Annotated in this window: 107 protein-coding genes, 7 tRNA genes and 1 other RNA gene (1 of these 115 only partly in view); 44 read left to right on the forward strand and 71 right to left on the reverse strand. The window is 65.9% G+C overall.

Annotated features, from left to right (window positions below; genetic code table 11):
• Positions 1-136 precede the first annotated feature (136 nt).
• Complete coding sequence (locus tag N2K98_RS10450) at positions 137-535, forward strand: hypothetical protein (protein ID WP_255865770.1); 399 nt, start codon at positions 137-139, stop codon at positions 533-535.
• Here N2K98_RS10450 and N2K98_RS10455 read toward each other — a convergent pair.
• Both N2K98_RS10455 and N2K98_RS10460 read right to left on the reverse strand, forming a co-directional pair.
• Positions 496-1,569: an App1 family protein gene (locus N2K98_RS10455; protein ID WP_255865771.1), complete on the reverse strand. Its 1,074-nt coding sequence runs from the start codon at positions 1,567-1,569 to the stop codon at positions 496-498. The two genes, N2K98_RS10450 and N2K98_RS10455, sit on opposite strands and share 40 nt — an antisense overlap.
• Positions 1,570-1,631: 62 nt before the next feature.
• Positions 1,632-2,729 carry a fatty acid desaturase family protein gene (locus tag N2K98_RS10460; protein WP_255797481.1) on the reverse strand — a complete coding sequence of 366 codons (1,098 nt, stop codon included), beginning with the start codon at positions 2,727-2,729 and terminating at the stop codon, positions 1,632-1,634.
• Positions 2,730-2,921: 192 nt separating this feature from the next.
• On the opposite strand from N2K98_RS10460, the gene N2K98_RS10465 reads away from it, so the two are divergent.
• From N2K98_RS10465 to N2K98_RS10475, 3 genes are read left to right on the forward strand one after another with little or no spacing between them, the layout of a single operon-like run.
• Positions 2,922-4,217, forward strand: coding sequence for an amino acid deaminase/aldolase (locus tag N2K98_RS10465; RefSeq protein ID WP_255865772.1), 1,296 nt, complete (start codon positions 2,922-2,924; stop codon positions 4,215-4,217).
• Entirely contained in the window at positions 4,214-5,521 is a 1,308-nt protein-coding gene (locus N2K98_RS10470; RefSeq protein ID WP_255865773.1) for a D-arabinono-1,4-lactone oxidase, read from the forward strand. Before N2K98_RS10465 ends, N2K98_RS10470 begins: the two co-directional genes overlap by 4 nt.
• A 56-nt stretch (positions 5,522-5,577) precedes the next feature.
• A complete protein-coding gene (locus tag N2K98_RS10475; RefSeq protein WP_255865774.1) occupies positions 5,578-6,282 on the forward strand; it encodes a lysoplasmalogenase in 705 nt (234 codons plus the stop codon).
• Between the two features lie 24 nt (positions 6,283-6,306).
• Here the strand turns inward: N2K98_RS10475 and N2K98_RS10480 are convergent, their stop codons facing one another.
• From N2K98_RS10480 to N2K98_RS10555, 16 genes are all read right to left on the reverse strand, one after another.
• Positions 6,307-7,041 carry an NUDIX hydrolase gene (locus N2K98_RS10480; RefSeq protein ID WP_255865775.1) on the reverse strand — a complete coding sequence of 245 codons (735 nt, stop codon included), beginning with the start codon at positions 7,039-7,041 and terminating at the stop codon, positions 6,307-6,309.
• Positions 7,041-8,147: an AAA family ATPase gene (locus tag N2K98_RS10485; RefSeq protein WP_255865776.1), complete on the reverse strand. Its 1,107-nt coding sequence runs from the start codon at positions 8,145-8,147 to the stop codon at positions 7,041-7,043. Before N2K98_RS10485 ends, N2K98_RS10480 begins: the two co-directional genes overlap by 1 nt.
• Positions 8,144-8,806, reverse strand: a complete 663-nt coding sequence (gene pnuC, locus N2K98_RS10490; RefSeq protein ID WP_255797475.1) for a nicotinamide riboside transporter PnuC — start codon at positions 8,804-8,806, stop codon at positions 8,144-8,146. Before pnuC ends, N2K98_RS10485 begins: the two co-directional genes overlap by 4 nt.
• Before the next feature lie 170 nt (positions 8,807-8,976).
• A tRNA-Ala gene (locus tag N2K98_RS10495) sits at positions 8,977-9,052 on the reverse strand.
• A gap of 49 nt (positions 9,053-9,101) precedes the next feature.
• Positions 9,102-9,177, reverse strand: a tRNA-Ala gene (locus tag N2K98_RS10500).
• Between the two features lie 126 nt (positions 9,178-9,303).
• Entirely contained in the window at positions 9,304-9,987 is a 684-nt protein-coding gene (locus tag N2K98_RS10505; RefSeq protein ID WP_255865777.1) for a histidine phosphatase family protein, read from the reverse strand.
• Between the two features lie 9 nt (positions 9,988-9,996).
• Positions 9,997-10,383: a ribosome silencing factor gene (rsfS, locus tag N2K98_RS10510; protein WP_255797472.1), complete on the reverse strand. Its 387-nt coding sequence runs from the start codon at positions 10,381-10,383 to the stop codon at positions 9,997-9,999.
• A gap of 24 nt (positions 10,384-10,407) precedes the next feature.
• Positions 10,408-11,700 (reverse strand): hypothetical protein, encoded by a 1,293-nt coding sequence (locus N2K98_RS10515; RefSeq protein WP_255865778.1) that lies wholly within the window; start codon positions 11,698-11,700, stop codon positions 10,408-10,410.
• Positions 11,701-11,724: 24 nt separating this feature from the next.
• Positions 11,725-12,390, reverse strand: a complete 666-nt coding sequence (gene nadD / locus N2K98_RS10520; protein ID WP_255797470.1) for a nicotinate-nucleotide adenylyltransferase — start codon at positions 12,388-12,390, stop codon at positions 11,725-11,727.
• Between the two features lie 35 nt (positions 12,391-12,425).
• Complete coding sequence (locus N2K98_RS10525; protein WP_255797469.1) at positions 12,426-12,659, reverse strand: hypothetical protein; 234 nt, start codon at positions 12,657-12,659, stop codon at positions 12,426-12,428.
• 119 nt (positions 12,660-12,778) lie between these two features.
• A complete protein-coding gene (locus N2K98_RS10530) occupies positions 12,779-14,092 on the reverse strand; it encodes a glutamate-5-semialdehyde dehydrogenase (RefSeq protein ID WP_255797468.1) in 1,314 nt (437 codons plus the stop codon).
• On the reverse strand, positions 14,089-15,303 hold the full coding sequence (gene proB, locus N2K98_RS10535; RefSeq protein WP_255797467.1) for a glutamate 5-kinase: 1,215 nt from the start codon (positions 15,301-15,303) through the stop codon (positions 14,089-14,091). The genes N2K98_RS10530 and proB overlap by 4 nt, the downstream gene beginning before the upstream one ends.
• Positions 15,304-15,355: 52 nt before the next feature.
• On the reverse strand, positions 15,356-16,939 hold the full coding sequence (obgE, locus tag N2K98_RS10540; protein WP_255797466.1) for a GTPase ObgE: 1,584 nt from the start codon (positions 16,937-16,939) through the stop codon (positions 15,356-15,358).
• 108 nt (positions 16,940-17,047) lie between these two features.
• Positions 17,048-17,311 carry a 50S ribosomal protein L27 gene (rpmA, locus tag N2K98_RS10545; RefSeq protein WP_104053918.1) on the reverse strand — a complete coding sequence of 88 codons (264 nt, stop codon included), beginning with the start codon at positions 17,309-17,311 and terminating at the stop codon, positions 17,048-17,050.
• Between the two features lie 84 nt (positions 17,312-17,395).
• Entirely contained in the window at positions 17,396-17,707 is a 312-nt protein-coding gene (gene rplU / locus N2K98_RS10550) for a 50S ribosomal protein L21 (RefSeq protein WP_146361875.1), read from the reverse strand.
• A gap of 349 nt (positions 17,708-18,056) precedes the next feature.
• Positions 18,057-21,371, reverse strand: a complete 3,315-nt coding sequence (locus tag N2K98_RS10555; protein WP_255865779.1) for an Rne/Rng family ribonuclease — start codon at positions 21,369-21,371, stop codon at positions 18,057-18,059.
• Between the two features lie 441 nt (positions 21,372-21,812).
• Here N2K98_RS10555 and N2K98_RS10560 point away from each other — a divergent pair, with 441 nt between their 5' ends.
• Positions 21,813-22,472: a vitamin K epoxide reductase family protein gene (locus tag N2K98_RS10560; protein WP_407079983.1), complete on the forward strand. Its 660-nt coding sequence runs from the start codon at positions 21,813-21,815 to the stop codon at positions 22,470-22,472.
• Positions 22,473-22,506: 34 nt separating this feature from the next.
• Here the strand turns inward: N2K98_RS10560 and N2K98_RS10565 are convergent, their stop codons facing one another.
• Positions 22,507-23,145 carry a CG0192-related protein gene (locus tag N2K98_RS10565; protein ID WP_255865780.1) on the reverse strand — a complete coding sequence of 213 codons (639 nt, stop codon included), beginning with the start codon at positions 23,143-23,145 and terminating at the stop codon, positions 22,507-22,509.
• 125 nt (positions 23,146-23,270) lie between these two features.
• Here N2K98_RS10565 and N2K98_RS10570 point away from each other — a divergent pair, with 125 nt between their 5' ends.
• Positions 23,271-24,371, forward strand: a complete 1,101-nt coding sequence (locus tag N2K98_RS10570; protein WP_255797463.1) for an SDR family oxidoreductase — start codon at positions 23,271-23,273, stop codon at positions 24,369-24,371.
• Between the two features lie 72 nt (positions 24,372-24,443).
• On the opposite strand, the gene ndk is transcribed toward N2K98_RS10570, so the two are convergent.
• The 6 genes from ndk to N2K98_RS10600 form a co-directional block, all read right to left on the reverse strand.
• On the reverse strand, positions 24,444-24,860 hold the full coding sequence (gene ndk / locus N2K98_RS10575; RefSeq protein ID WP_229951669.1) for a nucleoside-diphosphate kinase: 417 nt from the start codon (positions 24,858-24,860) through the stop codon (positions 24,444-24,446).
• Between the two features lie 39 nt (positions 24,861-24,899).
• Entirely contained in the window at positions 24,900-25,376 is a 477-nt protein-coding gene (locus N2K98_RS10580; RefSeq protein WP_229951668.1) for a DUF4233 domain-containing protein, read from the reverse strand.
• Between the two features lie 11 nt (positions 25,377-25,387).
• Positions 25,388-26,767 carry a bifunctional folylpolyglutamate synthase/dihydrofolate synthase gene (locus N2K98_RS10585; RefSeq protein WP_227921060.1) on the reverse strand — a complete coding sequence of 460 codons (1,380 nt, stop codon included), beginning with the start codon at positions 26,765-26,767 and terminating at the stop codon, positions 25,388-25,390.
• Positions 26,767-30,066, reverse strand: coding sequence for an isoleucine--tRNA ligase (gene ileS / locus N2K98_RS10590; protein ID WP_255865781.1), 3,300 nt, complete (start codon positions 30,064-30,066; stop codon positions 26,767-26,769). Before ileS ends, N2K98_RS10585 begins: the two co-directional genes overlap by 1 nt.
• Before the next feature lie 328 nt (positions 30,067-30,394).
• Positions 30,395-31,153: an SDR family oxidoreductase gene (locus N2K98_RS10595; protein ID WP_255865782.1), complete on the reverse strand. Its 759-nt coding sequence runs from the start codon at positions 31,151-31,153 to the stop codon at positions 30,395-30,397.
• Between the two features lie 252 nt (positions 31,154-31,405).
• Complete coding sequence (locus tag N2K98_RS10600) at positions 31,406-32,248, reverse strand: endonuclease domain-containing protein (RefSeq protein ID WP_255865783.1); 843 nt, start codon at positions 32,246-32,248, stop codon at positions 31,406-31,408.
• Positions 32,249-33,244: 996 nt separating this feature from the next.
• Here N2K98_RS10600 and N2K98_RS10605 point away from each other — a divergent pair.
• Both N2K98_RS10605 and valS read left to right on the forward strand, forming a co-directional pair.
• Positions 33,245-33,538, forward strand: a complete 294-nt coding sequence (locus tag N2K98_RS10605; protein ID WP_255865784.1) for a hypothetical protein — start codon at positions 33,245-33,247, stop codon at positions 33,536-33,538.
• Between the two features lie 130 nt (positions 33,539-33,668).
• Entirely contained in the window at positions 33,669-36,296 is a 2,628-nt protein-coding gene (gene valS / locus N2K98_RS10610) for a valine--tRNA ligase (protein ID WP_255865786.1), read from the forward strand.
• A gap of 71 nt (positions 36,297-36,367) precedes the next feature.
• Here the strand turns inward: valS and N2K98_RS10615 are convergent, their stop codons facing one another.
• From N2K98_RS10615 to N2K98_RS10640, 6 genes are all read right to left on the reverse strand, one after another.
• Entirely contained in the window at positions 36,368-37,006 is a 639-nt protein-coding gene (locus N2K98_RS10615; protein WP_255865787.1) for a mycothiol-dependent nitroreductase Rv2466c family protein, read from the reverse strand.
• 66 nt (positions 37,007-37,072) lie between these two features.
• Positions 37,073-38,365 carry an ATP-dependent Clp protease ATP-binding subunit ClpX gene (gene clpX / locus N2K98_RS10620; RefSeq protein ID WP_229951660.1) on the reverse strand — a complete coding sequence of 431 codons (1,293 nt, stop codon included), beginning with the start codon at positions 38,363-38,365 and terminating at the stop codon, positions 37,073-37,075.
• A gap of 168 nt (positions 38,366-38,533) precedes the next feature.
• Positions 38,534-39,208: an ATP-dependent Clp protease proteolytic subunit gene (locus N2K98_RS10625; protein ID WP_255797456.1), complete on the reverse strand. Its 675-nt coding sequence runs from the start codon at positions 39,206-39,208 to the stop codon at positions 38,534-38,536.
• Positions 39,209-39,255: 47 nt separating this feature from the next.
• A complete protein-coding gene (locus N2K98_RS10630; protein WP_227922731.1) occupies positions 39,256-39,876 on the reverse strand; it encodes an ATP-dependent Clp protease proteolytic subunit in 621 nt (206 codons plus the stop codon).
• Between the two features lie 279 nt (positions 39,877-40,155).
• Positions 40,156-41,505, reverse strand: coding sequence for a trigger factor (gene tig, locus N2K98_RS10635; RefSeq protein ID WP_308219827.1), 1,350 nt, complete (start codon positions 41,503-41,505; stop codon positions 40,156-40,158).
• Between the two features lie 54 nt (positions 41,506-41,559).
• Positions 41,560-41,633 (reverse strand) — tRNA-Pro (locus N2K98_RS10640).
• Positions 41,634-41,784: 151 nt separating this feature from the next.
• Here N2K98_RS10640 and N2K98_RS10645 point away from each other — a divergent pair.
• Positions 41,785-41,858: transfer RNA gene (locus N2K98_RS10645), tRNA-Gly, on the forward strand.
• Positions 41,859-41,945: 87 nt separating this feature from the next.
• On the opposite strand, the gene N2K98_RS10650 is transcribed toward N2K98_RS10645, so the two are convergent.
• Positions 41,946-42,845 carry an Fpg/Nei family DNA glycosylase gene (locus tag N2K98_RS10650; protein ID WP_255865790.1) on the reverse strand — a complete coding sequence of 300 codons (900 nt, stop codon included), beginning with the start codon at positions 42,843-42,845 and terminating at the stop codon, positions 41,946-41,948.
• Positions 42,845-43,315, reverse strand: coding sequence for a ribose-5-phosphate isomerase (locus N2K98_RS10655; RefSeq protein WP_255865791.1), 471 nt, complete (start codon positions 43,313-43,315; stop codon positions 42,845-42,847). The genes N2K98_RS10650 and N2K98_RS10655 overlap by 1 nt, the downstream gene beginning before the upstream one ends.
• Positions 43,316-43,561: 246 nt before the next feature.
• Here N2K98_RS10655 and N2K98_RS10660 point away from each other — a divergent pair, with 246 nt between their 5' ends.
• The 5 genes from N2K98_RS10660 (at position 43,562) to N2K98_RS10680 (ending at position 51,092) form a co-directional block, all read left to right on the forward strand.
• Positions 43,562-46,648 (forward strand): FG-GAP-like repeat-containing protein, encoded by a 3,087-nt coding sequence (locus tag N2K98_RS10660; protein WP_255797447.1) that lies wholly within the window; start codon positions 43,562-43,564, stop codon positions 46,646-46,648.
• A gap of 119 nt (positions 46,649-46,767) precedes the next feature.
• Positions 46,768-49,320: an aminopeptidase N gene (pepN, locus tag N2K98_RS10665; protein ID WP_255865792.1), complete on the forward strand. Its 2,553-nt coding sequence runs from the start codon at positions 46,768-46,770 to the stop codon at positions 49,318-49,320.
• Positions 49,321-49,377: 57 nt separating this feature from the next.
• Positions 49,378-49,896 (forward strand): OsmC family protein, encoded by a 519-nt coding sequence (locus tag N2K98_RS10670; protein WP_255865793.1) that lies wholly within the window; start codon positions 49,378-49,380, stop codon positions 49,894-49,896.
• 49 nt (positions 49,897-49,945) lie between these two features.
• Complete coding sequence (locus N2K98_RS10675; protein ID WP_255865794.1) at positions 49,946-50,614, forward strand: mechanosensitive ion channel family protein; 669 nt, start codon at positions 49,946-49,948, stop codon at positions 50,612-50,614.
• Entirely contained in the window at positions 50,607-51,092 is a 486-nt protein-coding gene (locus N2K98_RS10680) for a globin (RefSeq protein ID WP_255865795.1), read from the forward strand. Before N2K98_RS10675 ends, N2K98_RS10680 begins: the two co-directional genes overlap by 8 nt.
• Positions 51,093-51,111: 19 nt before the next feature.
• On the opposite strand, the gene N2K98_RS10685 is transcribed toward N2K98_RS10680, so the two are convergent.
• Positions 51,112-51,774 (reverse strand): hypothetical protein, encoded by a 663-nt coding sequence (locus N2K98_RS10685; protein ID WP_255865796.1) that lies wholly within the window; start codon positions 51,772-51,774, stop codon positions 51,112-51,114.
• Positions 51,775-52,254, reverse strand: a complete 480-nt coding sequence (locus N2K98_RS10690) for an acyl-CoA thioesterase (RefSeq protein ID WP_255797441.1) — start codon at positions 52,252-52,254, stop codon at positions 51,775-51,777.
• A 147-nt stretch (positions 52,255-52,401) separates the two neighbouring features.
• On the opposite strand from N2K98_RS10690, the gene N2K98_RS10695 reads away from it, so the two are divergent.
• Complete coding sequence (locus tag N2K98_RS10695) at positions 52,402-53,286, forward strand: acyl-CoA thioesterase (RefSeq protein WP_255865797.1); 885 nt, start codon at positions 52,402-52,404, stop codon at positions 53,284-53,286.
• 84 nt (positions 53,287-53,370) lie between these two features.
• Here the strand turns inward: N2K98_RS10695 and ettA are convergent, their stop codons facing one another.
• From ettA to N2K98_RS10720, 5 genes are all read right to left on the reverse strand, one after another.
• A complete protein-coding gene (gene ettA, locus N2K98_RS10700) occupies positions 53,371-55,053 on the reverse strand; it encodes an energy-dependent translational throttle protein EttA (RefSeq protein ID WP_227921013.1) in 1,683 nt (560 codons plus the stop codon).
• A gap of 526 nt (positions 55,054-55,579) precedes the next feature.
• Positions 55,580-56,053: a DUF6993 domain-containing protein gene (locus tag N2K98_RS10705; RefSeq protein WP_255865798.1), complete on the reverse strand. Its 474-nt coding sequence runs from the start codon at positions 56,051-56,053 to the stop codon at positions 55,580-55,582.
• Between the two features lie 66 nt (positions 56,054-56,119).
• On the reverse strand, positions 56,120-56,716 hold the full coding sequence (locus N2K98_RS10710; protein WP_255865799.1) for a single-stranded DNA-binding protein: 597 nt from the start codon (positions 56,714-56,716) through the stop codon (positions 56,120-56,122).
• Positions 56,717-56,910: 194 nt separating this feature from the next.
• On the reverse strand, positions 56,911-58,071 hold the full coding sequence (locus tag N2K98_RS10715) for an alpha/beta hydrolase (RefSeq protein ID WP_255865800.1): 1,161 nt from the start codon (positions 58,069-58,071) through the stop codon (positions 56,911-56,913).
• A 110-nt stretch (positions 58,072-58,181) separates the two neighbouring features.
• Positions 58,182-58,254 (reverse strand) — tRNA-Arg (locus N2K98_RS10720).
• A 341-nt stretch (positions 58,255-58,595) separates the two neighbouring features.
• Between N2K98_RS10720 and N2K98_RS10725 the strand changes: the two genes are divergently transcribed.
• From N2K98_RS10725 to N2K98_RS10745, 5 genes are all read left to right on the forward strand, one after another.
• On the forward strand, positions 58,596-59,423 hold the full coding sequence (locus N2K98_RS10725) for a DUF4397 domain-containing protein (protein ID WP_255865801.1): 828 nt from the start codon (positions 58,596-58,598) through the stop codon (positions 59,421-59,423).
• Between the two features lie 87 nt (positions 59,424-59,510).
• Positions 59,511-60,215, forward strand: a complete 705-nt coding sequence (locus tag N2K98_RS10730; protein WP_255865802.1) for a class F sortase — start codon at positions 59,511-59,513, stop codon at positions 60,213-60,215.
• Between the two features lie 60 nt (positions 60,216-60,275).
• Complete coding sequence (locus tag N2K98_RS10735; protein ID WP_255797434.1) at positions 60,276-60,848, forward strand: RNA polymerase sigma factor; 573 nt, start codon at positions 60,276-60,278, stop codon at positions 60,846-60,848.
• Positions 60,829-61,647, forward strand: a complete 819-nt coding sequence (locus N2K98_RS10740; protein ID WP_255865803.1) for an anti-sigma factor — start codon at positions 60,829-60,831, stop codon at positions 61,645-61,647. Before N2K98_RS10735 ends, N2K98_RS10740 begins: the two co-directional genes overlap by 20 nt.
• Before the next feature lie 26 nt (positions 61,648-61,673).
• The gene (locus N2K98_RS10745; protein WP_255865804.1) at positions 61,674-62,411 is read left to right on the forward strand and encodes a M50 family metallopeptidase; all 738 of its coding nucleotides are present in this window, start codon (positions 61,674-61,676) and stop codon (positions 62,409-62,411) included.
• A gap of 11 nt (positions 62,412-62,422) precedes the next feature.
• Here the strand turns inward: N2K98_RS10745 and N2K98_RS10750 are convergent, their stop codons facing one another.
• Positions 62,423-62,842 (reverse strand): DUF3224 domain-containing protein, encoded by a 420-nt coding sequence (locus N2K98_RS10750; RefSeq protein ID WP_229951641.1) that lies wholly within the window; start codon positions 62,840-62,842, stop codon positions 62,423-62,425.
• Positions 62,843-62,960: 118 nt separating this feature from the next.
• Between N2K98_RS10750 and N2K98_RS10755 the strand changes: the two genes are divergently transcribed.
• Complete coding sequence (locus N2K98_RS10755) at positions 62,961-64,226, forward strand: glycosyltransferase family 87 protein (protein WP_255865805.1); 1,266 nt, start codon at positions 62,961-62,963, stop codon at positions 64,224-64,226.
• Here N2K98_RS10755 and mptB read toward each other — a convergent pair.
• Positions 64,189-65,733, reverse strand: coding sequence for a polyprenol phosphomannose-dependent alpha 1,6 mannosyltransferase MptB (gene mptB / locus N2K98_RS10760; RefSeq protein ID WP_255865806.1), 1,545 nt, complete (start codon positions 65,731-65,733; stop codon positions 64,189-64,191). The two genes, N2K98_RS10755 and mptB, sit on opposite strands and share 38 nt — an antisense overlap.
• 241 nt (positions 65,734-65,974) lie before the next feature.
• Here mptB and N2K98_RS10765 point away from each other — a divergent pair, with 241 nt between their 5' ends.
• The 5 genes from N2K98_RS10765 to N2K98_RS10785 all read left to right on the forward strand — a co-directional run bounded on the left by N2K98_RS10765 (position 65,975) and on the right by N2K98_RS10785 (position 69,413).
• On the forward strand, positions 65,975-66,604 hold the full coding sequence (locus N2K98_RS10765) for a hypothetical protein (protein ID WP_255865807.1): 630 nt from the start codon (positions 65,975-65,977) through the stop codon (positions 66,602-66,604).
• 93 nt (positions 66,605-66,697) lie between these two features.
• Complete coding sequence (gene orn, locus N2K98_RS10770; RefSeq protein WP_255865871.1) at positions 66,698-67,258, forward strand: oligoribonuclease; 561 nt, start codon at positions 66,698-66,700, stop codon at positions 67,256-67,258.
• Positions 67,259-67,398: 140 nt separating this feature from the next.
• Positions 67,399-67,474, forward strand: a tRNA-His gene (locus N2K98_RS10775).
• 167 nt (positions 67,475-67,641) lie between these two features.
• Complete coding sequence (locus N2K98_RS10780; RefSeq protein ID WP_255865808.1) at positions 67,642-68,799, forward strand: acyl-CoA dehydrogenase family protein; 1,158 nt, start codon at positions 67,642-67,644, stop codon at positions 68,797-68,799.
• 41 nt (positions 68,800-68,840) lie between these two features.
• Positions 68,841-69,413 (forward strand): peptide deformylase, encoded by a 573-nt coding sequence (locus tag N2K98_RS10785; protein WP_255865809.1) that lies wholly within the window; start codon positions 68,841-68,843, stop codon positions 69,411-69,413.
• Between the two features lie 96 nt (positions 69,414-69,509).
• Here the strand turns inward: N2K98_RS10785 and N2K98_RS10790 are convergent, their stop codons facing one another.
• The 3 genes from N2K98_RS10790 to rnpB form a co-directional block, all read right to left on the reverse strand.
• Positions 69,510-70,973 carry a glyceraldehyde-3-phosphate dehydrogenase gene (locus N2K98_RS10790; RefSeq protein ID WP_255865810.1) on the reverse strand — a complete coding sequence of 488 codons (1,464 nt, stop codon included), beginning with the start codon at positions 70,971-70,973 and terminating at the stop codon, positions 69,510-69,512.
• A 117-nt stretch (positions 70,974-71,090) separates the two neighbouring features.
• The gene (locus tag N2K98_RS10795; RefSeq protein WP_255865811.1) at positions 71,091-72,398 is read right to left on the reverse strand and encodes an MFS transporter; all 1,308 of its coding nucleotides are present in this window, start codon (positions 72,396-72,398) and stop codon (positions 71,091-71,093) included.
• Positions 72,399-72,529: 131 nt separating this feature from the next.
• Positions 72,530-72,935: RNase P RNA component class A (gene rnpB / locus N2K98_RS10800), an RNA gene on the reverse strand.
• Between the two features lie 77 nt (positions 72,936-73,012).
• Here rnpB and N2K98_RS10805 point away from each other — a divergent pair.
• Positions 73,013-73,777 carry a YaaA family protein gene (locus N2K98_RS10805; RefSeq protein WP_255865812.1) on the forward strand — a complete coding sequence of 255 codons (765 nt, stop codon included), beginning with the start codon at positions 73,013-73,015 and terminating at the stop codon, positions 73,775-73,777.
• Between the two features lie 4 nt (positions 73,778-73,781).
• Here the strand turns inward: N2K98_RS10805 and N2K98_RS10810 are convergent, their stop codons facing one another.
• From N2K98_RS10810 to N2K98_RS10820, 3 genes are all read right to left on the reverse strand, one after another.
• Positions 73,782-74,765 carry a reverse transcriptase-like protein gene (locus N2K98_RS10810; protein WP_308219828.1) on the reverse strand — a complete coding sequence of 328 codons (984 nt, stop codon included), beginning with the start codon at positions 74,763-74,765 and terminating at the stop codon, positions 73,782-73,784.
• Positions 74,766-74,768: 3 nt separating this feature from the next.
• Positions 74,769-75,509, reverse strand: coding sequence for a zinc ribbon domain-containing protein (locus N2K98_RS10815; RefSeq protein ID WP_255865813.1), 741 nt, complete (start codon positions 75,507-75,509; stop codon positions 74,769-74,771).
• A 77-nt stretch (positions 75,510-75,586) separates the two neighbouring features.
• Positions 75,587-76,519 carry a Nif3-like dinuclear metal center hexameric protein gene (locus tag N2K98_RS10820; protein WP_255865814.1) on the reverse strand — a complete coding sequence of 311 codons (933 nt, stop codon included), beginning with the start codon at positions 76,517-76,519 and terminating at the stop codon, positions 75,587-75,589.
• A 129-nt stretch (positions 76,520-76,648) separates the two neighbouring features.
• Here N2K98_RS10820 and msrA point away from each other — a divergent pair, with 129 nt between their 5' ends.
• The 3 genes from msrA (at position 76,649) to epsC (ending at position 78,840) form a co-directional block, all read left to right on the forward strand.
• On the forward strand, positions 76,649-77,173 hold the full coding sequence (gene msrA, locus N2K98_RS10825; RefSeq protein ID WP_255797421.1) for a peptide-methionine (S)-S-oxide reductase MsrA: 525 nt from the start codon (positions 76,649-76,651) through the stop codon (positions 77,171-77,173).
• Positions 77,174-77,271: 98 nt separating this feature from the next.
• Positions 77,272-78,207 (forward strand): cysteine synthase A, encoded by a 936-nt coding sequence (gene cysK, locus N2K98_RS10830; protein ID WP_229951630.1) that lies wholly within the window; start codon positions 77,272-77,274, stop codon positions 78,205-78,207.
• A 48-nt stretch (positions 78,208-78,255) separates the two neighbouring features.
• A complete protein-coding gene (gene epsC / locus N2K98_RS10835) occupies positions 78,256-78,840 on the forward strand; it encodes a serine O-acetyltransferase EpsC (protein ID WP_255797420.1) in 585 nt (194 codons plus the stop codon).
• 66 nt (positions 78,841-78,906) lie between these two features.
• Here the strand turns inward: epsC and gndA are convergent, their stop codons facing one another.
• From gndA to N2K98_RS10865, 6 genes are all read right to left on the reverse strand, one after another.
• A complete protein-coding gene (gndA, locus tag N2K98_RS10840) occupies positions 78,907-80,343 on the reverse strand; it encodes an NADP-dependent phosphogluconate dehydrogenase (protein ID WP_255797419.1) in 1,437 nt (478 codons plus the stop codon).
• A 125-nt stretch (positions 80,344-80,468) separates the two neighbouring features.
• Complete coding sequence (locus tag N2K98_RS10845; RefSeq protein ID WP_255865815.1) at positions 80,469-81,326, reverse strand: class A beta-lactamase-related serine hydrolase; 858 nt, start codon at positions 81,324-81,326, stop codon at positions 80,469-80,471.
• A gap of 86 nt (positions 81,327-81,412) precedes the next feature.
• Positions 81,413-81,488 (reverse strand) — tRNA-Val (locus tag N2K98_RS10850).
• 84 nt (positions 81,489-81,572) lie between these two features.
• A complete protein-coding gene (locus tag N2K98_RS10855; protein WP_255865816.1) occupies positions 81,573-82,520 on the reverse strand; it encodes an NAD-dependent protein deacetylase in 948 nt (315 codons plus the stop codon).
• On the reverse strand, positions 82,517-82,981 hold the full coding sequence (locus N2K98_RS10860) for a peroxiredoxin (protein WP_255865817.1): 465 nt from the start codon (positions 82,979-82,981) through the stop codon (positions 82,517-82,519). The genes N2K98_RS10855 and N2K98_RS10860 overlap by 4 nt, the downstream gene beginning before the upstream one ends.
• On the reverse strand, positions 82,978-83,397 hold the full coding sequence (locus N2K98_RS10865) for a DUF3052 domain-containing protein (protein WP_227923726.1): 420 nt from the start codon (positions 83,395-83,397) through the stop codon (positions 82,978-82,980). Before N2K98_RS10865 ends, N2K98_RS10860 begins: the two co-directional genes overlap by 4 nt.
• A 301-nt stretch (positions 83,398-83,698) precedes the next feature.
• Here N2K98_RS10865 and aceE point away from each other — a divergent pair, with 301 nt between their 5' ends.
• The 12 genes from aceE to fabF all read left to right on the forward strand — a co-directional run bounded on the left by aceE (position 83,699) and on the right by fabF (position 99,347).
• Positions 83,699-86,443: a pyruvate dehydrogenase (acetyl-transferring), homodimeric type gene (gene aceE / locus N2K98_RS10870; RefSeq protein WP_257794549.1), complete on the forward strand. Its 2,745-nt coding sequence runs from the start codon at positions 83,699-83,701 to the stop codon at positions 86,441-86,443.
• Between the two features lie 227 nt (positions 86,444-86,670).
• Positions 86,671-88,032 (forward strand): SLC13 family permease, encoded by a 1,362-nt coding sequence (locus tag N2K98_RS10875; RefSeq protein ID WP_255865872.1) that lies wholly within the window; start codon positions 86,671-86,673, stop codon positions 88,030-88,032.
• Positions 88,033-88,097: 65 nt separating this feature from the next.
• Positions 88,098-89,321 carry a CaiB/BaiF CoA transferase family protein gene (locus tag N2K98_RS10880; RefSeq protein WP_255797413.1) on the forward strand — a complete coding sequence of 408 codons (1,224 nt, stop codon included), beginning with the start codon at positions 88,098-88,100 and terminating at the stop codon, positions 89,319-89,321.
• Positions 89,318-90,829 (forward strand): acetyl-CoA carboxylase carboxyltransferase subunit alpha/beta, encoded by a 1,512-nt coding sequence (locus N2K98_RS10885; RefSeq protein ID WP_255865818.1) that lies wholly within the window; start codon positions 89,318-89,320, stop codon positions 90,827-90,829. The genes N2K98_RS10880 and N2K98_RS10885 overlap by 4 nt, the downstream gene beginning before the upstream one ends.
• A gap of 174 nt (positions 90,830-91,003) precedes the next feature.
• Complete coding sequence (locus tag N2K98_RS10890) at positions 91,004-91,957, forward strand: carbohydrate ABC transporter permease (RefSeq protein ID WP_255865820.1); 954 nt, start codon at positions 91,004-91,006, stop codon at positions 91,955-91,957.
• On the forward strand, positions 91,954-92,874 hold the full coding sequence (locus N2K98_RS10895) for a carbohydrate ABC transporter permease (protein WP_255797410.1): 921 nt from the start codon (positions 91,954-91,956) through the stop codon (positions 92,872-92,874). Before N2K98_RS10890 ends, N2K98_RS10895 begins: the two co-directional genes overlap by 4 nt.
• Before the next feature lie 39 nt (positions 92,875-92,913).
• Entirely contained in the window at positions 92,914-94,269 is a 1,356-nt protein-coding gene (locus N2K98_RS10900; protein ID WP_255865821.1) for an ABC transporter substrate-binding protein, read from the forward strand.
• Between the two features lie 60 nt (positions 94,270-94,329).
• Positions 94,330-95,553 carry a PucR family transcriptional regulator gene (locus tag N2K98_RS10905; RefSeq protein ID WP_255865822.1) on the forward strand — a complete coding sequence of 408 codons (1,224 nt, stop codon included), beginning with the start codon at positions 94,330-94,332 and terminating at the stop codon, positions 95,551-95,553.
• A gap of 109 nt (positions 95,554-95,662) precedes the next feature.
• Complete coding sequence (locus N2K98_RS10910; protein ID WP_255865823.1) at positions 95,663-96,616, forward strand: ACP S-malonyltransferase; 954 nt, start codon at positions 95,663-95,665, stop codon at positions 96,614-96,616.
• Positions 96,613-97,674 carry a beta-ketoacyl-ACP synthase III gene (locus tag N2K98_RS10915; RefSeq protein ID WP_255797406.1) on the forward strand — a complete coding sequence of 354 codons (1,062 nt, stop codon included), beginning with the start codon at positions 96,613-96,615 and terminating at the stop codon, positions 97,672-97,674. The genes N2K98_RS10910 and N2K98_RS10915 overlap by 4 nt, the downstream gene beginning before the upstream one ends.
• A 111-nt stretch (positions 97,675-97,785) precedes the next feature.
• Positions 97,786-98,031 (forward strand): acyl carrier protein, encoded by a 246-nt coding sequence (locus N2K98_RS10920; protein ID WP_055240832.1) that lies wholly within the window; start codon positions 97,786-97,788, stop codon positions 98,029-98,031.
• An 80-nt stretch (positions 98,032-98,111) separates the two neighbouring features.
• Positions 98,112-99,347, forward strand: a complete 1,236-nt coding sequence (gene fabF / locus N2K98_RS10925) for a beta-ketoacyl-ACP synthase II (RefSeq protein WP_255797404.1) — start codon at positions 98,112-98,114, stop codon at positions 99,345-99,347.
• 80 nt (positions 99,348-99,427) lie between these two features.
• On the opposite strand, the gene N2K98_RS10930 is transcribed toward fabF, so the two are convergent.
• From N2K98_RS10930 to N2K98_RS10960, 7 genes are all read right to left on the reverse strand, one after another.
• Entirely contained in the window at positions 99,428-99,931 is a 504-nt protein-coding gene (locus N2K98_RS10930) for a DUF3145 domain-containing protein (protein ID WP_255865824.1), read from the reverse strand.
• Positions 99,932-100,142: 211 nt separating this feature from the next.
• Positions 100,143-101,087, reverse strand: a complete 945-nt coding sequence (locus tag N2K98_RS10935) for a tyrosine recombinase XerC (RefSeq protein WP_255865825.1) — start codon at positions 101,085-101,087, stop codon at positions 100,143-100,145.
• Between the two features lie 31 nt (positions 101,088-101,118).
• Positions 101,119-101,646 (reverse strand): methylated-DNA--[protein]-cysteine S-methyltransferase, encoded by a 528-nt coding sequence (locus N2K98_RS10940; protein ID WP_255797402.1) that lies wholly within the window; start codon positions 101,644-101,646, stop codon positions 101,119-101,121.
• 49 nt (positions 101,647-101,695) lie between these two features.
• Positions 101,696-102,919 carry a DNA-processing protein DprA gene (dprA, locus tag N2K98_RS10945; protein ID WP_255865826.1) on the reverse strand — a complete coding sequence of 408 codons (1,224 nt, stop codon included), beginning with the start codon at positions 102,917-102,919 and terminating at the stop codon, positions 101,696-101,698.
• Entirely contained in the window at positions 102,916-104,463 is a 1,548-nt protein-coding gene (locus N2K98_RS10950; protein ID WP_255865827.1) for a YifB family Mg chelatase-like AAA ATPase, read from the reverse strand. The genes dprA and N2K98_RS10950 overlap by 4 nt, the downstream gene beginning before the upstream one ends.
• Positions 104,463-104,828 (reverse strand): YraN family protein, encoded by a 366-nt coding sequence (locus N2K98_RS10955; protein ID WP_255865828.1) that lies wholly within the window; start codon positions 104,826-104,828, stop codon positions 104,463-104,465. The genes N2K98_RS10950 and N2K98_RS10955 overlap by 1 nt, the downstream gene beginning before the upstream one ends.
• A gap of 100 nt (positions 104,829-104,928) precedes the next feature.
• Positions 104,929-105,663, reverse strand: a complete 735-nt coding sequence (locus N2K98_RS10960) for an SDR family oxidoreductase (protein WP_255865829.1) — start codon at positions 105,661-105,663, stop codon at positions 104,929-104,931.
• Positions 105,664-106,059: 396 nt separating this feature from the next.
• On the opposite strand from N2K98_RS10960, the gene N2K98_RS10965 reads away from it, so the two are divergent.
• Positions 106,060-106,755 (forward strand): LPXTG cell wall anchor domain-containing protein, encoded by a 696-nt coding sequence (locus N2K98_RS10965; RefSeq protein WP_255865830.1) that lies wholly within the window; start codon positions 106,060-106,062, stop codon positions 106,753-106,755.
• A gap of 31 nt (positions 106,756-106,786) precedes the next feature.
• On the opposite strand, the gene N2K98_RS10970 is transcribed toward N2K98_RS10965, so the two are convergent.
• Entirely contained in the window at positions 106,787-107,374 is a 588-nt protein-coding gene (locus N2K98_RS10970; protein ID WP_255865831.1) for a 2'-5' RNA ligase family protein, read from the reverse strand.
• A gap of 42 nt (positions 107,375-107,416) precedes the next feature.
• Between N2K98_RS10970 and N2K98_RS10975 the strand changes: the two genes are divergently transcribed.
• A complete protein-coding gene (locus N2K98_RS10975; protein ID WP_255865832.1) occupies positions 107,417-108,007 on the forward strand; it encodes a GNAT family N-acetyltransferase in 591 nt (196 codons plus the stop codon).
• Here the strand turns inward: N2K98_RS10975 and N2K98_RS10980 are convergent.
• The 9 genes from N2K98_RS10980 to rpsP all read right to left on the reverse strand — a co-directional run.
• Positions 107,979-108,299 carry a DUF2469 domain-containing protein gene (locus tag N2K98_RS10980; RefSeq protein ID WP_227901490.1) on the reverse strand — a complete coding sequence of 107 codons (321 nt, stop codon included), beginning with the start codon at positions 108,297-108,299 and terminating at the stop codon, positions 107,979-107,981. The two genes, N2K98_RS10975 and N2K98_RS10980, sit on opposite strands and share 29 nt — an antisense overlap.
• A 7-nt stretch (positions 108,300-108,306) precedes the next feature.
• Positions 108,307-109,044, reverse strand: coding sequence for a ribonuclease HII (locus N2K98_RS10985; RefSeq protein ID WP_255797393.1), 738 nt, complete (start codon positions 109,042-109,044; stop codon positions 108,307-108,309).
• Positions 109,041-109,805, reverse strand: a complete 765-nt coding sequence (gene lepB, locus N2K98_RS10990) for a signal peptidase I (RefSeq protein ID WP_229951602.1) — start codon at positions 109,803-109,805, stop codon at positions 109,041-109,043. Before lepB (N2K98_RS10990) ends, N2K98_RS10985 begins: the two co-directional genes overlap by 4 nt.
• An 11-nt stretch (positions 109,806-109,816) precedes the next feature.
• Positions 109,817-110,527 (reverse strand): signal peptidase I, encoded by a 711-nt coding sequence (gene lepB, locus N2K98_RS10995; protein WP_255865833.1) that lies wholly within the window; start codon positions 110,525-110,527, stop codon positions 109,817-109,819.
• A gap of 5 nt (positions 110,528-110,532) precedes the next feature.
• Entirely contained in the window at positions 110,533-110,892 is a 360-nt protein-coding gene (rplS, locus tag N2K98_RS11000) for a 50S ribosomal protein L19 (RefSeq protein WP_146364401.1), read from the reverse strand.
• Positions 110,893-111,130: 238 nt separating this feature from the next.
• A complete protein-coding gene (gene trmD, locus N2K98_RS11005; protein ID WP_255865834.1) occupies positions 111,131-111,910 on the reverse strand; it encodes a tRNA (guanosine(37)-N1)-methyltransferase TrmD in 780 nt (259 codons plus the stop codon).
• Positions 111,911-112,474: a ribosome maturation factor RimM gene (gene rimM, locus N2K98_RS11010; protein WP_255865835.1), complete on the reverse strand. Its 564-nt coding sequence runs from the start codon at positions 112,472-112,474 to the stop codon at positions 111,911-111,913.
• Positions 112,475-112,652: 178 nt separating this feature from the next.
• Positions 112,653-112,895: an RNA-binding protein gene (locus tag N2K98_RS11015; protein ID WP_146364407.1), complete on the reverse strand. Its 243-nt coding sequence runs from the start codon at positions 112,893-112,895 to the stop codon at positions 112,653-112,655.
• A gap of 1 nt (position 112,896) precedes the next feature.
• Positions 112,897-113,237, reverse strand: partial view of a 30S ribosomal protein S16 gene (gene rpsP, locus N2K98_RS11020; RefSeq protein WP_255766527.1) — the 3' portion only. The gene runs 67 nt beyond the window's last position; the window shows 341 of its 408 coding nt (coding positions 68-408); its start codon lies beyond the right edge, outside the window; its stop codon occupies positions 112,897-112,899.

Raw genomic sequence — 113,237 nt, forward strand, 5'->3', positions numbered from 1 at the left:
ACCAATGTTAATGAAACAACGCAGAATTGCACTGCCGGCATTAGCCGCATTTTCGCTTGCCGCTATATCCCTGTCGGGTTGTTCAGCATCCGAAACGGCAGAGAATTCCGGTTCGCCGGAGAACAACCGGAGCACGGTGGCCAGCCCGCCGGTATCCATGGTTCCGATCACGGCGCCGGATCCGGAGGAAGGCCTCCTGGTCACCCAGGTCCTGAATCCGGAAGGGGACCGCGGCGCCCGCATCGTTAAAGGCCTCAAGACTGATGCCGAGGCCATCTCCTTCCGAGCAAACTGTGACCGCCTCGGCACCGTGACTGTCGACGTTGCCAAGCTCGGACCCACGGCGTTCACCTGCGGGGAGACCTCGGCCCACGTCACGGTAACGGTGGACGCCAGGCCTGCCGGAGGCACTATCGATGTGACGGTAACCGGGGACGAGGACCTCGCCTGGGGAGTAACCATCACCGAGGCGGAACTGCCCGACTCCTTGAGGAACTACCCCTCGTCGGTAAGCAGCCCGAGCTCCGCAAGCTGACGGGCCATCCCGGCGCCGTCGGGGGCGTAGATCCAAGGCACGTCCACCGGAGTCTCCCCCGGCTTGCCCGTCCGCCCACCGGCCAGCACCGCTTCGCCGGCCGAGAGCTGGCGGATAGCAATGGCCCGGACGTTCTCCGGGTGGCGCTGGGCGAAGTCCGCGTAGATCTCTTCGTCATGCTGGCCGTTGTCGCCGATCAGCAGCCACTTGATGTCCGGGAATTCCTGGGCGAGCCGTTCCAGCTGGCTGCGCTTGTGCGCCTGGCCGCTGCGGAACCAGCGGTCCGTGGTGGGACCCCAGTCGGTCAGCAGCAGCGGACCGGCCGGGTAGAGGTTGCGGGTAATGAACCGGGTCAGCGTAGCGGCGACGTTCCAGGCGCCGGTCGAGAGGTAAAGCACCGGGCCCACGGGGTTTTCCCGCGCGAGGCGGTCCATCATCACGGCCATGCCCGGCGTGGGCGTACGGGCGTGCTCATCGAGGACAAAAGTGTTCCAGGCTGCCAGCATCGGCCGCGGGAGGGCGGTGACCATGATGGTGTCGTCAATGTCCGACACCACGCCCACTTCGGCTGCGGGATCCACCACGTAGATCGGCGCGGTGGTTTCCTCACCGTCTTCGGAACGCAGGAGGACGGTGGTCCAGCCCGGAGCAAGATCCGCAGGCAGGACGGCGTCAACCACTCCCCCTCGGTCCGCGGTGACTACGTGCTTCTGGTCGCCCACAATTACGGTGACCGTGGCTTTGTTGACCGGCGGGCTCATGAAGTTCCGCCAGCCGCGGATGCCGTCCGCGATCGCCTTGGACGCCATCGACTTTTCAGCGCCGTCAAAATAACCGGGCTTGGCCAGGATGACCCGGCCGAGCACACGCACCCATTCAGTAGAGCCGTAGCCGGTGAAGGGAAGGACTGTCTGCACGTCCCCCCGCTTCCGGGCACGTTCATCGCGCCATGCATGCAGGGAATCCTCCATGCGCATGCCGAGGTGGGCCACCGGGGTTTTGTCCGCCGGACGGGCTGCGGGGTTTTTTGTCATATTCCTAGTCTGTCAGATGCTTCGATTGCGGGTATTCGCCGTTGCTCCGGCGGATCCGCAAGCTAGATACGGTACTTAGACCGGACCGGGCAGTCGAACGGATCCCGGGCGGAGAGGCCTACCTCGTTGAGGTACCGAACCACAATGGCGTAGGACTGCACGAGTGTGGTCTCGGTGTAGGGGATGGAATGCTTGGCGCAGTGTTCCTTCACCAGTTCGCTGGCCCGGGCCAGTGACGGCCGGGGCATGCTCGGGAACAGGTGGTGCTCCACCTGGTAGTTCAGCCCGCCCATCAGGGTGTTCATGCCGCGGCCCACGATGTTCCGGGAAGTCAGAACCTGGCGGCTCAGGAAATCGACCTTGGAGTCCCTGGGGAGAATCGGCATGCCCTTGTGGTTCGGGGCGAACGAAGCACCCATGTACACACCGAAGACTGCGAGCTGCACGCCGATGAAGGCGAAGGCCATTCCCACCGGCAGGAAGAAGAACACGGCAGCCAGGTACAGGCCCAGCCGGGTGAAGACCATAACCAGTTCGGAGACGCGGCCCTTGACCTGCTTGTTCGCGAACAGGTGCTTGATGGACGTCGCATGCAGGTTGATGCCCTCCAGCATCAGCAGCGGGAAGAACAACCAGCCCTGACGGCGCGCAAACCAGGCCATGAAGCCCTTCTGCCGTGCCGCCTGCTCCGGCAGGAAGGAGATGGTGTCCATGTCGATGTCCGGGTCCTTGCCCACCGTGTTGGGGTTGGCATGGTGCCGGCTGTGCTTGTTCATCCACCACTGGTAACTGATGCCGACGACGGCGTTTGCCACGAACTTGCCGGCCCGGTCATTAGCCGGCCCCGATTCGAAGACCTGCCGGTGCGATGCCTCGTGCGCAATAAACGCGAGCTGCGTCAGGAGGATGCCCAGCGCCGCCGCGATGAGCAGCTGGAACCAGCTTTCCCCGATAAAGAAAGATCCTGTCGCGGCGGCAACCACGCCGACGCACAGGAACACGAACGTGGTGATGTAGAAAGAGCTCCGGCGTTTCAGCAGGCCTTCGTCGCGGACGGCCTTGAGCAGTCCGGAGTAGGTACTGGTGACGTTGTTCCGGCGCGGCTTCTTTTCGCTCGGGGTTTCTTCAACGGGTGCAGTGGAGGATGCGGTTATGCTCATGCGGCCTTCTGGTGGTGTACGACTTCCCAGTCGGCGTGGCGAGCGGTTTCGCTCTACAGATGTGACCACCCTAACCCGGAAGTCTGGTGTTTGTCTGTGACATCCCGCGGGTAACCGGCCGGGTGCAGCGTGTTGCGTGCTGGAGGGGACGGTGTTCCGTGTTTAGGGTGGGTGCAGACAACGGAGGTCACCATGGGCGACAGCAACGAAGCGGCAGCTCCCTCTCCCCCTCGGCAACTGTTCCCGCCCGGGTTCCCGGGCCCGCCGGACACCACGGCCGCTCTCCTGCCCTGGCTGACCCCGGAAACCTATTGGCCCGCTCTGTCGGAGGCAACCGCGGCACTGCCCGCACCGGTGGCAGTGCTGGAGCTGCAGGCCCTTCGGTTCAACGCCGCGGACCTGCTCCGGCGCGCCGGCGGAGTTCCGCTGCGGATTGCCAGCAAGTCCCTCCGGGTCCGCGGTGTCATCGAGGCCCTGCTTCAGCTCCCGGGTTTTCAGGGCGTCTTCGGCTACACGCTTCCCGAGGCCCTGTGGCTGGCGGAGCAGTGCACAGACGTCCTGGTGGGATATCCCAGCACGGACCGAGCGGCCCTGACCCGGCTCCTCGGCGACGAGCGGCTCGCCGCCCGGGTGACCCTGATGGTCGATGACGAATCCCAGCTGGACCTGGTAGATGCCCTGGCGCCGGCAGGAAAGCGCCCCGAAGTGCGTATCTGCCTGGATGTGGACGCCTCCTGGCAGGCGCCGGCACTGGGCTTCATCGGCACCCGGCGCTCTCCGCTGCACACCCCGGACGACGCTGTCGGGCTGGGCCGGCGGATTGCCGCACGTCCCGGCTTCCGGCTGGTGGGCCTGATGATGTACGAAGCCCAGGTGGCCGGCGTAGGCGATGCCGTTCCCGGGGCAGGTCCGATGAATGTCCTGATGCGGCACCTCCAGCCGCGGTCCATGGCCGAGCTCCTTGACCGCAGGCAGCTCATTGCGGGGCGGCTGCGCGAACTGTGCCCGCTCGAATTCGTGAACGGCGGCGGCACCGGCTCCGTCGAAGCCACCCGCGCGGACCCTGCGGTCACCGAGATCACGGCCGGGTCCGGGCTCTTCGGCGGACACTTGTTCGACAACTACCGCGCGTTTACGCCGGCTCCCGCCGCAGCCTATGCCTTCGACGTCGTCCGCCGTCCGACGTCGGACACCGCCACCGTGCTGGGCGGCGGATGGATCGCTTCGGGGCCGCCGGGGCCCAGCCGCGCCCCGCGTCCGGTCTGGCCTCCGGACCTGCGTTTCCTCCCGCGGGAAGGGGCGGGTGAGGTGCAGACTCCCCTGCGCGGCGCAGTTGCCGGGACGCTGCATCCCGGTGACCGCGTCTGGTTCCGGCATGCCAAGAGCGGCGAGCCGGCCGAACATTTCAACGAGTACCAGGTTGTGGACCGCGGGAAGATTGTGGGCACGCTGCCCACCTACCGTGGCGAGGGGAAGGCGTTCCTGTGACCGCGGCGGGCACCTTGTGGGAAAACTGGGGACGGAACGTGACGGCGCAACCGCTCCGCGTGGAGCGCCCGATCGATACTGCAGCCCTGCAGCGGTGCGTCGCCGACGCGGCAGGTGCCGGGCTGCGGGTCAAAGCCGTGGGCGCGGGCCACAGCTTCACCGACATCGCCGCCACCGACGGCGTCCAACTGGACCTCAGCGCCCTGCAGGGAATCATCGCAGTGGACACCGGAAGGTCCCGGGTGCGCCTGCGTGCCGGCACCCGGCTGCACCGGATACCATCCCTGCTGGAACCTTACGGACTGGCAATGCCGAACCTCGGCGATATTGACCGGCAGTCCATCGCCGGCGCAGTCTCCACCGGTACGCACGGAACGGGCGCCGCGTTTGGCGGGATGGCCACCCAGGTAGTGGGAGTGACCCTGGTCCAGCCCGACGGCGGCCTGCTCAGCGTGGGCGACGACGATCCGCTGCTCCCGGCCGCCGCCCTCGGACTGGGCGCCCTGGGTGTCATCGCCGACGTCACCCTGCAGTGCGTACCCGCATTCGTCCTCCAGGCCCAGGAACGCTCCGAGCCCCTGGCGGATGTACTCCAGAGCCTGGCGGACCGGGTCAAAGCAACCGACCATTTCGAGTTTTACTGGTTTCCGCACACCGATCGCGCTGCCACCAAGGCGAACACCCGCCTGCCGGGCACTGCAGGCTGCCGTCCGCCCGGTCCCGGTGCGCGCTGGATTAACGACACCCTGCTGGCGAACACGCTGTTCCGGGCAACCTGCGCCGCAGGCAGTGCCGTACCAGCCGTAGTCCCTGCCGTGAACGCCGCAGCGGCACGGCTGCTCGGCGGCCGGGACTATTCGGATGCCTCGGCACAGGTCTTCACCACCAGGCGCACCGTGCGGTTCCGGGAAATGGAGTACGCCGTTCCGGCGGACCGCGTGGGGCCGGCCTTCTCCGCCCTGCAGCAACTGATCGAGGAGCACCGCTGGAGGATCTCCTTTCCCGTAGAGGTCCGCTGGGCGGCCGCCGATGACCGCTGGCTGTCCACCGCCTACGGCAGGGACACCGCCTATATAGCCGTGCACCGCTATTACCGGGAGGACTTTGCCGAGTACTTCACCGCTGTTGAGGAACTTCTGCTCGCCCACGGGGGGCGGCCGCATTGGGGCAAGCTGCATTCGCGCCACGCGGCGGCGCTGGCTCAGCAGTATCCGCGTTTCGGGGACTTCCTGGCGGTACGGGAACGGCTGGATCCGGACCGGGTCTTCGCCAACGCCTATCTGGACCGGGTGCTGGGCGCCTAACGGCTATCCTGCCGGAGGCACCGTACGATGGTCTGCAGCCGACCCGAAGGAGTGCCGTGACCGCCGCGCCCGCCCCAAGCCAGACCTCCGTTCTGCCCCGCTCGTGGTGGTGGGGATTCCTGCCTTTCGCCGCAGCCTCTGCCGTTCATATCGGGGCGCGAGCGGTTGAAGCCACGGATATCGCGGAGCCCACCAAGCTCACCCTGATGCCGTTGCTTGCCGTTGCCGCCCTGTGGGGCGCACGCGGCGTCGTCCGCGGGCCTGCCGGCCGGATGCTGCCGGTGTCCCTGCTGCTGGCGGCCCTGTTCTTCTCCTGGATCGGTGACGGCGCAGCCGCGTTCTTCCCGGCGGCACCGGAACTGCCGGTGATGCTCGGCTCCTTCGGGGTCGCGCACATCTGTTACATCTGGCTCCTGGCACGGTATGCAGCTGCCGGGCGAATCCCGCGGTGGGCACTGGTCTTCCCGCTGTGGTGGGTACTGATGCTCGTGGTGCTGTGGCCTGCACTGGGCGGGCTGGCCATGGCCGTGGCCGCCTACGGCGTTGTCCTTGCCGGTACGGCGGCGACGGCGGCGCGGTGCCGGCCGATGGTCGCGGCCGGCGGCCTGCTGTTCCTTTCCTCGGACACGATCCTGGCCTGCCGGATCTTCCTGCCGGAGCAGATGCCTGACTGGACCAACCCCCTCGTGATGCTGACCTATTGTGCGGGGCAGGCCCTTATTGTTGCCGGGGTCCTCCGGACCTGGCGGGACGGGCGCTGACCGCCCAGGCCCGGCGGAAAGGCGTCACACCGGGCGCATCATCGGCGGGCTGAGGTACTCATCCCGAACGGTGAACAGCGCCGCGGGGGCGCCCTTGTCGCGGAGGACCTTGCGTCCGGTGTCGCGCAGGGCGCCGGTCATCTTGCGGGTGAAGTTCCCGGCGTCGAGCTTGTCGGTGTTCCACACGGCCTGGTACACACGCCGCAGCTGGTAGAGGGTGAATTCCTCAGGCAGCAGCCTGGCCGCGGTAAGGGTGTATTCGATCTTGCCGGCAAGCCGGTCCAGGGCGGCGGTGAGGATCCCGCGGTGGTCGAAGGCCAGCGTCTCATTGGCGAGGACTTCGTACACGGGCATCCACTGTGCTGCTTCAGTGTCGGTGCCCGGGTTCAGTGCGGGCAGGGCGCTGCCGTCGGTTGCGAGCAGCGCCAGATGCGCGACAGACACGACGCGCATGCGCGGGTCGCGGCCTGGTGAGCTGTAGGTGGCGAGCTGCTCGACATGGGCGCGGTGTGCACCCAGCTCCAGGCCGGTCTCCTCCTGCAGCTCGCGCCAGGCGGCCGTGAGGGCATCCTCGTCCGGTCCCACGAAGCCGCCGGGCAGCGCCAGGGCCCCCTTGAAGGGGTGCCCTCCGCGGCGCACGAAGGCTGCATGGAGAGTGCTTGCTTTGACGGCGAAGACGACCAGATCCACGGTCAGCGCAACGGAGGGATACTCCCTGGGCGCGTAGTCCTGAAGGAACTGTTCTTCTTCGGTGGCCATCAGGCTCCTGTCAGTACCGTCCGTTTTGCCCAGGGCGGGGAGGTGAAGCGGTTCCGCTGGGCGATGATGAGGTCGATTATCTCAGTTGCCGTGGATATCCGCTCCTGCGGAGTGCCGGAAACCAGGATCCAGGAGTGCCCTGCTGCCGTGAGCTCCTCCTTGAACCATTCGGTCATCTCGGCGCGGGGGTGCTCGGCCTCGCGCCATCCGTCGTCCTCGAACGGGACGCCGTCGTGGTCGGTAATGAGGTAGAGGTCGCGGCGGGGCAGCCGGTCGACGGCGAGGTAGGAACCATAGCTCTGCTCACCGATGTAGACCCGCTCAAAGAGGGACGTGGTGATTACATCCGTGTCGGCGATGACCAGCGGACACCGCGCCGCGGCTTCGTTTTCCATCTGGTTCTGCCGTTCACCGATGACGGCAAAATCCTCGGCGGTCCAGACCATGTCCGACAGGACGGCGTCGGGCTTTGTTTCCTGCACGGCGGCGAACTTGTCGTAGGTGTACTGGCGGCCGAATTCCGGAACGTCGACGAGCTCGGGGAAACTCTCCCGGTAGTGCTCGGTCAGGGCCCGGGCGAGGGTGGTGGTGCCGGTGGATTCGGCTCCGACGACAATGATGCGCACGGCCAGGTCCTGCCGGGCATCTTTGAGGATGTTCCGCCAGGCTGCGCTGAGGTCATCCCGGCAGAGGGTGCCGCTGACGGGATAGGCGGTGCGGGGCCTGTCCACCATGACGTGGGCCGCGCCGAAGTCCTGCGCCAGTTCGCTGCCGTAATCCTCGGAGCTGAAGACGGCGTCGACGGCTGTGATTCCCTTCAGCTTGAGGGCAATGCGCAAGGCCTCGTTGTGCGCCTTCCAGATGGTCCGGGAGTTGTAGTCCACGGGGCAGTCATTGGGCATCCCGATCACGGATACGTTGGTCTCCGCGAACTCGGCGGCAAGCCACTTCACCCGGTCTTCAAGGGTGATGCTCTCAAACCGGCTGCCAAGGATGACGACGGCGAGCTTCGTGCACTGCTCCGCCGCCCGGGCAATGAGGTGCCGGTGGCCGACGTGCGGCGGATAGAACTTGCCGATCACGACACCCTGTCCAAACAGCTTCATGCCGGTATCTTTCCGGCTGCAGCAGCCGGACGGGCGGCAGCCGTGCGGGTGCGCTTCCAGTCGATCAGACCATAGACGCAGAGTGCGGTGAAACCGATGTAGAGGATGCCGGTGAGGTTGAGTCCGCGGGAGAAGTACAGCGGAACACTGACGAGGTCGATGGCAATCCAGACGTACCAGTGCTGGAAAATCTTCTTGGCCTGCCCGTAAGTGGCCAGAAGCGACGCGGCCAGGACAAAGGCGTCGGGCCAGGGAACCTCGGAATCGGTTCCGTGGGTGAGGATCATGGCGATCCCCGCGGTGGCCAGGACGACGGCGGCGATGCCGGCGATCACCTCGTTCCGGCTGGCGTCGCGGATGGGCAGGTCGCTTTTCTGCTCGGTGTCCTTGGCGCCGCGGACCCAGTTGTACCACCCGTAAACGGACACGGCGGCGAACACGGCCTGCAGGAGGGTCTCCCCGTAGAGCCCGGCCCCGAAGAAGAGGACCATGAACGCGATGTTGTTAATGATGCCCACAGGCCAGTTCCAGGCCTTCTGCCGGGCCACACCGTAGACGCAGGCTGCACCGGTGACGAACCCGATGACTTCGATCCAGCTGACGGGTGCTCCAAGCAGGGTTGCTGCCGGCGAATTCATCCAGTCCAGTACTGCATTCATGGCGCTCTCCTGATTTATTGTCAATGTGACAATGAGTAGCCTAAGGCCGACAGGGAGAGAACGGAAGGCTTCGTCCGGGCCAGTATTGAGACCTGCGTCACAAATAAGCGGAGTGTTCCGGGCACTAAAAAACCGCCGGACACGGGATTTCCCGTGTCCGGCGGTCTTGTTGGTGGAGCTGAGGGGACTCGAACCCCTGACCCCCTGCATGCCATGCAGGTGCGCTACCAGCTGCGCCACAGCCCCAAACTTTCAGTGATTTTCCACCGCAAACCCTTCGGTCTCCCGAAGGGTTTGGTGGAGCTGAGGGGACTCGAACCCCTGACCCCCTGCATGCCATGCAGGTGCGCTACCAGCTGCGCCACAGCCCCAAAACTAAAGGTTGTTTACTTCACTTTTCCGTTCACCGGGGCGAAGCAACTCCTCTACCTTAGTACAAATCAACAGGAGCGCAAAATCCGCTTAGCGCTCCCCTGCCGGACAGGAAAGAGGGTCTGTCAGCCCTCCACCGGGCCGCTGGGGAGCGAGTCCAGCCCTACATTGTGCTGCGCCAGGTGCCAGGCGGAATTCCCGTGCCGGTCCGGGATTTCCTGAAGGACCGACCAGTGGCAATTGGATACTCCCGAGATGACCGCCCAGGACTCCGTGGGCAGGCCGAGCAAGGCGCAGATTCCGGCGCGGATCGCTCCCCCGTGGCTTACGGCCACAAGGGTGCCGCCGGCAGGCAGTTTCTGGACGGCCTCCCCCACTGCTTCGGCGACGCGCCTGCCGACGTCGACGCGCGTTTCGCCGCCGCCTGCCCGGGCACTGCCTACCCCCGCAGACCAGGCAGTCAGCAGCGGCGCGTCCTGCTCCGCGATCTGTGTGAAGGTACGCCCTTCCCACGTGCCGGCAAACGTTTCCCGGAGGCGTTTATCCTCCGCGACGTCAAGACCGGTCTCGGCAGCCAGGGCCCTGCCTGTGCCAAGGGCGCGGCTGAGGTCGGAGGAAACTATTGCGTCCGGTTCAAGAAACCGCAGCACTGCCGCCGCCTCGGCGGCCTGCCGCAGGCCGGCGGCGTCAAGGGCAATATCCTGCTGCCCTTGGAAGCGCCCCGCCCGGTTCCATTCCGTGCGTCCGTGGCGCCAGAAAACCACCCGGCGCGACGCGGAATCCGGATCCCAGGGGGCAGGGGCGCTCACGGTCACAGGTTATTCGGACTCGGCGCCGGCAGGGGCGTCTTCGAGCTGAAGGTCAACCTCGGGGCAGTCCTTCCACAGACGCTCCAGGGCGTAGAACACCCGGTCCTCCTCGTGCTGGACGTGCACTACAACGTTGGCGTAGTCCAGCAGGACCCAACGGCCCTCGCTGCGTCCTTCACGGCGCACGGGCTTGAGGTCCATCTTGGACAGTTCCTCTTCAATGCCGTCAACAATGGAGTTGACCTGGCGCTCATTCGATGCCGAGGCAATGAGGAAGACGTCGGTGATGGCGAGCCGTTCGCTCACGTCGATCGCGACGATATCGTCCGCGATCTTGGCCGAGGCCGCTTTGGCCGCCGCCCGTGCAATGTTGATGGAAGATTCGGTGGCGCTCAAAGTGTTTCTCCTTGGGGTAATCGGTCAGCCGCCAAGGCCGCCGACGATCATTAGTACTCCGACGATCAGGGCAAGTGCGCCCAGACCTGCAACGCCGGCGGCCGCAAAACGCAGCCTCCGGGTACGGCCGAGTCCGGCCGTCATGACATCTAGCGGGTCGAGTCCGAAGGCACTGCGGGCACCGATGGGGGTGGCAGCTTCCTCGGATTCAACCGGATTATTGACCAGCGCGTCCGCGCGGGCGAGGATCCGCGAATGCCGCACGTCCGTGGCGCCGACAGGTATCCGGCGCGGTACGGACGCCGGGCGCTGGGCGGGAACAACCGGCAGGGGCCGCGCGGCCGCAGTCTCCGGATCCACCACCGGCGTAGACGAGGTGACAATGGGAATATGCGAGGTCTGCGGTGCCTTCATCACGGGATGCTCCATCCCGGGGATCTGCACAAACTCGAGCGGGGTCACCATCGCCAGGTTGTGGGCAGTGCTCGGATCGCTCTGCGAAGGTTTGCGCTGCTCGTTTTCCTGCGACAGTTTCTGGATGGCGCGGGTGCGGCGGTTCAGTACCTTGGCACGTTCGGCCAGAGCCTTCTGCTGGGCCAGCAGTTCCAGGTCGACGGCCTGCGGATCATCAACCTGCAGGGCCTCCATGGAAGCAACATGGTTGCGGGCCTGTCCTTCCAGTGCCTGACGTGCAGCCAGGGCCTGCTCCACGCTCATACCCTCGACGTCGGCGTTGGGGTCGGTGCCGGCAACGGCAGCGTCCGTAACGGACGGCGCGGCCGATGCGGCGCGCCGGCTCTCCTTTCGGCTTGCCTGCGAGCCGGGGCCGGATCCCTGCTTGTGCTGCAGTTCCGGAGCCTGGGGTTCCGAGTCCTGGAGTTCTGAAGCCTGGAGTTCCGCAACCTGGAGTTCCGACGTCGGGGACTCCGGTTCCGTGTCTGTGCCCGCCGATGACGACAGCCGGCGGCGTTCCCGACGCAGGGGCGTACCGGCAGCGGGTGAAGGTCGGGAAGCTACCGGTCCGGTGGCTTCCGGCGGGGCCGGGAGATCCGCGTGCGGTTCAGCCGAACCGGCCCCGGTCTTGGCCGCCGCCGCAGCACGCTGTTGCTGCTGCAGCCTCAGCTGCCGGCGGGTGGGCGGAGCGGTCTCAGGGTCGCGGCGCTCCGGCGTCTCTGCCAGGGCCTTGTACGCACGCAGCGCTTCCCGGTCCCGGGCGCGCTGCTGGGACTCACGTTCCCGCGGCCCGGCCGGGGAATCCACAGGTACGTCGGCCGCCCGGCGGCTGCGCCGCGGCGCGGACTCTGGACCGTTAGTCATTTCCTACCCATCCGGTATGTGTATTTACGCTACTGGTTCTGTTTCGGTTTCCGCGGAGTTCGGAGACTGCCTGTCGGCGGCATACAAACGGTGCTTCGCGATGTACTGCACTACCCCGTCCGGCACCAGGTACCACACGGGATTGCCTTCGGCCACGCGGCGTCGGCAGTCGGTCGAAGAAATCGCCATGGCCGGCACATCCAACAGGAAGACGTCCTCCCGGCCGACGTTCTCCAGAACGTGCCCCGGCCGCGTCACGCCCACAAAGCGCGCCAATGACCACAGCTCCTGGATGTCTTTCCAGGACAGGATCTGCGCCATGGCGTCGGCGCCGGTGATGAAGAACAGGTCAGCCTCGGGCCTCGCTGCCTTCAAATCGCGCAGAGTGTCAATGGTGTACGTAGGGCCGGGCCGGTCGATGTCGACCCGGCTCACCGTGAACCGCGGGTTCGATGCCGTCGCAATGACGGTCATCAGATACCGGTGCTCCGCCGGACTCACCTGCTGCGCGGCCGGCTTATGCCACGGGTCACCGGTGGGAACGAATACCACTTCGTCCAGATCGAACGTGGACGCAACCTCACTCGCCGCCACCAGGTGGCCGTTATGAATGGGGTCGAACGTTCCACCCATGACTCCGAGGCGGAATCTGCGCTTTCCGTTGCTTTCCGTCCGCTGCGGTTCACCCATGGGGAAGAACGCCTTCGCTGACTCCACGTACGGGGTCAGTCCCGGATGGCCTGACCGTGGTCATGCTTGTCGGGGAACTGGCGCTGGGGATCAATGTGCTCCGGCTCGGCCGTGTGGCGGTTGCCCACGTTGGAGAAGGACACCGTGATCAGCATCAGCAACAGGAATGCCGCAAAGATGACTCCACCGTAGACGTACGGAGACGCCGGCAGGTCAACGTGGTGTTCTTCGGCAGCAGTAAACACGGCGCCCGTAAGCTGGATCAGCATGTATCTCCCCTAGAGATCGATAGGTTCCGCCGGGCAGCCGGCGGAACGGGTTCTTAGTCAATGGTACGCGTAACGGAGTGCACATCGCAGCCGGACCCGTCGCCGGGCATTGGACGGAACTAGTCGCGGATCTGCCCGTCGCCCTGGATGATCCATTTCGTAGTGGTCAGTTCCCTGAGGCCCATGGGCCCGCGCGCATGCATTTTCTGCGTGGAAATGCCCACTTCGGCCCCCAGCCCGAGTTCGCCCCCGTCCGTGAACCTGGTGGAGGCATTGACAATGACCGCCGCCGAATCGATCTCAGCAATGAACCGCTCGGCATTGGCAAGGTCGTTGGTGATAATCGCTTCAGTGTGTCCGGTGGTCCAGCGCCTGATGTGCTCCAGCGCGTCATCCAGCGTGTCCACCACAGCCACGGCCAGGTCCAGGTCCATGTACTCACGCCCCCAGTCGCCGTCGTCTGCTGCTTCCGCGCTGACTCCGGCGGGCAGCAGTTCCATGGCCCGGGGGTCGGCGTGCAGGCGGACGCCGGCGGCGGCCAGCGCCGCCAGGACATCGCCGGCCGCCGGAGCGCCCTCGTGGATGAGCAGGGTCTCGACGGTATTGCAGACGCTCGGGCGCTGCGTCTTGGCGTTGAGCAGGATGTCCACTGCCATCTCCACCGGCGCCGAATGGTCCAGGTAGATATGCACGTTGCCCTCCCCCGTCTCGATGACGGGCACGGTGGCGTTGGTGACGACGGACTGGATCAGCGAGCGGCCGCCGCGCGGAATGAGCACGTCCACCCGGCCCCGTGCCTTCATGAGTACGTTGGCGCCTTCCCGGCCGTATTGGTCAACGCTCTGCACGGCGTCGGCAGGCAGGCCTGCTTCCTCGAGGGAATCACGGATGATTTCCACGAGGACCGCGTTGGTGTTCGCGGCGGCGCTGCCGCCGCGCAGGAGAACCGCATTGCCGCTTTTCAGTGCCAGGCCGGCAATGTCGAGGGTGACGTTGGGGCGGGCCTCGTAGATGGCGGCCACCACGCCCATCGGAACGTGCACCTGGCGCAGCCGCAGGCCGTTGGGCAGCGTCTGGCCGCGGGCTACGGATCCCACCGGATCCGGCAGCCCGGCAAGGTTCTCCAGCGCTGCGGCCAGCGCGGTGATGCGTGCCGGCGTCAGCGACAGCCGGTCCAGCATGGCCGTTGAGGTCCCGTTGTCCCGGCCGGCCGCCACATCGCGGGCGTTGGCCTCGAGGATGGCGGCCTGTTTCGCGTTGACGTTCTGCGCGATCTGCCGCAGGGCGCGGTCCTTCCAGGCACGGTTGGCCCTGGCCAGGCGCCGTGCGGCGGTGCGGGAACGGTCGGCGAGGGCATGGACCTGGGCTTCGACGCCGGTGTCCGGCGCGCCGGCGGGTTCGAGTTCGGCCTCAGTTGTGTTCACGGAAGTCATGCTCCCAGTGTAGGTCCGGTGCCGGCATCCGGTCCGGGTCCCGGTGCTTCGTTGGGGTGCAGGAGAACGAGGTCGTTTACGTGCACCACAGCGCGTTCATAGCCGCGCCCCAGTTCGCGCGACAGTTCGCGGGTGGAGCGGCCGAGCATGGACGGCAGCTCGTCCGAACCGTAGTTGGTCAGGCCGTGGGCAATCACGCGGCCCGCGGTATCGGCCAGGGCAACGGCGTCACCGGGCTCGAACTGCCCCTTCACAGCAGTGATTCCCGCCGGCAGCAGCGAACGGTGCCGGTCCCCCACTGCCCGTGCCGCGCCGTCGTCGAGCACCAGGGTGCCCTGAATGCGGGCGAGGTGGGCGAGCCACAGCAGGCGGATGGACCGGCGGCGGCCGCGGGTAGTGAACCAGGTGCCTACGTCTTCTCCGGCCAGCGCGGCGGCGGCATTGGCTGTGGACGTGACCAGTGCAGGGATGCCCGATTCCGCGGCAATGGTGGCTGCTTCGACCTTGGTCGCCATCCCGCCCGTACCCACGCCGGCCTTGCCCACCTTCCCGATCCGCACGTCCGCCAGGTCCTTGGGACCGGTGACTTCGGGGATGCGGCGGGCGCCCTCGGACGGCGGACCGTCGTAGAGGGCGTCGACGTCGGAGAGCAGGATGAGCGCGTCGGCCTTCACGAGGTGAGCCACCAGGGCGGCCAGACGGTCATTATCGCCGAAACGGATCTCGTGGCTGGCAACGGCGTCGTTCTCATTCACGATGGGCAGGACGCCGAAGTTCAGCAGCCGTTCCATGGCGCGGTGCGCGTTGGCGTGATGGGCGCGGCGCATCAGGTCCTCCACCGTTAGCAATACCTGGCTGACGGTGACTCCGTGGACGCCGAATGCGGAGGTGTAGCGGGCCATCAGCAGCCCCTGCCCCACGCTGGCGGCCGCCTGCTGGGAGGAAAGCTGCGCCGGGCGCTTGGTGAGGCCCAGGGGCGCCAGCCCGGCGCTGATAGCGCCGGAAGAGACCAGGATGATCTCGGTGCCCTGCGCATGCCGGGCGGAAAGCACGTCGGCCAGGGACTTCAGGGCAGAGTCGGAGATGCCGCCCGCTACCGAGGTCAGGGAGGAGGACCCCACCTTAACCACTACCCGGCGGGCCCGGGCCAGCCCGGAGCGGGACGTTAACGCACGGCGGGCAGGTGTGGCGAATTCGATTTGTTCACTCATAACCTGCCCAGCCTATGCGCTGCACCCCGTCCCTCTCGGGAAGATGAAGGTGTTAGTCCTCTTCGTTACCCTCGACGTCCGCAGGGCGGGAGGAGTGCTTGTAGTTCACGGACTCGGTCCAGATGCCTGCCTTGCGCTCGGCTTCGAGCTCGTCGCGGGCCGCGGCGCGGGCTTCCTTGCGCTTCTGGTGGTCGCCGCGCTTTTCCTCGCGGGTCGGGCGGGAGAAGTCTTCGACGCGGATATCGCTGCCACGCGGGGAAGCGGCAAGCAGTTCCGCTCCGCCGATCATCGTGGGCTCCCAGTCGAAGACGACGCCGTCGCCCTCGCCGATGACCACGGCGTCACCGGGCTTGGCGCCTTCCTTGAACAGTTTCTCCTCCACGCCCAGCTTGGCCAGGCGGTCCGCCAGGTAGCCCACGGCTTCGTCATTGGTGAAGTCGGTCTGCTGGACCCAGCGAACCGGCTTCTCACCCAGGACGCGGAAGAGCGGCTCGAGGTTGCGCTCCTCGCGGCGGATCAGGAAGCCGCCCTTGTAGTTGACGCCGCGCGGCTTCAGGACCGGCGGCTGGATGCGCGGCGGAGCCTTCTCCACGGCATCCCGGGCGTCCTTGACGATGGCAGCCATGGCGAACCCGAGTTCACGCAGGCCTTCATGGCTGGACGCGGAAACCTCGAAAACGCGGTAGCCGCGCTTCTCCAGTTCCGGCCGGACGAACCCGGCCATGTCGCGGCCGTCAGGAACGTCCACCTTGTTCAGTGCGACAAGGCGGGGACGGCGGTTCAGCGGCACGACGTCGCCGTCGGTGCCCGCGTAGCTCATGTCCACTTCGTACTTCTCGAGCTCGCGCTCAATGACTTCCAGGTCCCCAATGGGGTCGCGGTCCGTTTCCAGTGCGGCACAATCCAGCACGTGCACCAGGGCGGCGCAGCGTTCCACGTGGCGCAGGAAGTTGTGGCCCAGGCCCTTGCCTTCCGAGGCACCTTCAATCAGGCCGGGAACATCGGCCACGGTAAAGCGCACGTCACCGGACTGGACAACGCCCAGGTTCGGGATCAGCGTGGTGAAGGGGTAGTCGGCGATCTTCGGCCGGGCGGCGGAGATGGCGGCAATCAGCGAGGACTTGCCGGCCGACGGGAAGCCGACCAGTGCAATATCGGCAATGGACTTGAGCTCCAGGACAATGTCGGCCTCTTCGCCGGGGACGCCCAACAGCGCGAATCCGGGAGCCTTGCGCTTCTGCGAGGAAAGCGAGGAGTTCCCGAGGCCGCCCTGGCCACCGGCGGCAGCGATGTATTCGGAGCCCTCCCCTACCAGGTCCGCCAGGACGTCGCCGGCCTTGTTCTTGACGACGGTGCCGTCCGGAACAGGGAGGATCAGCGTCTCGCCGGTCTTGCCCGCGCGCCAGTCGCCCATCCCGTTGCCGCCGTTGGTGGCATGCCGGTGCGGTGCGTGGTGGTAGTCGAGCAGGGTGGTCGTATTCGAGTCAACGCGCAGGATGACGTCGCCGCCGTCGCCGCCGTTGCCGCCGTCGGGCCCGCCCAGGGGCTTGAACTTTTCACGCTTGACGGACACGCAACCATGGCCGCCTGTACCGCCCGAAACATGCAGCACTACGCGGTCTACAAAGCTGGCCATGGTTCTCCTTCAAAGGAACTACTTGATCATGCCAATTCTACTTGGCTTAAAAAAACGACGGGGCGGACCATCAAGGCCCGCCCCGTCGGAAAAGCTAAATGCCGGTGATTACTCGGCGGCTGCAGCAGCCACGATGTTCACGACGCGGCGGCCACGACGGCTGCCGAATTCAACTGCGCCTGCTTCCAGGGCGAACAGGGTGTCGTCGCCTCCGCGGCCAACGCCCTCACCCGGGTGGAAGTGGGTGCCGCGCTGGCGAACGATGATTTCGCCTGCCTTGACAACCTGGCCGCCGAAACGCTTTACGCCGAGGTACTGGGCGTTGGAGTCGCGACCGTTGCGAGTGGAACTCGCACCTTTCTTATGTGCCATTTCTTTGCCTGCCTTTGCTAACTGATATTGAAACCCTCAGGCGGGATCACACCCGCGTTCCCGGCCCTGGGGCCGGCAGGAGAATCAGGAGTTGATGGACGTAACCTTGACCTTGGTCAGCGAGGAGCGGTAGCCCTGACGCTTCTTGTAGCCGGTCTTGTTCTTGAACTTCTGGATAACAATCTTCGGACCCCGGAAGTTCTCGACGATTTCTGCAGTCACGGTAACCTTGGCCAGGTCCTGTGCAGCAGAGGTGACCTTGTCGCCATCAACCAAAAGCAGGGCAGGCAGCTCAAAGGTGCTACCGGCTCCACCGGGGACGCGGTCCAGGGTTACGAGGTCTCCGACGGAAACCTTTTCTTGGCGGCCGCCAGCGCGGACAATCGCGTACACCACTTGGGAACTCACTTCTCTCGACGTTTAATACTTGGATGCGCATTTAGCCAGATCCAGATTGGACCCGCCTTGCGCCATGCAGTTCCGCCTGAACCGATAAACGGTTGGAAGGCGTTCGCACCGAAGTTCAAGGCTACGCTAATGGTCCTATAACCCGCAAATGCGCTATGCACATGCGGAGTCGACCCACGCGCCACCGAACCGGTGCCACTGCTCGATCTCTACTTTATCCCATGAAGCCGGTGTTCCGGGCATCGGTGCCCCGGTGGGTCCGCAGCACGGGCTTAAACGCCTGCGGGCGGCCGGCCCCATCAGGGACAGGCCGCCCGCAGGCGGTGGAACGGGGACGCTACAGCTCGGAGGCAGGTACGCCTACGCCCAGGATCACCGGAGCCGCTGCACCGGTCTTTTCCTCCCGGGCCACCGGCGGCTTGCCGGCAGCCGTGGCCGTATGCCGTGCCGGAGCGGAGGAAGCTGCTTCCCCTGCGGCCGGCGCCGTGACCTCGGCGGCTCCCTGCGGGCTGCTGGCTGCCCTGCGGCGGCGCACCGGACGGGCGGGTGCCTCCGGTGCCGATGCCTGCGGTGCAGCCTGCCGGGTGGACGTCGGCTCCTGCTGGGCAGCAGACGCCGTTTCGGCTCCCTGTGCCGGTTCCGCCGGCTGGGACACAGCCGAGGCAACCTCGTTGAAGGCTTCGGTCAGGCTTTCGAGCGTCAGGACGGGTTCTTCCTTCACCTGGCGGCGCCGCTGGCGGCGGGGAACCACTACGGTTTCGCCCTGGATATTCAGCACGGCGCCCGGCTCGGTGTCGGACTCGTCAGCGGTTGCTTCCTTCGGCGCCGGGGATCCCGCGTTGCCGTTGGCGACGGCGTCAACAACGTCGTGCGCGGCGGCGGTCGCAGCGGCAATGCTGGCCAAGGCTGCACGGGCGGCTTCGGCCTTCGCCTGCCGCTCGGCATCTTCCTGCACCGGCTCGTCGGGCTGCGGCTGCTCTTCAGCAGCCTGGACGTTCCCGTTCTGTCCGCGGCTGCGGTTGCGCTTCCGGTCCCCGCGGGACTGCTTTTCCTGCTTGAGGTGCTGCTGGTGGTTATCGTCCGCAACCGCGTGGCCGTTGCCGGCCGGCGTGTGGCTGGTGCTGCGGCGGTGCTCCACGGGTACGTCCTGCGTGATGACGCCGCGGCCTTCGCAGTGTTCACAGGTCTCGCCGAAGACTTCCAGCAGGCCGGTGCCCATGCGCTTGCGGGTCATCTGGACCAGACCCAGCGAGGTAACCTCGGCCACCTGGTGCTTGGTACGGTCCCGGCCCAGGCACTCCACGAGGCGGCGCAGCACCAGGTCGCGGTTGGCTTCAAGGACCATGTCGATGAAGTCGATGACGATGATGCCGCCGATGTCGCGCAGACGCAGCTGGCGGACCACTTCTTCGGCCGCTTCGAGGTTGTTCTTGGTGACGGTTTCTTCCAGGTTGCCGCCGCTGCCGGTGAACTTACCCGTGTTCACGTCCACCACTGTCATGGCTTCGGTGCGGTCGATCACCAGGGAACCACCCGAAGGCAGGAACACCTTGCGGTCCAGGGCCTTGGCGATCTGCTCGTCGATGCGGTGGGCCGAGAAGATGTCCTCGTCCTTGGTCCACTTCTCGAGGCGTCCCACCAGATCCGGCGCCACATACGTGACATAGGCCTCGATGGTGTCCCAGGCCTCTTCACCGGAGACCACGAGCTTGGAGAAGTCCTCGTTGAAGACGTCGCGGACCACCTTGATGGTCAGGTCCGGTTCGCCGTACAGCAGTTCGGGCGGCAGCGTCTTCGTGGACGTGGACTTGGCCTCAATGTTCTCCCACTGGGCGCGGAGGCGGTTGATGTCATTCATCAACTCTTCCTCGCTGGCACCTTCGGCGGCAGTGCGCACAATAACGCCCGCGTTTTCCGGCAGGTGGTCCTTGAGGATCTTCTTGAGCCGGTTGCGTTCGACGTCGGGCAGCTTGCGCGAGATGCCGGTCATCGAACCGCCCGGAACGTACACGAGGTAGCGGCCGGGCAGCGAGATCTGGCTGGTCAGGCGTGCACCCTTGTGGCCCACCGGGTCCTTGGTGACCTGCACCAGGACCGAGTCGCCGGACTTCAGCGCCAGTTCAATACGGCGCGGCTGGCCGTCCAGGCCGGCGGCATCCCAGTTGACCTCGCCGGCGTACAGCACGGCGTTGCGTCCGCGGCCGATGTCCACGAAGGCTGCCTCCATGCTGGGCAGCACATTCTGGACCTTGCCGACGTAGACGTTGCCGATCAGGGAGTCCTGCTGGGTGTTGGAGACAAAGTGCTCGGCAAGGACGCCGTCCTCCAGCACGCCGATCTGGATCCGCTCGTCACGCTGGCGGACAATCATCTGGCGGTCCACGGACTCACGGCGGGCCAGGAACTCAGCCTCGGTGATTACGTGGCGGCGGCGGCCCGACTCGCGGGACTCGCGGCGGCGCTGCTTCTTGGCTTCCAGCCGGGTTGAGCCCTTGACGCTGGTGACGCGGTCCGAGACCGGGGCCTCGGCGTGGGCGCGCGGTGCGCGTACCCGGGTGACGGTGTTGGGCGGATCATCGTCCGCTCCCCCGGTCAGTTCCAGGTCGGCATCCCCGCGGCGGCGCCGACGACGACGGCGGGAGGTTACGCCGTCGGACTCGCTGTCCTCGGGGCCGGTCGCTGCTTCTTCTGCACCGGCTTCCTGCCCGGTTCCAGCTTCCGAGCCCTGGCGGCTGCGGCCGCGGCGGGACCGGCGGCGGGAACGGCCGGAATCTTCGTTGCCCTCCTGCTCGTCCGTTTCTTCCGCTTCGGCGGGTTTGGCCACCGGCACGGAACGTACGGCGGTGAGGTCCGGGGCGTGGAACAGCACCGAGGTGGGCGACTCCGGCACAGAGAACGGATCCAGCGCGGAGGTGGGCCCGGCGGCTTCGGCCGTGGCCGGGGCCTCGGTCTTTGCGGTCGCTTCAGCCGCGGCGGGCAGCACCGGCTCGGCGGGGGTTTCGGCGGTTTCCGCAGCAGCAGACTGGGCCGACTCCGCCGAACGTGCCGGACCGGTCGGCGTGCTGGCCCGGCGCCGGGTACGGGTCTTCGGTGCCGGGGCGGCCGCTTCGGCAGCGGGTTCGGTGTTGGTGGACTCGGGACCGGCTGCCAGGGTTACTTCACCGGCAGCGGCGTTCTCGACGGCAGCAGCGCTCTCTGCGGCAACGGCATCAGCGGCAGGCTTCTTAGCCGGGCTGCGGCGCCGGCGGACTGTCTTCGCGGGAGCTGCTTCAGCGGAAGCGGCTTCGGGAGCCGCTTCAAGGGCTACCGAGTCTGCGGCGGCGGAAGCGGCTTCGGCGGCGGCTTCGGGGGTCTCCTCAGGCGGGGTAACTGCTTCGGCGGCCGGTGCTGCCTTCTTGCGGGGAGCGCGTGTGCGCTTGGGCTTCTCAGCGGCGGGCGCGGGCGTTTCCGGCTGGGTTTCTGCTGGAACCGTTTCGGCTTCCGGGGCGGCCGCTGCGGGCTGCCCTGCGGGGGACGCAGCCGGGACAGACTTGCGGCGGCTGCGGGTGGCCTTCTTTACGGGTGCCGGCTGCTCGTCCGGCTGCACGGGAAGATCCCCTGCCGCACCGGTTTCCACAGGCAGTTCATTGGTTCCATTATTCTGATTAGTCATGTAGGCCTATGCTCCGGCCCTGCGGCACTGGCCACATTCCAATGCCCCAAGGCAATGTGTCGGCTGTACGGTGGCATCGCAGCCTGCCCGCCAGCCGGAAGTCGTCTGGATGTCATTCGAGGTCGTGCCAGCTGTGGGGCGCGGTATCACTCGAAGACCAGCGGCGCTTTTCCTGCTACCCCTGCGGAACGGATAATTTTCGTTACGGCTGTTCTGGGTAGGTCTGGCCGGCGGATTCCCTGGTTCCCATCCGGATTGATGGGCCAACTACACGGGAAGCGTCACCGGCAGAACCGGAAGCCTGTCGCTGGACCGGCAACGGAATGTGGTTCCGCCGTCAGCCAAGCTTCATTATCGCATACGGCCGCCTTTTTGGCCCGCCCCTGCGCATAGACTCGACGCAGATAGTTACTTCCGACAGCTACTCCGTAAGGAGCTTCCGTGCCCTCCAGCGCAGCCCGTCCATCTTCCGGCGCCACCCCGGACGAAGCCGCCGATCCCCGGGACCAGCCAGCCGCTGCAGTCCGTCCGGAACGCCGGTCCTTTGCCTGGACACTGCTGGTCACCGCCGTAGTCGGATGGGTCGCCTCCGGCATCCTGGTGATTGAACGCCTCCACGTGTATGCGGACGCCGACTACATCACCAGCTGCGACATCAGCCCCTGGGTCTCCTGCGGAACGGTGTTCCAGACCTGGCAGGCGGCGATCTTCGGCTTCCCCAACCCGCTGATCGGCATCGTGGCCTTCGCCGTCGTCATCACCACTGCCATGGGGCTGCTGGCCGGTGCCCGCTTCGCCCGCTGGTACTGGATCGGACTGCAGATCGGCGTCACCCTCGGCATGGTGTTCGTGGTCTGGCTGTGGAGCCAGGCACTGTTCGACATATACGTGCTGTGCATCTACTGCATCGCGGTGTGGGCGGCCATGATTCCACTGTTCGTCTTCACGACCATCCGCAACCTGACGGCCGGCACCATCCCGGCGCCGGCCGGCTTGGTCCGCTTCCTGACGGACTGGGCGTGGCCGATCGTCGTTCTCCTCTGGGTCGCGACGGCGGCGTCCATCTTCTTCCGGTTCCTGAACTCCTTCCTGGGCAGCTAGCCCCTCCCCGGAGTTTCAGCGGCCCGGGTGGAAACTACCGCTCCAGCGGAAGTCCCCAGGCGAGCACCACCGGAATCTCCTGGCCCTCCCAGGTGGCCGTCAGCGAGGGATCCGGCGCCGTACGCCCGTCCACATCCAGCAGCCGCACCACGGAGAACTCCCAGCCGCCCTCGGTCAGGACGGAGGTTGCCCAGCCCTCCGGATCCGAGGCGGGCGCGTCGACCAGCCCGGCGCCGTCGGGCATCCCCGTGCTGGCCACCTGCATGGTTTCGGACATCAGCTCGCGTCCGCCGTCGTTGGCAAGGTACTGGGCCGCCTGCGGCTGCCGGGAAAGCAGTGCCGCTTCCAGTGCCCGCGCGTAGACCGGGTCGCCGAGGGCGTCGTAGACCCAGCGCCGACCGAGCACCGAGTGCTCCATTTCGTTGATCAGGAATTCCTCCGCACCGGCCAGCGGCGCGCCGCGGTAGGTCAGGGGCACCTGCACCAGCAGTGATCCGGCTTCCACGATATGGGTTTCGATTCCCACCTCGCCCTCGGGGTCATCGAACCGGAAGGAAGCCACCTTCCGAACAGTCACCGGATCCGTTGAGGGAAACCACCACGTGCCCGGCAACCAGCCGGAGATCAATTCCATTTTGCCCGGACGCAGCTCGGCGTCGTATATAAGTGCCATGGCCACAGCCTAGGCGAGTTCTCGGGAACCCGTGAGGAATTTCCCCCGCCGGTTCCCCGTTGGCCCAGAAGAAGGCGTACGGAAGATTGCCCCGCAGCGCCGCATTTCGATCCATGAGGAGAACCATGCTCAGAACCACGCCCGCCCGCTCCGAAACCCCGCGCACCGCACTCGTTGCCGGTGCCACCGGGATCGCCGGAGCGGCCCTGGTGGACCTGCTCTCGAACGAGGGCTGGACCGTCCTGGCCCTGTCGCGGAAGGCCGGAAACCCCGACCCGGCGCGTCCCGGCGTCGTCCCGGTTGCAGCGGACCTCGGCTCTCCCGAAAGCCTGGCCCAGGCGCTGAAAGGCGCCCGCCCCACACACGTCTTCTTTACGTCCTGGTCCCGGCAGGAGACGGAGGCCCAGAACATTGCCGTCAACTCGGCCATGGTCCGGAACCTGCTCACGGCTCTCGCCGACGCTCCCCTGGAGCATGTAGCCCTGATGACCGGGCTCAAGCACTACATGGGCCCGTTCGAGGCGTACGGCGAGGGTCCCATGCCGGATACCCCGTTCTCCGAAGACGAACCGCGCCTGCCGGTGGAGAACTTCTACTACGCGCAGGAAGACGAACTGATGGCAGCCGCCGAGCGGCAAGGCTTTGCCTGGTCGGTCCACCGCGCCCATACCGTGATTGGCTTCGCCGTCGGAAACGCCATGAACATGGGCCAGACCCTTGCCGTGCAGGCCACCCTGTGCCGGGAACTCGGGATGCCGTTCATTTTCCCGGGCTCCGAAACCCAGTGGAATTCGGTCACCGACATGACCGACGCCGGCCTGCTCGCCGAGCACATGCTCTGGGCTGCGACGGATGAACACACGGCCAATGAAGCCTTCAACGTGGTCAACGGCGACGTTTTCCGCTGGCGTTCCCTGTGGCCGCGGCTGGCCGCCGAGTTCGGGGTGGAGCCGGTCGGGTTTGAGTCCGAGCCGCGCCCGCTGGAGGAGCAAATGGCCGGCATGTCCGAAGCCTGGGCGAAGATCGCCGCCGAGCACGGCCTGGCCGAACCGGATCTCGGACGCCTGGCCTCCTGGTGGCACACCGATGCTGACCTCGGCCGGAAGGTGGAGGTGCTCACGGATATGAGCAAGAGCCGGGTCGCCGGCTTCACAGGCTACCGCCGCACGGAAGATGCGTTCAAGGCGCTCTTTGCGCGCCTGCGGGACGAAAAGCTGATTCCGTAACCTCCCGTTGCAGACAAAAGGGCCGGCACCATTACTGGTGCCGGCCCTTCGTATGTCCTTACGGTTCCGGTACTAGCTGAACCAGATGCCGATTTCGCGGGCAGCCGATTCGGGCGAATCGGATCCATGGACCAGGTTCTGCTGGACGGCAGAGCCCCAGTCCCGGCCGAAGTCGCCGCGGATGGTGCCCGGTGCCGCCGTGGTGGGATCGGTGGTGCCGGCCAGGGACCGGAAGCCTTCAATCACACGCTGTCCTTCGAGGACCACCGCAACAATCGGACCGCTGAGCATGAACTCAACCAGCGGCTCGTAGAACGGCTTGCCCTGGTGCTCGGCGTAGTGCTCTTCGAGGATGCTGCGGGTGGCTTCGGTCTTCTTCAGCTCGGCCACGGTGTAGCCCTTGGCTTCGATCCGGGCCAGGATGGCGCCGGTGAGCCGTCGCTCGACGCCGTCGGGCTTGATCAGGACAAGTGTGCGCTCGGTGCTCACGGTGTATCTCCTTGGAACGATCGGATATCGGATCTAAGCCTAGTCGGTGCCGGCGGCGGTTTCGGGGCCGGCTGCCGCGTTGCCTTCTTCGGGATGTGCTTTCTCCCATTCGGCCTGCATCCGGTCCCGTTCGCGGTTCTCCCGGTCCAGCCGCATTCCGGCTTTGAGCCCGTACCACCAGGTCAGGGCGAAGAGCACGCCAACGAGGAACATCATGGGTTCCAGGAAACCGCTGGCGATGAGCACCAACTGCAGGATCCACCCGATCAGCGGGCCTGCCGGCTTGGAGAGCAGCGCGCACGTTCCGATCATCGCCGCCGCCAGCAGCAGTCCGCCGGTGAGCAGCAGCGGCGGCGAGATGCTGTCCCGGTGCAGCCCGAAGACGGCCAGCGTCCCGAACAGCACCACGAATGCTTCCAGGGTCAGCACCGTCGAAGCGAACATTACCTTGACGGAGCGGCGCTTCTTGGGCATTCCCGGACGCCATTCGCGCTGCGCCTTGGTCAGTTTAGCCATAGCTGCGAAGCCTACTTTCCGAGGAGGGTGCGCGCTTCGGCGACCACGGTGATGGAACCGACCACGAGCACGCCGCCGGAGAGATCGTTGTTCTCCTCGGCCTTGGCTACGGCCCATTCGAGGGCATTGTCCAGGCCGGCCTCGACCTGGATGTCTTCGTCTGCGAACCCGGCGTCCACGGCGTCCTGGACCAGTTCCTCGGCCGGGATGGCCCGCGGCGAGGCGGACTGGGTCAGCACAACACCGCTGACCAGGTCGCCGAGCTGTTCGCGGAGTTCGCTGAGGATGCCGACGGCGTCCTTTTCCGCCAGGATGCCGACCACCAGGACGAGGGTGGTGAAGTTGAACGCCTCGCGCAGCGCCTCGGCGGTCGCCTTCGCGCCCGCAGGGTTGTGCGCGGCGTCGACAACGATGGTGGGCGCGGTCCGCACCACCTCAAGGCGGCCGGGCGAGGTGACGGTCAGGAACCCGGTACGCAGCAGTTCGACGTCGAGTTCCTTGGTCCCGCCGCCGATGAAGGCTTCCAGCGCGGCCACGGCCACTGCGGCGTTTTCGGCCTGGTGGGCTCCGTGCAGGGGAACCTGGAGGTCCTCGTAGCGGCCGGCGAGGCCGTTGATGGTGACCATCTGGCCGCCCACTGCCATCACCCGGGATTCGACGCCGAACTCGACACCTTCGAACCGGAACGGGACGCCTGCCTCGTGGGCCTTTTCGAGCAGCACCTGCGCGGCCTCCATGGGCTGCGCGGCGCTGATGAGGAACCCGTCCTCCTTGATGATGCCGGCCTTTTCCCGGGCAATATCGGCGACGTCGTCGCCCAGCAGTTCGGTGTGGTCCAGGGAAATGGGTGTGACTACGGAGACGGTGCCGTCGCCGACGTTGGTGGCATCGGTGATGCCGCCGAGTCCTACTTCGATAACGGCCACGTCCACCGGTTCGTCCGCGAAGACCGCGAACGCCAGGATGGTCACGGCTTCGAAGTACGTCAGCCGGGGCTCGCCCGCGGCCTCCAGCTCGGCGTCCACAATGTCCAGGTAGGGATGGATCTCGTCCCAGATCCGGACAAACGTTTCATCGCTGACGGGCTCGCCGTCAATGCTGATCCGCTCGGTGACGCTGGTCAGGTGCGGGCTGGTGTACCGCCCGGTGCGCAGCCCGTAGGCACGCAGCCCGGCTTCGATCATGCGTGCCGTGGACGTTTTGCCGTTGGTACCGGTGATGTGGATGATCGGGAAGGCCTTGTTCGGCTCCCCCAGTACTTCCATCGCCCGGAACAGCGGAGCCATGCGCGGCTCCATCTTGTTTTCCGGCGCGCGGCTGAGCAGTTCGGCATAAACGCTCTCCACCGAGAACCCGTCAATGGAACCGGACGGGCGGTCTGCTGAACTCATTAGATCTTCTCCACTGTGACGATGTACTTGTCGGCGTCGGTGTCGGCGCCGTCGGTGACCAGGTCCCCGGTGACCGCCAGGTCATCCGTGAGCGTTTCGGCCTTCACCAGGCCCACGTTGGCTTCCAGCGCGGCCGCTTCCTGCTCGCCCGTGCTGATGCGTGTGCGGATGCGGTCGCTGATGTGCAGGTCCGCGTCGCGGCGGGCCTGCTGGACGGCGCGGATGGCGTCGCGGGCAGTGCCCTCGGCGGCCAGTTCCGGGGTGACCTCTGTGTTGAGGACCAGGAAGCCGCCGCCGGGCAGCACGGCAACCGCCTTGGCGGATTCCCCTTCGCCGGATTCGACGACGGTCTCCAGCGTGTACTCCTGCGGTTCCAGGGCGAGGCCCCCGGCGGTGACCGTTCCGGCGTCGTCCACGGACCAGTCGCCGGACTTGGCAGCCTTGATGGCCGTCTGCACGTTCTTGCCCAGACGGGGGCCGGCGGCGCGGGCGTTGACCACGAGCTTCTGGCTGATGCCGAATTCGGCCGGGTCGGCGTCTGCGGCGTCCACCAGGCGGACGTTCTTCAGGTTCAGCTCATCCGCGATGATCGCGGCGAACTGGCCGGTCAGGGACTGCGCCTCCGGGGCGACGACGGTCATTTCGGACAGCGGCAGGCGGACGCGGAGGTTCGCGCCCTTGCGCAGGGAGGAACCGACGGAGGCAATCCGGCGGGTGGCTTCCATGCGTTCCACCAGGGCAGGGTCGCTCGGGAAGAGGTCAGCGTCCGGCCAGTCGGTCAGGTGCACGGAGCGCCCGCCGGTGAGGCCGCGCCAGATTTCCTCGCCGATGAGCGGCAGCAGCGGGGCTGCCACCCGGCACACGGTTTCCAGGCAGGTGTAGAGCACGTCGAAGGCCTGCGTGTCTTCTTCGAAGAAGCGCGTGCGGCTGCGGCGGATGTACCAGTTGGTCAGCGTGTCCATGTAGGCGCGCAGGATCTCGCAGGCGACCGACACATCGTAGGTGTCCAGTGCCGTGCCCATGTCCCGAACCAGGTCGCCGGTGGCGGCGAGCAGGTAGCGGTCCAGCGGTTCGGTGGAGTCGTAGCAGGCCTTGGCCTCGTAGCCGTTGCCGTTGTTCGCGGCGTTGGTGTAGAGGCTGAAGAAGTGCCACACGTTCCACAGCGGCAGGATGGCCTGGCGGACGCCGTCGCGGATGCCCTGCTCGGTGACGATCAGGTTGCCGCCGCGCAGGATCGGGGAGGCCATCAGGAACCAGCGCATAGCGTCGGAGCCGTCGCGGTCCAGGACCTCGGAGACATCCGGGTAGTTGCGCAGCGACTTGGACATCTTCTGCCCGTCGGAGCCGAGCACGATGCCGTGGCTGATGACGTTGCGGAAGGCAGGCCGGTCAAACAGCGCCGTAGCCAGCACGTGCAGGGTGTAGAACCAGCCGCGGGTCTGGCCGATGTACTCCACGATGAAGTCGCCCGGGTTGTGGCTTTCGAACCAGTCGGCGTTCTCGTGCGGATAGTGCACCTGGGCGTACGGCATGGACCCGGAGTCGAACCACACATCCAGCACGTCTTCCACGCGGCGCATGGTGGACTGACCGGTGGGATCGTCCGGGTTGGGCCGGGTCAGCTCGTCGATGAACGGGCGGTGCAGGTCCGGCTGGCCTTCCTTGTTCAGCGGCAGCCGGCCGAAGTCGGCTTCCATTTCCGCCAGCGAACCGTACACGTCGGTGCGCGGGTAGTTGGGATCGTCGGAAACCCAGACCGGGATGGGGCTGCCCCAGTAGCGGTTGCGGCTGATGGACCAGTCACGGGCGTTTTCCAGCCACTTGCCGAACTGGCCGTCCTTGACGTTCTCGGGGATCCAGTTGATCTGCTGGTTCAGCTCGACCATGCGGTCCTTGATCTTGGTGACCTCCACGAACCAGGAGGAGACCGCCTTGTAGATCAGCGGGTTCCGGCAGCGCCAGCAGTGCGGGTAGCTGTGCTCGTAGCTGGCCTGGCGCAGCAGCCGGCCGTCCGCCTTCAGGACGCGGGTGATCGGCTTGTTGGCGTCGAAGACCTGCAGTCCGGCAATGTCGGACAGTTCCCCGTTGGCGAACATGGGCAGGAACTTGCCGCCTTCGTCGACGGAGAGGATCACGGGGATGCCGAATTCCTCGCAGACCTTCTGGTCGTCTTCACCGTAGGCGGGTGCCTGGTGGACGACGCCGGTGCCGTCTGTGGTGGTGACGTAATCCGCGGTGACGATCTGCCAGGCGTTGGCAGTGCCCCACTTCTCCGTGTCGGTGTAGTAGTTCCACAGGGGTGCGTAGCGCAGCCCGGCGAGGTCCTTGCCGAGGTGGACAGCGGTGACGGCCGCGCGGGCGGCCTCGGCGTCGTCGTACCCCAGGTCCTTCGCGTAGGAGCCCACGAGGTCCTCGGCCAGGAGGAAACGTCCCTCGCCGGCCTGGGTGCCCTTCGGCCCGGCGGGCACGACGGCGTAGCGGACCTCGGGTCCGACGGCGAGGGCCATGTTGGTGGGCAGGGTCCAGGGGGTGGTGGTCCAGGCGATGGCCTGCACGCCTTCGAGCTCGGCGGAAAGCGCGTTGTCGCCGGCGGTGATTGGGAAGGTGACCGTGACCGTCTGGTCCTGGCGCATCTTGTAGACGTCGTCGTCCATGCGCAGCTCATGGTTGGACAGCGGCGTCTCGTCCTTCCAGCAGTACGGAAGCACGCGGAAACCGCTGTAGGTCAGGCCTTTTTCATGCAGGGTCTTGAACGCCCAGATGACCGATTCCATGTACTCGACGTTGAGCGTCTTGTAATCGTTCTCGAAGTCCACCCAGCGGGCCTGGCGGGTGACGTAGTCCTGCCATTCGCCGGCGTACTTCATGACCGAGGCGCGGCAGGCATCGTTAAACTTGTCGATGCCCATCTTCTCGATCTGGACCTTGTCGCTCATCCCGAGCTGCTTCATGGCCTCGAGCTCGGCGGGCAGGCCGTGGGTGTCCCACCCGAAGCGGCGTTCCACGCGGCGGCCGCGCTGGGTCTGGTAGCGGGCCACCAGGTCCTTCACGTAGCCGGTGAGCAGGTGGCCGTAGTGCGGCAGGCCGTTGGCGAAGGGCGGGCCGTCGTAGAAGACGAACTCGTTCTCGCCGTCGTTTCCGGCCGGCCGGGCGTCGATGGAAGCCTGGAAGGTGCCGTCCTGGTCCCAGTACTTCAGAACGCGTTCTTCGAGTTCCGGAAACCGGGGGGAGGAGGGAACGGCAGCAGAAGCTGCGTCGCCGGTGCTGGCTTTGGGGTATACAGAGGGCATATTCGTCATCCTGATAGCGGCAAGTGAATCTGGCTGTGGAACAGGATGCGAGGGCGGCCTCTACCGGCCCCGAAAGGCCGGCGGTAACCGCGGTACCACCTCGCTTGCCGCCGTGCGTTCCCGTTGGTGCTGGGTTCGCGCGGCTGCCGCTCATTGACTGCTGTGACGGGCTTACCCGTCCGGTTCTACTGGGCTGCCCCTGTTAAAGGGGTAACCGTTCTTCCGGAAGCTCACCGGTGATGGCCGGGTCAGTGCTGTTCCGGTCAAGTTTAGGCCACGCCCGCGCCGGTTGTCGAAGCACCGTCCCCGGCGGGGCGTTCCGGGACTACCTGCCGGCCTACAGTGCGGTGCGTATGACCTTGTGCTGGGCCGCCTGCGCCAGCGGGCGCAGGACCACCTGGTCCAGGTTGACGTGGTGCGGCACGTTCAAAGCGAACGCGATGACCTCGGCAACGTCTTCAGCCGTGAGCGGCTTTTCGACGCCGGCGTACACCTTGTCCGCAGCTTCCTTGTCCCCCACCCGGTTCAGGGAGAACTCCTCCGTTTTCACCATGCCGGGCGCAATCTCGATGACACGGACGTTGTGTTCGGCTTCCTCCAGGCGCAGGGTCCGGGCCAGCATCTCTTCCCCGGACTTCGCCGCACTGTAGCCGGCCCCGCCCTCGTAGGCGGTGAAGGCCGCCGTCGACGTCAGCAGCAGGACAGATCCCCGGCCGCTGTCCCGCAGTGCCGGCAGGAAGGCCTGCGTCATACGCAGCGCCCCCAGGACATTGACGTCGTACATGCGCTGCCAGTCGCTGATGCTTCCGCTGGCGACCGGGTCGAGCCCGAAGGCGCCGCCGGCGTTGTTGATCAGGGCGTCTACTCCCCCGCCGGCCAGGACGTGCCCGGCGAGCTGTGCCACCGAAGCGTCATCGGTGACGTCCGCGGCGATGGCTTCAGCGCCGGTTTCCGCTGCGAGCGCCTCCAGTTTCTCCCTGCGGCGGGCGACGGCGACGACGTCCCAGCCCGAGGCGCGCAGTGCCCGTACGGCGGCGGCTCCGATCCCTGAACTTGCTCCGGTGACAACGGCCCGCTTCGGTGTGATCTCAGTCATGGGACCACTCTAGCCAGCGTTTGGTTCCGCCCTGGTTTTTCGGCACGTTCCTTCGCTCTGTTACGACGGCGACTGCTGTTACGTCCACTCTTGTGGATGCTGCTCTGTTGCGGCTGGTGGTCCTTTACCGCTGTTGCATTACTTAGGGCTGCCGCTTTGTTGCGGTTGCTGGCCTGTTATTAGTGCTGTTGCCCTGTGACTGCTGTGGCTGCATCGCAGCTGCTCCGTTGCAGCACCTGCACTACTGCTTCCCTACTGCTGCTGCCGCCGTCGCACACGGAGGCCCCACATCTCCCGCGTCTTTTTCACCAGATCGACAAATTCCTCCGGCCGGTGCAGGACAAGTTCCGCAGTGATCCTCAGCGTGATCCACCCTCCCGCTGCCGACGCGTTCCAGCGTCGCCGGTCCGCACGGTAGTGCTCCCGGCTGCTGTGGAACGCGAACCCATCGATCTCGATGATCAGCCACCCGTCAACAAGCAGATCCACTCGTCCGATACCAGGCAGGGCCACCTCTGTCTCAACCCGCAGTCCGGCGTTCAATAAGTGGAACCGCGCGCAGACCTCCAGCGGCGATGCCGTGCTGCGCCGAATGGTCCCCAGCAGGGCCCGGACCTGCCAGTCCTGTTGCCCGGAGAATTCCTCCTGCAGGTCCTGCAGTCCTACGGCGCTGGTTACGACTGCGGATTCCGCCATCACCAGTGCGTCCAGCCGGGGAAGGCAGCGGAAGGCATCCCGGAGGATCTGCCGGGGCGGCGCTATCAGCCGGTGTGCCGACCGCTGTCCCCGGTGGACAACCGCGCCGGGTATTGACCGGGCCGCGTCGCACCGGACGTGTACGGTTTCGGGTGGGGTCAGCAACCACCAGCCCAGAATGTCTGCCGCCGAGATGCATGTCAGCGAGGCCTGGCTGCGTGCGGCATGGACCAACCGGGCGTCTGCCTGAGGCAGCGCAATCGTTCCGCGGGCCACGCGCCGGACGATCCCAGTGTGCAGAGCCTGGTCGATCGTCCGCCGCGGGAACCCGTTGGCGGTCAGCGTCGCATAGCTTGCTACTCCGTAACTCGTGAGCAGGAATGCCTCCAGTTGCTGCATCCTCCTCACAGTGGTGTGTCTCCCGCCGATTGTTGCTCATTCGGTCTGCGGGGTGGAGTGTATTAGGCCACCCGGTGCGGTTCGATCCTCTGTGGAGGGATACAAGGCTGCCTGCCCGCACAGGGTCCCACAATTTGGGGCTGCCGACATCTCCTGAGGTCCCACCAGCACCATCGGCACCACCCGGTGGGACGCTGTGCACGCGGGACACCCCAGCCGGGCACAGGGTCCCACGGTTCGGGACTCCTGTTCCTCCTGAGGCCCCACCGGCACCAGCAGCACCACCCGGTGGGACGCTGTGCACGCAGGAGCACGCGGTCCCACGGTTTGGGGCTCCTGGTTCCTCTTGAGGTCCCACCAGCACCAGCAGCACCACCCGATGGGACGCTGTGCACGCAGGAGCACGCGGTCCCACGGTTTGGGGCTCCTGGTTCCTCTTGCGGTCCCACCAGCACCAGCAGCACCACCCAGCGGGATGCTCTGCTCGCGGTGCACCCCAGCCGGGCACAGGGTCCCACGGTTTGGGGCTCAGGTTCCTCCTGAGGTCCCGCCAGCACCAGCAGCACCACCCAGCGGGATGCTCTGCTCGCGGTGCACCCCAGCCGGGCACAGGGTCCCACGGTTTGGGGCTCAGGTTCCTCCTGAGGTCCCGCCAGCACCACCAGCACCACCCAGTGGGACGCTGTGCACGCAGGAGCACGCGGTCCCACGATTTGGGGCTGGCGACATCTCCTGAGGTCCCACCAGCACCAGCAGCACCACCCAGCGGGACGCTGTGCTCGCGGGACACCCCAGCCGGGCACGCGGTCCCACGGTTTGAGGCTCATGGTTCCTCCTGAGGCCCCAACAGCACCAGCAGCACCACCCCGTGGGACGCTGTGCTCGCAGGGACCCCCAGCCGGCACGAGCTGCGGGCCAGGGCTGTAGGCTCTCCGTACGCCGGCTTCCCCCTAGCTGCTCCGACCGCCCGTCCACTGCCCCGAACAGGACCCAGCCATGCCCCTTGTCACCAGATTCCTCGCCGGAGTGCTCCTCGCCAATGCAGTCCCGCACGGGGTCAGTGCCGTGCAGGGAAGACGGTTTCCCACCCCGTTTGCCAACCCGCCAGGCGTCGGCCTCTCGGGACCCATGGCCAACGCCGTATGGAGCGCCCTAAACGCAGCCGGCGGCATCGCCCTGCTGGGCCGGACCCCGGCCGGTCCACGTGAACGCATCTCGTTGCTCACCGGAGCAGTCGCCATGACCTTCTTCCTGGCTCACTACTTCGGCAAATCACCGCAGGACAACTAGGTTCCGGCTCGGTGCCCGGGAAGCGCCGAGATTGTCCTGCCGCGCGGCAACTGCGGCCGGACACGGCAACACCCCAGGCTTAAACCCGACAGTGCCTCAGACCATAGGCCTGCATGGAAGAATGGAAACCATGGCTGAACATATCCCGGGCACAGACACGCCCGACAACGAACCCCAGACCGTTTCCGTCCCCGACAAGCCCGCCCTTGAGGGGCTCGAGTCCAAGCTGAGCGCCCGCTGGCGCGAGGAGGGAACGTACGCGTTCGAACCGGACACGGTCCGCGACGAGGTCTACTCCATCGACACTCCCCCGCCCACGGCCTCCGGCTCGCTGCATGTGGGACACATGTTCTCCTACACGCAGACCGACGTGATGGCCCGCTACAAGCGGATGACCGGCAAGAACGTCTTCTACCCGATGGGCTGGGACGACAACGGCCTGCCCACCGAGCGCCGCGTGCAGAACTACTACGGTGTGCGGTGCGATCCCACCAAGCCGTACGACGCCGACTACCGCCCGCCGGCGAAGGCCGCGAAGAACCAGCGTGATTTCGACGTCGTCTCCCGCCGCAACTTCATCGAGCTGTGCGAGGAACTGGCCGTGGAGGACGAGAAGGTCTTCGAGGACCTCTTCTCCACCCTCGGCCTGTCCGTGGACTGGAACCGGACCTACCGCACCATCGACGACCACTCACGTGCCGTCAGCCAGCGCGCCTTCCTGGACAACCTGCGGGCCGGCGACGCCTACATGGCCGAAGCCCCCACCCTCTGGGACGTCACCTTCCGCACCGCCGTGGCCCAGGCAGAGCTTGAGGACCGCGAGCAGCCCGGCGCCTACCACCGGGTGAGCTTCCACGCGCCCGACGGCGAGAATATCTACATTGAGACCACCCGCCCGGAACTGCTGCCGGCCTGTGTTGCCCTGGTCGCGCATCCCGACGACGAGCGGTACCAGCGCCTCTTCGGCACCACGGTGAAGTCGCCGCTGTTCGACGTCGAGGTGGAAGTGAAGGCGCACCCGCTGGCCAAGCCCGACAAGGGTTCCGGCATCGCCATGATCTGCACCTTCGGCGACCTGACCGACGTCACCTGGTGGCGCGAACTGAACCTGCCCACCCGCGCCGTGATCGGCCGCGACGGCCGGATCCTGGCGGATACACCGGAGTGGATTGCCACCGAGACGGCCAAGGAAAACTACGCGGCCATCGCCACGAAGACCGTCTTCAGCGCCAAGGAAACCGTGGTGGAGATGCTGCGTGAAAGCGGCGACCTCGACGGCGAACCGAAGAAGATCACCCACCCGGTCAACTTCTTCGAAAAGGGCGACAAGCCCCTCGAAGTGGTCACCAGCCGCCAGTGGTACATCCGCAACGGCGGCCGCGACGAGGAACGACGTGAACGCCTGATTGCCCGGGGCAAGGAAATCGACTTCCACCCGGCGTTTATGCGCTCCCGCTACGAGAACTGGATCGAGGGCCTCAACGGCGACTGGCTGGTCTCCCGCCAGCGCTTCTTCGGCGTGCCCGTTCCGGTCTGGTACCCTCTGGATGCCGCCGGCAACCCGGATTACGACCACCCGGTACTGCCCGATTCCGCGTCCCTCCCGGTGGACCCGGCCGCTGAACCGGCTCCGGGCTACGAAGAGTCTGCCCGCAACCAGCCCAACGGCTTCATCGGTGACGCCGATGTGCTCGACACCTGGGCCACCTCCTCGCTGACCCCGCAGATTGTGGGCGGCTGGAGCGTGGACGAGGACCTCTTCGCGAAGGTCTTCCCGTTCGATCTGCGGCCGCAGGGCCACGACATCATCCGGACCTGGCTGTTCTCCTCGGTGGTCCGCGCCGATGCCCTGAACGCCGCTGCGCCGTGGAAGCACGCCGCGATTTCGGGCTGGATCCTGGATCCGGACCGGAAGAAGATGTCCAAGTCCAAGGGCAACGTGGTGGTCCCCACCGACGTGCTGAACGAGTTCGGTTCCGACGCCGTGCGCTACTGGGCCGCCTCGGCGAAGCTCGGCGCGGATACGGCGTACGAAATTGCGCAGATGAAGATCGGCCGCCGCCTGGCCATCAAGCTGCTCAACGCTTCAAAGTTCGTCCTGAACCTGGGCGCAACGGAGAAGAACGTGGCCCTGGCTGACACTTCGGTGATCACCAACGCGCTGGACCTGGCGCTGCTGGCCCAGCTGACCGACGTCGTCAACGCCGCCACGAGCGCGTTTGAGCGCTACGACTACGCCAAGGCGCTGCAGCTGACCGAGTCCTTCTTCTGGTCCTTCACGGATGACTACGTGGAGCTGATCAAGGACCGTGCCTACGGAGCCGCCGGTGACGCGGAGCAGGCCTCGGTGCTCGCCACGCTGGCCACCACCCTGGATGCGCTGCTGCGCCTGTTCGCGCCGTTCCTGCCGTTCGCGACCGAAGAGGTCTGGGGCTGGTGGCGCGCCGGATCGGTCCACCGCGCGCCGTGGCCGAACGTGGACGGCCTCGCCGCCGCCGTGGAGGACGCCGACGCCGGCATTCTCGGTACGGTAGCCGCCGCCCTGGGCGGCATTCGCAAGGCGAAGTCCGAGGCCAAGGTGAAGCAGCGGACCGAGGTCCTCAAGGCCACGGTCACCGCGCCCGAGGGTGCCGTCGCCCGGCTCCGCGCCGGGCAGGCGGACCTGAGGGCCGCCGGCAACGTCCGCGAACTCAACCTGGCCGTCGGCGAGGGTGAGCTGACCGTTTCCGACGTCGAGCTGGCACCGCCGGCGGAGTAACCGCAGCAGGACAGCAGAACGCCCGGCCGGGGTTACCCGGCCGGGCGTTTTCGTCTATGGAAGCAAAATAATCAGTCGAACTGCGGGCTCTCGGTGCGGCTGCGCTTGAGTTCGAAGAACGCCGGGTTGGAGGCCAGCATTACGGCCCCGTCGAACATCGCTCCTGCTTCTTCGCCGCGCGGGATGCGCGTCAGGACCGGGCCGAAGAAGGCGGTGCCGTTGAAGGCCACGATGGGGGTTCCGACGTCGTCGCCCACCTTTGCGATGCCTTCCTTGTGGGAAGCGCGCAGCTGGGAGTCATACTCCTCCGTGTCGGCGTACTGCGCGAGCTCGGCAGGCAGGCCGACCTCGGCCAGCGCCTCACGGATCACCGCGGGGAAATCGGAGTTGCCACCGATGTGGATACGGGTTCCCATGGCGTCGTACAGCTTCTTGATGTACTCACTGCCGTGCAGTTCCTGCGCAGCGATGATCACGCGCACCGGGCCCCAGGCCGCGTCCATCCGCTTCCGGTAGTCCTCCGGGAGGTGGTCGCGCCCCTCGTTCAGCACGGACAGGCTCATGACGTGCCAGTTGGTGCGGACGTCGCGGACCTTTTCCACCTCGTCCATCCAGCGGGACGTGACCCAGGCGAACGGGCACATCGGGTCAAACCAGAAATCGGCGGTCGATGCGGAACTGGCAGGCGACACAGAACCATTAACGGTCATGGAAACTCCTTCGAAGCGGTCGATGGCGCATACAGCACCGAACGTACTACTCCTACCAACCCCGCCCTACGCGGATTTGTTCCGGCGCTTGGTGGCGACAGCGTGGGAAATGAGGGTCGGTTCGGCCTTCTTCTCCACTGTATCGGCGGTAATGACCACCGTGGCGACGTCCTCCTGGCTGGGCAGATCGAACATGACCGGCAGCAGCACTTCTTCGAGGATGGCACGCAGGCCGCGGGCTCCGGTGCCGCGGTCCAGCGCCTGGTCCGCAATCGCGTCCAGGGCGCCCTGCTCGAAGGTGAGTTCGACGCCGTCGAGTTGGAACATCTTCTGGTACTGCTTCACCAGGGCGTTCTTGGGCTCGGTCAGGATGCGGATCAGGGCTGTACGGTCCAGGTTGGACACCGTGGTGATCACCGGCAGGCGGCCGATGAACTCCGGGATCAGGCCGAACTTGAGCAGGTCCTCGGGCATGACCTCGGCGTACGAATCGGTGCCCTTGGTGGTTTCGATCAGCGGCGCGCCGAATCCGATGCCCTTGCGGCCGGACCGCGAACCGATGATTTCCTCGAGGCCGGCAAAGGCACCGGCCACGATGAAGAGGACATTGGTGGTGTCGATCTGGATGAATTCCTGGTGCGGATGCTTACGCCCGCCCTGCGGCGGCACGGAGGCGACGGTGCCTTCGAGGATCTTCAGCAGGGCCTGCTGTACGCCCTCGCCGGAGACGTCCCGGGTGATCGAGGGGTTCTCGCTCTTGCGGGAAATCTTGTCGATCTCGTCAATGTAGATGATGCCCTGCTCGGCCTTCTTGACGTCGTAGTCCGCGGCCTGGATGAGCTTGAGCAGGATGTTCTCCACGTCTTCACCCACGTACCCGGCTTCGGTGAGCGCGGTGGCATCGGCGACGGCGAAGGGGACGTTGAGCCGGCGGGCCAGGGTCTGCGCCAGATAGGTCTTGCCGCAGCCGGTGGGACCGATCAGGAGGATGTTGGACTTGCCGATTTCGACGTCGTCGGCAGCTACTGCGTCCGCGAGGTTACCCGCGCCGCGCGGGGCGTGGCCGGCCTGGATGCGCTTGTAGTGGTTGTAGACCGCAACGGCCAGCGACCGCTTGGCGGGTTCCTGGCCAATCACGTATTCCTGCAGCGAGTCGAAGATTTCCCGCGGCTTGGGCAGCTCGAAGGTACCCAGATCTGCAACCTCGGAAAGCTCTTCCTCAATGATCTCGTTGCAGAGGTCGATGCACTCGTCACAGATGTACACGCCGGGGCCGGCAATGAGTTTGCGGACCTGCTTCTGGCTCTTTCCGCAGAAAGAGCACTTGAGCAGATCTGTGCTCTCACCAATGCGAGCCATAGTTCAGTCCCCTTAGATGGTCCATCAAAAACGGTTCCGCAGCATGGGCTGAGCCAACCATGATCCACTCTAGGACACTTGGAGGAGCTATTCAGCAACCAAACGGCCCGTGGTGCGATATTACGCGCCACGGGCCGGCTGGACATGCCATTATTTCGGCGAAGCAGGTTACATCTTGTTGATGGCCGGCGTCTTGAGCTTGCGGGAATCGAGCACCTGGTCGATCAGCCCGTATTCCAGGGCCGACTCGGCGGTCAGGATCTTGTCGCGCTCGATGTCCGTGTTGACCTGTTCGGAGGTGCGGTTGGAGTGCAGCGCCAGGGTGTCCTCCAGCCAGGTACGCATCCGCATGACCTCGGCGGCCTGGATTTCCAGGTCGGAGGCCTGGCCGCCCTGGCCGCCGGACAGCGACGGCTGGTGGATGAGCACGCGGGCGTTCGGCAGTGCCAGGCGCTTGCCCGGGGTTCCGGCGGCCAGCAGCACGGCGGCCGCGCTGGCAGCCTGACCGAGGCAGACCGTCTGGATCTCCGGACGGATGTACTGCATGGTGTCGTAAATGGCCGTCATGGCCGTGAACGAGCCGCCCGGGGAGTTGATGTACAGGGTGATGTCGCGGTCCGGATCCGTGGACTCAAGCACCAGCAGCTGGGCCATGACGTCGTCAGCGGACGCGTCGTCAACCTGGACGCCCAGGAAGATGATGCGGTCTTCGAACAGCTTGGTGTACGGATCCTGGCGCTTGAACCCGTAGGGCGTGCGCTCTTCGAACTGCGGCAGGACGTAGCGGCTGGTGGGCATCTGCGGGGCTACGGCGGAGCCGGCGGTGCCGAAATTATGGTTCATGAATTACTCCTGAAGTCTGCAAATGGAGGGGTGGCTGGCCGGGGACCCTAGTCCTCGTCCTTGCCCTCTGCCTGGTCCTGGTTGGTTCCGCCGCCGCCGGTCACTCCGCCTGCGTGCGCGGAGATCTTGTCGAAGAAGCCGTATTCCAGGGCTTCCTGCGCGGTGAACCACTTGTCGCGGTCATTGTCCTTGAGGATGGTTTCGACGGTCTGGCCGGTCTGCTCGGCGGTCAGCTCAGCCATCACGCGCTTCATGTTCAGGATCAGCTCGGCCTGGATCTTGATGTCCGAAGCCGTGCCGCCGATTCCGCCGGAGGGCTGGTGCATCAGGATACGGGCGTGCGGCGTTGCGTAGCGCTTGCCCTTGGTGCCGGAGGAGAGCAGGAACTGGCCCATGGAGGCGGCCAGGCCGGTGGCGACCGTGACGACGTCGTTCGGGATGAACTGCATGGTGTCGTAGATCGCCATGCCTGCGGTCACGGAACCGCCGGGAGAGTTGATGTAAAGGTAGATGTCCTTCTCAGGATCTTCCGCGGAAAGCAGCAGAAGCTGGGAGCAGATCGCGTTGGCATTCTCGTCCCGGACTTCCGAGCCCAACCAGATGATCCGCTCTTTGAGCAGGCGGTTGTAGATGTAGTCGTCCCGGCCGGCCGGGTCCACCGTTGCCATGGTGGGTGTGTTCGGTGCAGTTGCCATACTGAGTGACCTCTCGCTCTGGCAGGAACGGGTGCTGGCCGTGCCAGCGGCTCCTGCCGTTTGTCTCTTCTAGGACACTAGCCTGTTGCGGCGGCGTTCTGCTTCGGTTTGGCCGACTGTTCGCTGACGGCGCACGATGCGCGTCACATCGCCCTGTGGCGCGGGCCGGCCCGCGAAAGGACCGCTTAAACCACTGTGCCGCCGGCCCTTTCGGACCGGCGGCACAACTGGCGGTTTAGGAAACCGGACAGGCTAGGCCTTGTCTTCGTTCTGGTGCTCTTCTGCTTCTGCTGCTTCGACCTCTTCGCCGGCGGGCCGGACGAATTCGGTGAGGTCGATCTCGGCACCGGTGGTGTCGGTGACCTTGGCCAGTTCGAGGACCTTGGCCAGTGCCTTGCGGCGGCGGACTTCGCCGACCATCATCGGAACCTGGCCGCTCTGGTCGATCAGCTGGGCGAACTGGTTCGGATCCATGCCGTACTGCGAGGCGGAGGAAACGATGTAGTCGATCAGTTCGTTCTGGTTGACCCCTACTTCTTCCTTCTCGGCTACGGCGTCAAGGATGATCTCGTTCTTGAACGCCTGCTCGGTGTTGGAACGAACCTCGGCGCGGTGCTCTTCGGTGTCGTGGTCCGGACCGGAGGTCTGGGCGCTCTCGGAGTTGAAGTGCTGTTCGATCTGCTCTTCGATGACGGATTCCGGTACCGGAACCTCAACGAGGGCGAGCAGCTTCTCCAGGACCTTGTCGCGGGCCTCGACGCCCTGCTCCATCAGCTTGGACTCGGCGGCACGCTTGGTGAGGTCTTCGCGGAGCTCGGCGATGGTGTCGAATTCGCTTGCCAGCTGGGCAAAGTCGTCGTTGGCCTCGGGGAGCTCGCGCTCCTTGACTGCCTTGACGGTCACGGTGACCACGGCGTCGGAACCGGCGTGCTCACCGCCGGCCAGCTTGGTGTTGAAGGTAGCGGATTCGCCGCTGCTCAGACCGGTAACGGCCTCGTCCATGCCTTCGAGCATGGTGCCGGCGCCTACCTGGTAGGACAGGTCAGCAGCGGAATCCACCTCTTCACCGTCTACCTTGGCGACCAGGTCCATGGTCAGGAAGTCATCGGCTGCGGCGGGGCGGTCCACGGACTTCAGCGTGCCGAAGCGGCTGCGCAGCTCGTCCAGGGCCTTGTCGACGTCGGCGTCGGAAGCCTCGGCGGGCTCGACGGTGACCTCGAGGCCGGCGTAGTCCGGCAGCTCGATTTCGGGGCGGATGTCCAGCTCGACGGTGAAGACCAGCTGGCCTTCGTCGGAAGTCGGGTCCGGCACTTCGGTGATTTCAACTTCGGGCCGGCTCAGGGGGCTGATTCCGGTTTCCTGGACGGCTTCGGCGTAGAAGCCGTTGAGTCCGTCGTTGATCGCCGTCTCGAGGACGTAGCCGCGGCCAACGCGCTGATCGATGAGGCGGTTGGGAACCTTGCCCTTGCGGAAGCCCGGGACCTGCACCTGAGTGGCGATGGTCTTGTAGGCCTCTTCGATGCTCGGCTTCAGTTCCTCGAACGGAACTTCAACGTTGAGCTTTACCCGCGTGGGTGTGAGGTTTTCTACGGCGCTCTTCACAGCGTAAGTTCTCCTGAGGGTTCTGGGATTGGTCTGCACCATGGTTATACAGAGTCGGGGTGACAGGATTTGAACCTGCGACTTCCTGCTCCCAAAGCAGGCGCTCTTCCAAGCTGAGCTACACCCCGTCAGTGCACCTGACAGCCTACCTGCCCTGAAGCTGGTATGACGAATTTTCCCTGCGCCGGGACCAATTCCACACCCGGTTGGGAACCGGATACAGGCCGATTACTCTCGGCCGGTAATCGCGTGCTAAGGTAAAACCTGCCTTACGGCGCCGGGGATGTAGCTCAATGGTAGAGCCTCAGTCTTCCAAACTGATTACGCGGGTTCGATTCCCGTCATCCCCTCCACCTTAGAAGGGCCTTCCACCGCGCGGAAGGCCCTTCTTGCTTTAAGTCCCATGCAGGTCAGGCACCTGCACCTGTCTGCGCCCGTGCTCAGTCGGCTTGGCAGGACGGGCACCAGTACAGCTTGCGGGCGCCCATCTCCGTTCCCGCCACCGGCGTTCCGCAGCGCCGGCACGGCAGTCCGGTCCGCTTATAGACATAGTGGGCCTCGGACACGGGGACCGGCTCGCCGGTGTCATCCCGGTCCTGCGGCTCCGTGGTGATGATCCTTCCCTGCCGCACTCCGTCGTTCATCAGGCGTACGACGTCGTCCCACAGCTCCCCTGCCTCGGCCTCGCCGACGCTTCGGCCCAGCCGCCAGGGAGACATCCGGCGGCGGAACAGCACTTCGGCGCGGTACACGTTGCCCACCCCGGCCAGTACTTCCTGGTTCATCAGGAGCAGGCCGACGGGCGAGCCCTTGCTGCGCAGCCGGCGCGTGAATTCCGCTGCCCGCCCGGCGGCGCCGTCAGCTCCGTCCGCCAGCGGGTCCGGTCCCAGCCTGGCCAATACCTTTTGGCGCTCGGCTTCGGTCACCACCTCACAGGCAGTGGGACCCCGGAGGTCCGCCCACCCATGCTTGGAAACCAGCCGGACCCGCACCGCCCCCTTGGGCTCGGGCGGCCCTGAGTAGCCCGCGCCGTCGTCGCCGGCTACCTCCTGCTCCCCCAGCCGCCGGGGCGCGCCGATGCTGGAGGATCCGATGAACGTTTCATCCCCGCCGAAATCGAAGGCGCCGTAGAGCCCAAGGTGGATGCGCAGGTAGAGATCGTGGTCAAAGTGCAGGAACAGCTGCTTGCCGTGGGCTTCCGCCGCCTCGAGCACATGCCCGTCCAGTCGGGCGGCACCGGCGGCAAACCGGCCCTGCGGGCTGCTTACGGTGAGCCGTTCGCCGCCGAACACCGAGGAGAACTGCCGGGCCAGGCGGTGGATCGAATGCCCTTCGGGCATTAGAGCGTTGAGCCGGTGGTTTCGTACCGCGCAATCTGTCCGATCCGGCGGACATGGCGTTCGGCGTCGCTGAACGGCTCGGCGAGGAAGGCTTCGATGATGCCGGTGGCCTCCTCGACGCTGTGCTGGCGGCCGCCCACGGCGACGATATTGGCGTCATTGTGCTGGCGTGCGAGCTTTGCGGTCTCCAGGTTCCAAGCCAGTGCGGCCCGGACCCCGCGAACCTTGTTGGCGGCAATCTGTTCACCGTTGCCTGAACCGCCCAGCACGATTCCGAGGGCGTCCGTGCCCGCTTCCTGATCCCGGACAACGGCCTCGGCAGCATTGATGCAGAACGCGGGGTAGTCGTCCTCGGCATCGTATTCGCGGGGGCCGTGGTCGACGACGTCGTACCCCTTGCCCGTCAGATGTTGGATGAGGTGGGAGCTCAGTTCCATGCCTGCGTGGTCGGTTGCAATGTGGACGCGCATTTGGGGTAAGTCCGTTTCTTCGGGAAGGGAAAGTGCATGTCCAGCCTAACTTCCGCCGCAGCCGCGCTTCCAAATTCCGCCGCCTCCACGGGCAACCGCACTTACATCGCGTTCCCGCGTGCCGATAGAGCAGATAGGACCGTACTCCGATCCCCTCGGATTTGAGCGGTTTCCCCGCGTTCGACGCTGGCGTCGCGGATAGTGCACCGTTGCGCCCACCAGGAATCGCCCTACAAGGATTATCTATTGAAAAGTGTAAAACTCGCCGTTCTGGCCCTCCTCGCTGCCTCTTTGACGGCCGGGGGGCTTCCTGCGCAGGAGTTCGAGGAACTCCCGCAGCCGGCTGTCGCTGACGCCACCGGACCAGGTGCCCGCTCGACCCTGCCGTCTCCGGCGCCTGCCGGGGAATCGGAGGTCGATCCGGCCGCCCCCGCGCCGGCCGCGCAGGAGCCGGACCATAGCGAGCCGAACGCTACTGAGTCGGCCCCGGCTACGCCTGCCGTCTCTGACCCGGCCACGGCGGAGCCGTCCGCAACGGCGCCGGGCCTCGGAACGGAAGGTGAAGAGCAGCCGCAGGACGGAGAGGACTACGATCCCGTTGTCGGCGGCGGGTTCCCGGTTCCGGGTCCCGATACGCCTCTGGTAACCGACCCCGATGGAACCGTACGGTCCGCAGTCGAAACCGATATTTCGGCTATGCACGACCACGGAGCTGCATCGTTGAGCACCCGCAGCGGAGGTGCTTCCACCACGGCCGCCGCAGCGCGCAGCGGCACCATCCAGGTGACCCTGGTCTTCGCAACACTGACGGACAACCGCGGCGGAGTGGACCAGCAGGCCGCGAAAAACTCCATTACGGAGGCCAACAAGTACTGGCGGGCCGCGTCCAACCAGCGCCTGGGTATGTCGATTGCCGAAACCAAGACACTGAACAGCACTGCGAACTCCCAGCAGGACTACGCGGCAATGATGAACACCATCAGGAAGGACCTCCGGTGGTATGACACCCCCAACGAGGCCCTTGTGGTGTTCGTTCCGGCAGGGGACCTGCGCAGCGGCGGCTACGGGGGAATCCTGGGCGGGGGATGGACCTCAGGACCCACCAGCGGCTCGGTGCTGATGCCCCGGCCCTCGGGTTTCACGAATAACGTGGTCACTCATGAACTCGGCCACGTGCTCGGCCTGCTGCACGCCAACAGCCTCAAGTGCAACAACGGCCGGTCCGATATCGGGATCAATTCCGCGGGTAACTGGGCGGACGGCGCGTGCACGTCGCGGGAGTACGGAGACACCTCGGATCTGATGGGCTACGCGCAGTACAACATGCCCATGATCAGTTCCTATTTCTGGGACTCCGGCGCCTTCGGCCGCGGCGACGAAATCCTCAACGCCGGCACACCCGAACGGGCCAAGACCTACACGCTCCGGCCGTGGGCAGGTTCGGCGTCCAATCGCGCGGTGAAGTTCCGGGACACGTCCGGGGAGACCTACTATCTCGAGCTGCGGCAGCCGGTGGGCTATGACTCCGGGACAGCAGTGGGAGGAAACCGCGGCATCAAAATCGTCAAGCAGGATCTCGCGAACGACTGGGCCGTCAACTCGGTGGTTATCGCCCCGAATACCCGCGATTTCGCCGGCTACACGAACGCTAACAGCACGTGGCAGGCCGGACAGACCTTCACTACCCACTCCGGGACCACTGTCAAGATCAATTCGATCAATGCAGACTCCGCGTCGGTCACCGTCACCGGTGTCATACGGGAGGACTTCACGCAGCGGGTCTTCTCCCCCGGAGACTTCGACGGTGACGGAACCGCCGACCTCCTGACCCGCCGCAGCAACGGACAACTCTGGATGTCCCCGGGCCGGGGGAACGGCACCTTCAATCCTGCCATCTGGATCGGCACGGGGTTCCAGATTTTCGACCGGTTCATCGCCACCGGAGACTATGACGGTGACGGAAACAACGATTTCCTCGCCCGGCATCTGGACGGCAGCCTCTGGCGGTACTCCGGGACCGGAGCAGTCCGCGCCGGGAACGAGGGCTACCGGTCCGGAGTCAAGATCGGCCAGGACGGCTGGGACGGTTTCGATTCCATCCTCGGTGTCGGCGATGCCAACAGCGACGGACGAAATGACATCGTCACACGCGCCCCCAACGGAACCCTCTATTTGTACGCGGGCACGGGAACCGGCCAGCACGGGTCCTCACGTTCCATCGGTACCGGCTGGAACCAGTACAACGGACTCGTCGGCGTCCGCGATTTCAACGGCGACGGCCGCGTAGACATGCTGGTACGGAGTAACGACGGATCGATATCCATCCGGCAAGGCGACGGGAGCGGAACCTTTACCCAGGGACCGGTCATCGGCACCGGATGGAACGGCTACTGGGATATTCTCGCATCGGATTTCAACGGTGACGGCAAGACGGACCTGTTGGGCTACCGGAGCGACAATGCCGGGCTCACGTTCTACCCGGGCACCGGCAGCGTGTCCGAAGGCTACGCCTCTCCTGTCTCCACGCAGGGACTAAACCTCAGCCAGTCGGCCAAGGTCATCGACGCGGGAGACTTCAACGGCGACAAGGTCGCGGACCTGCTCTCGATCGACCGGGACGGCAGGCTGTGGCACCACCCGGGATCGGCAACCGGGACCGGAAAGTACTCGGCTGCGGCGTGGATCGGAACCGGCTGGGGAATCTACGCGGACGTCATTGCCTCCGATTACAACCGCGACGGGCGCAGCGACCTCATTGCACGCAGGAATGACGGAACGTTGTGGTTCTATGCCGGCTCCGGGAAGGTGGATGCCCGCAATGAGGGGTACCTGTCCCCGGAGCGAATTGGAACCGGATGGGGCGTCTTCACTGAACTCCTGGCCCCGGGAGACGTGAACTCCGACGGGCGGCCGGACATCCTCGCCCGCGACAGCAACGGCTCCCTGTGGTTCTATGCCGGGACCGGAGACACCGGCAACGGCCGCGAGGGCTACCGTGCGGGAACGATTGTCGGGAAGGGCGGCTGGGACGCTTTTGTTTCGCTTACCGCTGGCGGCGACTACGACCGGAAAGGCACCAACGACATCCTTGCACGCTACCCCGACGGCAGGCTCATGCTCTACAGAGGCCTCGGCAACGGAGGCTTCGCACCCGCAGAGCAGGTCGGCAGCGGCTGGAACGGATTCCGTACGGTGGTGGGCCCGGGCGATACTTCGGCCGCCGCACGCTACGGCTACCTGAGCGTTTACCCGGGCGAGAGCTCATTGTTCTACCGCAGTGACGGGATGGACTCCGAAGGATATGGATCGGCCGTGCAGGCGGGCCGCATTTAACGTCCGGTGCTTTGGGAGGGTGCTTAGCAATGAGAGACTGTTGCACAAGATCACTAATGTGAGGCGGACCAGCGTCTGCCGCACTCTTTGTCCTTGAGAAAGGCCCTCCCTTGCCAGGTATGAATCTCACGCGCTCCGAAGCCCGTGAACGTGCAGAACTCCTTGATGTCGAGTCCTACGACGTCAACCTTGACCTGACCCGGGGAGAGACGGTGTTCGGCAGCACGACCGTCGTCCGGTTCTCCGCCCGCCCCGGGACGTCGACCTTCATTGACGCGGTCACCGACACGGTTCACCGGATCACGCTGAACGGCGTGGCCCTGGACCCGGCGGAGGTGTCCGACGGCGTGCGGATCCAGCTCCCGAACCTCGCCGAGTCCAATGAACTCGTGGTGGACGCGGATGCCCGCTACATGAACACCGGCGAGGGCCTGCACCGCTTCGTGGACCCCGTGGACAACGAGGTCTACCTCTATTCGCAGTTCGAGGTTCCGGACTCCCGCCGTATGTTCGCGGTCTTCGAACAGCCGGACTTGAAGGCCACGTTCCGCTTCACGGTCACGGCGCCGTCGCACTGGGATGTCATTTCCAACTCCCCCACCCCGGAGCCCCTGGCCGCCGGCGACCTGACCGACGCCAGTCCGCGCTCCACCTGGTCTTTCGAGCCCACGCCGCGGATCTCCTCCTACATCACCGCGCTGATCGCCGGTCCGTACCAGTCCGTCCGCAGCGAACTGACAAGTTCCGACGGCCGCACCATCCCCCTGGGTGTCTTTGCCCGCCGGTCCCTGATGCAGTTCATGGACGCCGAGAACATCTTCGAACTCACCCGCCAGGGCTTCGCCTTCTACGAGGAGCAGTTCGGCACCCCGTATCCGTTCGAGAAGTATGACCAGCTCTTTGTGCCCGAGTTCAACGCCGGGGCAATGGAAAACGCCGGTGCGGTGACCTTCCTCGAGAGCTACGTCTTCCGTTCCCGCGTCACCGAAGCCACGGTGGAACGCCGCGCCGTAACGATCCTGCACGAATTGGCGCACATGTGGTTCGGCGACCTGGTCACCATGCGCTGGTGGAACGACCTGTGGCTGAATGAATCCTTCGCCGAGTTCATGTCCACCCTCGCCGCCGCGGAGGCCACCGAATTCCGGCAGGCCTGGACCACCTTCGCCTCGCTGGAAAAGGCCTGGGCCTACCGCCAGGACCAGCTGCCCACCACCCACCCCATCGTCGCCGAAATCCGGGACCTGGAAGACGTCCAGGTCAACTTCGACGGCATCACCTACGCCAAGGGCGCTTCCGTGCTCAAGCAGCTGGTGGCCTGGGTCGGACAGGACAAGTTCATGGCCGGCGTGCGCGAGTACTTCGGCAAGCACGCCTGGCAGAACACGGAGCTGTCGGATCTGCTGTCCGAGCTGGAAACAGCCAGCGGCCGGGATCTGTCCGACTGGTCCGCCAAGTGGCTCGAGACCGCCGGCGTAAACACCCTGCGCCCGGAGTTCGAGACCGATGAGGACGGCACCATCACGTCCTTCGCCGTACTGCAGAGCGCTATTGAGGAATACCCCACCCTTCGCCCGCACCGCCTGGCGATTGGCTTCTACAATCCGGACGAGGACGGCAGGCTGCAGCGCACGCACCGCGTGGAGCTCGACGTCGACGGCGAACGCACCGAGGTGCCCGAACTCGCCGGCCAGCCGCGCCCGGCCCTGCTGCTGCTCAACGACGACGACCTGGCCTATGCAAAGATCCGCCTGGACGCCGCCTCGCAGCACACCGCCACCCGCAGCCTGCGCAACATAGCGGATTCCCTGCCCCGGACGCTCGTGTGGGCATCCGCCTGGGACGCTGCACGGGACGCGGAGATCCCGGCCCGCAACTATGTGGAACTGGTCCTGCAGAACATCGCGTCCGAGTCCGACTCGACCGTTGTCCAGGTGCTGCTGCGCCAGCTGGCCACCACCCTGGCCTTCTACGTCAGCCCCCAGGACCGCGAACCCATGACCGTTGCCGCCGCCGAGAGTCTCTGGGAGCTGGCTTCCGCAGCGGAGCCGGGCTCGGATTCACAGCTGCAGTTCGTCAAGGCCTTCGCCGCCCACGCCTCATCCGACGAGCAGCTGGACTCGCTGGCAGGCCTGTTCACCGGCGACCGGTCCCTCGAAGGGCTGGCCGTCGACGCGGACCTGCGCTGGGAGCTGCTCACCGGCCTGGTGGCCGGCGGCCGGCTGGGCGCAGCAGACATCGACGCCGAACTCGAGCGCGATGCCACGGCCACGGGCGCCCTTGCTGCTGCCATGGCCCGCGCGGCCATCCCCACCCCCGAAGCCAAGGCAGCCGCCTGGGAATCGATCGTGGAGCGCTCCGACATGCCCAACGCCGCGCAGCGTTCAGCCATCGCCGGATTCATGCGTGTGCACGACACCGGCCTGCTGGAACCGTACGCACAGAAGTACTTTGCGTCGATCCGCGACGTGTGGGCCAGCCGGACCCATGAGATCGCCCAGCAGATCGCCGTCGGCCTCTATCCGTCCCGGCTGACGCGCCAGGACACGGTGGACACCACCGATGCCTTCCTCGCCGAACTGGGCGAGGACTCCCCCTCGCTGCGACGGCTGATCCTGGAAAGCCGCGACGGCGTGGTCCGCGCCCTGAAGGCGCAGGAAGCCGACCGGTAACGCCTTGCCGCCGCGGTTCCCCTTCCATCCGCGGGCTCAGACGGTAGCTTGGAGAGCGTGAATCTCTCCGAACACCGTTACACGCTCGATCTGGAATGGACGGGAAACCGCGGCGACGGGACCGCTTCCTACCGCGGCTACGGCCGCGACCACATCATCCGCGCCCCCGGGCTGCCCGACCTGCCCGGAACCGCGGACCCCACCTTCCACGGCGACCGGGACCGCTGGAACCCCGAGCAGCTTCTGCTCGCCGCGCTGGCCCAGTGCCACATGCTTTCCTACCTGCACGTGGCGGTCCGAAACGGCATCAGGGTGCTCGCCTACGAGGACTCCCCCGAGGGGCTGCTGCGGCTCAACCGGGACGGCAGCGGCGAATTCACCTCCGCTGCACTGCGTCCCAGAGTGACCATCGACGGCGGCGCGGGGCCTGCCGCCGTCGAACTCGCATCCGGACCGATGCACGCCGAGGCGAACCGGCTCTGCTTCATCGCCCGGAGCGTGAATTTCCCGGTGGAGCACCGGCCCCAGACGCTGACCGGGGCCGGGATGCCCTTCGGACACGGCCGGCACGGGTAGCCTTAACCGCAGACCACTGACCGGCTATACAAAGGATGAACCGCTACCCGTGCTTTCCGCTTCCGAAATTGACCTCTCTTCAGTGACCGTCAATGATTTTGACCTTTCCGGCCTGATCGAAGCCGCCCTTATTGTCCTGGCCGCCACCGGCGTCTGGTTTGTCGCGCGTTTCCTGATCAACAGGCTGGTGGCGCGCGCCCAGAAGGGCTATTCGCTGCTGCACTCCTCCAAGATCAAATGGGCGCAGCCGGTGATGCGCAACCTGGACAAGAAGCGCCGTGCCCAGCGCGCGGACACCATCGGCGCCCTGCTGCGCAGCGCCGTCAACGTTTCCATCTGGACCGTCGCGATCATCATGGTGCTGGACGCCGTGGGCATCAACATTGCCCCGCTGCTGGCCAGCGTCGGCATTGTCGGCATCGCCCTCGGCTTCGGCGCGCGGGAACTCATCCGCGACGCCCTGGCCGGGTTCTTCATCACCATTGAGGACCAGTACGGAATCGGCGACGTCATCGAAGTCGGCGACACCGCCGGAACGGTGCAGTCCGTGGGTATCCGGATCACCCGGATCATCGATGACCGCGGCGTTATCTGGTACATCCGCAACGGGGAGATCGCCAAGATCGGCAACCGGTCCCAGGGCACCTACGTGGGCGAAACTCCGGTGGAACCGGCGAAGGCCGACGCGCTCAAAGACGGCATGGCTGCCAATGACTGAACCGACGCCTGACCCGGCAGAGGCGCCGCCGAGCGCGGCGTCCCTGCCGCTGCGCCCGGCGCAGCAGCCCACGCAGCAGCCCCAGGCCTTCCAGCAGCCGCAGTACACGGACAACTTCTACGACGCCGTGGGCGGGCATCCCACGTTCGTGAAGCTCGTGGACGTGTTCTACGAAGGTGTGGCGGACGATCCGCTGATGCGGCCGATGTATCCAGAAGAGGACCTCGGGCCGGCGAAGGAACGCCTGCTGCTGTTCCTTGAGCAGTACTGGGGCGGCCCGAAGACCTACGGCGAGCAGCGCGGGCACCCCCGCCTGCGGATGCGGCACATGCCCTTCATCGTCACGCCCGCCGCGCGCGACGCCTGGCTGCGGCACATGCGTGCCGCCGTCGACTCCCTCGATCTCTCCCCCCTGCACGAGGGGACCCTCTGGGACTACTTGGAGCGCGCCGCCCACTCCATGGTCAACTCAGCCTGATCCGCCGCCCCGGCAGGGCCTACAGGACCGCCGGTAGCCGGGTCAGCACGTGCCCGAGCGGAGTGCTCAGCCGCAGCCAGCGCCCGTTGCTGAACAGGGCGGCGTCGGCCCCGGTTCCGCCGGCGGGCAGGAAACCGAGGGAAAGCGCCGCAAAGGCAGCCCCCGCCGGCACCGGGATTTCGGTTCCACCCATGGTCTGCGCCCAGACCCTTGTCCGGGCGCTGTGCACGACGGCGGCTCCCGGGCTCTGGGGCAGCATCGCGGCAACCTCGCGGATTCCCCGGTGTGCCGTCTGTTCGAGCAGCTGCACCGGAACCCTGCCGGCCGGCTGCCAGCCCGAACGCGGCGCCAGGATGCCCGCCCAGGTTTCACGCACAGTCATGGGCGGCACTGGAAGCACAGTATCCGCAGTTCCCATCCGGGCGAGCCGGTCCCCGACGGCCGACAGCTGGACCGTGGCGTCCACCTCCGCCGGAGCAGCCAGCGGCATGGTCCGCAGGCCCAGCACGGTCGGTGTGTCTTCCCCGAGGATCCGGGGGCGCAGGACGCAGACGTAGGCGGCTAGGACACTGCCCACGGCCTGCAGGCGGACCGCGCCGTCGTCGGCCGTCCGTGCCCGGGTCACAAAGTTACGCAGATCGGCGGTGACCTGCGGATCGGCCAGCCGGAGTTCGCTGTCCATCTAGCTGGCCTGCCCGGCAGGGACGGCTGCACGGAACGGCACCGGCTCGCCCATCCACGACTGAAGCACTTCCCGCTGCTCGTCCGTGAGCGGTGTGGGCCTGCCGCTGGCAGCCTCTACCTGCACCATCGCCGCCTCGGCGTAGGCGTACACCGTCTCCGGGTCTTCATCCGCCACGCGGAAACCGTAGGCAAGACTGCTGGAGCCGATCCGGGTTACCCAGACGTCCACCCAGACGGGTTCCTTCCGGTGAAGCAACGGCGCCCGGTACTCGATTTCCTGCCGCGCCACGTACGTTGCCGTGCGGTCCCCGGCCAGGTCGCGGAAACTACCCGGTCCGCCCGCGCCGTCCGGTAGCGGCAACAGGCCCAGCTGGACCCGCGCTTCCTCCAGGAACTGGACGAACCTAACGTTGTTGATGTGGCCGTTGGGATCTTGGTCGCCGAACCGAAGCTGGACGGGGAAACGATGCACAGACATGCCCCCATCTTCCCAGAGAGTGAGGTTTGCCCTAAAACGCAGGGCTCCGGCAGCCGCACTAGTTACTGACCGGTACGTTTAAGCTAGAAGTGTTCCACGGTTCCTGCCTGAGGCAGCACCGCCTTTCCTGCTAGGAGATAGTCCCAGATGTCCATTGATGAATCCTTCGATCCGACAGCGTCCCTGCTCGAGCTCCTGAACCTTAGCTGGGCCGACGGCGCGAAGACCGACGAGGACATTTTTGTCGGGGGTTCCCAGCCAGAGCCGCGCAAGCGGGTATTCGGCGGACAGGTGCTGGGCCAGTCCCTCGTTGCTGCTGCCCGCACCGTTCCCGAAGACCGGATCATGCACTCCATGCACGGGTACTTCCTCCGCCCCGGTGACACCGAGGTGCCCATTACGTTCGGTGTGGAACGGCTGCGGGACGGCCGTTCCTTCTCCGCCAGGCGCAGCCACGCCTACCAGAACGGCAAGCCGATCCTGTCCATGATTGCTTCCTTCCAGGTTCCCGATTCGGGAGTGGACCACCAGGAGGAGATGCCCGCCGGCATCCCCGAACCGGAGGACCTGCCCACCACGGCCGAGCTGCTGAAGGACTTCGACCACCCGGTGGCCGAGGCCTGGTCCCACCGGCGCCCCATGGACATCCGCCACGTGATGGATCCGGTCTATGTCCGCGCCGGACGGGAAAGGACCCCGCACAACGCCGTCTGGATGAAGACCTTCAAGCCCATGCCCGACGGCGAGAACCTGCACCGCGCCGCCCTCGCCTATGCCAGTGACTACACCCTGCTGGAACCGGTCCTGCGTGGGCACGGGCTCGCCTGGACCACTCCGGGCATGAGCATCGCGAGCCTGGACCACGCCATGTGGTGGCACCGGCCGGTACGGGTGGACGACTGGCTGCTCTACGTCCAGGAATCCCCGAGCGCCTCCGCCGCGCGGGGGCTGTCCACCGGACGGATCTTCAACCGGAGCGGCGAGCTGGTGGCCACCGTTGCCCAGGAGGGCATGGTCCGCGTTCCGCAGTAATCACCGCTGACTCTGAGCGAGTACGGAAAGAGCTCCGCTTCCCCGAAGGGAAGCGGAGCTCTTTTCCGTCTGCCTGCGCCGGACTTAGTCGCGCGTCAGGCGGCGGTGCGTCACACGGTGCGGCTTGGCTGCATCCGGGCCGAGGCGTTCGATCTTGTTCTGCTCGTAAGACTCGAAGTTACCCTCGAACCAGTACCAGTTCGCGGGGTTTTCCTCCGTGCCTTCGAAGGCGAGGATGTGGGTGGCCACGCGGTCCAGGAACCACCGGTCGTGGGAGACCACCACGGCGCAGCCGGGGAATTCCAGCAGCGCGTTTTCGAGGCTGGACAGGGTTTCGACGTCCAGGTCGTTAGTGGGCTCATCGAGCAGGAGCAGGTTTCCGCCCTGCTTCAGGGTCATGGCCAGGTTCAGGCGGTTGCGCTCACCACCGGAAAGCACCCCGGCCTTCTTCTGCTGGTCCGGACCCTTGAATCCGAAAGCGGAGACGTAGGCGCGGGACGGCATTTCCACCTGGCCCACCTGGATCCAGTCGTGTCCCTCGGAAACGACCTCCCACAGGCTCTTCTCCGGATCGATGCCGCCGCGGGACTGGTCCACGTAGGAAATCTTCACGGAGTCACCGATCTTCAGCTCACCGCCGTCGAGCTCTTCCAGGCCGACGATGGTCTTGAACAGGGTGGACTTACCCACGCCGTTCGGGCCGATGACGCCGACGATGCCGTTGCGCGGCAGGGAGAAGGACAGTCCGTCGATCAGCTGCCGGTCGCCGAAGCCCTTCTGCAGGCCCTTGGCTTCCAGGACGAGGGAGCCCAGGCGCGGTCCCGGCGGGATCTGGATTTCTTCGAAGTCCAGCTTGCGGGTGCGGTCCGCTTCGGCTGCCATTTCCTCGTAGCGGGCCAGGCGGGCCTTGGACTTTGTCTGGCGGCCCTTCGCGTTTGAGCGGACCCAGTCCAGCTCATCGGTGAGGCGCTTGGCCAGCTTCTGGTCCTTTTTGCCCTGGACTTCCAGGCGTGCGCGCTTCTTTTCCAGGTACGTGGAGTAGTTGCCCTCGTACGGGTACAGGTGTCCGCGGTCCACTTCGGCGATCCACTGGGCCACGTGGTCCAGGAAGTACCGGTCGTGGGTCACGGCCAGGACGGCGCCGTGGTAGGCGGAGAGGTGCTGCTCAAGCCAGAGCACACTCTCGGCGTCCAGGTGGTTGGTGGGCTCATCGAGGAGCAGCAGGTCCGGCTTCTGCAGCAGCAGCTTGCAGAGCGCCACGCGGCGGCGCTCACCGCCGGAGAGGAGGGTGACATCCGCTTCGGGCGGCGGGCAGCGCAGGGCGTCCATGGCCTGCTCGAGCTGGGAATCAATGTCCCAGGCATCGGCGGCGTCGATGGCTTCCTGTAGCTTGCCCATTTCCTCAAGCAGGCTGTCGAAGTCCGCGTCGGGCTGTGACATCTCTTCGGAAATTTCGTTGAACCGCTGGATCTTGCCGTAAATCTCGCCGACGCCCTCCTGGACGTTGCCGAGTACGGTCTTTTCCTCATTCAGCGGCGGCTCCTGAAGCAGGATGCCCACCGTGTAGCCGGCGCTGAGCCGGGCCTCACCGTTCGAGGGGGTGTCCAGTCCAGCCATGATCTTGAGGATGGTGGACTTACCCGCACCGTTGGGACCCACCACGCCGATCTTGGCACCGGGGTAGAAGGACATGCTTACGTCGTCGAGGATAACTTTGTCGCCAACGGCCTTGCGGGCCTTGGTCATCGTGTAGATAAATTCCGCCATATCTACAAGGCTAATCTGTCAGCGCCGATATATTCCATTTTCCGGTTTCCGGCGCGTGCGGTTACCCCTTGCGCTTCGGCCCGGGGTGCCGGATCCCGGTTGTCCGGATCCCTGCCGATTGTCCCCGCAAGGTGTCCGGATCCCCGCACTATGTCCGGATCCCCACCGATTGTCCCCGCAAGGCGTCCGAATCCCCGCAGTATGTCCGGATCCCCACCGATTGTCCCCGCAAGGCGTCCGAATCCCCGCCGATTGTCCCCGCAAGGTGTCCGAATCCCCGCAGTATGTCCGGATCCCTGCACCGCGCGGCGCAGGAATTGTCACAAACCGCTGGGATCGCGACAAACCGAAGGGATTTTCCCGGCCGAGGCGCTCTGCCGGTCCGTCTTCGTGCCGGCGCCTACATTCGTCCCGGTGTCGATTCCCGCACAATTCCCCCGACCGGTTCCGGCTCAGGTCCCGGTCACTTAGGGCCGGTTCCCGGTCGGGTCCCGGTGACTTCGGGTCACTTAGGGTCGGTTCCCGGTCAGTTGCCGACGAAGCATCCGCCGTCGGACAACACCGGCAGCACCGTAACGTAGGCCGAGCCGTCCCGGACCTCACCGAAAATGCAATCCCCGTCCTGCACAGCTGCAGCCTGGATCGAGTCAACTTCCAGGCCGGTGGGTGTGGTGTCCGCCGAGACTTCCACCGTTCCCGGCGTAAAGCCCGCCGCGGTAAACGCCGCACCCACCGCTTCCCCGTCCGGCAGCGAATCCGAATCAGCCAGCTTCCCCAACTCGGATTCCAGTGCTTCGGTCAATGCGGCATGGGGCGCGGGGGTGTCCGCCGGTGCCGATCCAGGCGTGGCCGATCCAGGCGCGGCCTCTCCCGCCGACGGGGGTTCCTCGCTGGTTTCCCCCTGCCATCCGCAGCCGGAAAGCCCGACCGCGAGCGCCAGGAACCCGGCCGCCAGGCCAACGGCGGGAAGGGTGGGTCGGGCTCTGCGGCGGGGGTTCATCCGGCGATTCTGCCACGTATTACGCCGTCCGGACAAAAAGGGTCCCGGGATATACGGGAGCCTCTCTCAATACGGCGCGGCTACTCCTTCACGGGCAGCCTCCGTGGTCTCCGCCTGTTCATCCTCTTCCGTCAGGCTGTCCCCGGCGACAGCATCAAGAAGCTCGCCGGTCAACGGGTCGATCCGGCCCAGGGACTCCACGGAATCCGGATCCCCGTGGGACCCGGGCCCGGCGGCGTCGTCCGCCCTTGGGCCGCCGTCGATCCCGCCGTCGACCCCGCCCGGGGATGCGTCGCTGCCGGCGGACGTGGTGCGGCGGAAGCTGGCGGTCCCCCACATCAGGTCATGGCCCACCGTGTCGGCGTCGATGTCGGCGCTAGTGCCGCTGCGTCCGTCCTCCGTGACCCACTGTCGCAGGCGCAGCCGGCCGGTCACGACTACCCGGTCCCCCTTGTGGACGCTGAACGCCGCGTTGGTGGCCAACTGGCGGAACAGGCTGACGGCGTACCAGTTTGTCTGTCCGTCCTGCCATCCCCCGGTGTCCCGGTCATACCGCCGCTCCGTGGTGCACATGCGAAAGCTCGCCACCGCGAGTCCGTTGTCAGTGGTGTTCTGACGGAGGTCGGTGGCAACGTAGCCCCGGAGCGTAATGGTGTCACTCATGTTTTCCTGCCTTCGGTTCGGTACCGCGGCGCCTGTGCCTTTTGACGATGCGCAGTGTCGCCCGCATACGTTCCGGCTGGTCCGCCGGTGCCTGCAAGTCTTCACCGACATGTCCACCCCTGCCCGCGGAAGGGCCGGTGTGTGGACGATGTGAGGCGGGAAGGAACGCTGCCGGTCCTGTGGAGGAAGAGCTGTCAGTTCCTCGACCCTTTGTCCTGCACGTTCCTTGCCTGGGCCCAGTCAGCGAAGCCTTCGATGGCCTCGGCCGCGAAGCGGGCCCGTACAGACGCAAAGTAGTCAAAGGAATGCTGGGCACCGGGCAGTCTGCACCAGACCACCGGCTGCCGGGAGATCCCGGCAAGGGTCCGCGCAAAGTCCCGTCCGTGGTCAACGGACACAACGCTGTCCCTGTCACCGTGAAGGAGCAGGAAGGGCGGGGCTGAGGGGTTGGCATAGGCTGCCGGTGTGCTGTCCGGGTTGGTGCCCTGCACCCTGCCGTAATAGCCGTAAAGACAGACGGCCGCTGCCACCGTGGTATCGGCATCCTCGAAGCCGGGCTGCAGCTCCGCCCGGCCGGGCGTCAGCGCGGTGAACGCGGCCAGGAAGGCACCGGCCGAGTTTCCCGCCACGACCACGGGTCCCGTACCTGCACCATAGGCGGCGCCGTGCGTCTTGACCCAGAAGAGGACCCGCTTGGCATCCACCACGTAGTCCGGAAACCGCGCAGCCGGAGCCAAACGGTAATTGGCGCTAACGCAGGTCCACCCGTGGGACGCCAGCCGGTGCAGCAGATACAACGATTCCCGGTTCTTGGCCCCGGAGACGAACCGTCCGCCGTGAAAGTGCACAAACACGGGGCCCTGGGCCGGTCTCCGCCGCGGCAGATACAGGTCAAGGGTGTTTTCCCGGCCCAACTCTCCGTACCGAAGTCCGCTGATCCGCTGCACATCCCGGCGGCGGCGCCGGAAGGGCAGGAAAAGCCCGGCAACGACGGCGCCGCGTCCGGCCACGGCGGGAGCCTCCCTTCCCAGGGCGGCGCGCCAGCCGCCACCGAGGCAGGCATCCAGGGCCGCGGCCGCAACGCCACGGTTCCGGACCGCGCGCACTGCCACCCACACGAGCCCGGCGGCAACAATTGCCATGCCTCCCACGGCCGCCGTTCCCAGCGGCGCGGAAACGTCCCCTTCTCCAATGGCGAAGGCAGTTGCAGCCACGCCAAGCAGCAGCGGAAACAGCGGAGCCTCGTTGACGGTCATGCCGATGAGGTAGGCCGCGACGGACCAACGGGACCGGATGGAGGGCCGGTTACGCGGACTGGCGGCGCCGGGCGGCCAGAGCGCGCAGCAGGTACTCACTCCAAGCAATAAAACTGTGATGAGGTAACCGGCGGGCACTGCGGCTCCTTTGGAGAGCGGGCATATCCCGGGAAGCCTACGCCCCTGCCGGGGGTGCTGCGCCTGCTGAGTGCCCCCGGCGCGACTCGAACGCGCAACCTACGGATTAGAAGGCCGTTGCTCTATCCATTGAGCTACGGGGGCAACCACACGATGATACTACGGACGCGGCAGGCTCCCGCCCGGACCCGTTCCGGCACCCCGGCGCCGCGGGCCGTCCGTTCCCGGGCAATACCCGCCGCCACCGTCCCTGCCTCGTCCCGGGCTCGGCTCGGCCGGGCTCGTCTCGCCCCGGGCAATACCCGCCGCCACCGTCCAGGGCTCGCCACCGTCCCGGGCTCGCCACCGGCCCGGCTCGTCCCGCCGAAACTCTTTTGCGGAAAATATCTCCGGTTCTGCATCCATGAGGGCCCCCACGGAGGTAGTAGGGGTGTAAGTCACGGAACCCGTACCCGAAAGGTGCGGCAGATCAAGGAGCTCAGACCATGCGCAAGACCGCTACCGCTCTCGCGACCCTCGGACTGGGTGCCGCCGCAGCCTTCTCGGCTGTACCGGCATCCGCTGCTGATTCCGACACGGCAAAACTGTCGGTGCTGCACGGCGTCCCGGACACTCCCGTTGATGTCTACGTCAACGGCACGCTTACCCTGGATGACTTCATGCCCGGCGATCTTGCCGGGCCGCTGGAGCTGCCGGGCGGCAACTACCAGCTGGCCATCACGGCCGCCGACGCCGCCGATGCCTCCGCCCCGATCATTGGCCCGGTCTCGGCAGACCTGGCAGCTGGAGGCAACTACACGGCCACCGCCAACCTGGATGCCTCGGGCAAACCGACGGCAAACCTGTTCACCAATGACACGTCCGCCGTCGAGGCAGGCAAGTCACGCCTGACCGTCCGCCACGTGGCCGCCGCGCCTGCCGTGGACGTCCTGGCCGGCGGCACGCCGGTGATCGAGGGCCTGACCAATCCCAATGAGAAAGCGCTGACCGTGGATGCCGGAACGGTCTCCGCTTCGGTTGCTGCAGCCGGCACCACCACTCCGGTGATCGGTCCGGCGGATCTGGCCCTGGCCGAAGGTACGAACACGATTGTCTATGCGTGGGGTTCGCTCGAAGCAGGGAACCTGGCCCTCGCCACCCAGACCATCGAGGGGCTGCACTCCGCCCCGCACGCGGTTCCGGGCGCACTCGAGCAGGTTACCCAGTCCGGGGATGACCAGGCCCTGACCGCGGCTGCCGCTGCCGGCGGCGTCGCGCTGCTCGCCTTGGGTGCCGTCCTGCTGCGCCGCCGTTCCACGGTCAGCGACAGCTAAGGCAGCACCCGCCCGACCCCCCGGTGCTGCTGCGCACCCCCTTTCCGCGCCGCAGCACCGGGGCCACCTTTTCCGGAGGTCCATCCCATGCCCGTTGTCCCCCTGCAGCGATTCGCTGCAGCGGCTTGCCTCTCCGCCGCGATCCTTGCCGGTTCCGCCGCGTGCAGCGGTGCCCCCGAGGCCGTTTCCCCGGCCCAATCGGTTTCCGCCGCACCCGCACCGACGTCGACGGCGGCACCCGCACCGACGTCGACGGCGGCACCCGCCCCGGCGTCGACAGGGGCACCAACCGTCCCCGCCACTGACATACCCGTGCGGCCGGCCGTACCTACCCCGGCGGAAGCCGTTCCCGAGCCCGTGCGGGTGAGCGTGGAGGGAACCGGCATCGAGCTGGAGGTGATCCCGGTGGGGCAGGAAGCGAACGGCGCCATGACGCTGCCGGACAACCATTACCAGGCCGGCTGGTACCGCTACGGACCGGCACCCGGATCCTCCCGCGGAGCAGCGGTGCTGGCCGCCCACGTGGACTCACGCACCGAGGAACTTCCCATCGCGGAGTTGGACGATGTCCCTGCCGGCACCCCCGTGACCGTGACCCGCAGCGACGGAACCGTCGTGAAGTACACCTCCGAAAAGGTACAGAACATTCCCAAGGCCTCACTCGACGAATTTAATCTCTTCGACCGTGACGGTGCGCCGCGGCTGGAACTGGTAACGTGCGGCGGTAGATGGCTGGACTCGGTAGGTGACTATGAAGACAACGTTGTGCTCACCGCCGTACCCGTACCATAGTGGCTACCCCAGAGCTGCCGGACACCGGACGCAGCCCCGCACGGCAGGAGAACGGCACTGATGCCCACGGGCGCCTCAGATCGCGACGCCGCGATGGACCATGCCTTTGCGGCAGGGGACGAAGCGGCGCTGGCAGAGGCGTACCGCAGGTTCTCGCCCCTGATCCGCGCGCTGGCGCTACGCAAACTGCTCGATCAGGGCGCAGCCGACGACGCCGTGCAGGAAGTGTTCATCCGGGCCTGGAAATACCGGGACAGCTATGCGCCTGACCGTTCCACCCTCGCCGCCTGGCTGGTAGGAATCGGGCGGAACGTGGCTGCCGGCATGGCCACTGCCCGGGGCCGTTCTTCGGAAACACTGATGGAGACTCCGGAGTCCGGCAGGAATCCGGTTCCGCCCGCCGGTCCTGATCCCGACGGCGTGGCAGACCGGGTGGTGCTTGATGCCGAGCTGGCCAGGCTCGGGGAACCCCAGGGTTCCATCCTCCGCCTGGCCTTCCATGAAGACCTGACACATCAGCAGATATCGGAAACACTGAAACTCCCGTTGGGTACCGTAAAGAGCCATATTCGAAGAAGCCTTGTCCAACTCCGGCAGCGATTGGAGGTCAGCGATGCAGCATCTGCCACCTGAAGCGCTGGCCCTGTGCGCCCTGGGCGAGGCCGGACCAGAGGACACGGCACACCTCGACAACTGCACCGAGTGCGCAGCAGAGGTCAGCGCGCTGCAGCGCGTCGTGACCGCAGGAAGGACCCCGCCAGTTCCCGAGGGGCTCCCCCGGCCGCCGTCGTCGGTCTGGGAGTCCATCCACGACCGGCTGGGGCTCGGGGAGGCCGTGCGCGCCGATCCCTTTGGCGCGGCTCCGTCCGATGAGGCTGTGCAGGCATCCTCACTGTCCGACAAAAACGCGGAGACCGGGACGGCGCCGTCTCCGCCCCCCGTGCAGTCGTCCCCTTCAGGGGCGACGCCGGTTCCGCTGGACGCCGTCCGGAAGCGCCGCGAACGACGGCGGCTTCCGCAGGTGCTCGGTGCAGCCGCTGCGGCCGTGGTGCTGGCAGCCGCAGGCATCTGGAGCATATCCCGGATCCTGACGGACCGCAGCGAAGTTATTGCCGCGGTGGAGCTGGCCCCCTTGCCTGCCTATTCGGAAAGGGGCCGGGCGGAGGTGGACCAGCGTTCCGACGGCGGACGGGAGCTGGTAGTCACGGCGAGCGGATCCGATGCCCAGGGCTTCCGCGAAGTCTGGCTGATTGCCCCCGACGTGCAGCGCATGGTCAGTCTCGGGACGATGGAGGGCACGGAGGGCCGGTTTACGATCCCGGCTAACCTTGACCTCGATGAGTACCCAATTGTTGATATCTCGGACGAACCCTTTGACGGTAATCCCACCCATTCCGGGGATTCCATCCTCCGCGGAGTCCTCGACCTCTAAGTCCGCACTTTCTAAGCCGGCCGCCCGTGGATGAGCCTCTTGGCGTCGCCGCCGAGTGGTGGTCCCGGGCCCTGGCGGGCTTCGACCGCGTTCCGGCCGTGGAACCCGAGCCCGGGGTGCTGCTGATGATTGCCGCCGCTGCCGCACTGCTGAGCGTCCCCCGGGCAACGTGGCGGTGGTTCGGACTATTCGTGACGTTTGTCCATGAACTCGGCCATGCCTTCGCGGCGCTGATGACCGGGCAGGTAGTAAAGGGCATCCGCCTGCGCTTTGACCACTCGGGAGACATGCGGTCCCTGGGTCGGGGAGGCTTCCCCGCGGCGTGGGCCGGTTTCTGGGGCTATCCCGTTCCGGCCGTCGTGGGTGCCGTCCTGGTGCTGGCGGCGCTGGGCGGCTGGTCCGGTGCGGCACTGTCGGTCAGCGCCCTCGTGCTGCTCGCTGCGCTGCTGTTCATCCGAAACGGCCAGGGCATCGTAATTGCTTTCGGCTGCGCGTCAGTCTCGGTGCTGCTGGTCTGGTTCGCTGCCCCGCCGGTGGCGGGGTATGTGGCCATGTGTACGGGTATCGCGCTCATGGCGGGCGCTGTCCGGGACTGGTTCAATGTGCTCAGCGTCCACACACGCCGGCGCCGGAACCTGGAAAGCTCCGACGCCTACATCCTCTCCCGGCGTACCGGGGTTCCTGCCGTCCTGTGGCTGGCGGGATTCGCCCTCGTCATTGCTGCTTCACTCGCGGCGGCGGTGTTCGCCGCACTGGGCGCCTAGTCCGTCCGGACCTAGGCCTGGGGAGCGGGGAAGGTTACCCGCAGCTCGAGCCGGTGCTGGCCGTCCTCTTCCTGCGTGTAGATGGCCTTGCCGGATATGCCGGCGAGATCGTCGGTGCCGGAGCCGGGAATGATGTGCCCGGAGCTCGCCGTCGCAGTTCCCTCGGCCAACCCCCAGTGCTGGATAACCATGGTTCCGGAGCGGCCCGCTATGGTCCCGGCGAAGACCTCGGAACCCACATAGCCGGCCCCCGCGGAGTTGCCGGCCATAATCAGGTCCGCGACGGAAGTCCCGGTGATGTCACCCTCGTAGATCTTCACCGCCCGAACCGTGGAAAGTTCGCTGTTGGTTCCTTCCACCTGGTACGGGGTGGGTTCCCACTCCGAAACGTCGAAATCCGCCACAATCACTTCTTCAGTTAGGTCGGTCATTACTCCAGTATCCCGTGTCCGACGGCGGATTGCATGCCGGGTGCCGCGCTTGGGTAGCCTTATCGCTGTGCACGGACGCGGCACGGCAACGGATTTAACTAAGGAGCACCACCCTCGCATGACCCGGAAATCGGCATTCCAGCATCCACGGTTACTCCGCCCCGCCACCCTCTGGACGGTATTTGCCGTAGTCCATCTGGGCTTCCTTGCCGCCCTTGCGACCCGTATCCTCGGCGGCGATGTCCTCAGCGATGTGGGCTTCTACCGGCTGTGGGCGTTCTCCGGAATCCAGAACGGCTACTGGGTCGGGATCGACGGCGGCTGGGTCTATCCCATTGCGGCGCTCTTACCGATGGTCCTGGCAGCGGTCTTTGGCTACGGCGCTTACCAGTTCACTTGGTTCCTGCTCTTTACCGCCCTGAATGCGGCCGGCGTCGCGGTCCTCGCCCGGCGCGCCGGGACCCAGGGCATCGCGTCGGCCTACTGGTGGCTGGCCGTCACGGCACTGCTCGGTCCGGTTGCCGTGGGACGCGTGGACGGGCTCACCGCGCCCCTGGTGATTATGGGCCTGCTCTTCCTTGCCACCCGTCCCGTGCTGGCGTCGGCCCTGCTGTCGCTGGCTACCTGGGTCAAGGTCTGGCCCGCCGCCGTCATCCTCGCGGTGCTCGTAGCGTGGAAGAAACGCCTCACCCTGCTGGCTACCGGTGCCGCCGTATCGGCGGTCATTGCCGTCGCCGTGGCATTGTCCGGCGGCCTTCCCCACCTGCTGAGCTTCGTCGGTGAACAGGGCGCCCGCGGCATGCAGATGGAAGCCCCGTTCACCACGCCGGGACTCTGGCAGGCGATCCTCGGCTCCTCCGACGCGTACATTTTCGAGGACAAGGTCATCAACACCCGCGAAGTCCGCGGAGCCCTCGGCGAGCCCGTGGCCGCGCTGATGACGCCGCTGCTGGCGCTGGCCGCCCTCGCCGTCGTCGGACTGCTGATCTGGGCGCTGCGCCGCGGAGCCGATTCCCGTGCCCTGCTGATCTCGGGCTCGCTGGCACTGGTGAGCGCGTTCATTGTGTTCAACAAGGTGGGCTCGCCGCAGTTCATGCTGTGGCTGGGCGCCGTGATCGCCGTCGGACTGGCCTGGGAAGGCAAGGCCTGGAAGATACCCGGGCTCCTTATGCCGGCGATTGCCGCGCTGACCACCCTGGTTTATCCGATGTTCTACTCTGCCCTGTACAACGACCTGAACATTGCCGTGGCCCTGCTCCTGACCGCCCGCAACATCCTGCTGCTGGTGCTCTTCGGCTGGTCGGTGGCCCGGGTCATCCGCCTTACCCGGGCCGGCAGCGAAAGCCTCAGTGCGTCCGCAGCTCGCCCGGAGCAGGCACCGTAAGCTTTTTGCGGAACAGGACCTTGGTCTTGGGGTCCAGGAAGATCAGGTAAAGGGCGAAGCCCAGCGCGATCACGGCGGCGATCTGGCGGGCCGCGCTGAGGCTGAACTCAAAGTAGGGCCAGATATCAAGCTGGTCGCTGATGGCGTAGACCATGAAGAACGAAACGAACAGGTACAGCGTCTTCGCCTGCCAGTCGTCCCGCAGGCCTGTCACGGCGAACAGCGGAATGAGCCACACGACGTACCAGGACTGGATCATCGGTGCCAGCATCACGATGGCGGCGAAGGCCAGCGCCAGCCGCCTGATCATGCGGCTGTGCTGCCCCACGAACATCTGCCACAGCACAATCCCCACGGACGCCACGCGTCCGATCGTGTGGACAATGTCGGCCAGGGTCCAGCCCGGCAGCCCCAGGGCGTTGCCCAGCGTTGCCACCAGCATGCCCGCGAACCCTACCGGTGCGTACCAGATCCAGACACTTCCGGGCGTGCTCAGGGCGCCCACCCAGCCGAAGCCGAAGCCGTTGATCAGGCCCATGATCCACAGCAGGCCCAGGGAAATACCCGCAGTCATGAACCAGTAGGCAAACTTCCGCCGCCATGACGCGTTCTTTCCGGCCCACAGCAGGCCGATGAACGGAAGGAAAATGATGGTGATCGGCTTGATGCCGATGGACAGGGTCACCAGCAGGATGCCGACGAGGGCCCGGTTGGTCGCGGCCAGGTACAGCCCGGCCAGCGCCAGACCGATCATCAGGGCATCGTTGTGGACTGCGGCGATGAAGTTAACCAGGAACAGCGGGTTGGCTGCGGTCAACCAGAGGGCACGGTTCGGGTTGATGCCGTGCAGCTCGGCCAGCTTAGGGACGTAGTAGACGCAGAGCGCGACGCCGAGCAGGGCTATCAGCCGGAACAGCAGGATCGAGAACTCAGGCTGGCCGCCGGTAATCCGGACCACCAGTTCCTCGATCCAGAGGAAGACCGGCCCGTAAGGGGTGGGGCTTTGGGCCCAGAGATCATCCGCTCCGAGCTGCAGGTAGTTGGAGATCTGGGAGTAGCCGTCCTTGTACGGGTTCAACCCGCTGACCATGACCAGTCCCTGGGCGATGTAGGCGAAGACGTCGCGGCTGAACAGCGGCAGGGCTAGGCACATGGGTGCCGACCATGCGATCACGGCGCGCAGTACCACCGGCCGCGATTCCGGACCCCAGCTTCCCTTCATCCGCTGGCCGAGCCGCAGCCAGGACCGCACCAGGAGCATCCCGCCCGTTGCCAGCATCAGCACAGCGGCTACGGCGCCGATGGGCTGATCGAAGCGCATCCAGATAATCAGCGGATTGCTCCGGAGATTGGCGGATGCGAGCGACAGCCAGCCCACGCCGAATGATCCGAAGAGGATCAAAAGGGAACCGATGAACCCCTGCAGGATCGCGATGTTGGGGCGGTCGGCTTTCGCTATCTCCGTGCCCGGAGACGAAGGCTCGGTCGCGGGGACCTGGGCGGTCATCTACGTGGTTCCAATCTCTGGGTGACACTTTGTCCTGCGGGCCTGTGGGCAGTCAGGGTCCGCTACCTCATTCGAATGCGGGCACAAGGATGCCCGGGTAACGTAACAGGCTGATATTAGCACCGGGGCCTGCGCTTGCCCGGGTCGTAGCCGACGCGGCCGCCGTCAATCCTGTGAGCCGGACCACCGTCACATACACTGGTGTTTCTGTTGTGACAAACGAGGCAAGGCGGTATTGGCTGTGGGGCGCCACCGGGCAACAAAGATAAACAAACCCGTAGGGATCCGGGTTGCTACAGCGCGGCCCGTACTGCCACAGGGACGCAGCCCGGAACTGCTGGCGTGGGGTGTCTTCCTCACTGCCGTTGCCGTCGTCGCCATGCTGTGGGTCGAGGTGCCTTGGGGCACCGTGACGGCGGCATCGGCGCTGCTGTTCCTCGCGTTCGGACTCAGCTGGTTCTTCGCTCGGCCGCGTACGACGACGGCGGCGGCCACCGCCGTTGCCGCTCAGGACCTGCCGGCTCCGGCGGTGCGTGCTCCGGCGGCTCCGGCAATGGTTCCCGCGCCCGCCCCGCCCACGGTTGCAGTTGCGTCTCCCCCATCCCCCGCACCCGCACCCGCACCGGCCAGTCAGCATGCCCGTGCCCGTTCCGTAGACCGGCCCCGAAACGCGCCGCACGGACGCCGTGCTGCCGCCGCCCCGGTGTTTCACGACATGCCCGCCGAACCGAGCCGCTGGACCCGCACCTTCGGACCGCCCGACACCGGCCAGATCCCCCTGCAGCCCTACCTGTCCGGCGTGCCGGCAAGCTACGCCACCGCTGACAACGACCTTCCGGACCGGCGCCAGCGCAGCCACTCCAGCCTTTAGCCCCCGAACCCTTTCCAGGGACCAGGTGGTCGAAAGCGGTACATTGGAGAAGTGCCAATAACAAATGAACGTATGGTCTGGATCGACTGCGAAATGACCGGTCTGGACATCAAGAACGACGCCCTGATCGAAGTAGCCGTCCTCGTGACGGACTCCGAGCTGAACATACTTGGCGACGGTGTGGACGTGGTCATCAAGCCCGACGACGCCTCGCTGGCGCAGATGGGTGATTTTGTGCGCCAGATGCACACCACCTCCAAGCTCCTGGACGAGCTGCCCAACGGAATCACGATGGCCGAAGCCGAGGCCGCCGTCGTCGAATACATCACCAAGTGGGTGCCCGAGCCCAAGAAAGCGCAGCTCGCCGGCAACTCCGTAGGGACGGACAAGATGTTCCTGGCCCGCGACATGCCCGAAGTCATCGATTACCTGCACTACCGGATCATCGATGTATCCACCATCAAGGAGCTGGCCCGCCGCTGGTACCCGAGGGCCTACTTCCAGGCGCCGGCGAAGAACGGCGGCCACCGCGCCCTCGGTGATATCCGCGATTCCATCAATGAGCTGCGCTACTACCGCGAGGCTGTTTTCGTCCCCGCGCCGGGGCCGGATTCCGCCACTGCAAAGAAGATTGCCGCTGGGATTTTGAGTTAGCTCCATCACAAAAGAGCCGTCCGGCGCCGGACGTGTCAAAAGCACTCCAAAAACCGTGTAAGCTTGATTCCGCTGCCTCAGATAAATGAGTCCGCAAGACCACTCGCCTGGACTTCGCGGATGAACGTTTGAGGCACATGGTGGGTATAGCTCAGTTGGCAGAGCGCCTGGTTGTGGTCCAGGAGGTCGCGGGTTCAACCCCCGTTACTCACCCCAATGAGGCTGGCGGTTACAGCTTCGAAAGGCCGCCTCGGATGATTCCGGGGCGGCCTTTCCTATGTGTGTTTGACTGTTACCCGCAGCGGCAATCTCTGCCGCTGGGGGGCACGGCCCGGCAACAACCACTACGCCTATGCGTGGCTTATCAATGAGGAGGCGCCGCCTTGGAGCGCAGACTGTTCGAAGAGGACCATGAGCTGTTCCGGGAAGTCGTCCGGGAATTCGATTCCCGCGAAGTCGCCGCCGGATACCCGGAATGGGACGCCGCGCACATGATGCCCCGCCGGCTCTGGAAAGCCGCCGGCGAACAGGGCTTGCTCGGCCTGGCCGTCCCCGAGGAATTCGGCGGCGCCGGCATGCCGGATTACCGCTTCCGCGCCGTGATGGACGAGGAATTTGCCCGCTCCAACCACCTCGCCGTCGGCCTCGCCTTCCATCTGCATGACGACATGGTCCTCCCCCACCTGCTGGCCTACGGGTCCGACGAGCTCAAGGAATACTGGCTGCCCGGCATGGTGTCCGGAGACAAAGTCACCTCGGTTGCCTGGACCGAACCCGGCGCGGGCAGCGACCTGCGCGGCATCCGCACCAAGGCGGTCCGCACCGACGACGGCGACTGGCGCCTCAGCGGCCAGAAGACCTTCATCGGCAACGGCATCAGCGGCGATGCGTCCCTGGTCCTCGCCCGGACAGACGGCAGCTCCGGACGCGGACAACGCGACTCCTTCAGCATGTTCATGGTGGAGAAAACCGAGGGCTACAGCACCGGCCGCCAGCTCGACAAGATGGGTGTGAAGGCCTCCGACACCGCTGAACTGTTCTTCGACGACGTTCACGTCCCGGCCGCCAACCTCGTGGGCGAAGTCGGCCGCGGGCTGGAGTACGCCGAGGGGCAGCTTCCCCAGGGCCGGTTGGCCATCGCCGTCGCCTCCTCCGCCGTCGCCCGCCAGATCTACGAGGCCACCGTGGAATACACCAAAAACCGCAACGCCTTCGGGGAGCGGATCGCCGACTTCCAGAACAGCCGTTTTGCACTGGCGGACATCCTCACCGAGGTTGAAGTCACGGAAGCCTACGTCGATTCGGCCATCCTTGCGTTCAACGAAGGAAAGCTCGACGCCGTCTCGGCCGCCAAGGCCAAACTCTGGGCCAGCGAACGCGCCAAGTCCATCACGGACCGCTGCCTGCAGCTGCACGGCGGCTACGGCTACATCCTGGAATACCCGGTGGCCCAGGCCTTCCTGGCGGCCCGCCTGCTGACCATCTTCGGCGGCACCAGCGAAATCATGCGGGAAGTCATCGGCCGAGGCATCGTCCGCTGAGTCCGGTTTCCCGGCACCAACACCACGAGAGAAAGACAGTAATGACCGTTCGTCCCATCGTCATCCACGGAGAACCCGTACTGCACCGCAGGGCGGCCGAGGTGGAAGAGTTCAATGACGAACTGCGCACCCTGGTTGCCGACATGTTCGAAACCATGGACGTCGCCAACGGTGTCGGCCTCGCAGCCCCGCAGATCGGCGTCGGCCTGCGCCTGTTCACCTTCGACTATGAGAACGACGACGACGCCCCGAACCGCGGCGTCGTCATCAACCCGGTCCTGATCACGTCCAAGATCCCGGGTTCCGCCCCCGATCCGGACGAAACCTCCGAAGGCTGCCTCTCCGTTCCCGGCGAGAACTTCCCGGTGAACCGGGCCGAATGGGTGAAGATCAGCGGCTTCGACGAGTTCGGCGCGCCCGTGCAGTTCGAGGCGACCGACTGGTTTGCCCGCGTCCTGCAGCACGAGTATGACCACCTCGACGGCAAGCTCTACGTGGACCGGCTTACCGACCGGTGGAGCCGGAAGGCCCGGAAGGTGCTGAAGGCGCAGGGCTGGACCGTGCCCGGCCATACCTGGATGCCGGGCGTGGACCCGGACCCGTTCGGCCACTGAGTCCATCTGTACCGACACCGCCCGTAACGCACGAAGGGCCCGCAGGAAATCTCCTGCGGGCCCTTCGTGCATTAACTCGCTGCGCGCTGCCGGTTGTTAGCCGGCGATGGCAGCCAGCGACTGCGCCTTGGGGAAAGCCGGCGGGTTGACGTGCGCCATCTCCTCCAGGACCCGGACCACCTGGCAGCTGTACCCGAATTCGTTGTCGTACCAGACGTACAGCACGAGGTTCTTACCGTTGGAAATGGTCGCGAGGCCGTCCACGATGCCGGCGCGCTTGGAACCCACGAAGTCGCTCGAGACCACCTCGGGTGAGGCGATGTAGTCGATCTGCTTGTGCAGCGGCGAGTTCAACGAGGTTTCGCGCAGGAAGGTGTTTACTTCGTCCCTGGTGGTGGCGGTCTCCAGGTTCAGGTTGAGGATGGCCATCGACACATCCGGGGTGGGAACGCGGATCGCGTTGCCGCTGAGCTTGCCTTCCAGTTCCGGCAGTGCCTTGGCAACCGCCTTCGCGGCACCGGTCTCCGTGATGACCATGTTCAGGGCCGCGGAACGCCCGCGCCGGTCGCCGTTGTGGAAGTTATCGATCAGGTTCTGGTCATTGGTGAAGGAATGCACCGTTTCCACGTGCCCGTTCACAATGCCGTACTTGTCGTTGAGGACCTTGAGCACCGGGGTGATGGCGTTGGTGGTGCAGGAGGCAGCCGTAATGATCCGGTCCTCGTCCGTGATGGAACCGTGGTTGATCCCGTGCACGATGTTCTTCAGGCTCCCCTTGCCGGGTGCGGTCAGCAGCACCCGGGACACACCCTTCGCGGCCAGGTGCTGGGACAGGCCTTTCTCATCGCGCCAGCGGCCGGTGTTGTCCACCACCACTGCGTCGTTGATGCCGTACGCCGTGTAATCCACGGTCGCCGGATCGTTGGAGTAAATGACCTGGATCAGGGTTCCGTTGGCGAGGATGGTGTTTTTTTCCTCGTCCACCGTGATGGTGCCGTTGAACGCCCCGTGGACGGAATCGCGGCGCAGCAGGCTGGCGCGCTTCACGAGATCGTTTTCGGAGCCCTTCCGCACCACGATCGCGCGCAGCCGCAGGCCCTGCCCGCCGCCCGCCTTCTCTACGAGGATCCGGGCCAGGAGCCGTCCGATGCGGCCAAAACCGTAGAGGACGACGTCGGTGCTCGTCCGCTCGTCGGCTCCGCTCTTGCCGGCGACGTCGGCCAGCTCGGTGCGCAGGAAGTCGGTGAGGTCCCCGCCCTGCTCCTTGTACTTGTTGCTCAGCCTGGCCAGGTCCACGGACGCGGCGCCCAGTTCCAGCTCGGTCAGGGCCAGGAGCAACGGGTAGGTCTCTGCGACCGGCAGTTCGGTTTCGTCGATCTGGCGGGCGAACCGGTGCGCCTTCAGAATGTCGATAACCGACCTGTTGACGAGTGGACGCCCGTAGACCGAGGTCACCACGCTGTTTTCCCGGTAGAGCCGCCCGATCAGCGGAATCATGGCCTCGGCGAGGGCCTCCCGATCCATCCAGGCGTCAAGACACGTATCCGAATTGGAGCTCACAGAACTTCACATCCTTTTCTCAGCCGGCACTGCGTTGTGCCGGTTGGGCGGTAATCCCTACCAGTGTATTAGGACACATCCACCCCACCGGACCCACAGCTGAGAGATCAGTCACATTCAGGAGGTGTGCAGGCCGGTTTCGGTGCGTGTGCCTGCCGGCCCTTCCGTCCTCGGGGGTTCCAGGTCCTCAAGATCCCGGACCCGGCGCAGCGGACCAAAGACAGCGGCCAACGGGGCCAGCGCGGCCACCAGAATCCCGGTCAGGATCGCCCCCCGGATATCCATCACCTCGACCAGCAGCCCGGCGGCAAACGCCGCGACGGCAAGCATGCCCCAGGTCACCATCCGCTGGGCAGACCCGAGGCGGCCGAGCATCTGCGGCGGGCAGACCCGCTGGCGGAAGGTCGTGGAGACGACAATGTTCAAGGCAATGGAAAAGCCCGCAATGAAAAGGCCGATAAAGCCTGCAGTCATTCCCCACCCCGGTGTGATGAACAGCAGAGTCGCATATCCGGCCACTACCGGGAACATCGAATACCGCCACACCCGCCCGGAGCCGAGACGGCCGGTGATCCACTTGGCGGACAAGCCTCCGACTGTTCCCCCCACCGCTGTAGCTGCCGTCAGGAGGCCCAGCATGCCGGGATGCTCGCCAAGGGAACGGATCACCAACAGGACCAGCAGGGACACCACAATGTTGCCGCCCAGGTTCCAGAGCGCCCCGGTGATGAGCAGCATGCGCAGGGGCACCGTGCTGAAAATGTAGCGCAGCCCTTCCCCCATATCCCGGAAAACCCTTCGGTCCTTCGGGCGGTCGGGGCGGGCCTCGGCAACGTCGAGCCGGAGAATCGCCGTCAGGGAGGCAAGGGAGGCGGCGACCTGCAGCAACAGGGCATTGGATGCCCCCCAGGCATCCGTGACCCAGCCGCCCACTGCCCGGCCGCCGGCGTCGCCAAGGGCGCCGGAACCGGTCATGAGCCCGTTGCCCTCCACAAGTTCATCGCGGTCCACCGCGGCAGGTACGAGTGCCTGCTCGGCAAGGGTGAAGAACACTGCTGCGAGTCCTGCGCCGAAAGACACCGCAAACAACTGGGTAACCGTGAGGACATCCAGCCACCAGGCCACCGGCAGGCTGGCCAGCAGAAGTGTCCGTACGGCAAGCGAAACCACTATCAGGGGACGGCGCCGGTGCCTGTCCACGAGCACGCCGATAGGCAGCGCGAACAGGAGCCAGGGGAGGAAGGTCATGCCGGAAAGGACGGCAACCGTGGAGTTCGAGGCATCCAGTTCCGTCACCGCTATCACCGGCAGGGCCACGCTGGTTACGGCAGTGCCGAATATTCCGGCGGTTGAAGAGATCCACAGCCGTCGGAAATTCGCATTTCGCAGAACCAGCGGCTTCTTTGCCGCCTCCGTGTGGGACATTGCCACAGACTAGCCCAGCACCGGTTGAATAAAACGAGTCAACGTGCCGGATAAGGAATATTGCATGAAAGCTTTGCCAACAGTGCGTAAATCTTTGGCTGCTGCGCGGCGCAGCTTTTCTGCGGAGTATGTGGACGGGCTGGCCGATAAGCCGGGTTTTGTACGCCCGGACCGTTGCCGGACCGGGAGCGGCAATCATCCATCTAGGGCCGCCGTTGCCGGCTGCCTCAAGCGGCCTACCCGGACACATCGGGCGGGCAGCCCTCAAACGTGTCCTGTATGGCCTTGCTCCGGGTGGGGTTTACCTAGCCGTCCCGGTCACCCGGGACGCTGGTGGTCTCTTACACCGCCTTTTCACCCTTACCTGCTCAGGCTGCAAAGCAGCCTACGCCGGCGGTTTCTTTTCTGTGGCACTGGCCTGCGGGTTTCCCCGAGTGGGCGTTACCCACCACCCTGCCCTGCGGAGCCCGGACTTTCCTCGGCGGCAGCGGTTTCCCCAAAAGGAATCCGCGCCGACGCGATTGCCTGGCCAACCCGTCCACTGTCAACTCTACCGTCCCGCAGGCACTGCCCGGTCCGGAGCCTGCACCGGTCGGCTCGCGTAGGATTAACCGGTGCTGATTCTGCTCCCGCCCTCCGAAGGAAAAACCCCTGCAGTGTCCGGGCCGGTCCTGGACCCGTCCCGGCTGCATTTCCCGCTGCTTTCCGAACCCCGCGCGCTGGTACTCAAGGCCCTGGCCGAAGCCAGCAGCTCCGAGGATGCCCTGGCGGTCCTGGGGGTGGGTGCAACCCTCGCGCCGGAGGTACGGCGCAATACGGCCCTGGACAGTGCGCCCTGCGCGCCTGCACACCGGGTCTACACGGGTGTGTTGTACGACGCGCTGGGCTACGCGTCGCTTCCGCCGGCGGTGCAGCGGCGCGCAGACAACGCCGTGCTGGTGATGTCCGCCCTGTGGGGCGCCCTCGGCTTTGCGGATCCAATCCCGGCCTACCGGCTCTCGATGTCGGTGCGGCTTCCGGAGACCGGGCGCCTTGCCGCCTTCTGGAAGCAGCACCTGACGGGCCCTCTGGACGAGTATGCCGCGGATGCGCTGGTGGTGGACTGCCGTTCCAGCACTTATGCGGCGGCTTGGACGCCTGATCCGCAGCGCACGGCCGCGGTTAACGTATTCACCGTCCGTGACGGCAAACGCAAAGTGGTTTCCCACTTCGCCAAGCACACCCGCGGCGAGCTGGCCCGCCATCTGCTCCTGCGCACCGGCACGGAGCCGGCGACGCCGCAGGAGCTGCTGGCTGCTGCACAGGAAAAGTGGGAGGCCGAGCTGGTGGCCCCCGCAGGGCGGAAGCCGTACCAGCTCAACCTCATCCTGGCCGGATAGCGCCCTAGCCGGCCACCAGTTCCACTTCGAAACCCTCTTCATTTTCCAGGTACGCAGCGTAGTGCTCCGCTCCCCCGGCGTGGGGGTGCCGGTCTGCGAACATCAGGGTCCAGCCGTGGCTGGCCGCACGCCGTGCCAGGAGTTCGACGTCGGCCTCCGAACCGGCACGGAACGCGAGGTGGTTCAGCCCGGCCCGCTTCCGGGAATAGGGGCCGCGTTCGACGTCGGGGCCTTCCTCGAGCACGATGTAACCCTCGGCGCCTTGCCAGCTCGCACCGGAGTCCCACTCGTCTTTCCGGACGTATCCCACCCGTTCCAGCAGCCAGCCCAGGGACTTTTCCGCCGCAGCGAAGTCGTTGACCCAGATCTCCGTGTGATGCAGCCGTCCCGTGGGGGCGGCGGCAGGGGCGGGAGACGAGGCCGCTTCGAGTACCGCCGCGGCAGCCGCTGCCTTGGTGTCCGCACCGGCGCGCGGCTTCCATGGGACGCCGGCCGTGCCGGCGTCCATTGCCTCGTTGGACAACCGGTCCGCGTCCTTGTTCAGTTCCCGCGGAATCCACTGGTATTTCACCCGCTGCGGGTTGACGATCGAACGTGCCTTGGCCGCAAGCTTCTGCATATCGGCATGCTTGATCTTCCAGCGGCCGCTCATCTGCTCGACCACGAGCTTGGAATCCATCTTGGCCAGGATCCAGCAGTCCGGGTCGATGCTGTGGGCCAGCTCCAGGGCGGCAATAAGGCCTGAATACTCGGCTACGTTATTGGACACCCGGCCCACGTATTCGGCCTTTTCAGCCAGGATGCGGCCGGTGTCGGGATCACGGACCAGCGCGCCGTAACCGGCAATACCCGGATTGCCCCGCGAACCCCCGTCGGCTTCGACAATCAGGGTGCGGCGGGGGCTGCCGGCGGAGGCGCGGCGGGGGCTGCCGGCGGAGGCGCGGCGGGGTTCCTCACCGGAGTCAGGCTCCGGGTCAAACAATGTCACCGCTCAGCTGCCCCACTCGGCGGAGCGGACCAGGATGCAGCCCGAATCCGGGCAGAAGACAATCTCGTCTTCCGCAGCCTTGCGGATGTCCGCAAGGTCGCCGGGGCTAAGCTGCATCCCCGATCCTTCAGAGGTGCCGTGGAAGAGCCGGGCGGCGCCGATGCCGTGCTTTGACAATGTCTTTTCGTAGACGGCAAGCAGGGCGGTATCGAAGCTGTCGGCAAGCTCTGCACGGCGGGCTTCGGCGTCGGAGCTGTCCGCAGCAATGACGGCGAGTTCGGCGTCGCGCTTCTCTTCCAGTTCCCGGCGCTTCTCGTGCAGGGATGTCAGCGCTTCACCGGCTTCGGCCTCGCGGGTGCGGGCAGCTTCAAGCCGCTCCATCACGTCGAGCTCGACATCTTCGAGGTCGGACCGGCGGCGTTCGAGCGAAACGATTTCCGCCTGCAGCGCGGTGAGCTCCTTGGAGCCGCCCTTGCCGCTGTCCAGATGCTGCTGGTCACGAGCCATCCGTGCGACAACGGACGCTACGTCCGCTTCGGCGCGGGTGAGCTCACGTTCAATGTCGGCCACTTCCGTGCCCGCTGCCACACGTGCGCTTTCGGCTGCGGCAACGGCACCGGCCAGGGACGCGATCTCGGGATTGTTGCTAACGTTGCGGGCCTGGTTGCGCAGGGACTTGATCCTGCTGTCCAGGGCCTGCAGATCCAGCAGCCTCAGCTGCTCCGCGGGCGATGCTTTTGCCACCGGTTACCTCCGTGTATATCCGGGCCTGCCTGGCCCGGCTCTCCTAAGCCTATGCCACTGCCGGGGATCACTTCAGCCTAGGGAGTCAGTACGAAGTCCCACGGATCCGTGTTCACCCCGCTGACGCGCACGTCAGCGGTGAAGCCCTGGTCCGTCAGGACGTTTTCGAGGGCGTTCGCTGCCGGGGTCAGCCACAGCCATTCGCTGCCGAAGTGGGAGACGTCAATGAGGTAGGGACGGCCGTTTTCGGCAAGGGCACGCTCCCGCAGTTCCGACGCCGGGTGGTGGCGCAGGTCCGCGGTGACGTAGACGTCGGCACGCTGGGCCCGGACGGCGTCGAACAGGCTGTCGCCGGCACCTCCGCAGACGGCCACCCGACGGACCAGGCCCTGCTGTTCGCCCGCCACGCGGACACCGCCGGCGACGGCGGGCAGGAGGCTGAAAACACGCTCGGCAAAGTCGGCCAGTGAAAGCATCTCGGGCAGGTCCCCGACCCGGCCGATCCCTTCTTCGGGCAGGCCTTCCGCGGCAGGAACCAGCGGGGTGACGTTCCGGAGTCCGAAGGCGTCTGCGAGCACGTCCGAAACGCCGCCGACGGCGCTGTCGCCGTTGGTGTGCACCGTCAGCAGGGCGCAGCCGCCCTCGATCAGCCGGTGCACGGCGTCGCCCTTGAACGTCGTGGCTGCCACCGAGTTGACGGGTTTCAGCAGCAGGGGGTGATGGGTGACGAGCAGATCCGCTCCCCATTCGAGGGCCTCGTCGATGACTTCGCGGGTCGGATCAACCGCGAACAGGATCCGCCTGACCTCCCGGTCGCCGCGGCCTGCAACAAGGCCGGGTGCGTCCCAGTCCTCGGCCAGCGATTCGGGCCAGAGTTCTTCGGCTGCCAGCAGTATGTCGCCAAGGGTGGGTGTGTCGCTGACGTCGGTGGCCTGGTCAGTGTCAATGTCAAGGTCAGAGTCAGTGTCAGTGTCCGCGCCGGCGCGCTCGTGGGGGTGATCCGCTTCCATGACTTTAGTTCTACCCTGCAGCCGTTGCCGTCCTCAATTCCGCCGCGCCTGCCGTGACGGAACGAACACCACCGCATCCGGTTGCCGGACATCGGGAATCAAAGCGTGTCCCGGCGCCTTGTTAAGGGCATGAAGACGTATGTATTAGGCGGAGGCTGCTTCTGGTGCCTCGATGCTCTTTACCGCAAGGTCCGCGGCGTAACCGATGTAGTTTCCGGCTACACGGGAGGTGCGGTGGACAACCCGGACTATGACAGCGTGAGCGCCGGGATCACCGGACACGCAGAGGTAGTGGCCGTGACTTTTGACGAGGACATCATTCCCCCGGAAGTCATCCTGGACATGTTCTTTTCGCAGCATGACCCCACCACGCTCAACCGGCAGGGCTACGACGTCGGCACCCAGTACCGGTCCTCGATGTTCTACCGCGACGAGGATCAGCGCAAGGAATTCGAAGCTGCGCTTGAGCGTGCGCGGGAGAACTGGAAGGACCCGATTGTCACGGAGATCGTTCCCCTCCCCCGGTTCTACCCGGCGGAGGATTTCCATCAGGACTTCTACGCCAAGCACCCCGGCCAGGGTTACTGTCAGGTGATTATTAATCCCAAGCTGGCCAAAGCCCGCAAGTATTACTCTGAATGGCTTCAGGACTAGGGCTCTGCGGTCCCGCCGATAGGCTGGAACGGGCATAACTGAGTCCGGCTTTGAGAAGTCCGGATTTTCGAAGGAACGTTGAAGGAATAGAGGAAACCATGGCTCGTATTTATGACGATGTAACCCAGCTCGTAGGCGGTACCCCGCTGGTCCGCCTGAACCGGCTCGCCGAGGGGCTTCCCGCCCAGGTGGCCGTGAAGCTGGAGTTCTACAACCCGGCCAACAGCGTCAAGGACCGGATCGGCGTGGCCATTGTGGACGCCGCCGAGAAGGCCGGCGCACTCAAGCCCGGCGGCACCATCGTGGAGGGCACTTCCGGCAACACCGGTATCGCCCTGGCCATGGTGGGCGCTGCCCGCGGCTACAAGGTGATCCTCACCATGCCCGAAACCATGTCCACGGAACGCCGGGTCATGCTGCGCGCCTACGGTGCGGAAATTGTCCTCACCCCCGGCGCCGACGGCATGCGCGGAGCAGTGGACAAGGCCAAGGAAATCGTGGCCACCACCGAAAACGCCATCTGGGCGCAGCAGTTCGCCAATGAAGCGAACCCGGCCGTACACCGGGCCACCACCGCCGAGGAAATCTGGGCAGACACCGATGGAAAGGTGGACATTTTCGTGGCCGGCATCGGCACCGGCGGCACCATCACCGGCGTCGGGCAGGTCCTGAAGGAACGCAAGCCGGATGTGAAGATCGTGGCCGTAGAGCCCAAGGACTCCGCCATCCTCAACGGTGGATCCCCCGGCCCCCACAAGATCCAGGGCATTGGCGCCAACTTCGTCCCGGAGATCCTGGACACCACCGTCTATGACGAGGTCTTCGATGCCTCCATCGAGGATTCCGTAGCCACGGCCCGCGCACTGGGCACCCAGGAGGGCATCCTCGGCGGCATCTCGTCCGGTGCCATCGTGTGGGCGGCGCTGGAACTCGCCAAGCGCGAAGAGAACGCCGGTAAGCTGATTGTTGCCACCGTCTGCGACTTCGGAGAGCGTTACATCTCTACGGTCCTGTACGACGACATCCGCGGTTAGTCCGCGTTCCGCCCCTGCAGGGCGGATCATCCGAGCAGAAAGTCCTCTGTGAGTCTGTTAGCCCGACTGCGCGAAGACCTCGACGCCGCCGCATCCCACGATCCGGCGGCCAGAGGTTCGCTCGAAAACCTCGTTGTCTACTCCGGCCTGCATGCCATCTGGATGCACCGGCTGACGCACCGCATGTGGGCTCGACCCCCGCTGCGGTTCCCGGCCCGTGTGCTCTCCCAGATGACCCGCTTCGCCACCGGCATCGAGATCCACCCCGGTGCGACCATCGGCCGCCGGTTCTTTATTGACCACGGCATGGGGGTGGTTATCGGCGAGACAGCGGAGATCGGCAACGACGTCATGCTTTATCACGGGGTGACCCTGGGAGGCCGTTCGCTGGCCAAGGTCAAGCGTCACCCAACCATCTGCGACGGCGTCACCGTAGGTGCCGGAGCGAAGATCCTGGGGCCGGTGACCATTGGTGCCAACAGTGCGGTGGGGGCCAACGCCGTGGTGGTCAAGGATGCCCCGGCGGACTCGATCATCACCGGCATTCCGGCCAAGTGGCGGCACCGGGACACCAAGATGACCCAGCCCGCAGTGGACCCGGCAGAGTACATCGATCCGGCAATCTACATCTAGCCCGCGAGGCACACTAAAAAGGTCCGCAGCATCCGCTGCGGACCTTTTTAGTACCGTCGAGGATCCTTAGTGGGTGTCCACTGCCTCGACCTCGGCGCGGTCTTCGCCCCACATGGTGTGGAACGTTCCTTCGGCGTCGACCCGGTGGTAGGTGTGTGCACCGAACAGGTCGCGCAGGCCCTGCGTCAGTGCCGCCGGAAGCCGCTTGCGGCGCAGGCCGTCGTAGTAGGCCAGCGAGGAGGAGAACACCGGCACGGGGATGCCCAGCTGCACGGCGACGGAGACCACGCGGCGCCAGGCCGGGACGGCGGCGGCGATCGACTCCGCGAAGGCCGGGGCGAACAGCAGGTTTGCGGGAGCTTCGCTGCCGGCGTAGGCCTTCATGATGTCATCCAGCAGTTCGGCGCGGATGATGCAGCCTGCACGCCAGAGCGAGGCAATCTCGTCCAGCTTCAGTTCCCAGCCGTATTCCTTCGCTGCAGCGTTGAGCATGTCGATGCCCTGCGCGTAGCTGACCAGCTTGGAGGCGTACAGGGCCTGCCGCACGTCCTCCACGAACGTCTCGGGAAGCTCGACGGCGGCTTCCGCGCCCTGGAGCGTCTGCTGTGCAACCTCGCGCTGTCCGCGCTGGGAGGACAGCGCACGGGCGAAGACCGACTCGGCGATGGCCGACACCGGGGAACCCAGGTCCAGTCCGGAGACAACCGTCCAGCGGCCGGTGCCCTTCTGCCCGGCAGAGTCCACCACAACGTCCACGAACGGCTTCCCGGTCCGGGCGTCCACATGGCCCAGGACCTCGGCGGTGATTTCGATCAGGAAGGAACTGAGCTGGCCGGTGTTCCATTCGTTGAAGATCTTGGCCTGCTCGGCCGGCTCAATGCCCGCTGCGGAGCGCAGCAGGTCGTAAGCCTCGCCGATCACCTGCATGTCTGCGTATTCGATGCCGTTGTGCACCATCTTCACAAAGTGGCCGGCACCGTCGGTGCCGATCCAGGTGCAGCAGGGCTCGCCGTCGTACTTCGCGGCGATTTTCTCCAGCATGGGGCCCAGGGAATCGTAGGACTCGCGGGAACCGCCGGGCATGATGGAGGGGCCCAGAAGGGCTCCCTCTTCACCGCCGGACACGCCGACGCCGACAAAGTGCAGGTCCTTCTCGGCCAGGGCGGCCTCTCGGCGGCGGGTGTCTTCGAAATGCGAGTTGCCGCCGTCGATCACAATGTCGCCCGGCTCCAGCAGCGGAACCAGCTGCCCGATCACCGAGTCCACCGGCGCTCCGGCTTTGACCATGATCAGTACGCGGCGCGGTTTCTCCAGAGAATCGACCAGTTCCTGCAGCGTCTCGGTGCGGATGAAGTCTCCCTCGTCACCGTGGGCGGAAAGCAGGGCATCCGTTTTCTCGATGGAACGGTTGTGCAGGGCCACCGTGTAACCGTTGCGGGCGAGATTGCGGGCGAGGTTTGCACCCATGACGGCAAGGCCGGTTACACCAATTTGTGCACTCAAGTTCTCTCCAAGGATGGTTCGGGTGCCCGGCGGGCACGGGGACGGCACAGGAATCATCGCGCCGTGTTCACGCTCCAGCCTATGCTTCTTCGGCATCCCGCCGCCACAGGGGCGCGGGGGCGGGCTCAGAACCCCGTTTCGTAGCCGTTGATCACCGAGGCAACGCCTTCGACAATCCCGATCCCCTCTTCGAGCGTGGAGTTCCCGGAACTGAGCACAACAATGCTGTAGTCACTCCCGGCGGCCCGGACGAACCCGGCGCTGCCCACGTTCCACACGGCGTCGTCGTCCTGCAGCCATCCGTTCTTCAATGCCACTTCAGCATCGGGCGCCTGAACCCCGGCATTGATCCCCCAGTTCTGCTCCGGGCAGACGTTTTCCATCAGTCCGACGGCGAATGCCAGCAGGTCCGGGTCCAGCCAGTCGGCACCGCAGGCGACCGTCCGGGCAATAAGCAACTGGTCCCCCGCCGTGGTCTCACCGGCTCCCCAGACTTCACCGGCTTCCGTATCCGCAACACCAATGAGTTCATAGGTACGGTTCAGTTCCTCCCGGCCCCCGAGCCGGCCGTACAGCTCACTGGTGGCCTCGTTGTCGCTGTATTCGATCATCAGCGTTGCCAGGTTCTCTTCGTCCGCCGTGAAGCTGCGCTGCTCTTCGGTGGCCTGGCGGACCAAGGTCAGGAGGATGGGGACCTTCACCAGGCTTGCCTCAAGGTACCGTCCGTCCGGGTTTTGGATCCAGGACCTCCCGGTGCGGTTGTCCTGCACGGCGACGGAGAAATCTTCACGCCGGTCCCCGGCCATCAGGTCCAGGGCGGCGGCAATCTCTTCCGGCGCCCCTGCGTCCACGGTGCTGCCTGCTCCTTGCTCTGCCCTCGGCGGTGCCTGCGCAGCATCGTCCGGCGCTGTGCAGCCTGCCAGCAGGATCACCACGGCCAGCGCCGCGCAGATACGCTTCCTCGCCTGGATTTCCTTCGCCATCAGCCCCTTTTGTCCCGTGCATGTGTGCGGTTAAACAAAAAACCGCCGTTGCCTTCCACATCTGCGGAAAGTAACGGCGGCTTCTCTGGTGGGTCCTACCGGGATCGAACCGATGACATCCACGGTGTAAACGTGGCGCTCTACCAGCTGAGCTAAAGACCCAGAACATGTTGCCCGGCCGTCAGAAACTTCTCCGCAGGCCCTGCATCACGAGGAACTACATTACCGTAAGACCCGGGCGAATGCCTAATCGGCGCCGTCCTTCGTTCCGGCCGGCAGGTCAGGGAGGTTTTCCGCCAGCCAGGTCAGGGCCGTGCTGACTCCCATATCGATCTTCAGGGTGGCCAGCGGATCCCCGCGAGTGGCCCCCCGGTTGATGATGACCACCGGCTTGCCGGCCTTGGCCGCGTAGCGGACAAAACGCAGCCCGCTCATCACGGTGAGCGAGGAGCCCGCCACCAGCAGGGCACCTGCGTCGTCCACCACCGAGAAGGCCCGGGCCACGCGGTCCTTGGGGACGTTCTCGCCGAAGTACACGAAGTCCGGCTTGAGCATTCCGCCGCAGACGGGACAGTCCGCGACGACGAAGTTTTCGGTATCGGCAATGTCCGCGTCGGCATCCGGGGCTATCCCGCCGTCGAGCCGAGCCTGCTCGAGGTAGCCGGGATTCAGCTCCTGCAGCAGCCCGGCAACCTCTGAACGGGAAAAGCCCGAACGGCAGTTCAGGCAGACCACCTGGTCATAACGCCCATGCAGGTCGATGACATTGACGCTCCCGGCGTCCGTGTGGAGCCGGTCCACATTCTGGGTAATCAGGCCCGAGAGCAGTCCGCGCTGTTCCAGGACCACCGCAGCCTCGTGGCCGGGGTTGGGCACTGCATGGCGCAGATGGTGCCAGCCGACGTGGTTGCGGGCCCAGTACCGGCGGCGCAGGTCCGGATCACCGACAAACTGCTGGTAGGTCAGCGGATTCCGTGGTGGTGCGTCGGGACCGCGGTAGTCGGGAATGCCGGAATCCGTGCTCAACCCGGCACCGGTCAGCAGGGCCAGCCGCTGCCCGCCCAGATAGCCGACGGCGCGCTCGAGGAGCCGCAGCTCCGCCTCCGTGGGTGCCGGGACGGATTCGAGGGCATGGCCGCTGGCAAAACCCGTCAGGCCGAGGCCCGGACGGGAGTTCTTGGGCTGCTCACTCACAGTGCCTCCAAAGCAGTTCGGTACTGCTCGAGCGGACGCGCTGCGCCCGGGTCTGAACGGATGCTTGCGCGGAGGGCGCCTTCCCCGTCTATGACAAAGCTGGCGCGTTCCGCCAGCCCCCTGCCTGCGTCAAAAGCCCCGAAGGCCCGGGCTGTTTCCCCGTGCGGCCAGAAGTCGGAAAGCAGGTCGAACCCGAAGCCTTCCTGCTCGGCCCAGGCCCGCAGGGTGTATTTCGAGTCACAGGACACCGCCAGCAGGCGCACGCGTGCGTCGTCGAAAAGGGCACGTTCGGCCTGCAGCTCTGCGAGCTCGCTCCGGCACACCTGGGAGAACGCGAACGGGAAAAAGACCAGCACGACGCCGGCACCCCGCAGACCGTCAAGCCGGACTTCTTCGCCGAACTGGTTGGGAAGGCAGAAGTCCGGAACCGCAGCACCTGCCGTGAGCAGGTGCGCAGTCACTTCTTGCGTCGGCTCACCAGGCGTGTGGCGGCCCAGTCCTCGGTGACGCCCGGGGAGGTGGTGACGTGCAGTCCCGCTGTGGGGGCCGCTTCCTCGATGTCGGCCGGAGGAACGTAGCCCTCGCGCCCGGACTTGGGAGTCAGAACCCAGACAACGCCGCCGTCGTCGAGCGTGGTCAGGGAATCGACCAGCGCGTCGACCAGGTCGCCGTCGTCGGCCCGCCACCAGAGGATGACGCCGTCCACAACATCGTGGTCGTCTTCAGTCAGCAGCTCGCCGCCGATGAGGTCCTCAAGGTCCTCACGGAAGTCGAAGTCCACGTCCTCGTCGTAGCCGTACTCCTGAACCAGGTCCCCGTCCTTGAAACCCAATCTGCTCGCCACGTTTTCTTCAGTGACGGCCTCGGCCTCGCTCACTTCACTCCTCCTGGTTGACTGCATAAATACAAGGGAATCACACATTTGCCTGATCTGCGCTGTCTCGGACTCAACGAAACACCTAAAACCCGCCGGCTTCAAGGGTTCCGGGCTGTACGCCGTCAGCGATGACCGCCGTGCAGGCTACGCAACAACGGCGTTACGGGACTAGAGTGGATAAAAAGGGGCGCCGAGGCGCGCATACGCGCAAGCGAAGACATACGCGCAAGCGAAGATCCGGCGGACACCGGCCGGATACCACAGAAAGAATGTCGCAGACACAATCTGTACATGAGAGAGGTTGGCCGTGGCCGCAGAAGACACAACGGACATCCTGAGCGGGTTAACCAACCAGCTACCGGACCGTGATCCTGAGGAAACCGCAGAATGGATCGAATCGCTCGACGAGCTGATCCGTTCGCAGGGCACTGAACGCGCGCAGTACATCATGCGCTCACTGCTCCAGCGTGCCGGTTCCCAGAGCGTGGGCGTGCCGATGGTAACCACCACCGACTACGTCAACACCATCCCGGTTGATCAGGAACCTGAATTCCCCGGTGACGAGGAAACCGAACGGCGATACCGCGCCTGGCTGCGTTGGAACGCTGCCATCATGGTGCACCGGGCCCAGCGCCCGGGAATCGGCGTCGGCGGACATATTTCAACGTATGCCGGAGCAGCGACCCTGTACGAAGTGGGCATGAACCACTTCTTCCGGGGCAAGGACCACCCGGGCGGCGGAGACCAGATTTATTTCCAGGGTCACGCCTCCCCCGGCATGTATGCCCGCGCCTTCCTCGAAGGCCGCCTGTCCGAAGAGGACATGGACGGCTTCCGCCAGGAGAAATCCCGCGAGGGGCATGCACTGTCCTCCTACCCGCATCCGCGCAGCATGCCGGATTTCTGGGAGTTCCCGACGGTTTCCATGGGCATTGGCCCCATGAACGCCATCTATCAGGCACAGTCCAACCGCTACCTGCAGAACCGCGGCATCAAGGACACCTCGCAGCAGCATGTGTGGGCGTTCCTTGGCGACGGAGAGATGGACGAGCCCGAATCGCGCGGCCTGCTCCAGCTCGCCGCCAATGACAAGCTCGACAACCTGACCTTCGTGATCAACTGCAACCTGCAGCGCCTCGACGGCCCGGTCCGCGGCAACGGCAAGATCATGCAGGAACTGGAAGCCTTCTTCCGCGGCGCAGGCTGGAATGTCATCAAGGTTGTCTGGGGCCGCGAGTGGGATGACCTGCTCCAGCGTGACAAGGACGGCTCGCTGGTGGACATCATGAATGCCACCCCCGACGGCGACTACCAGACCTACAAGGCCGAGTCCGGCGGATTCGTGCGCGAGCACTTCTTCGGCAAGAGCCCGGAAACCAAGGAACTGGTCGCCAACCTGACCGACGAGGAAATCTGGAACCTCAAGCGCGGCGGCCACGACTACCGGAAGGTCTACGCCGCGTACAAGGCCGCCACGGAATTCAAGGGCGCCCCGACGGTCATCCTGGCCCACACGGTCAAGGGCTACGGCCTGGGTACGCACTTCGAGGGCCGCAATGCGACCCACCAGATGAAGAAGCTCACCCTCGATGACCTGAAGGCCTTCCGCGACCACCTGCGGATCCCGATCAGCGACGAGCAGCTCGAAGCCGATCCGTACCGGCCGCCGTACTACAACCCGGGTGCAGATGCCCCCGAGATCAAGTACATGCTGGAACGCCGGCGCGAACTGGGCGGCAACGTCCCGGAACGCCGGGTGAAGCACGAACCCGTCCACCTTCCGGATGAAAAGGCCTACGAAGTAGCCAACCGGGGCTCCGGCAAGCAGCTGGCCGCCACCACCATGGCCTTTGTCCGCCTGCTCAAGGACCTGATGCGGGACAAGGAGTTCGGCAAGCGCATTGTGCCGATCATTCCTGATGAGGCGCGTACCTTCGGCATGGACTCGTTCTTCCCGACGGCCAAGATCTACAACCCCAAGGGGCAGAACTACCTGTCCGTGGACCGGGACCTCGTCCTGGCCTACAAGGAGTCCCCGCAGGGCCAGATTGTGCACGTGGGCATCAACGAGGCCGGCTCGATTGCGGCATTCACCGCGGCGGGCACGTCCTACGCCACGCACGGCGAGCCGCTGATCCCGGTCTACGTGTTCTACTCGATGTTCGGCTTCCAGCGCACGGCCGACTACATCTGGGCGGCTACCGACCAGATGGCACGCGGGTTCCTGATCTCGGCTACCGCCGGCCGCACCACCCTTACCGGTGAAGGCCTGCAGCACGCCGACGGCCACTCGCCGATCCTGGCCTCCACCAATCCCGCGGTGAAGACCTACGATCCGGCGTACGGCTACGAGATCGGACACATCGTCCGTCACGGCCTCGAGGAGATGTACGGCCCGGATTCCCAGGACCCGAACGTCATCTACAACATCATGGTTTACAACGAGCCGATCCAGCAGCCCAAGGCCCCCGAGGACCTGGACGTGGAAGGCATCATCAAGGGCATCTACCTGCTCGCACCGGCAAAGATCGACGGACCCCGCACGCAGCTGCTGGCTTCCGGCGTTGCCGTGCCGTGGGCCCTGGAAGCCCAGAAGCTCCTTGCTGAGGACTGGGGTGTCTCGGCCGATGTCTGGTCCGTGACCTCCTGGAACGAGCTCCGCCGCGACGGCCTCGCCGCCGAGGAGGAAGCCTTCCTGAACCCCGGCTCGGAGCCGCGGGTACCCTTCGTGACCCAGCAGCTGGCCGGCGCCACCGGCCCGATTGTTGCCTCCACGGACTACATGAAGGCCGTGCCGGACCAGATCCGCCAGTTCCTGCCGAACGAGTTCGCCACCCTCGGTGCCGATGACTTCGGTTTCGCGGATACCCGTGCAGCTGCACGCCGGTACTTCAAGATCGACAGCCACTCGATGGTGGTGCGGGCGCTGGAGATGCTCGCACGCCGCGGTGAAGTCGACGCCAACGCCCCCAAGGAGGCAATGGAGAAGTACCGCCTGCTGGACGTCAACGCCGGCACCAGCGGAAACGCCGGCGGCGACGCCTAAGCATTTCCGCCATTCCTCGAACCCGGGGAACATGAAAAGGAACCGCCGCATCTGCGGCGGTTCCTTTTCGTTTGCGGCCCGGATTGCCCGGATCCCACGTCCCTTCCAAAACACTCGTTGACAACGGTGCCCGGCCCCGCAGGCTGGTCCAGTGCACGCGTTGCCCGGGCCGCGGCGTCCTGCCTGCCGGCTCCGGGAAGGCCCTGACCTTCAACGAAGGGACAATGATGTCCGCTCCAGTCCTGTCCATCCTGATTTTGGTGGCCATGTTCATCCTGGCCACCGTGCTGCCCCTCAACATGGGCGCGCTGGCCTTTGTAGGGGCTTTCCTCCTGGGATTCGTCTTCCTCGGCATGACTACCGAGGAGATCCTGGCCAATTTTCCGGGTGGTTTGTTCCTGACGATAGTCGGGGTGACCTACCTGTTTGCCATAGCCCAGAACAACGGCACCATCGACCTGCTGGTTCGGGGCGCCGTGAAGCTGGTCGGCAACCGGGTGGCCCTGATTCCCTGGATCATGTTCGCGGTCACCGCCGTCATCACCGCTGTCGGCGCGCTGTCACCGGCCGCCGTGGCCATCGTGGCCCCGATCGCCCTGGGTTTCGCCGCCAAGAACAAGATCAACCCCCTGATGATGGGCATGATGGTCATCCACGGTGCCCAGGCCGGTGGCTTCTCCCCGATCGCGGTCTACGGAGTCACGGTCAACGGCATCATTGCGGAAACGGATCTGGAGTCCAGCCCGTTTGCCGTCTTCATGTCGAGCCTGCTTTTCAACACCCTGATTGCGCTGATCCTGTTCTTCGTCCTCGGCGGCAGCAGGTTGCGCCGCACCACCGCAGGTGCCTTCGCGGAGCAGGTCGCCCAAGCCAGGATGGACCTCAGTGTGGCCGGCCGCGCCGACGTCGCCTTCAAGGGAACCGGATCCGGCATCTACGGTCCACGCGACCCCGCCGGTGACGGGATCACCGCCACGAAGAGCCGCAGCGAGACTTTCCCCCAGATTGTCACCATCGCCGGGCTGATCACCCTGGCCGTGGTTGCCCTGGGCTTCAAGGTGGACGTGGGCTTCGTGTCCATCACCATCGCCATGATCCTTGCCCTCGTCTCCCCGCAGGCGCAGAAGGGTGCAGTCAACAAGATCAGCTGGACCACTGTCCTGCTCATCTGCGGCATGCTCACTTTCGTCGGCGTCCTGCAGGAGGCCGGCACGATCGAGTACGTGTCCGACGGCGTCGCCGGCCTGGGCATGCCGCTGCTGGCGGCGCTGCTCATTTGCTACATCGGCGCCGTCGTGTCCGCCTTCGCCTCATCAACCGCCATCCTTGCCGCCCTCATCCCGCTGGCCGTACCGTTCCTCGCCTCGGGGGAAATCGGCGCCGTGGGCCTCATCTGCGCGCTGGCCGTTTCTTCGACCATCGTGGACGTATCGCCTTTCTCGACCAACGGCGCCCTCGTGCTGGCAAACGCACCGGACGAGCTGGACAAGGACCGCTTCTACAAGCAGATCCTCGCTTACAGCGGCATCGTCGTAGTAGTGGGACCGCTGGTGGCGTGGCTGGTCATGGTGGTCCCCGGATGGCTTTAGGTCCGGCGCGGTTCCCGCTGGAGTGCAACTGTCCTTCCCGCACCGAACCAGGAAGAGAGCGATCCATGAACAACCACTCCCCCGCCCGCGGCCCCCTGGACGGCTATCTGGTCGTCGACCTCAGCCGTGCCCTTGCCGGTCCACACGCAGGCATGATGCTCGCAGACCTCGGCGCACGCGTCATTAAGGTCGAAACCCCCGGCACGGGCGACGACACCCGCGGCTGGGGACCGCCCTTCGTCGGACCGGAAGAGACACCGCAGGCCACCTACTTCCTTTCCTGCAACCGGAACAAGGAGTCCATCGCCCTGGACCTGAAGTCCGAGGACGGCGCGGCGGTGCTGACGGACCTGGTACGGCGGGCGGACGTGCTGGTGGAGAATTTCCGCCCCGGGGTGCTGGACCGGCTCGGATTCCCGCCGGACCGGCTGCACCAACTCAATCCCCGGCTGGTTATCCTCTCCATCAGCGGGTTCGGCCATGACGGCCCGGAGGCCACCCGCAGCGGCTACGACCAGATTGTCCAGGGCGAGGCCGGCCTGATGTCGCTGACCGGGTCCGGCGCCGGGGATCCGCAGCGGGTCGGCGTGCCCATCGCGGACCTGCTCTCGGGCATGTACGGCGCCTTCGGACTCCTGGCAGCCCTGCTGGAACGCGAACGCACCGGAAAGGGCCAGGTGGTGCGCACTTCACTGCTGGCCGCCGTCGTAGGAGTCCATGCCTTCCAGGGCACCCGGCACACTGTTGCCGGCGAGGTGCCGGCCGCGCAGGGCAACCACCATCCGTCCATTGCCCCCTACGGGCTCTTCTCCTGCCGTGAAGGCATGGTCCAGATCAGTGTCGGGAGCGAAAGACTATGGGAGGCGTTTGCCGCTGCATTCGGCATCGATGCCTCGCGTGCCGAATTCGCGGACAACGCCCGGCGGGTACGCAACCGTCCGGCGCTGGTGGCCGCCGTCGAGCAGGCTTTCGCGGATATCGAGGCGGAACCGCTCCTGGAGAAACTGCGCGCCGCCGGCATTCCGGCCGGAAAGGTGCGCACCCTGGACGAAGTGTATGCATGGGAACAGGTCCATTCACAGGGATTGGTGGTCGACGTCGAGCATCCTGTCCTGGGCACCGTCTCCCTGCCGGGGCCGCCGCTGCGCTTTTTTGATGCCGTGCAGGGCACGGAAAGTACTCGCCGTGTGCATGCTGCCCCGCCCCTGCTGGACCAGCACGGGGACGCGATCCGCCGGTGGCTGGCGGGCAGCCCGCAACCGGCTGCCGCGGAAAGCACCGAAGCATGAGCATCCAGACGGCGCCCCGCCGCCTGGACGCACGGCAGTTGCTGGCGCTGGTTGTCGATGCGGGTTCCTTCCGCTCCTGGGACGTACCGGTGGCCTATGCCGACCCCAGCGCGGCCTACGCGTCGGATCTGGCTGCCGCCCGGCAGAAAACCGGCGTGGACGAATCGGTGCTCACGGGTGAAGGGCTGGTGCAGGGCCGGCGCGTTGCACTGATGGTCAGCGAGTTCGGGTTCCTGGGCGGCTCCATCGGAGTTGCCGCCGCGGATCGGCTCACCGACGCCGTTGAACGCGCCACCAGAGAAAGGCTGCCGCTCCTGGCCGGGCCGGCGTCCGGCGGAACCCGGATGCAGGAAGGCACCCTGGCGTTCCTTTCCATGGTCAAGATCACCGCCGCCGTCCGCCGGCACAAGGAGGCCGGCCTGCCCTACCTTGTCTACCTGCGCCACCCCACCACCGGCGGAGTCATGGCCTCCTGGGGATCCCTGGGCCACATCACCGTCGCCGAGCCCGGCGCGCTTCTGGGCTTCCTTGGCCCGCGGGTCTACTCGGCACTCTACGGGGAGCCCTTCCCGGAAGGTGTGCAGACCGCGGAGAACCTGCGGAACCGCGGACTGGTGGACGCGGTGCTGCCGCCGGATGAACTTCCCCGGACCGTCCACCGTGCCCTGGCCATGCTGCTGCCCGGCTCGACCGTGCCGGTGCCTGCCCCGGACTCGCTCAGCAGCACCCCGGAGCCCTTACCCGCCTGGGAATCCATTCGGATTTCCCGCAATCCCCGCCGCCCGGGCGTCCGCCAGCTGCTGCATTTCGGGGCGAGCGACGTGCTGCCCCTGAACGGCAGCGGACAGGGTGAAAAAGACCCGGGCCTGATACTGGCCTTGGCCCGCTTCGGCGAAACGTCCTGCGTCGTGCTGGGGCAGGACCGGGAACGCGGAACAGAACAGGCTGCGCTGGGGCCGGCTTCGCTCAGGGAAGCACGCCGCGGCATGCGGCTCGCGGAGGAACTGGACCTTCCCCTGTTGACCGTGATCGACACCGCCGGCGCTGCCCTGTCCAAGGAAGCCGAGGAGGGCGGCCTGGCCGGCGAAATTGCCCGGAGCCTGAACGACCTGGTGGGGTTGGACTGCCCCACGGTTTCCGTCCTGCTGGGTCAGGGGGCAGGCGGCGGCGCGTTGGCCCTGCTGCCCGCAGACCGGACGGTCGCGGCCCGCCACGCCTGGCTTTCCTCCCTGCCGCCGGAGGGTGCCAGCGCCATCGTGCACCGGGATACCCTGCACGGCCCGGAAATGGCTCAGGCGCAGGGCGTGACCGTTTCCGCGCTGGCCGCCCACGGGATTGTGGACCACACGGTGGCGGAACTGCCCGACGCCGCGGAGGAGGCACCCGAATTCTGCCGCCGGATGGCCCGGGCCGTGGAATACGAGCTGGCTTCGCTTCGCGCCGTTCCGCGGGCAGAGCGGCTGGCACGGCGGACGGACCGATTCCGGCGGCTGGGCTCGGCACTGTAGTTCCGCTGTCCCGGCCCGCCCCGACATCGGCCGTAACAAACAACAAAACCGCCGCATGCAACGGCGGTTCCTTTCCGTTTCTCCCTGCGTGCCGTTATGCTCCCCACAATCGACGCGCACCCCAAAGGCTGCTTGCCGGTCGTTCAACGTCGAACCCTTGCCCAAAGGAGGAAGATGGCCAGGACCACCGTGTCGCCGCCGGTTTCCGCCGCGCCGCCCACCAGTAACCCCGCTGTCCGCCGCCGACGTTTTTCCGGCCGCACCCGCAGGGACTTCTTCACCTTCCTGGCCTTTGCGCTGCCCAACCTGATCCTGATTGCCGCCTTCACCTACCGGCCGCTGTTCAGCAACATCTATTACTCCACCCTGAACTGGACCCTGGGTGCCAAGACAGCAACGGTGGTCGGGATCGAAAACTACATCACGTTCTTCACCTCTCCCGATGCCCGGGACGTGCTGACCGTAACGGCAGTGTTCACGGTCTTCACCGTCGGCGGATCGATGCTGCTGGGACTGCTGGTTTCGCTGGCGCTGAACCTGAAAGTCCGCGGCACCACCTTGGCCCGCGCCGCCGTCTTTGCACCGTATGTCCTGTCCGGAGTGGGTGTGGGCCTGGTCTGGCTGTTCATTTTCGATCCCGTCTACGGAGCGCTGGCCTGGGTACTGCGCGGTTTCGGAGCCCGCAGCCCCGAATGGATCAACAACCCGGACCTGGCGCTGGTCATGGTCATACTGGTTTACGTCTGGAAGAACCTCGGCTACTGCGCGGTGGTCTACCTTGCCGGCCTCCAGTCGATTCCCCGCGACGTGCTCGAGGCCGCACAGCTCGACGGCGCAGGTGCGGCGAGGCGCTTCTTCAGCGTTTCGCTGCCGCTGCTTTCCCCGACAACCTTCTTCCTGCTCATCACCACGCTTCTCAGTTCGCTGCAGGCCTTCGACCTGATCCGGATCATGACCCCCACGGGAAACGGCACCAACACCCTGATCTTCGAGGCCTATCTGCAGGCCTTCGGCGGATTCAACCGGGCCGGCTATTCGGCCACCGTCTCAGTGATCCTGTTCGTGCTGCTGCTGGTGGTCACCGGTTTCCAGCTTCGGTTCGTCGAGCGGAAGGTGCACTACTCATGAGTGTCCCTGCACCCGCCGCCCCGGTGTCCGCGCCGGCGCCAACCGGCAGCAAGGGTTCCCGCCGGACCGGCGAGGGCCCGCTCTCACGTCGAAACATCACCGAAACCCTGCTGACCGGGTATGTTCCCCTGGCCCTCACCACACTGGTGGTATTCCTCCCCCTGATGTGGATGGTCCTGTCCTCCTTCAAGGGGCCCGGGGAGATCGTTACCACGGACCTGGATGTCCTGCCGGATTCCCTGGACTTCAGCAACTACCAGGACGCCATGACCCTGGTGCCGTTCGGCAGGTTCTTCGTCAACAGTGTGATCGTCACACTAGCCGGTGCCTCCATCAAGGTGGTGCTGGCCATCCTCACCGCCTACGCGCTGGTCTTCATCAGGTTCCCGTTCAAGCGGGTGATTTTTGTAGCCATCCTGGTAGCCCTCATGGTCCCCCCGCAGGTGGCGATCCTGCCGAACTACATCCTCGTAACGTCCCTGGGCGGTGCCGACACGTATTGGGGCATGATCCTGCCCGGGCTCGGGACTGCGTTCGGGACCTTCCTCCTGCGGCAGCATTTCCTCACCCTGCCCGGCAGCATCCTGGAGTCCGCAGAGATCGACGGGGCAGGACACTGGTCCCGCCTGTGGCGGATCGTCGTCCCGATTTCCGTGCCGACCATCGCCACCGTGGGACTGGTCACGATCGTGACCGAATGGAATGAGTACATCTGGCCGCTGGTGATCGTCAGCCGGCCCGAAATGATGACCCTGCCGGTTGGCCTGACCCTGCTCCGGAATTCCGAGTCCGATCCCGCCAGCTGGGGCATCATGATGGCCGGCGCGGTCCTCGTGCTGGTTCCGATCCTGGTGGTCTTCGCTGCCTTGCAGCGCTATATCGTCGCCGGTCTGACCCAAGGCTCCGTCACCGGCTAAACCGAACTGCAAAATGTCCGCACTCCAGAAAGGCATTCCATGTCAGCAGCATCCAAACCGGCTTTCAACCGCCGTCTGTTCCTGTCCCTGAGTGCAGCCGGCGCCTCTGCGGCCGCCCTGGCGGCCTGCGGCGGACCGTCCACGGAAACAGACACCCCCGTCGAGGAGGACGAACTCGACTTCAGCGGCGTGACCCCCGCCCCGGAGATCACCTTCTGGTCCAGCCACCCGGGCCAGTCCGAGGCGATTGAAACCGAGATCATCGAGAAGTTCCACGCTTCCCAGAGCGAGATCCGCGTGAACATGGTCAGCGCGGGATCCAACTACGAAGAGGTGGCCCAGAAGTTCCAGACCACCCAGCAGGGCGGCGACCTCCCCGCAATCGTCATTTTCTCCGACGTCTGGTGGTTCCGCTATTTCCTCAACGATTCCATCATCCCGCTGAACGCGCTGATGGAACAGTTGGACTTCGACACCGCCGACTACCGGGACCAGCTGTTCAGCGACTATGAGTATGACGGGCGGCAGTGGGCCGTTCCGTTTGCCCGCTCCACTCCCCTCTTCTACTACAACAAGGACCACTGGGCCGCCGCCGGCCTGCCCAACCGGGCACCGGAGACCTGGCAGGAGTTTTCGGAGTGGGCGCCGAAGATCAAGGCGGCGGTGCCCGGCATCCAGAACGTCTACCAGCACCCGGCCTTGATTGATTATGCGGGCTGGACCCTGCAGAACCAGCTTTGGGGAGAGGGAGCCGCCTGGAGTGACGAGTGGACCATTACGGCTGACTCGACCGAGGCCGTCACCGCCATCCAGCAGGTCCAGGACACCGTCTATAAGAATGCCTGGGCAGGAGTTTCTTCCAAGGACGCCACGGCCGACATGGCGGCAGGTGCCGTCTCCGCGGCTGTGGGTTCCACCGGGAACCTGGTGGGTGTGCTCAAGACGGCATCGTTCGACGTCGGCGTGGGATTCATGCCCGGCGGCAGCCGGGAACTGACCGGAGTCTGCCCCACGGGCGGCGCCGGCCTGGGCATTCCGAAGGACATCAGCCCCGAGCAGCAGCTCTCCGCCGCGACTTTCCTGAAGTTCCTGACCTCCCCGGAAAACACCGCAGCGTTCTCCGCGGCCACGGGCTACATGCCGGTACGCAAGTCCGCGGACATGACGCAGGTGCTGGCTGCGACGCCGCAGATCCAAACAGCCATCGACCAGCTGGCCGTCACCCGGAACCAGGACTATGCCCGGGTGTTCCTGCCCGGAGCGGACCAGGAAATCGCCAAGGCGGCCGGCCGGATCCTCACGGAACAGGCCGATGTGAAAACCGTCCTCACGGAACTGAGCGCAACGTTGGAAGGCATCTACACAAACGACGTGAAACCCAAGCTGCCCGCCTAGCCAACTTGTAGCCTTCACACAAAATAGCGGTTCACCCCTGCAGGCCGTAAGCTCGCAGGTATGCCAGTGCGTCCCAATACGTCCGCTGCCTCAGCGCCGCCGGAAGCAGACCTGCCCACCGTCGAGCGCCTGAAAGCGAATATCGGCAGGCTTTCGACTGCCACCCTGCAGCAGCTGGACATTTCCCTGCCGTGGTACCGGGGGCTGCGCCCGGACGAGCGCTCCGCGCTGGGAATGGTTGCACAGAAGGGCATCGCGTCCTTCGTGAACTGGTACCAGCGTCCTGCCTCACCCGCATGGGTGCTCAGCGACGTCTTCGGCACCGCTCCAACCGAGCTCACCCGCTCGATCAGCCTGCAGAAGGCCCTTCAGCTGATCCGGGTGGTGGTGCAGGTGGTCGAGGACCGGGTGCCGGAGCTCGCCGGCAGCGAGGTCCAGTCCAAGCTGCGCGAAGCGGTGCTTCGCTATTCGCGTGAAGTGGCCTTCGCCGCCGCAGACGTCTATGCCCGTGCGGCCGAAACGCGCGGCGCCTGGGACACCCGGCTGGAGGCCCTTGTTGTCGACGCCATCCTGCGCGGCGAGAGTTCCGACGCGCTGCGCTCCCGGATTGCCGCCGTCGGCTGGACGTCGGCGGCACCGGTCACCGTTATGGTGGGCGGCTCTCCTGCCGAAGCCAACGCCACGTTCGTAAATGAACTCCGCCGGGCCACCGGCCGGCTGGCCGAAGACACCCTCGTGGGGATCCAAGGCGAGCGGCTGATCCTGGTCCTGGGCGGACTGGAGGACAAGGCTTTCTCCTACACCCGCCTGTCCGAACTCTTCGGCCCGGGCCCGGTGGTGTACGGCCCGCCCGCACCCTCCCTTGTCGAGGCAGGCCCGTCCGCACAGGCCGCGTTTGCGGGGCTTACCGCCGCCCGCGCCTGGCCGGCTGCACCACGCCCGGTGGCCGCTGATGATCTGTGGCCCGAGCGGGTGATGTCCGGTGATGACACTGCACGCCAGGCCCTGGTGGAAAGCATCTACACTCCCCTGCTGGGTGCCTCCAACGGCCTCGCCGAGACCCTTAGTGCGTACCTCTCGCTGGGCCACTCCCTGGAGGCCACGGCACGTGAACTCTTCGTCCATGCCAATACGGTCCGCTACCGGCTGCGGCGGGTCTGCGATGTCACCGGATGGGACCCGATGCTGCCCCGCGAAGCGTTCGTGCTGCAGACCGCGTTGGTGGTTGGACGCCTGGCACCTGCCGGAAAAGCAGCCCCCGAGAAGCCCGCCGTACGCCCCTGAACCCTGCCCAGGCGCCGTCGTCGGCTTGTAGACTTCCTACAAAGCCGTCCGGGGAGCTTGGTCTACGCAAACACCCGGTACCGTCCCCTATCTTTGGAAAGCTGTATACGTGCTTGCAATCGTCTGCCCCGGTCAGGGGTCCCAAACGCCAGGATTCCTCTCGCCGTGGCTGGAGCTGCCCGGCGTCCGTGATCATCTTTCCGCACTGAGCGAAGTCGCCGGTCTGGACCTCATTGCCCACGGCACGGTCTCCGACGAGGAAACCATCAAGGACACCGCCGTCGCCCAGCCCTTGATCGTGGCCGCCGGCCTGATGGCCGCCCGGCTGCTGCTGGACCCCTCGGCACTGACATCCTCCACCGTCCTCGCCGGCCACTCCGTCGGCGAGATCACGGCCTCCGCCATTGCCGGTGCCCTGCCGGAAAACGACGCACTGGTGTTTGTCCGGGAACGGGCCAATGCCATGGCACGCGCCGCAGCAGTGGAGCCCACGGGCATGAGCGCCATCCTCGGCGGGGACCCCGACGACGTGGCCGCCGTGCTGGAAGCCGCAGGGCTGACGGCGGCGAACGCCAACGGCGGCGGGCAGGTTGTAGCCGCCGGAACGCACAACCAGCTTGAAGTACTCACCGCGGCACCGCCGGCCAAGGCACGGGTTATTCCGCTGAAGGTCGCCGGCGCGTTCCACACCTCCCACATGGCGCCCGCCGTCACTGTCCTGGAAGCACTGCGCCCCTCCCTCACCCCGCAGTCACCGCTGGCCACGCTGCTGTCCAACCGCGACGGCGCCGCAGTGGTGTCCGGTGATGCCAACCTTGACAGCCTCATCGCCCAGGTTTCCCGCCCGGTACGGTGGGACCTCTGCATGGAGAACATGCTCGGCATGGGCGTGACCGGCATGCTGGAACTGCCGCCGGCGGGAACCCTCACCGGACTGGCACGCCGCGGCATGAAGGGCATCCCGACATTGGCCCTGAAATCCCCAGAAGATCTAACCGCTGCCCGGGAGTTCATCCGTGAGCATTCCGGAACGGCAGCAACAACCGGAGAAGGTAACGCGTGAGCACGCCCACCCTGAAGCAGTCCCCCGTCAACGAATTCAGCCGGATCCACGGCATCGGCGCCTTCCGCCCCGACGTCATTGTGAGCAACGACGACGTCTGCCAGTGGATCGATTCCTCCGACGAATGGATCCGCCAGCGCACGGGCATTGTGACCCGGCACCGTGCAGACAAGGGCACGTCCGTGGTGGACATGGCCGAGGCTGCCGGCCGTGAGGCGCTGAAGAACGCAGGCATCGAGGGTTCGCAGCTGGGCGCCGTCATCGTCTCCACGGTGACCCACCCCTACGCGACTCCGTCCGCCGCCACCCAGATCACCGAACGCCTGGGCGCAACCCCGGCCCCGGCCTACGACGTTTCCGCCGCCTGCGCCGGGTACTGCTACGGCATCGCCCAGGCCGATGCACTGGTCCGCTCCGGCGCCGCCGACTATGTGCTGGTCATCGGCGTGGAGAAGCTTTCCGACTTCATCGACAACACCGAGCGCACCATCTCCTTCCTGCTCGGCGACGGTGCCGGCGCCGTCGTCGTCGGGCCTTCCGACACCCCCGGCATCGCACCCTCCGTCTGGGGATCCGACGGCAGCAAGTCCGGTGCCATCGGCATGACCCACTCCATGCTGGACGTGCGTGAACTCTCCCTCGCCGCCGAGGCCGACGGCGGCATGAGCCCCGCGGACCTCTCCGGCCGGGAAACCAAACTCTGGCCCACGCTGCGCCAGGACGGCCAGACGGTCTTCCGCTGGGCCGTATGGGAGATGGCCAAGGCTGCCCAGCAGGCGCTCGACGCCGCCGGGATCACCGCCGAGGACCTGTCCGCCTTCGTGCCGCACCAGGCCAACATGCGCATCATTGACGAAATGGCGAAGCAGTTGAAGCTGCCCGAGTCGGTCATTATTGCCCGGGACATTGCCGACGCGGGAAACACCTCGGCTGCATCGATTCCCCTGGCCACCTACCGCCTGCTGCAGGAGCACCCGGAACTGAGCGGCAAGCTGTCGCTGCAGATCGGCTTCGGTGCCGGCCTCGTGTTCGGCGCGCAGGTAGTTGTCCTCCCCTAGCCCCATTGCCCGCGGTGCCGGCTAAGCCGGTGCAGCCCACAGAACCACACCGCTTCGGCGGTTGGAAAACCGGACCGGTCCCGTACCGGCACTACAAGAAAAGGAGCCAACATGGCTAGCAACGAAGAAATCCTGGCCGGCCTCGCCGAGATCGTCAATGAAGAGACGGGTCTGGCCCCCGAGGCCGTTGAGCTGGACAAGTCCTTCACCGATGACCTGGACATCGACTCCATTTCCATGATGACCATCGTCGTCAACGCCGAAGAGAAGTTCGGCGTGCGCATCCCGGACGAAGAGGTCAAGAACCTGAAGACCGTCGGCGACGCCGTGGACTTCATCTCCAACGCCCAGGCTTAACCTTCCGGCGGCCGCTGCCTGGCGGCGGCCGCCCGGTACCGCCGGAACCAGCACCTGCAACTGCTTCAAGAGAGTGAATCATGGCCCGCAAAGTAGTCATCACAGGCCTCGGAGCGACCACGCCCATCGGCGGGGACGTTCCAACCATGTGGAAGAACGCACTGCAGGGTGTCTCCGGCGCCCGTACCCTCGAAGATGAATGGGTGGAGAAGTACTCCCTGCCCGTGACCTTCGCCGCGCGTGCCACCACTCCCGCTTCGGAAGTCCTTTCCCGCGTCGAAGCCAAGCGGATGGACCCTTCTACGCAGTTCGCCGTCGTCGCGGCACGCGAAGCCTGGGCCGATTCCGGCCTCGCAGACGTTGACCATGACCGGCTTGCCGTCTCCTTCGCCACCGGCATCGGCGGCATCTGGACCCTGCTCGACGCCTGGGACACCCTGCGTGAAAAGGGCCCGCGGCGTGTACTGCCCATGACCGTTCCGATGCTGATGCCCAACGGCCCGTCCGCCGCGGTCAGCCTCGACCTGGGTGCCCGTGCCGGCGCCCACACACCCGTCTCCGCCTGCGCCTCCGGAACCGAGGCCCTCCACCAGGGCCTGGACATGATCCGCTCCGGCAAGGCCGACATCGTCGTCGCCGGCGGCGCGGAAGCCTGCATCCACCCGATGCCCCTGGCGTCCTTTGCCTCCATGCAGGCCCTGTCCAAGCGCAACGATGATCCCCAGCGTGCCTCCCGCCCCTATGACAAGGACCGTGACGGCTTCGTGATGGGTGAGGGTGCCGGTGCGCTGGTGCTCGAAAGCGAAGAGCACGCACTGGCCCGCGGCGCGCGGATTTACGCCGAGCTCGCCGGCACGGCCGTCACCGCCGACGCGTACCACATCACCGCACCGGACCCCGAGGGCCTCGGCGCCACCCGGGCCCTGAAGTCTGCTCTCTTTGATGCCCGGGCACAGGCCGAGGACGTAGTCCACGTGAACGCGCATGCCACGTCCACCCCGGTGGGCGACAAGCCCGAATACACTGCGCTGAAGGCTGCCCTGGGCAGTGCCCTCGACGGTGTTGCCGTGTCTGCCACCAAGTCGCAGATGGGCCACCTGCTGGGCGCCTCGGGTGCAGTCGAGGCCGTCCTGACGGCTTTGGCGGTCTACGAACGCCAGGCGCCGGCAACGATCAACCTGGACAACCAGGATCCGGAGATCCCGCTCGACGTCGTGACCTCCAGCCGCCAGCTGCGCGGCGGAGACATCGTCGCGCTGAGCAACTCCTTCGGCTTCGGCGGGCACAACGCCGTCGCCGTACTGCGCAGCCGCTAAATCCTTCGTTTGCAACAAACAGGCGTCCGGTCCCCGCGGGGTCCGGACGCCTGTTTGTTTAGCTATGGAGTTTTGAGGAACTAGCCTACCTGGTGCAGCCAGCGCACCGGGGCACCGTCGGCCGCGTGCCGGAACGGCTCCAGCTCTTCGTCCCAGGCTTCGCCCAGGGCGAGTGAGAGTTCGTGGTAGACAGCCGAGGGATCGCCGGCGCCGTTTTCATAGGCGTAACGGATGCGGTTCTCGGAAATCATGATGTTGCCGTGCACATCGGTCGCGGCATGGAAGATGCCCAGCTCAGGGGTGTGTGCCCAGCGGCTGCCGTCGGCTCCGGGGCTCTGTTCCTCCGTCACCTCGTACCGGAGGTGTGCCCAGCCGCGCAGCGCGGACGCGAGCAGGGAACCGGTGCCCTGCGGTCCGGTCCAGGCGATTTCAGCCCGTACCATTCCGGTCGCAGCCGGCTGAGGGGTCCACTGAAGATCCGTTCGCTTTTCCACGACGGATCCGATGGCCCACTCAATATGGGGGCACAACGCGGAAGGGGCAGAGTGCACAAACAGTACGCCGCGCGCCATCACAACAGACATTCCATCCTCCATAGCTGTAGGTACGTCTTCCCCAACGACCTGCTGCTGCATGGACGGATATCGAGCCATATGTGTCCGCTGTCCCTCATTGTGCCGTAAGTTACGTCGATGCGCCAATGTAGCCTTTTGAGCCGCTGCAGCACGGAAGGCCGGGCGGTGCAGCCGGTGCTGACCGCCGGCGTTGGGCGGCCGGGAGTCGGGTCGGCCGGCCCTAGGCGCGCGGGTGTGCCTGGCTGTAGCTCTGGCGCAACCTGTCCACTGAGACGTGCGTGTAAAGCTGCGTGGTGGCAAGGGACGAGTGGCCCAGGATTTCCTGCACGGCACGCAGGTCGGCACCGCCGTCGAGCAGGTGGGTGGCCGCGGAGTGGCGGAGGGCGTGCGGCCCGGAGGCGGAGGTGTCCGGCATGGCTTCCAGGAGGACGGCGACCACGCTGCGGACCTGTCGCTGGTCCACTCGTCCGCCCCGTTTGCCCAGGAACAATGCCGGACCGCTGTCCCCGGTCACCATCGACGGGCGGCCGCGGCGCAGCCAGTCATCCACCGCGAGGGCAGCCGGCAGGCCGTAAGGCACCGTGCGTTCCTTGTTGCCCTTGCCCAGCACCGTGAGTGTCCTGCGGTCCGGATCGAGGTCGTCGACGTCCAGACCGGCCAGCTCTCCCACCCGGATGCCCGTGGCGTAGAGCAGTTCGACCATCGCGCGGTCCCGTAGCGCCACGGGTTCGCCCTCGGCGGCGGCCGCCTGCAGGGTTTCGAACAGGTCATCCAGCTGGCTGCTGCGCAGTACGCCGGGAAGCGTCTTTTCCTTCTTCGGTGCCTTCAGCCGCAGGGCCGGATTCTCACTGATGAGTTCCTCGCGCAGGGCCCAGTTGGTGAAGCTGCGCGCCGTGGCGGCGCGGCGGGCCAGCGTGGAACGGGCCTGTCCCCCGGCACTGAGTTCACCCAGCCAGCCGCGCAGGATGCCCAGGTCAAGTTCCTGAAGCGAGCCTGCTCCGGCGCCGAGGGCATAGTCGAGCAGCTTCGACACGTCCGATTCGTAGGCACGGACGGTGTGTTCGGAGCGTCCACGCTCTGCCGTCAAATACCGGCAGAAGCCCTCCAGGGCGGAACGGAATTCCGCCGGCCACGCAGTTCTGTCTGCTGCTCCCTTTGATGTCACCTCTTTACTGTTCTCTCTTTGGTGCCGGCGTTCAAGCAGGCACGCTGTCGGCACGCAGGCAGTTCCGCCGCAGGTGTTCTGTCTGCGGTGCCTGTTCCAGCTCCAGCAGGTACCGCTTCGCATCAACGCCGCCCGAGTATCCGGTCAGCGCGCCGCGGGACCCCACCACGCGGTGGGTGGGCACAACCAGGTTCAACGGGTTATGGGCCAATGCCGCCCCCACGCTTCGAGCCTTGGCAGCGTCACCCAGCAGGACCGCCAGCTGCTTGTAGCTTGCCGTCCTGCCGTAGCCGATGCCCGAGACCTGCTCCCATACCCTGCGTTGAAACTCGGTTCCCTGCGGGTTGGTGTCTACGTTGAAACAGCAGCGCCGGCCCTCGAAGTACTCCGTCAGTTGGCGTTCGACATCCTCGAAGCCGTCTTCCGCCGCAATGCCGTACGGTGTCCCTGCCCCTGCAGCCACGGCGGGCGGCCCGAGCCGGACCGTGGAAAGGACGCCGTCCAAGGCGACCAGGGTGAGCACCCCAATCGGTGAGGTGACTATCTTGTGAGTGAGCATGATGATGTCCTTCCTGGGTTGTTCGGGTAGTAGAAAAATGTCGTTGCTGCTAGTGGCGGCCTCGGCGCCACTGGTCCGGTTCGGTCCGTACGGCGAGTCCCTCCAGTTCCAGCCGTGCCAGCCCGGCGCGCACCCCTTGCAGGGACAGCCCCGCGACGGAGGCCAGTTTTCCGATGGTCGATCCGCTGCGCACCGGCAGCGCATCCAGCAGCAGCAGGTCCTCCACGGACAGTCCGTCGTGATCTGCGCGGCGGTCCCCTGCCGGACTGTCCCCTGCCCGTCCGCCGATGTCGTTCGGTTCTCCCGGCAGGACAGCACGGAGCGGCCCGGCCAGTTCCACGACTTCCTGGGCATCGGTCACGCAGACCGCACTGCCGTCGCGCAGCAGCCGGTGGCATCCGGCGGAGTTGGCCGAGTACACGGATCCGGGCACCGCACCGACTTCCCGTCCCAACCCGGCAGCATGATGGGCGGTGTTCAACGCGCCGGACCTCCACCGGGCCTCCACCACCACGGTGGCGGCACTCAGCGCAGCAATGATCCGGTTCCGTTGCAGGAACCTCCAGCGGGTGGGCGCCGATCCCGGCGGCACTTCGGACACCACCAGTCCGCGCTCCGCGACGGTGCGAAGCAGATCCTCGTTGCCGGCCGGGTAGAACCGGTCCGCGCCGCAGGCCATGACCGCTATCGTGGCCGTGGTTCCTGCGGGTGCAGATGCGAGCGCGGCACGATGTGCCTGGGCGTCGATTCCGTAGGCACCCCCGGAGACAACGGTGTACCCGCGGTTGGCGAGTCCCGCCGAAATGTCCCCCGCTATGGACAGCCCGTATCCGGTGGCGTCCCGGGAACCCACGAGCGCCACGGTCCGGTCAAGTTCCGGCAGGCCCCGCCCCAGGTCTCCCCGTACCCAGAGACACAGAGGCATCTCCATCTGCAGGTGTCGCAACGACTCGGGCCAACGGGGATCCTCCGGAACGAGGAGTTCCCCTCCCAGACGGCGGATCGCACCCAGGTCCCGGTCCGGGGCCAGATCAGCTACCCGCGGTGCCCACCGTTGAAGCCCCTCTGCCAGGGCGCTTCCCTGGCTGCCGCCCGGGGACAGCAACGGTGCCGTTTCGGCGGCAAGATCCGGCGGCGGGTCCACCGCTCCGGTGGCGATCTGCAGCGCGTGGACCGGACCGGCCGCTGCCACGAGGGCAAGGCCCACAGCATCCGAGGGTTCGAACAGTCTCGACAACGCCGCCCGTGCGAGAAGCGCCTCATCATTACTCATGCCGCCGCTCCCTGCCGGCGGAAGGCGAGGGCCTGTCCGACGTCGTCGGCGTCGGGACTTCCGTGCCCGGCGAGATCGGCGACGGTCCAGGCCACGCGCAGCACCCGGTCGTAGCCCCGTGCCGTCAGCAACTGGCGGTCCATGGCCCTGTCCAGTGCCGAAGTCGCTTTGCTCGGCGGCCGCAGGGTGCCCCGCAGCAAGGTGCCGGGAATCTCGGCGTTGGTTTCACATCCCAGCGGCGCCAGCCGTTCCCGTTGGAGCCGCCGAGCCTCCTGCACGCGTGCCGCCACCGTAGAGCTGGCCTCCGCAGTCTCTGCTGCGAAGTAGTCGACCAGGGAGACCCGCTGAACCGAGAGCTGCAGGTCCACCCGATCCAGCAGCGGACCGGAAAGCCGGCTGAAATACCGTCGCCGCTGCGTGGAGGTGCAGGTGCACTCGATTCCCTTACCGGTTGCGAGTCCGCAGGGACAGGGATTGGCGGCAAGGACCAGCTGGAAACGCGCCGGATACACGGCTGTACCCGCCGCCCGGTGCAGGACTAGCTCGCCGCTCTCCAGCGGCTGGCGCAGGCCGTCCAGTACCCGCCGCTCGTACTCGGGCGCTTCGTCGAGAAACAACACGCCGCGGTGGGCACGGGAGGCAGCACCGGGGCGCGGAATGCCTGAACCGCCGCCGATCACCGCTGCTGTAGACGCGGTGTGGTGCGGACTCTCGAACGGGGGCCTGCGGAGCAATTGGCGGCAGGGGCGTCCCTGCCAGGCGAGGGAGTGGATGGCAGTGACTTCCATTGCCTGGTCATCGGAAAGGTCCGGCAGGATGCCGGGCAGCCGTTCAGCCAGCATGGTCTTTCCGGCCCCCGGCGGCCCGGTCATCAGCAGATGGTGTGCTCCCGCCGCGGCGACCTCGACAGCGAAGCGGGCCTCTGCCTGCCCTGCTACGTCAGCGAGGTCGGGAAACCGGGATTCAACTGCACCCTCTTCGTGTTCCGGATCTTCGCCGGTACGGGCCACCGGCAGCGGAAAACTGAGCTGCTCGGGGTCGGCGCCGAGGTCGGCGGCTACCTCGGCCAGGCAGGAGTATCCACGCACGCGGGCTGCGGGAACCAGTGCTGCCTCCTCTGCGTTCTCCGCCGCCACTGCGAAGTCCGTGTAGCCGGCCGCAACCGCGGCCATAACAGCCGGAAGGATGCTCCGGATCGGCCGAAGCCTGCTGTCCAGGCCGAGTTCTGCCAGGAAGACGCACCGGCCCGGAGTTCTCAATACGCCCCCGGCGCAGAGTGCGGCCACAACGATGGCCAGGTCGAAGCCGGAGCCGTGCTTCGGTACATCCGCCGGCATCAGATTGACTGTGATGCGGCGCCGGCTCAGCGGGAGTCCGGCGTTCTTTGCCGCTGACTTCACCCGGTCGCGAGCCTCGTTCAGGGAGGCATCCGGCAGCCCCAGCAGGATGAAGGACGGCAGGGACTGGCCGATGTCGGCTTCAATCTCCACGATCCTGCCCCGCAGGCCGACAAGCCCTACCCCGTAGGTCCGTCCGAGCCCCATCAGGAAATCCCCCGCAGATGCTCCACAACAGGAGGATTGGTGCCGTCGTCAAGAATCGAAACTGCGTCGATCCGGCGGTGGGTAAAGTATCGGCTGTTGGCCCTGGCCCAGGCGCCCGCCAGCAGGTAGAGGCGGGCGACCTTATCCTGTCCGATCGCTTCGAAGGGGTGCCCGAAGTCCAGCGAGGAACGCGTTTTCACTTCGACCACCACCAGGGTGGCCCCGTCCACTGCGACCAGGTCGATCTCGCCCTCGGGACACCGCCAGTTCCGGTCGATGATGCGAAGCCCGGCTTCGGTCAGGTAGCGCGCCGCCAGTTCTTCTCCGCGGCTTCCCAGGATGTCTTTGGCTTTCATGTCCACCACGTTCGCTGAAACCCGCCGGGCCGGTCACCCGGGAACTACCGGCCTGTGGAGGAAGTTTCCGCCGCGGAGCACCGGACCCTGAGTGTGGAGGAACAGAAGTTCAGGCCAGTCCCCCGTTGGCGTAGACCACCTGGCCGTTGACCCAGCGCCCCGGCCCGGCAAGGAAGGCGACGGTTTCGGCGATGTCATCCGGCTGGCCCAGGCGTCCAAGCGGCGCCGCCTCAGCCAGCCGGGCAACGGTGGCCTCGTCCTTGCCGTCAAGGAACAACGCCGTAGCTGTCGGCCCGGGCGCCACCGCGTTGACCGTGATGTCCCGTCCACGCAGTTCCCGCGCCAGGATCAGCGTCATCCCTTCCACCGCAGCCTTGCTGGCTACGTAGGCGCCGTAGCCGGGGTATTGGGTGCGCCGGACGGTGGTCGAGAAGTTAATGATCGCTCCACCAGGACGCACCCGGCGGGCCGCCTGCTGCGACACCACGAACGTTCCCCGGATATTCGTGTGGTGCATCCGGTCCAGGTCCGCCAGGTCCAGCTCCGCGATGGGGGCAAGGAGCATGATGCCTGCGGTGTTGACGACCACGTCCAGACCGCCGAAGGCTGTCTCGACGGCGTCGAACACGGCAGTCATCGCCGGCTCGTCTCCCACATCTCCGCCGACGGCCAAGGCATGTCCCCCCTCGGCGGCAACGTCGGCAACAACCCCGTCCGCTGTCGCTCGATTCCGTGCGTAGTGCACACCCACGGAATAGCCGTCCGCCGCGAGCCGTCGGACTACAGCGGCTCCGATCCCGCCGGATCCTCCGGTCACCAGGGCAACCCGTCCCGCCGTATCCATGACACTCTCCTTGCTGGTCGTAGGCAGGACCTTAGCGTTTTGAATGTCCCGGGTACACCACCGGCGCCGTATGGCCAAGGGCAGATAGAAGCCGGAGCGGAATTTGCGCGGGTCTTGCCGGGAAACTGCGTCATTCCGTAGGGGAACGCTGAGACGGCCCGGACAGGATGGCGACGCTAACGCCCATGTTCGACTCACACAAAGGACATCATGCAAAACCGCAAGCGAAATACAACCGCTGTAGTGGCAGGATTTGCAGCCTTAGCGGGGCTGTCGATTGTCACCGGCGCGCCGGCTTTGGCCACCGCCGTGCCGGCGACCGGGGACACTGTCCCAACCACGTCGCCGAGCGGGTCTCCCTCGGCGGGGGTTTCCGTGACGGAAACAGGAATCTACTTGTACCGGAAGGTAGACGCGGAGAAGCCGGCCGCCTGGGAGAACTCCGGTAAACAAACCTTCCTGGCCAAGCAGCCCGGACATCAGTGGTTCACCGATGTAACGTCCCTGGTCCCCTCGGTTCCATTCGAGGTATGCGGTCCCGGCTGGGCTGTCCAGCAAGACGTACTCGAGTTTGAAGGCACTTATGACTGGCCGAAGAACCTCCTTTATCCCGATCCCTTCCCCGGGAATCCGAAGCTGAAGGACTCCAAGCATCAGGAGCTCGAGGAGGTGATGACGGTTCCCGATTGCGCTTCCACGCCGACGCCGACGCCAACACCAACGGACACCCCGTCCCAGAAGCCCACGCCGACACCAACGGACACCCCGTCCGCGACCCCGACGCCGACGCCGACACCAACGGACACCCCGTCCGCGACCCCGACGCCGACGCGAACGCCAACGAACACCCCGTCCGCGACCCCGTCCAAGACCCCGGCAGGTTCGGTAACCCCGCCCGGGTCGAACGGCACCCCGCCTGCCCCGGCCACCACGGACCCCGGGGTCCAGGTTGCCGGCAACCCCAGCCCCCGGGTTCCTGATGCAGGGCTTGCCCACACGGGTGCCGGCGGAATGTGGCTTGCCGCTGCCGGCGCAGCCATTCTGGCTGTGGGAGCCGTACTGGTGGTCATTGCCCGCCGCAGGAAGGCCTAAGCCGTAACCTGCAGGTGTACCCCGGACACCATCAGTGCCCGGGGTACACCACCGGCATCGGCTGCAGTGTCACGGACTTCAGCGGCAGCGAAGGCAGGTCGCCTGCGAATCCCCGCGCCAGGGAGATGTGCGGGCGCAGGGTCCCGGCATGCATAAAGTTCGGATCACCGGCCATGAAGGCTGCGGCGTCCCGGATTCCGGCGGCGCCGAGAAAACCAACCAGCGCTCCGTACAGTTCCCGATGCAGCAAAGCCAGTTCCGGCGTCGGCAGATACTCCACTACCAGGGTCGATCCCCGCGTACCGAACCCGGCAAACCCGGCAGGCTCCAGCCGGAAGGAAACCGCGGGCAGCAGCGCCTCAGTCCGGGCAATGTATTCGGCGAGCAGCTGCTCGTAGGCGGAACGGGAAATGCCGGTTTGGGCGCTAATGGCCCGGTGCACGTCCAGCACCTTCCCGAAGTGGATCAGCGTCAGGTGCAGCTGCGGCCGCGGCACCAGCCGCGTGCCGTCCGGCAGCGCCTGCTGCAGGGACAGGAGATGGGCCAGTGACGGCCCGTCGGGTTGCATCTGGGCGTACAGGCGGAGGTTGGCATCGAAGCCGGGCCGGGACTCGGGCATGACGCTAAGTCTAAGTCCGCAGACACCCGTTAGGCTGTCGGGATGGCTTTCGAGATCCCGCTGCTCAGCGACGACACCCTCCTGCTCCGTCCGCACGTCTCCGCCGACCTCGACGCCGTCTACGCACGCTGCGTTGACCCCCTGTCGGTCCAGTGGACCACCATTCCGCTGGACTACACGCCGGAGATGGCGCAGCAGTATCTGGAGGCTATCTGCGTCCCGCAGGAAAACGCGGTGTCTTGGGCGCTCGACGTCGGCGGCAGCTATGCAGGGACCATCGACCTGCGCTTCGAAGGCGCAGCCTCCGGTTCGCTGGGGTTCGTCACGTCGCCGGAATACCGGGGCCGCGGCCTGATGTCCCGCGCGGTCCGGCTGGCAGTGGGGCACGCCTTCGAGGACCTGGACTGGGAGGTGGTTACGTGGAAGGCACATGCGGGAAACACCGGCAGCTACAAGACGGTCTGGCGCTGCGGTTTTCCGCAGCCGGTCGCTGTGCCGTATCTGCTGAACCACCGGGGAAAAATGGTTGAAGGCTGGATCTCCAGCCTCGCTCGGAATGACCCAAGGAGCCCATCCGTCAGCTGGGCGAAGGCAGAGGCGGAACTTACAGTTCGTCGGCCTTCGGCAGTGTGAGGTCGTCGTTGCGGGTGAGCTCCTCCACGTTGACATCCTTGAAGGTAATCACCCGCACGCTTTTGACGAACCGTGCGGACCGGTAGACGTCCCAGACCCATGCGTCCTGCAGCGTGAGGTCGAAGTAGATCTCGCCGTCGGCGGACCGTGCCTGCAGGTCCACGTGGTTGGCCAGGTAAAAGCGCCGTTCGGTTTCCACCACGTAGCTGAAGAGGCCTACGACGTCGCGGTACTCCCGGTACAGCTGGAGCTCCATGTCCGTTTCATAGTTCTCAAGGTCTTCGGCGCTCATGTTCCTATCATCCCCCAACTGTGCTCAAGTCGTCTTCCGGTTCCAGCACCGGTTCACCCGGGCGGGGCTTGGAGCCCAGCCGCCAGGACATGCGGTGCAGCGGCGTGGGTCCGTGGACGTCGATGGCCGCGCGGTGCGACTCGGTGGCATAACCCTTGTTGATCTCCCACGAATAGTGCGGGTTCGAAGCGGCAAACTCTACCATCATGGCGTCGCGTTCCACCTTCGCCAGCACACTGGCGGCGGCCACGCTCAGGCACTGCATGTCCGCCTTGATCCGGGTGTGCACCGGTGCCGTGCAGCCTCCGGCCGGTTCATCGGGATCGTCGAACAGGCTGCCCTGCCGCTCGGGCGAGAGCCAGTTGTAGTTGCCGTCAAGGAGTACGACGTCGGGGCGCAGCGTTGAGCACACCTGGTCCCAGGCGCGCGTTCCGGCCAGACGCAGGGCGACGGTCAACCCGTGCAGGTCGATCTCCGCCGCACTGGCATGGCCCACCCCCCAGGCCAGGGCCCATTTCTTGATCTGCGGAACCAGCGTGTTCCGGTCGGCTACGGAGAGCAGCTTGCTGTCCCGCACTCCCTTGAGCGAACGGACGGTGGCCAGGTCCACGGCCACCATCCCTACGGACACGGGTCCGGCCAGCGCGCCGCGGCCCACTTCGTCGCAGCCGGCCAGGATCCGGTGCCCGGAGGCAGCGAACGTACGCTCATGCCGAAGGGTCGGCGGCTTGGCGGTGGAACTCACTTGCTGTCGCTCGGTTCCGGAACGTCCTCGAAGACCTCGGAATAATCGCTGACCCCGCCGACGCGGTTCAGCGGCCAGGCCGTCACTACGGCCTTGCCCTCAATGTCCGCCACGTCTACGAAACCGCCGCCCTCACCGTACTGGTGTTCGCGGGAGTCCGCAGAAGCGTTGCGGTGGTCCCCCATCACCCAGACCTTGCCCTCGGGGACAACCACGTCAAAGGGGATGTCGGAGGGGGCGGCGCCGGGGTACAGGTAGGGCTCGTCCAGGGGTTCGCCGTTGACGGTGATCCTGCCGTCGGCGTCACAGCAGACCACGTGGTCGCCTTCGGTGCCGATGACACGCTTGACCAGGTGCTGCTGGGACTCGTCAGGGAGCAGGCCCACAAAGGTCAGGGCTTCCTTGACCGGATTCGTTTCCTTCTCCGCCGTCTGCGGCAGCCAGCCCTTGGTGTCCTTGAAGACCACGACGTCGCCGCGGTTCAGGTCCATCGGTTCAGGAACCAGCAGGTTGACGAAAATCCGGTCGTTGATTTCCAGAGTCTCTTCCATGGACCCCGAGGGGATGTAAAACGCCCGGAAAAGGAAGGTTTTGATCAGGAAGGACAGCACCAGGGCTATCACCACGATCGTGAGGACTTCACGCAGCCAGGCGCCGAAACCGCGTTTCTTTTCCTTCGGTGCGGTCGAGTGCGCTGCGTGGTCCCGCTGCTCCCCGGAGCCGGGCGTCCCGTCAGGGGACTGGTCCGGTTGCTGCGACATTGCGTTTCCTCTTATTTCTCCGTGTTCCACTCGGCTCCTAAGGATAGCCGGTCAATATTGGTACCGCGCTCGAGCGGCCAAAGAATCCGCTGGGCCTCCCCGACGACCCGCTCCGTGGAGATCAGCCCGCCGCCGGGAGCTCCCAGCAGGGAGCGGGAATCCGCCGAGACGGACCGGTGGTCCCCCATGAGCCACAGCCTGCCTTCCGGAACGACGACGTCGAACGCGTGGTTGCTGGGAGCGTCTCCAGAGTAAACGTACGGCTCGTCCACGGGAGTTCCGTTGATCGTTATCCGTGGATCCCCGTCCGTGCAGCAGCTCACCCGGTCCCCCGCCACACCGATAACCCGTTTGACATAGACGGTGTCGCTGCCGGCCAGCCCGAACCAACGCCCCACGGTGACTGCGGCGTCGAGCACTGCCGGACGCCCGCTGTGCAGCGGTGCCAGCGAGCCCCGGCCGTCGAACACCACTACGTCGCCGCGCTCGATCTCCGCCGAATCGTAGGCGGTACGGGAGACAAGAATCCGGTCACCGGGTTCCAGCAGGGGCTGCATGGAATCGGAAGGGATGTAGAAGACGTCGAACAGGAATGCCCGGACGAGTGCGGCGAGGACCACAGCTGCGGCGAGAGCACATAGCACAAAACGCCAGCCCACAAACCGGGGCCGGCGTTTCGTGTGCTTCGCGGAGGGTTCCCCGGAGGCGGATGCTGCAGTCAAGTAAGTTACTTGGCGGGACGGAAGTCGCGCTTTTCCTTGATCTTGGCTGCCTTGCCGCGCAGATCGCGCATGTAGTACAGCTTCGCGCGGCGTACGTCACCCTTGGAGACGACCTCGAGCTTGTCGATGACCGGGGAGTGTACCGGGAAGGTACGCTCAACGCCGACACCGAAGCTGACCTTGCGGACCGTGAAGGTCGCGCGGAGGCCATCGCCCTGGCGCTTGAGCACGAAGCCCTGGAAGACCTGAACACGGGTGTTCTTGCCTTCAATGATGTTTACGTGAACCTTGACCGTGTCACCGGCGCGGAACTCGGGGATGTCCGTACGCAGGGAAGCTGCGTCAACAGAATCTAGGATGTGCATTGTTTATCACTCCTGGTGAACGCCACAGGTCATTCACTTTGGTTACGGCAGCAAGAATGCGCCCCGAAATGCGGGCTGCACGGATGCTGTCGAAGTTAGTAGACCGGCAGGACCGAGGATGGAATGCCGGTGTGTACATATCTGTTGGCCGCGTTCCCCCTGTGGCAGGTACGGACCCAGATGACACAACTCCCTATTTTGCCATACGTACCGGAACGGCACCAATCCGGCGCTGCCGTCAGGCGGGCGGGCAGACCCTGCCGTCGCGGATCTCGTAGCCCAGCGCCGCCAGGGTGGCCCGATCAGCCTTGTCCAGCGAAGCGGCGTCGAGCTTTTCGATCAGATCGGGCCGGCGGGCAGCGGTGCGCCGCAGCTGTTCGTCCCTCCGGAACCGGGCGATCTTACCGTGGTTGCCGCTGAGCAGGACCTCCGGGACTGCACGCTCCCGCCAGGCGGAGGGCTTGGTGTAGACCGGGTATTCCAGCAGCCCGTCCGAGTGGGATTCCTCGACGAGGGACTCGGGGTTGCCGACGACGCCGGGCACCAGCCGGCCTACGGCCTCGACCATGGCCAGCACTGCGACCTCCCCGCCGTTGAGCACGTAGTCCCCGAGGCTGACGGGACGGACGTCGAAGCGTTCTCCGGCCCATTCCAGCACCCGCTCGTCGATCCCTTCGTAGCGGCCGCAGGCGAAGACAAGGTGCTTCTCCTCGGCCAGCTCGTAAGCCATCGCCTGCGTGAAGACTGCGCCGGCGGGCGAGGGGACGATCAGGACCGGCCGCTCGTCGCCGTCGCCCGCCACCGCGTCCAGTGCGGAGGCCCAGGGTTCGGGCTTCATAACCATGCCGGCTCCCCCGCCGTAGGGGGTGTCATCCACGGTACGGTGCCGGTCGGTGGTGAACTCCCGCAGATCATGCACAGCCAGGTCCAGCAGGCCTTCCTGCCGGGCCTTGCCGATCAGTGACAGCTCAAGGGCTGCCAGGTACTCCGGGAAAATACTGACGACGTCGATGCGCACTTACTGTCCGGCTTCCTTCGTGTCGGCCGGGGCTGCTTCCTTTTTGTCCTCGGGCTTATTCAGCTCGAAGAGCCCCTCGGGCGGGGTCAGCAGCACATAGCCGTCCTCGATATTCACTTCGGGAACGATGGCCTCAACGAACGGTACGAGGATTTCCTCGCCGCGGCCGTCCTCGACCACCAGCAGGTCCTGGACGGTGAGGGTGCGCAGGGCGCTGACGGTGCCGACGACGTCGTCGCCCACCCGTGCCTTCAGGCCCACCAGTTCGTGTTCGTACCAGCCTTCGTCGTCGTCATCCTCATCCACGGTTTCGGTGTCGATGAACAGCTTGACTCCGCGCAGTTCCTCGGCGCCGTTGCGGTCCGTGATTTCGTCGAAGCCCAGCAGCAGGATGTCCTTGTTCCAACGCGCGCTGATCACCGTCAGCGGGCCCTTGGCGGCCGGCTCTACGGTGAGCTCGGTGCCCGGGACAAAGCGGTCCTCGGGTGCGTCGGTCAGCACCTGGACGGTCACTTCACCGCGGATGCCGTGCGGCTTGCCGATGCGTGCCACCTGTAACTGCATGGGTTCTCCTCTGTGGGGTTTTCGTCGCCTGGATTGGCCGGCGCCTGAAAAAAATCCGGCCCCTTCACCATTATCTGGTGTCGGGGCCGGATCCTGTGTACTGCTGTTACTGCTTTACTTCCGGTACTGCAGTGAAGAACTGTTCGCTTCCGCTGCGCCGTCGGTGATCTTGTTCAGATCAACGGCGCCGGTCCGTGTCCACTACGTCCACTCGGACCTGCTCACCGTTGGCAAGGGCTGCGATGACCGTGCGCAGTGCGCGTGCGGTCCGTCCCTGCCTGCCGATGACCCGGCCGAGGTCGTCCTGGTGAACCCGAACCTCGAGGGTTTCCCCACGGCGGTTGCTCTTGGCGGAAACCTTGACGTCCTCAGGACTGTCAACGATTCCGCGCACGAGGTGCTCCAGCGCTTCAGCGAGCAAGTTACTCTGCCTCAGCCTCGGTGGAGGCCTCGGGGGCCTCTTCCTTCTTGGCCTTCGGGGTGATGGCCTCGGGGACAATCACGGACTTCTTTTCGGGAACCACGAAGGGTTCCTTCGGGGCCTTGGTACGCAGGGTACCTTCCTGGCCGTCGATGTTCTTGAACTTCTGCCAGTCACCGGTGATCTTCAGCAGTGCTGCGACCTGCTCGGTGGGCTGGGCGCCGACGCCGAGCCAGTACTGCGCACGGTCCGACTTGATGTCAATGTACGACGGCTCTTCGGTCGGACGGTACAGTCCGATTTCTTCGATGGCACGGCCATCGCGCTTGGCACGGGAATCCA

The sequence above is a fragment of the Arthrobacter jinronghuae genome (genome assembly GCF_025244825.1).
GTDB classification, from domain to species: Bacteria; Actinomycetota; Actinomycetes; order Actinomycetales; family Micrococcaceae; genus Arthrobacter_B; species Arthrobacter_B jinronghuae.

Excerpts from the sequence above, each read along its gene's own strand:
- fabF (WP_255797404.1), top strand. The coding sequence starts at position 98,112 with ATGGCCCGCAAAGTAGTCATCACAGGCCTCGGAGCGACCACGCCCATC.
- N2K98_RS10920 (WP_055240832.1), top strand. The coding sequence starts at position 97,786 with ATGGCTAGCAACGAAGAAATCCTGGCCGGCCTCGCCGAGATCGTCAAT.
- N2K98_RS10975 (WP_255865832.1), top strand. The coding sequence starts at position 107,417 with ATGGCTTTCGAGATCCCGCTGCTCAGCGACGACACCCTCCTGCTCCGT.
- N2K98_RS10650 (WP_255865790.1), bottom strand. The coding sequence starts at position 42,845 with ATGCCCGAAGGGCATTCGATCCACCGCCTGGCCCGGCAGTTCTCCTCG.
- N2K98_RS10515 (WP_255865778.1), bottom strand. The coding sequence starts at position 11,700 with ATGACTAACGGTCCAGAGTCCGCGCCGCGGCGCAGCCGCCGGGCGGCC.
- N2K98_RS10930 (WP_255865824.1), bottom strand. The coding sequence starts at position 99,931 with ATGTCTGTTGTGATGGCGCGCGGCGTACTGTTTGTGCACTCTGCCCCT.
- N2K98_RS10735 (WP_255797434.1), top strand. The coding sequence starts at position 60,276 with ATGCCCACGGGCGCCTCAGATCGCGACGCCGCGATGGACCATGCCTTT.
- rpmA (WP_104053918.1), bottom strand. The coding sequence starts at position 17,311 with ATGGCACATAAGAAAGGTGCGAGTTCCACTCGCAACGGTCGCGACTCC.
- mptB (WP_255865806.1), bottom strand. The coding sequence starts at position 65,733 with ATGACCGCCCAGGTCCCCGCGACCGAGCCTTCGTCTCCGGGCACGGAG.
- N2K98_RS10970 (WP_255865831.1), bottom strand. The coding sequence starts at position 107,374 with ATGCCCGAGTCCCGGCCCGGCTTCGATGCCAACCTCCGCCTGTACGCC.
- N2K98_RS10950 (WP_255865827.1), bottom strand. The coding sequence starts at position 104,463 with ATGGGGCTCGGACGGACCTACGGGGTAGGGCTTGTCGGCCTGCGGGGC.
- pepN (WP_255865792.1), top strand. The coding sequence starts at position 46,768 with ATGAATCTCACGCGCTCCGAAGCCCGTGAACGTGCAGAACTCCTTGAT.
- N2K98_RS10585 (WP_227921060.1), bottom strand. The coding sequence starts at position 26,767 with ATGAGTTCAGCAGACCGCCCGTCCGGTTCCATTGACGGGTTCTCGGTG.
- N2K98_RS10960 (WP_255865829.1), bottom strand. The coding sequence starts at position 105,663 with ATGGATACGGCGGGACGGGTTGCCCTGGTGACCGGAGGATCCGGCGGG.
- N2K98_RS10555 (WP_255865779.1), bottom strand. The coding sequence starts at position 21,371 with ATGACTAATCAGAATAATGGAACCAATGAACTGCCTGTGGAAACCGGT.
- N2K98_RS10605 (WP_255865784.1), top strand. The coding sequence starts at position 33,245 with ATGCCCCTTGTCACCAGATTCCTCGCCGGAGTGCTCCTCGCCAATGCA.
- rimM (WP_255865835.1), bottom strand. The coding sequence starts at position 112,474 with ATGCAGTTACAGGTGGCACGCATCGGCAAGCCGCACGGCATCCGCGGT.
- N2K98_RS10900 (WP_255865821.1), top strand. The coding sequence starts at position 92,914 with ATGTCAGCAGCATCCAAACCGGCTTTCAACCGCCGTCTGTTCCTGTCC.
- N2K98_RS10940 (WP_255797402.1), bottom strand. The coding sequence starts at position 101,646 with ATGCTCACTCACAAGATAGTCACCTCACCGATTGGGGTGCTCACCCTG.
- N2K98_RS10625 (WP_255797456.1), bottom strand. The coding sequence starts at position 39,208 with ATGAACCATAATTTCGGCACCGCCGGCTCCGCCGTAGCCCCGCAGATG.
- cysK (WP_229951630.1), top strand. The coding sequence starts at position 77,272 with ATGGCTCGTATTTATGACGATGTAACCCAGCTCGTAGGCGGTACCCCG.
- N2K98_RS10820 (WP_255865814.1), bottom strand. The coding sequence starts at position 76,519 with ATGGAAGCGGATCACCCCCACGAGCGCGCCGGCGCGGACACTGACACT.
- lepB (WP_229951602.1), bottom strand. The coding sequence starts at position 109,805 with ATGTCGCAGCAACCGGACCAGTCCCCTGACGGGACGCCCGGCTCCGGG.
- proB (WP_255797467.1), bottom strand. The coding sequence starts at position 15,303 with ATGAGTGAACAAATCGAATTCGCCACACCTGCCCGCCGTGCGTTAACG.
- N2K98_RS10565 (WP_255865780.1), bottom strand. The coding sequence starts at position 23,145 with ATGGCACTTATATACGACGCCGAGCTGCGTCCGGGCAAAATGGAATTG.
- N2K98_RS10580 (WP_229951668.1), bottom strand. The coding sequence starts at position 25,376 with ATGGCTAAACTGACCAAGGCGCAGCGCGAATGGCGTCCGGGAATGCCC.
- N2K98_RS10730 (WP_255865802.1), top strand. The coding sequence starts at position 59,511 with ATGCCCGTTGTCCCCCTGCAGCGATTCGCTGCAGCGGCTTGCCTCTCC.
- N2K98_RS10875 (WP_255865872.1), top strand. The coding sequence starts at position 86,671 with ATGTCCGCTCCAGTCCTGTCCATCCTGATTTTGGTGGCCATGTTCATC.
- N2K98_RS10455 (WP_255865771.1), bottom strand. The coding sequence starts at position 1,569 with ATGACAAAAAACCCCGCAGCCCGTCCGGCGGACAAAACCCCGGTGGCC.
- N2K98_RS10725 (WP_255865801.1), top strand. The coding sequence starts at position 58,596 with ATGCGCAAGACCGCTACCGCTCTCGCGACCCTCGGACTGGGTGCCGCC.
- dprA (WP_255865826.1), bottom strand. The coding sequence starts at position 102,919 with ATGAGTAATGATGAGGCGCTTCTCGCACGGGCGGCGTTGTCGAGACTG.
- N2K98_RS10680 (WP_255865795.1), top strand. The coding sequence starts at position 50,607 with ATGACTGAACCGACGCCTGACCCGGCAGAGGCGCCGCCGAGCGCGGCG.
- N2K98_RS10750 (WP_229951641.1), bottom strand. The coding sequence starts at position 62,842 with ATGACCGACCTAACTGAAGAAGTGATTGTGGCGGATTTCGACGTTTCG.
- clpX (WP_229951660.1), bottom strand. The coding sequence starts at position 38,365 with ATGGCTCGCATTGGTGAGAGCACAGATCTGCTCAAGTGCTCTTTCTGC.
- obgE (WP_255797466.1), bottom strand. The coding sequence starts at position 16,939 with ATGGCCAGCTTTGTAGACCGCGTAGTGCTGCATGTTTCGGGCGGTACA.
- N2K98_RS10460 (WP_255797481.1), bottom strand. The coding sequence starts at position 2,729 with ATGAGCATAACCGCATCCTCCACTGCACCCGTTGAAGAAACCCCGAGC.
- valS (WP_255865786.1), top strand. The coding sequence starts at position 33,669 with ATGGCTGAACATATCCCGGGCACAGACACGCCCGACAACGAACCCCAG.
- nadD (WP_255797470.1), bottom strand. The coding sequence starts at position 12,390 with ATGGGTGAACCGCAGCGGACGGAAAGCAACGGAAAGCGCAGATTCCGC.
- orn (WP_255865871.1), top strand. The coding sequence starts at position 66,698 with ATGACCGGTCTGGACATCAAGAACGACGCCCTGATCGAAGTAGCCGTC.
- N2K98_RS10630 (WP_227922731.1), bottom strand. The coding sequence starts at position 39,876 with ATGGCAACGGTGGACCCGGCCGGCCGGGACGACTACATCTACAACCGC.
- N2K98_RS10655 (WP_255865791.1), bottom strand. The coding sequence starts at position 43,315 with ATGCGCGTCCACATTGCAACCGACCACGCAGGCATGGAACTGAGCTCC.
- N2K98_RS10690 (WP_255797441.1), bottom strand. The coding sequence starts at position 52,254 with ATGTCTGTGCATCGTTTCCCCGTCCAGCTTCGGTTCGGCGACCAAGAT.
- N2K98_RS10755 (WP_255865805.1), top strand. The coding sequence starts at position 62,961 with ATGACCCGGAAATCGGCATTCCAGCATCCACGGTTACTCCGCCCCGCC.
- ileS (WP_255865781.1), bottom strand. The coding sequence starts at position 30,066 with ATGACGAATATGCCCTCTGTATACCCCAAAGCCAGCACCGGCGACGCA.
- N2K98_RS10480 (WP_255865775.1), bottom strand. The coding sequence starts at position 7,041 with ATGGCCACCGAAGAAGAACAGTTCCTTCAGGACTACGCGCCCAGGGAG.
- N2K98_RS10885 (WP_255865818.1), top strand. The coding sequence starts at position 89,318 with ATGAGCATCCAGACGGCGCCCCGCCGCCTGGACGCACGGCAGTTGCTG.
- N2K98_RS10785 (WP_255865809.1), top strand. The coding sequence starts at position 68,841 with ATGACCGTTCGTCCCATCGTCATCCACGGAGAACCCGTACTGCACCGC.
- N2K98_RS10615 (WP_255865787.1), bottom strand. The coding sequence starts at position 37,006 with ATGACCGTTAATGGTTCTGTGTCGCCTGCCAGTTCCGCATCGACCGCC.
- ettA (WP_227921013.1), bottom strand. The coding sequence starts at position 55,053 with ATGGCGGAATTTATCTACACGATGACCAAGGCCCGCAAGGCCGTTGGC.
- N2K98_RS10880 (WP_255797413.1), top strand. The coding sequence starts at position 88,098 with ATGAACAACCACTCCCCCGCCCGCGGCCCCCTGGACGGCTATCTGGTC.
- N2K98_RS10845 (WP_255865815.1), bottom strand. The coding sequence starts at position 81,326 with ATGGCGAAGGAAATCCAGGCGAGGAAGCGTATCTGCGCGGCGCTGGCC.
- rplS (WP_146364401.1), bottom strand. The coding sequence starts at position 110,892 with ATGCACATCCTAGATTCTGTTGACGCAGCTTCCCTGCGTACGGACATC.
- N2K98_RS10525 (WP_255797469.1), bottom strand. The coding sequence starts at position 12,659 with ATGCTGATCCAGCTTACGGGCGCCGTGTTTACTGCTGCCGAAGAACAC.
- N2K98_RS10905 (WP_255865822.1), top strand. The coding sequence starts at position 94,330 with ATGCCAGTGCGTCCCAATACGTCCGCTGCCTCAGCGCCGCCGGAAGCA.
- N2K98_RS10890 (WP_255865820.1), top strand. The coding sequence starts at position 91,004 with ATGGCCAGGACCACCGTGTCGCCGCCGGTTTCCGCCGCGCCGCCCACC.
- msrA (WP_255797421.1), top strand. The coding sequence starts at position 76,649 with ATGAAGACGTATGTATTAGGCGGAGGCTGCTTCTGGTGCCTCGATGCT.
- N2K98_RS10710 (WP_255865799.1), bottom strand. The coding sequence starts at position 56,716 with ATGAGTGACACCATTACGCTCCGGGGCTACGTTGCCACCGACCTCCGT.
- N2K98_RS10740 (WP_255865803.1), top strand. The coding sequence starts at position 60,829 with ATGCAGCATCTGCCACCTGAAGCGCTGGCCCTGTGCGCCCTGGGCGAG.
- N2K98_RS10980 (WP_227901490.1), bottom strand. The coding sequence starts at position 108,299 with ATGAGCGCCGAAGACCTTGAGAACTATGAAACGGACATGGAGCTCCAG.
- N2K98_RS10705 (WP_255865798.1), bottom strand. The coding sequence starts at position 56,053 with ATGAACCCCCGCCGCAGAGCCCGACCCACCCTTCCCGCCGTTGGCCTG.
- N2K98_RS10465 (WP_255865772.1), top strand. The coding sequence starts at position 2,922 with ATGGGCGACAGCAACGAAGCGGCAGCTCCCTCTCCCCCTCGGCAACTG.
- pnuC (WP_255797475.1), bottom strand. The coding sequence starts at position 8,806 with ATGAATGCAGTACTGGACTGGATGAATTCGCCGGCAGCAACCCTGCTT.
- N2K98_RS10695 (WP_255865797.1), top strand. The coding sequence starts at position 52,402 with ATGTCCATTGATGAATCCTTCGATCCGACAGCGTCCCTGCTCGAGCTC.
- N2K98_RS10895 (WP_255797410.1), top strand. The coding sequence starts at position 91,954 with ATGAGTGTCCCTGCACCCGCCGCCCCGGTGTCCGCGCCGGCGCCAACC.
- N2K98_RS10600 (WP_255865783.1), bottom strand. The coding sequence starts at position 32,248 with ATGCAGCAACTGGAGGCATTCCTGCTCACGAGTTACGGAGTAGCAAGC.
- N2K98_RS10595 (WP_255865782.1), bottom strand. The coding sequence starts at position 31,153 with ATGACTGAGATCACACCGAAGCGGGCCGTTGTCACCGGAGCAAGTTCA.
- N2K98_RS10685 (WP_255865796.1), bottom strand. The coding sequence starts at position 51,774 with ATGGACAGCGAACTCCGGCTGGCCGATCCGCAGGTCACCGCCGATCTG.
- N2K98_RS10530 (WP_255797468.1), bottom strand. The coding sequence starts at position 14,092 with ATGACTTCCGTGAACACAACTGAGGCCGAACTCGAACCCGCCGGCGCG.
- N2K98_RS10570 (WP_255797463.1), top strand. The coding sequence starts at position 23,271 with ATGCTCAGAACCACGCCCGCCCGCTCCGAAACCCCGCGCACCGCACTC.
- N2K98_RS10795 (WP_255865811.1), bottom strand. The coding sequence starts at position 72,398 with ATGTCCCACACGGAGGCGGCAAAGAAGCCGCTGGTTCTGCGAAATGCG.
- N2K98_RS10485 (WP_255865776.1), bottom strand. The coding sequence starts at position 8,147 with ATGAAGCTGTTTGGACAGGGTGTCGTGATCGGCAAGTTCTATCCGCCG.